Annotated in this window: 105 protein-coding genes, 3 tRNA genes and 2 riboswitches (2 of these 110 cut by a window edge); of the genes, 46 read left to right on the plus strand and 62 right to left on the minus strand. The window is 65.4% G+C overall.

What is annotated here, in order from left to right:
• Positions 1-643, plus strand: partial view of a primosomal protein N' gene (locus WBP06_RS08010; RefSeq protein WP_395333591.1) — the 3' portion only. It extends 1,523 nt beyond the left edge of the window; only the last 643 of its 2,166 coding nucleotides appear in the window; its start codon lies beyond the left edge, outside the window; the stop codon is at positions 641-643.
• On the opposite strand, the gene ada is transcribed toward WBP06_RS08010, so the two are convergent.
• Both ada and WBP06_RS08020 read right to left on the minus strand, forming a co-directional pair.
• The gene (gene ada / locus WBP06_RS08015) at positions 628-1,671 is read right to left on the minus strand and encodes a bifunctional DNA-binding transcriptional regulator/O6-methylguanine-DNA methyltransferase Ada (protein WP_395334086.1); all 1,044 of its coding nucleotides are present in this window, start codon (positions 1,669-1,671) and stop codon (positions 628-630) included. The genes WBP06_RS08010 and ada overlap by 16 nt on opposite strands.
• Positions 1,672-1,676: 5 nt before the next feature.
• Complete coding sequence (locus WBP06_RS08020) at positions 1,677-2,171, minus strand: DUF1203 domain-containing protein (protein ID WP_395333593.1); 495 nt, start codon at positions 2,169-2,171, stop codon at positions 1,677-1,679.
• A 227-nt stretch (positions 2,172-2,398) separates the two neighbouring features.
• On the opposite strand from WBP06_RS08020, the gene WBP06_RS08025 reads away from it, so the two are divergent.
• From WBP06_RS08025 to WBP06_RS08050, 6 genes are all read left to right on the plus strand, one after another.
• Complete coding sequence (locus WBP06_RS08025) at positions 2,399-2,953, plus strand: F0F1 ATP synthase subunit delta (protein WP_395333595.1); 555 nt, start codon at positions 2,399-2,401, stop codon at positions 2,951-2,953.
• A gap of 13 nt (positions 2,954-2,966) precedes the next feature.
• A complete protein-coding gene (atpA, locus tag WBP06_RS08030; protein ID WP_395333597.1) occupies positions 2,967-4,496 on the plus strand; it encodes a F0F1 ATP synthase subunit alpha in 1,530 nt (509 codons plus the stop codon).
• 65 nt (positions 4,497-4,561) lie between these two features.
• The gene (locus WBP06_RS08035; protein WP_395333599.1) at positions 4,562-5,443 is read left to right on the plus strand and encodes a F0F1 ATP synthase subunit gamma; all 882 of its coding nucleotides are present in this window, start codon (positions 4,562-4,564) and stop codon (positions 5,441-5,443) included.
• 24 nt (positions 5,444-5,467) lie between these two features.
• Positions 5,468-6,925 (plus strand): F0F1 ATP synthase subunit beta, encoded by a 1,458-nt coding sequence (gene atpD / locus WBP06_RS08040; protein ID WP_142633317.1) that lies wholly within the window; start codon positions 5,468-5,470, stop codon positions 6,923-6,925.
• Positions 6,926-6,931: 6 nt separating this feature from the next.
• On the plus strand, positions 6,932-7,189 hold the full coding sequence (locus WBP06_RS08045; protein ID WP_395333602.1) for an ATP synthase F1 subunit epsilon: 258 nt from the start codon (positions 6,932-6,934) through the stop codon (positions 7,187-7,189).
• Between the two features lie 123 nt (positions 7,190-7,312).
• Positions 7,313-8,854 (plus strand): hypothetical protein, encoded by a 1,542-nt coding sequence (locus WBP06_RS08050; RefSeq protein ID WP_395333604.1) that lies wholly within the window; start codon positions 7,313-7,315, stop codon positions 8,852-8,854.
• Between the two features lie 11 nt (positions 8,855-8,865).
• Here the strand turns inward: WBP06_RS08050 and WBP06_RS08055 are convergent, their stop codons facing one another.
• Positions 8,866-9,144: an HNH endonuclease gene (locus tag WBP06_RS08055; protein WP_395333606.1), complete on the minus strand. Its 279-nt coding sequence runs from the start codon at positions 9,142-9,144 to the stop codon at positions 8,866-8,868.
• A 123-nt stretch (positions 9,145-9,267) separates the two neighbouring features.
• Here WBP06_RS08055 and WBP06_RS08060 point away from each other — a divergent pair, with 123 nt between their 5' ends.
• On the plus strand, positions 9,268-10,797 hold the full coding sequence (locus WBP06_RS08060; protein WP_395333608.1) for a CpaF family protein: 1,530 nt from the start codon (positions 9,268-9,270) through the stop codon (positions 10,795-10,797).
• Between the two features lie 565 nt (positions 10,798-11,362).
• On the opposite strand, the gene WBP06_RS08065 is transcribed toward WBP06_RS08060, so the two are convergent.
• Positions 11,363-11,983 carry a LysE/ArgO family amino acid transporter gene (locus WBP06_RS08065; RefSeq protein WP_395333610.1) on the minus strand — a complete coding sequence of 207 codons (621 nt, stop codon included), beginning with the start codon at positions 11,981-11,983 and terminating at the stop codon, positions 11,363-11,365.
• Positions 11,984-12,110: 127 nt separating this feature from the next.
• Between WBP06_RS08065 and WBP06_RS08070 the strand changes: the two genes are divergently transcribed.
• Positions 12,111-13,055 carry a LysR family transcriptional regulator ArgP gene (locus WBP06_RS08070; RefSeq protein ID WP_395333612.1) on the plus strand — a complete coding sequence of 315 codons (945 nt, stop codon included), beginning with the start codon at positions 12,111-12,113 and terminating at the stop codon, positions 13,053-13,055.
• A gap of 13 nt (positions 13,056-13,068) precedes the next feature.
• Here WBP06_RS08070 and WBP06_RS08075 read toward each other — a convergent pair whose 3' ends face one another.
• Positions 13,069-13,275 (minus strand): hypothetical protein, encoded by a 207-nt coding sequence (locus WBP06_RS08075; protein ID WP_395333614.1) that lies wholly within the window; start codon positions 13,273-13,275, stop codon positions 13,069-13,071.
• Positions 13,276-13,376: 101 nt separating this feature from the next.
• On the opposite strand from WBP06_RS08075, the gene WBP06_RS08080 reads away from it, so the two are divergent.
• The 3 genes from WBP06_RS08080 (at position 13,377) to WBP06_RS08090 (ending at position 14,779) form a co-directional block, all read left to right on the plus strand.
• Complete coding sequence (locus tag WBP06_RS08080; RefSeq protein ID WP_395333616.1) at positions 13,377-14,306, plus strand: DMT family transporter; 930 nt, start codon at positions 13,377-13,379, stop codon at positions 14,304-14,306.
• Positions 14,307-14,392: 86 nt separating this feature from the next.
• Complete coding sequence (locus tag WBP06_RS08085) at positions 14,393-14,527, plus strand: entericidin A/B family lipoprotein (RefSeq protein WP_395333618.1); 135 nt, start codon at positions 14,393-14,395, stop codon at positions 14,525-14,527.
• Between the two features lie 27 nt (positions 14,528-14,554).
• A complete protein-coding gene (locus WBP06_RS08090; protein ID WP_395333620.1) occupies positions 14,555-14,779 on the plus strand; it encodes a hypothetical protein in 225 nt (74 codons plus the stop codon).
• Positions 14,780-14,824: 45 nt separating this feature from the next.
• Here WBP06_RS08090 and WBP06_RS08095 read toward each other — a convergent pair whose 3' ends face one another.
• From WBP06_RS08095 to WBP06_RS08155, 13 genes are all read right to left on the minus strand, one after another.
• Complete coding sequence (locus WBP06_RS08095) at positions 14,825-15,346, minus strand: DUF1453 domain-containing protein (RefSeq protein WP_395333622.1); 522 nt, start codon at positions 15,344-15,346, stop codon at positions 14,825-14,827.
• A 4-nt stretch (positions 15,347-15,350) separates the two neighbouring features.
• Entirely contained in the window at positions 15,351-16,967 is a 1,617-nt protein-coding gene (gene gcvPB / locus WBP06_RS08100; RefSeq protein ID WP_395333624.1) for an aminomethyl-transferring glycine dehydrogenase subunit GcvPB, read from the minus strand.
• The gene (gcvPA, locus tag WBP06_RS08105; RefSeq protein ID WP_395333626.1) at positions 16,964-18,322 is read right to left on the minus strand and encodes an aminomethyl-transferring glycine dehydrogenase subunit GcvPA; all 1,359 of its coding nucleotides are present in this window, start codon (positions 18,320-18,322) and stop codon (positions 16,964-16,966) included. Before gcvPA ends, gcvPB begins: the two co-directional genes overlap by 4 nt.
• A 171-nt stretch (positions 18,323-18,493) precedes the next feature.
• Positions 18,494-18,865 carry a glycine cleavage system protein GcvH gene (gene gcvH, locus WBP06_RS08110; RefSeq protein WP_395333628.1) on the minus strand — a complete coding sequence of 124 codons (372 nt, stop codon included), beginning with the start codon at positions 18,863-18,865 and terminating at the stop codon, positions 18,494-18,496.
• Between the two features lie 12 nt (positions 18,866-18,877).
• Positions 18,878-19,981, minus strand: coding sequence for a glycine cleavage system aminomethyltransferase GcvT (gcvT, locus tag WBP06_RS08115; protein WP_395334088.1), 1,104 nt, complete (start codon positions 19,979-19,981; stop codon positions 18,878-18,880).
• Positions 19,982-20,069: 88 nt separating this feature from the next.
• Positions 20,070-20,192: riboswitch (glycine riboswitch) on the minus strand.
• A 1-nt stretch (position 20,193) separates the two neighbouring features.
• A riboswitch (glycine riboswitch) is annotated at positions 20,194-20,297 on the minus strand.
• A gap of 95 nt (positions 20,298-20,392) precedes the next feature.
• Positions 20,393-21,073: an NAD(P)H-binding protein gene (locus WBP06_RS08120; protein ID WP_395333630.1), complete on the minus strand. Its 681-nt coding sequence runs from the start codon at positions 21,071-21,073 to the stop codon at positions 20,393-20,395.
• A complete protein-coding gene (locus tag WBP06_RS08125; protein WP_395333632.1) occupies positions 21,066-22,226 on the minus strand; it encodes a deoxyguanosinetriphosphate triphosphohydrolase in 1,161 nt (386 codons plus the stop codon). The genes WBP06_RS08120 and WBP06_RS08125 overlap by 8 nt, the downstream gene beginning before the upstream one ends.
• A gap of 98 nt (positions 22,227-22,324) precedes the next feature.
• Complete coding sequence (locus WBP06_RS08130) at positions 22,325-22,639, minus strand: hypothetical protein (protein ID WP_395333634.1); 315 nt, start codon at positions 22,637-22,639, stop codon at positions 22,325-22,327.
• A 102-nt stretch (positions 22,640-22,741) separates the two neighbouring features.
• Positions 22,742-24,157, minus strand: a complete 1,416-nt coding sequence (locus WBP06_RS08135) for an NAD(P)(+) transhydrogenase (Re/Si-specific) subunit beta (protein WP_395333636.1) — start codon at positions 24,155-24,157, stop codon at positions 22,742-22,744.
• Entirely contained in the window at positions 24,157-24,471 is a 315-nt protein-coding gene (locus WBP06_RS08140) for an NAD(P) transhydrogenase subunit alpha (protein ID WP_395333638.1), read from the minus strand. The genes WBP06_RS08135 and WBP06_RS08140 overlap by 1 nt, the downstream gene beginning before the upstream one ends.
• 4 nt (positions 24,472-24,475) lie before the next feature.
• Positions 24,476-24,940: an endonuclease domain-containing protein gene (locus tag WBP06_RS08145; protein WP_395333640.1), complete on the minus strand. Its 465-nt coding sequence runs from the start codon at positions 24,938-24,940 to the stop codon at positions 24,476-24,478.
• 2 nt (positions 24,941-24,942) lie between these two features.
• Positions 24,943-26,076 carry an NAD(P) transhydrogenase subunit alpha gene (locus tag WBP06_RS08150; protein ID WP_395333642.1) on the minus strand — a complete coding sequence of 378 codons (1,134 nt, stop codon included), beginning with the start codon at positions 26,074-26,076 and terminating at the stop codon, positions 24,943-24,945.
• 7 nt (positions 26,077-26,083) lie between these two features.
• A complete protein-coding gene (locus WBP06_RS08155; protein ID WP_395333644.1) occupies positions 26,084-26,209 on the minus strand; it encodes an aa3-type cytochrome c oxidase subunit IV in 126 nt (41 codons plus the stop codon).
• A gap of 276 nt (positions 26,210-26,485) precedes the next feature.
• Between WBP06_RS08155 and WBP06_RS08160 the strand changes: the two genes are divergently transcribed.
• Positions 26,486-27,910, plus strand: a complete 1,425-nt coding sequence (locus WBP06_RS08160) for a sigma-54-dependent transcriptional regulator (RefSeq protein WP_395333647.1) — start codon at positions 26,486-26,488, stop codon at positions 27,908-27,910.
• Between the two features lie 74 nt (positions 27,911-27,984).
• On the opposite strand, the gene WBP06_RS08165 is transcribed toward WBP06_RS08160, so the two are convergent.
• From WBP06_RS08165 to WBP06_RS08185, 5 genes are all read right to left on the minus strand, one after another.
• The gene (locus tag WBP06_RS08165) at positions 27,985-28,338 is read right to left on the minus strand and encodes a hypothetical protein (protein ID WP_395333649.1); all 354 of its coding nucleotides are present in this window, start codon (positions 28,336-28,338) and stop codon (positions 27,985-27,987) included.
• Positions 28,339-28,546: 208 nt separating this feature from the next.
• Positions 28,547-29,659 carry a dihydropteroate synthase gene (gene folP / locus WBP06_RS08170; protein ID WP_395333651.1) on the minus strand — a complete coding sequence of 371 codons (1,113 nt, stop codon included), beginning with the start codon at positions 29,657-29,659 and terminating at the stop codon, positions 28,547-28,549.
• A gap of 300 nt (positions 29,660-29,959) precedes the next feature.
• Complete coding sequence (locus tag WBP06_RS08175) at positions 29,960-31,093, minus strand: site-specific DNA-methyltransferase (RefSeq protein WP_395333653.1); 1,134 nt, start codon at positions 31,091-31,093, stop codon at positions 29,960-29,962.
• Between the two features lie 284 nt (positions 31,094-31,377).
• Positions 31,378-32,283 (minus strand): oxidoreductase, encoded by a 906-nt coding sequence (locus tag WBP06_RS08180; protein ID WP_395333655.1) that lies wholly within the window; start codon positions 32,281-32,283, stop codon positions 31,378-31,380.
• Complete coding sequence (locus WBP06_RS08185) at positions 32,280-32,885, minus strand: ribonuclease HII (protein ID WP_395334090.1); 606 nt, start codon at positions 32,883-32,885, stop codon at positions 32,280-32,282. Before WBP06_RS08185 ends, WBP06_RS08180 begins: the two co-directional genes overlap by 4 nt.
• Positions 32,886-32,889: 4 nt before the next feature.
• Between WBP06_RS08185 and WBP06_RS08190 the strand changes: the two genes are divergently transcribed.
• From WBP06_RS08190 to WBP06_RS08230, 9 genes are all read left to right on the plus strand, one after another.
• Positions 32,890-34,080, plus strand: coding sequence for a PQQ-dependent sugar dehydrogenase (locus tag WBP06_RS08190; RefSeq protein WP_395333657.1), 1,191 nt, complete (start codon positions 32,890-32,892; stop codon positions 34,078-34,080).
• A gap of 58 nt (positions 34,081-34,138) precedes the next feature.
• Positions 34,139-34,663 (plus strand): GNAT family N-acetyltransferase, encoded by a 525-nt coding sequence (locus tag WBP06_RS08195; RefSeq protein ID WP_395333659.1) that lies wholly within the window; start codon positions 34,139-34,141, stop codon positions 34,661-34,663.
• Positions 34,664-34,758: 95 nt separating this feature from the next.
• Positions 34,759-35,304, plus strand: coding sequence for a DUF1285 domain-containing protein (locus tag WBP06_RS08200; RefSeq protein ID WP_395333661.1), 546 nt, complete (start codon positions 34,759-34,761; stop codon positions 35,302-35,304).
• A complete protein-coding gene (locus tag WBP06_RS08205; RefSeq protein WP_395333663.1) occupies positions 35,301-35,894 on the plus strand; it encodes a CoA pyrophosphatase in 594 nt (197 codons plus the stop codon). Before WBP06_RS08200 ends, WBP06_RS08205 begins: the two co-directional genes overlap by 4 nt.
• A complete protein-coding gene (locus WBP06_RS08210; protein WP_395333665.1) occupies positions 35,887-37,071 on the plus strand; it encodes a CCA tRNA nucleotidyltransferase in 1,185 nt (394 codons plus the stop codon). Before WBP06_RS08205 ends, WBP06_RS08210 begins: the two co-directional genes overlap by 8 nt.
• Positions 37,068-37,721: a TIGR02281 family clan AA aspartic protease gene (locus WBP06_RS08215; RefSeq protein WP_395333667.1), complete on the plus strand. Its 654-nt coding sequence runs from the start codon at positions 37,068-37,070 to the stop codon at positions 37,719-37,721. Before WBP06_RS08210 ends, WBP06_RS08215 begins: the two co-directional genes overlap by 4 nt.
• Before the next feature lie 71 nt (positions 37,722-37,792).
• Positions 37,793-38,986: an acyl-CoA dehydrogenase family protein gene (locus tag WBP06_RS08220; protein ID WP_395333669.1), complete on the plus strand. Its 1,194-nt coding sequence runs from the start codon at positions 37,793-37,795 to the stop codon at positions 38,984-38,986.
• On the plus strand, positions 38,983-39,984 hold the full coding sequence (locus tag WBP06_RS08225) for an acyl-CoA dehydrogenase family protein (protein WP_395333672.1): 1,002 nt from the start codon (positions 38,983-38,985) through the stop codon (positions 39,982-39,984). Before WBP06_RS08220 ends, WBP06_RS08225 begins: the two co-directional genes overlap by 4 nt.
• Positions 39,985-40,060: 76 nt before the next feature.
• Positions 40,061-41,005 (plus strand): cation diffusion facilitator family transporter, encoded by a 945-nt coding sequence (locus tag WBP06_RS08230; protein ID WP_395333674.1) that lies wholly within the window; start codon positions 40,061-40,063, stop codon positions 41,003-41,005.
• Between the two features lies 1 nt (position 41,006).
• Here WBP06_RS08230 and WBP06_RS08235 read toward each other — a convergent pair whose 3' ends face one another.
• From WBP06_RS08235 to WBP06_RS08255, 5 genes are all read right to left on the minus strand, one after another.
• The gene (locus WBP06_RS08235; protein ID WP_395333676.1) at positions 41,007-41,381 is read right to left on the minus strand and encodes a c-type cytochrome; all 375 of its coding nucleotides are present in this window, start codon (positions 41,379-41,381) and stop codon (positions 41,007-41,009) included.
• A gap of 198 nt (positions 41,382-41,579) precedes the next feature.
• Positions 41,580-43,814, minus strand: a complete 2,235-nt coding sequence (katG, locus tag WBP06_RS08240) for a catalase/peroxidase HPI (protein ID WP_395333679.1) — start codon at positions 43,812-43,814, stop codon at positions 41,580-41,582.
• A 259-nt stretch (positions 43,815-44,073) separates the two neighbouring features.
• Positions 44,074-45,096, minus strand: coding sequence for an alpha-ketoacid dehydrogenase subunit beta (locus WBP06_RS08245; RefSeq protein WP_395333681.1), 1,023 nt, complete (start codon positions 45,094-45,096; stop codon positions 44,074-44,076).
• Positions 45,093-46,106 (minus strand): thiamine pyrophosphate-dependent dehydrogenase E1 component subunit alpha, encoded by a 1,014-nt coding sequence (locus WBP06_RS08250; protein WP_395333683.1) that lies wholly within the window; start codon positions 46,104-46,106, stop codon positions 45,093-45,095. The genes WBP06_RS08245 and WBP06_RS08250 overlap by 4 nt, the downstream gene beginning before the upstream one ends.
• A 69-nt stretch (positions 46,107-46,175) precedes the next feature.
• On the minus strand, positions 46,176-47,963 hold the full coding sequence (locus WBP06_RS08255) for a class I adenylate-forming enzyme family protein (protein ID WP_395333685.1): 1,788 nt from the start codon (positions 47,961-47,963) through the stop codon (positions 46,176-46,178).
• A 298-nt stretch (positions 47,964-48,261) separates the two neighbouring features.
• Here WBP06_RS08255 and WBP06_RS08260 point away from each other — a divergent pair, with 298 nt between their 5' ends.
• Positions 48,262-48,564 (plus strand): hypothetical protein, encoded by a 303-nt coding sequence (locus WBP06_RS08260; RefSeq protein ID WP_395333687.1) that lies wholly within the window; start codon positions 48,262-48,264, stop codon positions 48,562-48,564.
• Between the two features lie 104 nt (positions 48,565-48,668).
• Positions 48,669-49,463, plus strand: coding sequence for a hypothetical protein (locus tag WBP06_RS08265; protein ID WP_395333689.1), 795 nt, complete (start codon positions 48,669-48,671; stop codon positions 49,461-49,463).
• A 27-nt stretch (positions 49,464-49,490) separates the two neighbouring features.
• On the opposite strand, the gene WBP06_RS08270 is transcribed toward WBP06_RS08265, so the two are convergent.
• Complete coding sequence (locus tag WBP06_RS08270; protein WP_395333691.1) at positions 49,491-51,179, minus strand: FAD-binding protein; 1,689 nt, start codon at positions 51,177-51,179, stop codon at positions 49,491-49,493.
• Between the two features lie 212 nt (positions 51,180-51,391).
• Between WBP06_RS08270 and WBP06_RS08275 the strand changes: the two genes are divergently transcribed.
• On the plus strand, positions 51,392-52,201 hold the full coding sequence (locus WBP06_RS08275) for an enoyl-CoA hydratase/isomerase family protein (RefSeq protein ID WP_395333693.1): 810 nt from the start codon (positions 51,392-51,394) through the stop codon (positions 52,199-52,201).
• Positions 52,202-52,261: 60 nt separating this feature from the next.
• Here WBP06_RS08275 and WBP06_RS08280 read toward each other — a convergent pair whose 3' ends face one another.
• The 3 genes from WBP06_RS08280 to WBP06_RS08290 all read right to left on the minus strand — a co-directional run bounded on the left by WBP06_RS08280 (position 52,262) and on the right by WBP06_RS08290 (position 54,929).
• Positions 52,262-52,597: a hypothetical protein gene (locus WBP06_RS08280; protein WP_395333695.1), complete on the minus strand. Its 336-nt coding sequence runs from the start codon at positions 52,595-52,597 to the stop codon at positions 52,262-52,264.
• Positions 52,598-52,716: 119 nt separating this feature from the next.
• Entirely contained in the window at positions 52,717-53,763 is a 1,047-nt protein-coding gene (locus WBP06_RS08285) for a helix-turn-helix domain-containing protein (protein ID WP_395333697.1), read from the minus strand.
• Positions 53,764-53,957: 194 nt separating this feature from the next.
• Positions 53,958-54,929: an enoyl-CoA hydratase/isomerase family protein gene (locus WBP06_RS08290; RefSeq protein ID WP_395333699.1), complete on the minus strand. Its 972-nt coding sequence runs from the start codon at positions 54,927-54,929 to the stop codon at positions 53,958-53,960.
• A 150-nt stretch (positions 54,930-55,079) separates the two neighbouring features.
• Between WBP06_RS08290 and WBP06_RS08295 the strand changes: the two genes are divergently transcribed.
• Positions 55,080-56,138, plus strand: coding sequence for an AraC family transcriptional regulator ligand-binding domain-containing protein (locus tag WBP06_RS08295; RefSeq protein WP_395333701.1), 1,059 nt, complete (start codon positions 55,080-55,082; stop codon positions 56,136-56,138).
• Between the two features lie 157 nt (positions 56,139-56,295).
• Here the strand turns inward: WBP06_RS08295 and WBP06_RS08300 are convergent, their stop codons facing one another.
• From WBP06_RS08300 to WBP06_RS08310, 3 genes are all read right to left on the minus strand, one after another.
• Positions 56,296-57,366 carry an alpha/beta hydrolase gene (locus WBP06_RS08300; RefSeq protein WP_395333703.1) on the minus strand — a complete coding sequence of 357 codons (1,071 nt, stop codon included), beginning with the start codon at positions 57,364-57,366 and terminating at the stop codon, positions 56,296-56,298.
• 109 nt (positions 57,367-57,475) lie between these two features.
• On the minus strand, positions 57,476-60,022 hold the full coding sequence (locus WBP06_RS08305; RefSeq protein WP_395333705.1) for a penicillin-binding protein 1A: 2,547 nt from the start codon (positions 60,020-60,022) through the stop codon (positions 57,476-57,478).
• 89 nt (positions 60,023-60,111) lie between these two features.
• Positions 60,112-60,981, minus strand: coding sequence for an N-acetylmuramoyl-L-alanine amidase (locus WBP06_RS08310; RefSeq protein WP_395333707.1), 870 nt, complete (start codon positions 60,979-60,981; stop codon positions 60,112-60,114).
• A 724-nt stretch (positions 60,982-61,705) separates the two neighbouring features.
• Here WBP06_RS08310 and WBP06_RS08315 point away from each other — a divergent pair.
• Positions 61,706-64,483 (plus strand): ribonuclease E/G, encoded by a 2,778-nt coding sequence (locus WBP06_RS08315; protein ID WP_395333709.1) that lies wholly within the window; start codon positions 61,706-61,708, stop codon positions 64,481-64,483.
• Between the two features lie 106 nt (positions 64,484-64,589).
• Here WBP06_RS08315 and WBP06_RS08320 read toward each other — a convergent pair whose 3' ends face one another.
• Entirely contained in the window at positions 64,590-64,874 is a 285-nt protein-coding gene (locus tag WBP06_RS08320; protein WP_395333711.1) for a DUF4242 domain-containing protein, read from the minus strand.
• Between the two features lie 261 nt (positions 64,875-65,135).
• Here WBP06_RS08320 and WBP06_RS08325 point away from each other — a divergent pair, with 261 nt between their 5' ends.
• The gene (locus tag WBP06_RS08325) at positions 65,136-65,918 is read left to right on the plus strand and encodes a succinate dehydrogenase iron-sulfur subunit (RefSeq protein ID WP_395333713.1); all 783 of its coding nucleotides are present in this window, start codon (positions 65,136-65,138) and stop codon (positions 65,916-65,918) included.
• 143 nt (positions 65,919-66,061) lie between these two features.
• Positions 66,062-67,177 (plus strand): cell division protein ZapE, encoded by a 1,116-nt coding sequence (zapE, locus tag WBP06_RS08330; protein ID WP_395333715.1) that lies wholly within the window; start codon positions 66,062-66,064, stop codon positions 67,175-67,177.
• A gap of 515 nt (positions 67,178-67,692) precedes the next feature.
• On the opposite strand, the gene WBP06_RS08335 is transcribed toward zapE, so the two are convergent.
• From WBP06_RS08335 to WBP06_RS08395, 13 genes are all read right to left on the minus strand, one after another.
• On the minus strand, positions 67,693-69,993 hold the full coding sequence (locus WBP06_RS08335; protein WP_395333717.1) for an EAL domain-containing protein: 2,301 nt from the start codon (positions 69,991-69,993) through the stop codon (positions 67,693-67,695).
• A gap of 221 nt (positions 69,994-70,214) precedes the next feature.
• The gene (locus WBP06_RS08340; protein ID WP_395333719.1) at positions 70,215-72,110 is read right to left on the minus strand and encodes an XrtA/PEP-CTERM system amidotransferase; all 1,896 of its coding nucleotides are present in this window, start codon (positions 72,108-72,110) and stop codon (positions 70,215-70,217) included.
• 11 nt (positions 72,111-72,121) lie between these two features.
• Entirely contained in the window at positions 72,122-73,681 is a 1,560-nt protein-coding gene (xrtA, locus tag WBP06_RS08345) for an exosortase A (protein ID WP_395333721.1), read from the minus strand.
• A complete protein-coding gene (locus tag WBP06_RS08350; protein ID WP_395334092.1) occupies positions 73,671-74,894 on the minus strand; it encodes a TIGR03087 family PEP-CTERM/XrtA system glycosyltransferase in 1,224 nt (407 codons plus the stop codon). The genes xrtA and WBP06_RS08350 overlap by 11 nt, the downstream gene beginning before the upstream one ends.
• The gene (locus tag WBP06_RS08355) at positions 74,891-75,964 is read right to left on the minus strand and encodes a FemAB family XrtA/PEP-CTERM system-associated protein (RefSeq protein WP_395333723.1); all 1,074 of its coding nucleotides are present in this window, start codon (positions 75,962-75,964) and stop codon (positions 74,891-74,893) included. Before WBP06_RS08355 ends, WBP06_RS08350 begins: the two co-directional genes overlap by 4 nt.
• The gene (locus WBP06_RS08360; RefSeq protein WP_395333725.1) at positions 75,961-76,857 is read right to left on the minus strand and encodes an XrtA system polysaccharide deacetylase; all 897 of its coding nucleotides are present in this window, start codon (positions 76,855-76,857) and stop codon (positions 75,961-75,963) included. The genes WBP06_RS08355 and WBP06_RS08360 overlap by 4 nt, the downstream gene beginning before the upstream one ends.
• A gap of 32 nt (positions 76,858-76,889) precedes the next feature.
• Entirely contained in the window at positions 76,890-78,113 is a 1,224-nt protein-coding gene (locus tag WBP06_RS08365) for an XrtA/PEP-CTERM system-associated ATPase (protein ID WP_395333727.1), read from the minus strand.
• Between the two features lie 23 nt (positions 78,114-78,136).
• Positions 78,137-79,876, minus strand: coding sequence for a preprotein translocase subunit YajC (locus tag WBP06_RS08370; protein ID WP_395333729.1), 1,740 nt, complete (start codon positions 79,874-79,876; stop codon positions 78,137-78,139).
• Entirely contained in the window at positions 79,873-80,934 is a 1,062-nt protein-coding gene (locus WBP06_RS08375) for a capsular biosynthesis protein (protein WP_395333731.1), read from the minus strand. Before WBP06_RS08375 ends, WBP06_RS08370 begins: the two co-directional genes overlap by 4 nt.
• A 13-nt stretch (positions 80,935-80,947) precedes the next feature.
• Complete coding sequence (locus tag WBP06_RS08380; RefSeq protein ID WP_395333733.1) at positions 80,948-82,468, minus strand: XrtA system polysaccharide chain length determinant; 1,521 nt, start codon at positions 82,466-82,468, stop codon at positions 80,948-80,950.
• 17 nt (positions 82,469-82,485) lie between these two features.
• Positions 82,486-83,130: an XrtA/PEP-CTERM system exopolysaccharide export protein gene (locus WBP06_RS08385; protein WP_395333735.1), complete on the minus strand. Its 645-nt coding sequence runs from the start codon at positions 83,128-83,130 to the stop codon at positions 82,486-82,488.
• A gap of 169 nt (positions 83,131-83,299) precedes the next feature.
• Positions 83,300-84,526 carry a pyridoxal-dependent decarboxylase, exosortase A system-associated gene (locus WBP06_RS08390; RefSeq protein ID WP_395333737.1) on the minus strand — a complete coding sequence of 409 codons (1,227 nt, stop codon included), beginning with the start codon at positions 84,524-84,526 and terminating at the stop codon, positions 83,300-83,302.
• Complete coding sequence (locus WBP06_RS08395; RefSeq protein ID WP_395333739.1) at positions 84,523-86,058, minus strand: acyl-CoA ligase (AMP-forming), exosortase A system-associated; 1,536 nt, start codon at positions 86,056-86,058, stop codon at positions 84,523-84,525. Before WBP06_RS08395 ends, WBP06_RS08390 begins: the two co-directional genes overlap by 4 nt.
• A 35-nt stretch (positions 86,059-86,093) precedes the next feature.
• Here WBP06_RS08395 and WBP06_RS08400 point away from each other — a divergent pair, with 35 nt between their 5' ends.
• From WBP06_RS08400 to WBP06_RS08415, 4 genes are read left to right on the plus strand one after another with little or no spacing between them, the layout of a single operon-like run.
• Positions 86,094-87,098 carry a GNAT family N-acetyltransferase gene (locus WBP06_RS08400; RefSeq protein WP_395333741.1) on the plus strand — a complete coding sequence of 335 codons (1,005 nt, stop codon included), beginning with the start codon at positions 86,094-86,096 and terminating at the stop codon, positions 87,096-87,098.
• A gap of 39 nt (positions 87,099-87,137) precedes the next feature.
• Complete coding sequence (locus WBP06_RS08405; protein ID WP_395333743.1) at positions 87,138-87,401, plus strand: phosphopantetheine-binding protein; 264 nt, start codon at positions 87,138-87,140, stop codon at positions 87,399-87,401.
• Positions 87,402-87,426: 25 nt separating this feature from the next.
• Positions 87,427-88,101, plus strand: coding sequence for a hypothetical protein (locus WBP06_RS08410; protein WP_395333745.1), 675 nt, complete (start codon positions 87,427-87,429; stop codon positions 88,099-88,101).
• Complete coding sequence (locus WBP06_RS08415; protein ID WP_395333747.1) at positions 88,098-88,880, plus strand: hydrolase 1, exosortase A system-associated; 783 nt, start codon at positions 88,098-88,100, stop codon at positions 88,878-88,880. The genes WBP06_RS08410 and WBP06_RS08415 overlap by 4 nt, the downstream gene beginning before the upstream one ends.
• Positions 88,881-89,105: 225 nt before the next feature.
• On the opposite strand, the gene trxB is transcribed toward WBP06_RS08415, so the two are convergent.
• Positions 89,106-90,074, minus strand: coding sequence for a thioredoxin-disulfide reductase (gene trxB / locus WBP06_RS08420; protein ID WP_395333749.1), 969 nt, complete (start codon positions 90,072-90,074; stop codon positions 89,106-89,108).
• A gap of 164 nt (positions 90,075-90,238) precedes the next feature.
• Between trxB and WBP06_RS08425 the strand changes: the two genes are divergently transcribed.
• The 4 genes from WBP06_RS08425 (at position 90,239) to WBP06_RS08440 (ending at position 95,350) form a co-directional block, all read left to right on the plus strand.
• Positions 90,239-91,117, plus strand: a complete 879-nt coding sequence (locus WBP06_RS08425; protein WP_395334094.1) for an alpha/beta fold hydrolase — start codon at positions 90,239-90,241, stop codon at positions 91,115-91,117.
• 140 nt (positions 91,118-91,257) lie between these two features.
• On the plus strand, positions 91,258-92,367 hold the full coding sequence (locus WBP06_RS08430) for an HlyD family secretion protein (RefSeq protein ID WP_395333751.1): 1,110 nt from the start codon (positions 91,258-91,260) through the stop codon (positions 92,365-92,367).
• 11 nt (positions 92,368-92,378) lie between these two features.
• The gene (locus WBP06_RS08435; RefSeq protein WP_395333753.1) at positions 92,379-93,911 is read left to right on the plus strand and encodes a DHA2 family efflux MFS transporter permease subunit; all 1,533 of its coding nucleotides are present in this window, start codon (positions 92,379-92,381) and stop codon (positions 93,909-93,911) included.
• Positions 93,908-95,350 (plus strand): efflux transporter outer membrane subunit, encoded by a 1,443-nt coding sequence (locus WBP06_RS08440; protein ID WP_395333755.1) that lies wholly within the window; start codon positions 93,908-93,910, stop codon positions 95,348-95,350. The genes WBP06_RS08435 and WBP06_RS08440 overlap by 4 nt, the downstream gene beginning before the upstream one ends.
• A 6-nt stretch (positions 95,351-95,356) precedes the next feature.
• On the opposite strand, the gene WBP06_RS08445 is transcribed toward WBP06_RS08440, so the two are convergent.
• Positions 95,357-95,560, minus strand: a complete 204-nt coding sequence (locus WBP06_RS08445) for a hypothetical protein (RefSeq protein ID WP_395333757.1) — start codon at positions 95,558-95,560, stop codon at positions 95,357-95,359.
• A gap of 252 nt (positions 95,561-95,812) precedes the next feature.
• On the opposite strand from WBP06_RS08445, the gene WBP06_RS08450 reads away from it, so the two are divergent.
• From WBP06_RS08450 to WBP06_RS08465, 4 genes are all read left to right on the plus strand, one after another.
• Positions 95,813-96,193, plus strand: coding sequence for a winged helix-turn-helix domain-containing protein (locus tag WBP06_RS08450; RefSeq protein ID WP_395333759.1), 381 nt, complete (start codon positions 95,813-95,815; stop codon positions 96,191-96,193).
• A gap of 80 nt (positions 96,194-96,273) precedes the next feature.
• Entirely contained in the window at positions 96,274-97,044 is a 771-nt protein-coding gene (gene modA / locus WBP06_RS08455; RefSeq protein WP_395333761.1) for a molybdate ABC transporter substrate-binding protein, read from the plus strand.
• Positions 97,045-97,062: 18 nt separating this feature from the next.
• Positions 97,063-97,755, plus strand: a complete 693-nt coding sequence (gene modB / locus WBP06_RS08460) for a molybdate ABC transporter permease subunit (RefSeq protein WP_395334096.1) — start codon at positions 97,063-97,065, stop codon at positions 97,753-97,755.
• Positions 97,745-98,401, plus strand: a complete 657-nt coding sequence (locus tag WBP06_RS08465) for a molybdenum ABC transporter ATP-binding protein (protein WP_395333763.1) — start codon at positions 97,745-97,747, stop codon at positions 98,399-98,401. Before modB ends, WBP06_RS08465 begins: the two co-directional genes overlap by 11 nt.
• Here WBP06_RS08465 and WBP06_RS08470 read toward each other — a convergent pair.
• The gene (locus WBP06_RS08470; RefSeq protein ID WP_395333765.1) at positions 98,394-98,996 is read right to left on the minus strand and encodes an S-adenosyl-L-homocysteine hydrolase; all 603 of its coding nucleotides are present in this window, start codon (positions 98,994-98,996) and stop codon (positions 98,394-98,396) included. The genes WBP06_RS08465 and WBP06_RS08470 overlap by 8 nt on opposite strands.
• Positions 98,997-99,187: 191 nt before the next feature.
• Here WBP06_RS08470 and WBP06_RS08475 point away from each other — a divergent pair, with 191 nt between their 5' ends.
• Together WBP06_RS08475 and WBP06_RS08480 are read left to right on the plus strand one after the other, a co-directional pair.
• Positions 99,188-99,667: a peroxiredoxin gene (locus tag WBP06_RS08475; RefSeq protein ID WP_395333767.1), complete on the plus strand. Its 480-nt coding sequence runs from the start codon at positions 99,188-99,190 to the stop codon at positions 99,665-99,667.
• Positions 99,668-99,853: 186 nt separating this feature from the next.
• A complete protein-coding gene (locus WBP06_RS08480) occupies positions 99,854-100,534 on the plus strand; it encodes an SDR family NAD(P)-dependent oxidoreductase (RefSeq protein WP_395333769.1) in 681 nt (226 codons plus the stop codon).
• Positions 100,535-100,760: 226 nt separating this feature from the next.
• Here the strand turns inward: WBP06_RS08480 and WBP06_RS08485 are convergent, their stop codons facing one another.
• The 3 genes from WBP06_RS08485 to WBP06_RS08495 form a co-directional block, all read right to left on the minus strand.
• Positions 100,761-102,179, minus strand: coding sequence for a hypothetical protein (locus tag WBP06_RS08485; RefSeq protein WP_395333771.1), 1,419 nt, complete (start codon positions 102,177-102,179; stop codon positions 100,761-100,763).
• Between the two features lie 176 nt (positions 102,180-102,355).
• Positions 102,356-102,967: a GTP cyclohydrolase I FolE gene (gene folE, locus WBP06_RS08490; RefSeq protein ID WP_395333773.1), complete on the minus strand. Its 612-nt coding sequence runs from the start codon at positions 102,965-102,967 to the stop codon at positions 102,356-102,358.
• Positions 102,964-104,430, minus strand: coding sequence for a phospholipase D-like domain-containing protein (locus tag WBP06_RS08495; protein ID WP_395334098.1), 1,467 nt, complete (start codon positions 104,428-104,430; stop codon positions 102,964-102,966). Before WBP06_RS08495 ends, folE begins: the two co-directional genes overlap by 4 nt.
• Before the next feature lie 466 nt (positions 104,431-104,896).
• Between WBP06_RS08495 and WBP06_RS08500 the strand changes: the two genes are divergently transcribed.
• Both WBP06_RS08500 and WBP06_RS08505 read left to right on the plus strand, forming a co-directional pair.
• On the plus strand, positions 104,897-105,451 hold the full coding sequence (locus WBP06_RS08500; protein ID WP_395333775.1) for a hypothetical protein: 555 nt from the start codon (positions 104,897-104,899) through the stop codon (positions 105,449-105,451).
• A 241-nt stretch (positions 105,452-105,692) separates the two neighbouring features.
• On the plus strand, positions 105,693-107,030 hold the full coding sequence (locus WBP06_RS08505) for a chloride channel protein (RefSeq protein WP_395334099.1): 1,338 nt from the start codon (positions 105,693-105,695) through the stop codon (positions 107,028-107,030).
• 153 nt (positions 107,031-107,183) lie between these two features.
• Here WBP06_RS08505 and WBP06_RS08510 read toward each other — a convergent pair.
• From WBP06_RS08510 to WBP06_RS08525, 4 genes are all read right to left on the minus strand, one after another.
• A tRNA-Arg gene (locus WBP06_RS08510) sits at positions 107,184-107,260 on the minus strand.
• Between the two features lie 57 nt (positions 107,261-107,317).
• Positions 107,318-107,394: transfer RNA gene (locus WBP06_RS08515), tRNA-Arg, on the minus strand.
• A gap of 47 nt (positions 107,395-107,441) precedes the next feature.
• Positions 107,442-107,518: transfer RNA gene (locus WBP06_RS08520), tRNA-Arg, on the minus strand.
• A 44-nt stretch (positions 107,519-107,562) separates the two neighbouring features.
• On the minus strand, positions 107,563-107,973 hold the full coding sequence (locus WBP06_RS08525) for a (deoxy)nucleoside triphosphate pyrophosphohydrolase (RefSeq protein WP_395333777.1): 411 nt from the start codon (positions 107,971-107,973) through the stop codon (positions 107,563-107,565).
• A gap of 415 nt (positions 107,974-108,388) precedes the next feature.
• Between WBP06_RS08525 and WBP06_RS08530 the strand changes: the two genes are divergently transcribed.
• Positions 108,389-108,562 carry a Flp family type IVb pilin gene (locus WBP06_RS08530; protein WP_395333779.1) on the plus strand — a complete coding sequence of 58 codons (174 nt, stop codon included), beginning with the start codon at positions 108,389-108,391 and terminating at the stop codon, positions 108,560-108,562.
• 109 nt (positions 108,563-108,671) lie between these two features.
• Here WBP06_RS08530 and WBP06_RS08535 read toward each other — a convergent pair whose 3' ends face one another.
• The 3 genes from WBP06_RS08535 to WBP06_RS08545 form a co-directional block, all read right to left on the minus strand.
• Positions 108,672-110,162, minus strand: a complete 1,491-nt coding sequence (locus tag WBP06_RS08535) for a M48 family metalloprotease (RefSeq protein ID WP_395333781.1) — start codon at positions 110,160-110,162, stop codon at positions 108,672-108,674.
• An 88-nt stretch (positions 110,163-110,250) separates the two neighbouring features.
• Complete coding sequence (locus tag WBP06_RS08540) at positions 110,251-111,168, minus strand: tyrosine recombinase (RefSeq protein ID WP_395333783.1); 918 nt, start codon at positions 111,166-111,168, stop codon at positions 110,251-110,253.
• Between the two features lie 16 nt (positions 111,169-111,184).
• A protein-coding gene (locus tag WBP06_RS08545) for a hypothetical protein (protein WP_395333785.1) crosses the window boundary here: on the minus strand, positions 111,185-112,881 show its 3' portion. 190 nt of this gene lie beyond the right edge of the window; 1,697 of the gene's 1,887 nt are visible here — the last part of the coding sequence; its start codon lies off the right edge, out of view; its stop codon occupies positions 111,185-111,187.

Genomic DNA, 112,881 nt, shown 5'->3' on the forward strand with positions numbered 1-112,881 from the left:
CACGATGAACACGGCCGAGGCGATGAACGAATTCGTCGCCAAGGCGGAGGCCAAGGCCATCGACGTGATCGTCGGCACGCAGCTCGTCACCAAGGGCTATCACTTCCCCGAATTGACGCTGGTCGGCGTGGTCGACGCTGATCTTGGGCTTGAGGGCGGAGACTTGCGCGCCGCAGAGCGGACCTATCAGCAGGTCGCACAGGTCGCCGGACGTGCGGGGCGCGGCGAGAAGCCGGGCGAAGTGCTGATCCAGACGCGCCACCCCGAAGCCTCGGTTATCGCGGCGCTGGCAGCCGGTGATCGCGACGCCTTCTACGCTGCAGAAATCGAGGCTCGGCGCGATGCCAACGCTCCGCCGTTCGGGCGTTGGGCGGCGATCATCGTCTCGTCGGAGGATCAGGCCGAAGCCAAGGCAGCCGCCCGCGCCATCGGTGGCACCGCGCCGAACCTGCCGGACATGCTGGTGCTAGGCCCTGCCCCGGCACCGCTATCGCTGCTGCGTGGACGCCACCGCTTCCGCCTGCTGATCAATGCGCGTCGCTCCGCAGAACTTCAGAAGGTTCTGAGGGAATGGCTGGAACCGCTTCAATTTCCACGCGGCGTACGCGTAAATATCGACGTGGATCCCTATAGCTTCGTCTGAGCGTTCTCGCGCCGGAGCAGCTCGCGCTTGATCCCTTCGCCATAGGCATAGCCGCCGATCGATCCGTCCGAGCGGATCACGCGGTGGCAAGGGATCAGCACCGCCACATTGTTCGCGCCATTGGCCGAGCCTGTCGCACGCACCGCGCCAGGCTTGCCGACGGCGGCGGCGATCTGTGCGTAAGTCCGCGTCTCGCCGGCGGGAATGCGCTGCAATTCGCGCCAGACCGCCTGCTGGAAAGCTGTGCCCTGCACATCGAGCGGGATCGCACGTGACTGGCCGGGCTGCTCCACAGCGGCGACCACATCCTTGGCCACGCGGTGGAAACCCTCACCGCCTTCGACCAGTTCGGCCTTGGGGAAGCGCTCTGCCAGTTCTTCACGCCCCTCACCGAACGAAAGCCGGCACACGCCCTTGTCGGTGGCGGCCACCAGCATCGGCCCCAGCGTCGTGGACACCACCGACCAGTGGATCGCCACCCCTGCCCCGCCGTTGCGCCAAGCCGAGGGCACCATGCCCAAACGCTCGTCACTACTTTCGTAGAAGCGAGAAGCGGCGCCGAAGCCGGCCTCATAGATCGCCTCGGTCACGCTGGCCCCGCCGCTGAGGGCTTCTCCGGCCCGGTCGAAGCGGCGCGCACGGCCATATTCAGCCGGAGACAGGCCGACCGCGCGCTTGAACACCCGCTGGAAATGCGTGGGACTGTACCCCACCGCTTCCGCCAGCTCGGCAAGGCCGGGCGCGACATCGCGCAGCTCATCCAGCATCGCCAGCGCGCGGGTCACCGCTTCCTCGTCGCGCGAGACTTCGTTGGGCCGGCACCGCATGCACGCGCGCAGCCCTGCGTGCTCGGCCTCGCAAGCCTCGGTGAAGAAGCGCACGTTCTCCCGCTTGGGATGGCGCGCCGAACAGGACGGGCGGCAATAGATGCCGGTAGAGAGCACGCCGGTCACGAAGCGCCCGTCGAACGACTTGTCGCGCGCGAGCACCGCCTGCCAGGCGCGCTCGTCATCGACGAGAGTGGTCATGAGGTTCACTGTCCGTCTCCCTCTCGTTCTATCCGGGCCGCAAAGCAGCCATAGGCGGCATTGTGCGCGTGAATGCAAGCCACGCGCGGTTCCGCAAAGAGTGTGGCAATGCCCTCTTCCACCTCGCCAGGACCGGCAAGCAGCGCCCGCACCATCATGCCCTCCTGATCGAATCCCCGCAGCGACATCGTGCGCCCTGCGAACACCGGCGGCAGCCGATCGGTCACCGGTTCGGCCTGCGACGCGCCATCGCGCACATATATCGCATACGCGGTGCGATAGGGATGCGGCGCTGAACCATCGGTGAAACCGTGGCTGGTGAAGTTCACCAACAGAACCCGCTCTCCCTCCCGCGCATCCTCCAGGCTGACCCGGCAGGGATAGCCGGGGTGGGCGTCGGCGATCAGCACCCGGGCGCCGGAACGTCTCAGTTCCGCGTCACTCATGCGAAAATAATCGGCAAAGGGGCCTGCCTCCAGGCCAACGATTCGAAAGCTCACTGCCATACTCCTGCCACGCTTCGACCGAAGTTCTGCAGCACCTGCATGATCGGCACTTCCCGCACCTTGCTTTCAAACCGCTTTTTTAGGCATTGTCCCCAGGCGTCCTCCCGCACCTTGCATAGTAACACTATCGTCGCTATGCGCGCCCCGTCTGCGGGCCGGGGGGCACGGCAAAGTCGTGTACCCAAGTGCCTCAGCCCACCCGATGTAAGGATAGGACACGCGTGGAGAATTCCGGCGGCATCAAAGCCAGCTTGCAAGGGCGCTACGCTTCGGCGCTGTTTGACCTTGCCAGCGAGAACGGCGTCGTAACGAACGTCGAGGGCGACCTCGACCGTATCGGCGCTGCGATCAAGGAAAGCGGCGACCTCGCCGACCTGATTCGCAACCCCGAAATCAGCCGCAAGGCGGCCGGCGCGGCCATGGAGGCTGTGGCCGACGTGCTTGGCCTCTCCGCCCTAACGAAGAACTTCGTCGGCGTGCTGGCGGCCAATCGCCGCCTGTCCGCGCTGCCCGAGATCATTCGCGCCTTCGTCGCGATCGCTGCCGCCCAGCGCGGCGAGGCGACTGCCGAAGTCACCACGGCGCACCCGCTCAACGACGCGCAAGTCGAAGAACTGCGCCAGAAGCTGGAACTGCGCGAAGGCCGCAAGATCAGCGTGAAGACCAGCGTTGACGCCGATCTGCTCGGCGGCCTGGTCGTCACCATCGGCTCCAAGCGCATCGACAGCTCGATCCGCACCCGTCTCAATTCGCTCGCCCAGGCCATGAAGGGCTAAGAAAGGCACCACAATGGACATCCGCGCCGCAGAAATCTCGAAGGTCATCAAGGACCAGATCGCCAATTTCGGCACCGAAGCCCAGGTTTCGGAAGTCGGTTCCGTGCTCTCGGTGGGTGACGGCATCGCCCGCATCCACGGCCTCGACAAGGTCCAGGCCGGCGAAATGGTCGAATTCGCCAACGGTGTGCAGGGCATGGCCCTCAACCTCGAAGCCGACAACGTCGGCGTCGTGATCTTCGGCTCGGACGCCGAGATCAAGGAAGGCGACAGCGTCAAGCGCACCAACACCATCGTCGACGTTCCCGTCGGCAAGGGCCTGCTGGGCCGCGTGGTGGACGCTCTTGGCAACCCGATCGACGGCAAGGGCCCGATCGTTGCCGACAAGCGCGCCCGCGTTGAAGCCAAGGCCCCCGGCATCATCCCGCGCAAGTCGGTGCACGAACCCGTGCAGACCGGCCTCAAGGCGATCGACGCTCTGGTGCCCGTGGGCCGTGGCCAGCGCGAACTGATCATCGGTGACCGCCAGACCGGCAAGACCGCCGTCGCGATCGACACCTTCATCAACCAGAAGGAAGCGAACGCCGGCACCGACGAATCCAAGAAGCTCTACTGCATCTACGTCGCCGTCGGCCAAAAGCGCTCGACCGTTGCGCAGATCGTGCGCCAGCTCGAAGAGAACGGCGCGATGGAATACTCCATCGTCATCGCCGCCACTGCTTCGGAACCGGCTCCGCTGCAGTACCTCGCGCCCTACACCGGCGCCGCGATGGGTGAGTTCTTCCGCGACAACGGCATGCACGCCGTGATCGTGTACGACGACCTTTCGAAGCAGGCCGTCGCCTATCGCCAGATGTCGCTGCTGCTCCGCCGTCCGCCGGGCCGCGAAGCCTACCCGGGCGACGTGTTCTATCTTCACAGCCGCCTGCTTGAGCGCGCCGCGAAGATGAACGACGAGAACGGCAACGGCTCGCTGACCGCGCTTCCGATCATCGAAACGCAGGCTGGCGACGTCTCGGCCTATATTCCGACCAACGTGATCTCGATCACCGACGGCCAGATCTTCCTTGAAACCGGCCTGTTCTATCAGGGCATCCGTCCGGCCATCAACGTCGGTCTGTCGGTGTCGCGCGTCGGCGGTTCGGCCCAGACCAAGGCGATGAAGAAGGTTGCCGGCTCGATCAAGCTGGAGCTGGCGCAGTACCGCGAAATGGCGGCCTTCGCCCAGTTCGGTTCGGACCTCGACGCCTCGACCCAGAAGCTCCTCAACCGCGGCGCGCGCCTGACCGAACTGCTGAAGCAAAAGCAGTTCTCGCCGCTGAAGTTCGAAGAGCAGACCGTGTCGATCTTCGCCGGCACCAACGGCTACCTCGATGCCCTGCCGGTGTCGAAGGTCACCGAGTATGAAGCCGAAATGCTCGACTTCATGCACGAGAAGCACGCCGACGTCCTGGAACTGATCCGTTCGACCAAGGACTTCGGCGACGAAGCCAAGGCGAAGACCAAGGCTGCGCTCGACGCGTTCGCCAAGCAGTTCGCCTGAGATTGACCTGATCCTCCGCTTCGGCTGCCCGCAAGGGCACCGGAGCGGAAAACGGAGAGAAACGAGTGGCTTCGCTCAAGGAACTCAAAGGCCGCATCAACTCGGTCAAGTCGACCCAGAAGATCACCAAGGCCAAGCAGATGGTCGCCGCGGCCAAGCTGCGCAAGGCGCAGGCCGCTGCAGAATCCGCGCGTCCCTACGCCGCGCGTCTCGCCGAGGTGATGGGCTCGCTCGCCAGCAAGATCACGGTCAGCGAGAACAGCCCCAAGCTGCTCGCCGGCACCGGCAGCGACAAGGTGCACCTGCTCGTCGTCGCGAACTCGGATAAGGGTCTGTGCGGCGCGTTCAACTCGAACATCGTCAAGGCCGCGCGCATCAAGGCGCGCGAACTGGAAGCACAGGGCAAGACCGTCCTGTTCTACCTGGTCGGCCGCAAGGGTCGCGCGCCGCTGCGCCGCGAATTCCCGAAGCAGATCGCGCACATGTTCGACACCACCGACGTCCGTGACCCCGGCTTCAACGAAGCCGAACGCGTCGCCAACGAACTGGTCGCCATGTACGAGGCCGGCAAGTTCGACGTGGCACACCTGTTCTACTCGAAGTTCCGCTCGGCGTTGCTTCAGGAACCGACCGATCAGCAGATCATCCCCGTTCCCGCCCCCAAGGCCGCTGTCGCGACCGCCGGTGCGGATGCGGTAACCGAATACGAGCCGGAGGAGGAAGAAATCCTCGCCGCGCTGCTGCCGCGCTACCTGCGCACGCAGATCTTCGGTGCGCTGCTCGAGAACGCGGCTTCGGAACAGGGCGCGTCGATGACTGCGATGGACAACGCCACGCGCAATGCCGGCGACCTGATCCAGAAGCTGACGATCCAGTACAACCGCAGCCGTCAGGCCGCGATCACCACCGAACTCATCGAAATCATTGCTGGCGCGGAAGCGCTGTAAGTCACCGCAGGCAAGGAAACCAAAATGGCCACCGCACCCGTGCTAAACCAGACCGCCACTGGCAAGATCAGCCAGATCATCGGCGCCGTCGTCGACGTCACCTTCGAAGGCGAACTGCCGGCGATCCTCACCGCGCTCGAAACCGAGAACAACGGCCAGAAGCTGGTCCTCGAAGTCGCGCAGCACCTTGGTGAGAACACCGTCCGCACCATCGCTATGGACGGCACCGATGGCCTGACCCGTGGTCAGCCCGTCGCCAACACCGGCAAGCAGATCTCGGTCCCCGTCGGCCCGAAGACCCTCGGCCGCATCATGAACGTCGTCGGCGATCCGATCGACGAGCGTGGTCCCGTCGGTTCGGACATGTTCGCCCCGATCCACGCCAAGGCTCCCGAATTCGTCGACCAGTCGACCGAAGCGGCGATCCTGGTCACCGGCATCAAGGTCATCGACCTTCTCGCCCCCTACGCCAAGGGCGGCAAGATTGGCCTGTTCGGCGGCGCCGGCGTGGGCAAGACGGTTCTCATCCAGGAACTGATCAACAACATCGCCAAGGGCCACGGCGGCGTGTCGGTCTTCGCGGGCGTCGGTGAACGCACCCGCGAAGGTAACGACCTTTACCACGAGTTCCTCGACGCCGGTGTTATCGCCAAGGACGCCGAAGGCAACGCCACCTCGGACGGTTCGAAGGTTGCTCTCGTGTTCGGCCAGATGAACGAACCGCCGGGCGCCCGCGCTCGCGTCGCTCTCTCGGGCCTGACCATGGCAGAGTACTTCCGCGACCAGGAAGGCCAGGACGTTCTGTTCTTCGTCGACAACATCTTCCGCTTCACCCAGGCGGGCGCGGAAGTGTCGGCTCTGCTCGGCCGTATTCCTTCGGCCGTGGGCTATCAGCCGACCCTGTCGACCGACATGGGCGCGCTGCAGGAACGCATCACCTCGACCACCAAGGGTTCGATCACCTCGGTCCAGGCGATCTACGTCCCCGCGGACGACCTTACCGACCCGGCACCGGCTGCATCGTTCGCGCACCTGGACGCGACGACCACGCTGAACCGCGCCATCTCGGAACTGGGCATCTACCCGGCCGTCGACCCGCTCGACTCGACCTCGCGCGTTCTTGAGCCCCGCGTCGTCGGCGCCGAGCACTACGAGACCGCCCGCAAGGTTCAGGAAACGCTGCAGAAGTACAAGTCGCTTCAGGACATCATCGCGATCCTGGGCATGGACGAGCTTTCGGAAGAAGATAAGCTCACCGTCGCCCGCGCCCGCAAGATCCAGAAGTTCCTGTCGCAGCCGTTCCACGTCGCGGAAGTCTTCACCGGCATCTCGGGCAAGTTCGTCCAGCTCGAAGACACCGTGAAGTCGTTCAAGGCCGTCGTCGAAGGCGAATACGATCACCTTCCCGAAGCAGCCTTCTACATGGTCGGCGGCATCGAAGAAGTGGTCGCCAAGGCCAAGAAGCTGGCCGAAGAGGCGTAATCGACTATGGCTCTGCACTTCGAACTCGTCACGCCGGCCAAGCTCGTCCGCTCGGAAAACGTCCACATGGTGGTCGTCCCCGGCACCGAAGGCGAGTTCGGCGTGCTGGAGGGCCACGCGCCTTTCATGTCGACTGTCGCTGATGGCGCGCTCAAGGTCTACAAGGCCGAAGGCGCCATGCCGGAAGAGATCCGCATCACCGGCGGTTTCGCCGAAGTGGGCGAAAAGGGCCTGACCGTGCTCGCCGAGCACGTCGAGGGCTGATCTTCGACACAGCCTGACAAGGCTTGAAGGGCGTCGCCGGGAAACCGGCGGCGCCCTTTGCCTTTGGGGCTTTGGTAACCACTTCTTGACTATGATCCCCCGCAAGAACGCGAAGGGATGCATGTGACAACCGATAATCCAACTCTCGGCACGGCGCCCTTCACGCATCCGCAGAGTGCCATTGGCCGCTGGCTGTCGCGCGCCGCCAGTGATCGGCTGGGGCAGTTCCTGATCCTTCTGGCCTTCGCACTGCTGATCCGTTCGCCCACCTTCGGACTGTGGAACTACGACATCGACGACCAGTTCTACGATCTGGTCGGCCGCCGCCTGCTCGCCGGCGATATGCTTTACGTCGACATCTGGGATCGCAAGGGCCCCGGGCTCTACCTGTTTTACGCGGCGCTGGCGGCGATCTCCTCCTCGCCGCTGGGCTATCAACTTGCTGCAACTGCCTGCGCCGCGACGGCCGGCTATGCAACGACCCGCATAGCCTCCCTCCTCACCAAGCCCGGCCCGGCTCTACTCGCCGGGCTCTGCTATTGCGCGCTGCTTAACCAGTTCGGCGGGGAGAACGGGCAGGCCCCGGTCATCTACAACCTACTGGTCGCCGCCGCGGTATGGGCGATTGCGGCACACATGCAGGACCTGCGCGAGGGGCGGGTAGGCACTATTGTATTCGCCGGCATGTTTGTTGTCGGCATCGCCATCACCTTCAAGCAATCCGTCGCGATCGAAGCGGCCTTCCTTGGCCTATTCCTCGCCATTGTGCTTTGGCGATCCCCGTGCGGCAAGCCGCGCGCCCTCGCCTACCTCACTTTGCTGGCGTTGGCCGTTGCGGCACCGATGCTGGCAACTTTCGGCTGGTTTGCCACCAAGGGCCACTTCGCCGCGATGTGGCAAGCATTGGTCTCCTCCAATCTTGACCGCACTTACTACTCGCCTGCCGAACGTATCTGGTATCTGATGGTGCTAGGCGGTCGACTAGCACCGCTGCTGGCGTTCGCCGTGCTGGGCATCCGGACTTTGGCCCTTCGCAAGCAGGATCGCCCCGAGTCCGAAACCATTTTCACCTTCATCCTGCTGTGGGCTGCAGCTTCGATCGTCGCCGTCGTCATCTTTCCCGCGGTGTTCCTGCACTATGCCCTGCCCTTGCTAGCCCCCTTGTGCATTCTTGCCGCACCATTCTTCGCCCGCCCGCAAATTGGCCCGATCGCCGGTATGCTGACGATAGCCACGGCGCTGGTCCTCGGCGGAACACCACAGCAATTGCTCCGGTCCTCCACTCGCGACGAAACCGCCCGTTTCGAAAGCTACGTCCGCACACAAAGCCCCGCGCACCGCATCTTCGTCTGGGGCGTGCCCACCGCGCTTTACAGCCGCCTGCACAGCCGGCCGCCCAGCCCCATCCTCTTCGCCCCGCACTACTACGAACTGTCCGAAAGCATGGCGACCGGCCACGACCCGCAAACGGAACTGCGACGGATCCTCGACTGGAGACCCGAGGCCGTCGTCGTGCAGAACCCGCTGGCCATCCTGGATCGCAACCGGACCACCCTTGCCATGCTGCAGGACTATGTCAGCCATTGCCGCAAGGTACGCCGGTTCGAGCTGAACGATCACCTCGGCCCGCAAGTCCAGTGGGTCTACAGCGATTGCGCGCGCTAGCCTGCCGGAAGTCATCGCCGCCGCACCGTCGGCGCGTGGAATTCCGGCGGCTTTCCCGCAACCCAGGCCACGAAGCGCCGCATTGCCTCCGATTCGAGCAAGGCTTCGGCGCGGGGTTCCATACGGGCCAGTTGCGCATTCGAGAACGTGGCATGGATGGTGCGATGGCAGATCGGATGGAGCGCCACCGTTTCCCGCCCTCCCCGGCTTTTGGGCACCGGATGATGCCACTCTGTCCGCGCGCCAAGCGGCCGCCCGCATAGCCAGCAGATCCGCACATCCTCTCTCATACTCCTCCCAATCGCCCCGACCCATTAGGAAGTTATCAAAGTTTCAACCTTAATCCTCTGCATATTCGCACAGGTTGCCGGCTTGGCCCGCGCAGCCGGAGCGCTGGAAAGGTTTATGGAAGCATGACGGCATTCGGGCGACGTAACGGCATGGGCGGGATGGGCCAGGGCGCGCGTCCTGCGTTCGGCGTGGCCAAGCCGCTGAAGAGCGGCGTCGGTGAGAAACCGCCGGTTCCCGGCAATAGCCCCCTGCCCGGCGGCGACCAGTTCCCGCCCGTTCCCGGCATGGACGCGCCCGCGCCGGCCCCGCAGAACGGGCGCGACGATGCGATGTCCCGCCTGTCGGACCGCGCCAATGCGGTCCATTCCGGCGAATCGGAGCAGAGCAGCTTCGAAGCGTCGATCCACAAGATCAAGGAACAGGTGCTTCCCCGCCTGCTGGAACGCGTGGATCCCGAGGCGGCGGCCACGCTGACGAAGGACGAGCTTTCGGAAGAATTCCGCCCGATCATCATCGAGGTGCTGGCCGAACTGAAGATCACCTTCAACCGCCGCGAACAGTTCGCGCTGGAGAAGGTGCTGATCGACGAACTGCTGGGATTCGGCCCGCTGGAAGAGCTGCTGAACGATCCCGACGTGTCGGACATCATGGTCAACGGCCCGAACCAGACCTACATCGAAAAGAAGGGCAAGCTGCAGCTGGCCCCCACCAAGTTTCGCGACGAACAGCACCTGTTCCAGATCGCCCAGCGCATCGTCAACCAGGTCGGCCGCCGTGTCGACCAGACCACGCCGCTGGCCGACGCCCGTTTGAAGGACGGCAGCCGCGTCAACGTGATCGTTCCGCCGCTGTCGCTGCGCGGCACCGCGATCTCGATCCGTAAGTTCTCCGAGAAGCCGATCACCATCGACATGCTCAAGGACTTCGGTTCGATGAGCGAGAAGATGGCCACCGCCCTGAAGATCGCCGGCGCCTGCCGCATGAACATCGTGATCTCCGGCGGTACCGGTTCGGGCAAGACGACGATGTTGAACGCCCTGTCGAAGATGATCGACCCGGGCGAGCGCGTGCTGACCATCGAAGACGCGGCCGAACTTCGCCTGCAGCAGCCGCACTGGCTGCCGCTGGAAACCCGCCCGCCGAACCTTGAAGGGCAAGGCGCGATCACCATCGGCGATCTCGTCAAGAACGCCCTGCGTATGCGCCCTGACCGCATTATCCTGGGCGAAATCCGCGGCGCCGAGTGCTTCGATCTGCTCGCCGCCATGAACACCGGCCACGACGGTTCCATGTGCACGCTTCACGCCAACAGTCCGCGCGAATGCCTGGGCCGTATGGAGAACATGATCCTGATGGGCGACATCAAGATCCCCAAGGAAGCCATCAGCCGCCAGATCGCCGAGTCGGTGGACATCATCGTGCAGGTTAAGCGCCTGCGCGACGGTTCGCGCCGCACCACCAACATCACCGAAGTGATCGGCATGGAAGGCGACGTGATCGTCACCCAGGAACTGTTCAAGTTCGAGTATCTGGACGAGACGGACGACGGCAAGATCATCGGCGAGTTCCGCCCGTCCGGCCTTCGCCCCTACACTTTGGAAAAGGCCCGCCAGTTCGGGTTCGACCAGGCCTTCCTCGAAGCCTGCCTGTAAAGCCCGGCATCTCACCGCGCGCACCCGGTTGACACCGAACCGGGTGCGAAACGGTGTAACCTTGTGCCGTCGCCCCCCCTGCCCGCGCGAACCGGTCAAGCTGGGCGAGATAGCCGAGAAGCGCGGAATTGTCCGCCTTTCGCTCGGTTGCGACATGGCGGCCGCGATACATCCGCACCTTCAGCAGGCCGAACAGCGCACGCTGCGCCCGCTCTTCCGCTGTGACCTTCCACTTTCCAGATCCGTCACCTTGTGCGGACCTGTCACCTTGTGACGCCGCGCGGTCCCATGCCTTGGCGAAACTGCCCGCCCCTGGGCGACGACGCAGGCGATACGCCGTCTCACGCGTCATTCCCACCCGCCTTGCAGCCGCCACGATCGAACCGGTTTCCGCCAACGCGCCAAGAAACGCGGCCTGACGCATGGGCGTCCAGCCATCGATGCGGCGGCGCATCGGCACGGGCGAGAAAGCGGGAACCCGAACATGGCGGGCTTTGCGGCGGGTCGTGCGGCGCTTCATCCGCAAGGTTAGGCCAGAATCGCCGCCTGTAGGAAAGGCGCGCGTTTACGTCAGTGCCCGCGCCACCAGCGAGGCAGCCAGCGTCAGAATCGTCACCCCCACCACCGCATCCAGCACGCGCCACGCCGCCGGGCGCGCGAACAGCGGGATCAGCAGACGCGCACCATATCCCAGCGCGGCGAACCATGCGAAGCTGGCGCTGGCGGCGCCGGCCACGAAGAACGGCCGCAGCGCCAGCGGCTGTGCGGAGCCGGCCGCGCCCATCAGCAGCAGCGTATCGAGATAGACATGCGGATTGAGGAAGGTGAAACCCGCCGTCGCGGCTAGCGCTCGCCCCAGCGAGATGCCCTGCCCGGCGGCGACTTCGACCATGCCCGGCACCGCCATGCGGCGCAGCGCCTGGATCCCGTACCACGCCAGAAACATGGCGCCGCCCAGCGTGAGCATCGTGGTCAAACCCGGCAATGCGCCCAGCACCGCGCCCATCCCCGCAACGCCCGCCGCGATCAGCGTGGCATCGGCACCGGCGCAGAACAGCACGACCGGCCCGACATGCTCCCGCCGCAACCCCTGCCGCAGCACGAACAGGTTCTGTGCGCCGATGGCGACGATCAGCGCCGCCATCAAGGCGAAGCCGGAAAGGAACGGATAGGCGACGCTGGTCATCGGCGCAGGCCCGTTCGCAGGCCGATCCAGAGCGAGAGAAGCAGGCCGATGACCACGGCCAGCGTCAGGCAGGAGGGGAGCAGAAGAGCGTTCATGGCCACGCCATTTATCGCAAGGCGGATCATGAATGAAACTTGATCGCCTAAGGTTGATGAAGCATTACTTCATCATGCTGGACTATCCTGCCCTGGCGGCCGTTTCCGCCGTCGTTCGCGAAGGCTCTTTCGAACGGGCGGCCGACGCGCTTGGCATCACGCCCTCCGCCGTATCGCAGCGCGTGCGCGGGCTGGAGGAGCGGCTGGGCACCGTGCTGATCGTCCGCGCGCAGCCCTGCGAGCCGACCGACGTGGGCCGTGCGCTCTGCGCCCATTTCGATCAGGTGCGGCTGCTGGAGGCGGATCTGGCGCCGCACCTGAAACCCCAATTCGGCAAAGGCGAAGCGCCGCTGATCCTGAAGATTGCGGTCAATTCCGACAGTCTGGCCACCTGGTTTCCCGAGGCCGCCGCGCAATTCGTGCAGGCCACCGGGACGCTGCTGGACCTGATCGTCGATGACGAGGCGCACACGGCGGACCGGCTACGCTCTGGCGAAGTCTCCGCCGTGATCACTTCCGACCCGGAGCCGATCCAGGGTTGCAGCACGATCGAGCTGGGGTCGCTGCGCTATCGCGCCTGCGCCTCGCCCGAATTCATCGCCCGCTATTTCGCCGATGGCGTCGACCAGCGCAGCCTTGCGAAAGCGCCCTGCCTGCGTTTCGACCGGCGCGACGCGGTGCAGACGCGCTGGGCGGCGGATTTTCACGGCGTGAAGCTGTCGGCGCCGACGCACTGGGTGCCCTCGACCCAGGGCTTCCTCGATTTCACCGAAAAAGGGCTGGCCTGGGGCCTGCATCCGGAACCGCTGGCACTGCCCTGCATTGCCGCCGGAACCCTGCAGGAACTGCCGCCGTGCGAGCCGCTGGTGGTGCGCCTCTACTGGACGGTCACGCGGCTTCAGGCCGGGTCGCTGCGATCGTTGACCGATGCAGTGCGCAAGGTGGCCGGTGCCGCGCTGGTTCCGCGCGGCGCGTGACATCCCGGCCGCTCTACCGCGCGAACCAGTCCTTCGCGGAAATGCCCAGCAGCAGCACCGCGCCCATCAGCGCGATGAAGAACACCCCGGTCCACGGCATGAAGCCCACGCGATCGAGGTCCACCCGCTTCATGCGCCGGCGATCGCCTGCCCATGCCACAGCCGCCAGAAACAGGCAGATGCCGCCGGCCACGGCCATGATGAAGTCGGAATCGATCATGCCACGCCCTTGCCTCCTTGCGGCGGGAAGATAAAGCCCGGCGCGTGAACGCTTCCACGCAACAATCCCCCACGGCACCATCGCGCAGGCCGGACCGGCCCATGCTCGCCATCGGGCTGCGGCTGCTGGCGATGGTCATGCTCTCCACCATGTTCATGCTGATCCGGCTGGCGGGGCGCGAGGGCGTTTCCGCGCCGGAGATGGTGTTCTGGCGGCAGGCGATGGCGGTGCCGCTGATGGGCGGCTGGCTGCTGGCCACGGGCCGGCTGGGCCTGTTGCGAACGAAACGCCTGCGCAGCCACGCAATGCGGGCGACGACGGGCACCGTCGGCCTTGTCTGCAACGTCACCGCCGCCATGCTGCTGCCCCTGCCGGTGGGGACGACGCTGGGCTTCACCGCGCCGCTGTTCGCGGTGCTGATCACGGCGCTGGTCATGCGCGACCATGTTGGGCCGTGGCGCTGGACGGCGGTAACCCTGGGTTTTCTGGGCGTGGTCCTGATCACCCGGCCCGGCCAGCAGGACATTCCGCTGGCGGGCCTTGCCGCCGGACTGGGCGCGGGGGTGATCGTGGCGATCGTCAGCTTCCAAATCCGCGACCTTGGCCGTACCGAGCAACCGATCACCTGCGTGTTCTGGTTCTCGTTCTTCGGCGCGCTGTTCGCCAGCGTGCTGCTGCCGTTCTATGGGCAGGCGCATGAACCACACGTCTGGCTCCTGCTGATGGCCGTGGGGCTGGCGGGAACGCTGGCGCAATTGCTGGTGACGGCGGCGCTGCGGTTCGGCGCGGTCGCCACCGTGGTCGTCATGGACTACAGCGCGCTGATCTGGGCGACGCTTTACGAACGTACGGTGTTCGGCGCGATGCCGCCTGCCTCGATCTGGCTGGGCGCACCGCTGATCATTGCCGCCGGCCTCATCATCACCTGGCGCGAACACTATCTGGCCCGGCGCATCTCGCCCACCTCCGCCCTCGACGAAAGGGCAACGGAAGAGATCGCGGGTGAAGAGGCTGTGCCGCAACCCCGCTGAGCATAGGGAACCGCCCAGCCCATCGGGCGTTGCCTCTTGCGGATACCGGCTTTGCCATGCCGGTGGTCGCTCGAAAGGAACCGGAAATGGTCAAGAAACTCGTACTCGCCCTTGTGGTTGGCGGCATCGTGGTCTCGGCATCGGCCTGCAATACGGTCAAGGGTGCGGGCAAGGACGTTCAGTCGGTGGGTCAGGCTGGCGAAGACGCCATCCACAAGTAAGCTGAAACGGGCGCGCGCAGCGCCGGAATGCGCGCGCTTCCCTCTTTCGTCGTCGCGCTTGATCGCCTAGCGATCGGCGATCCGACGCCAATCGGGGCGCCGGATCAGAAGGATGGCGAAAAGATGATCAGGAAGCTTGTCCTGGTTGCCGTGAGCGCGGGCCCCATGCTCGGCGTGGCGGCCTGCAACACCGTGCGCGGTGTGGGACAGGACCTCGAATCCGCGGCGAACTCTGTCGACCGCGCGATGTGAGGGTCATGGCCTGCCGATCCGTCGGCAGGCCCCCAACCTTCGATCTCAGCTATCGGTGATATGCGCGGCAACCATCGCCCGCGCGCGCTGCCAGAGCACGAAGCGGCTCAACAGCACCATTCCCAGCACCAGGCCGAGCATGGCGTCGGTCACCAGCAAGGCCGTGGCGGCGTGATGGCTGGCATCCATGCCCATGCCGCCGGGCAGGATGAGGCGGCGCACGACGAAAACGCCGGCGATCAGCAGCAGCGCCAGCGGCGACTGACGCACCATCACCCGTGCATCGTCGCCCTCACCTTCTACGTGAAGACGCATCAGGCGCGATCGCTGCACGCCAATGGCGCCGCCGATCATGAAGCCGGCGGCAAGGCTGGCCCAACCCAAGGCGCTGGGCATCATCACGCTCAGCGCCAGGCAGACGATCGCCGACACGATCAGCGGCGATATCCAGAGGAGGGGGAGCCGGAGCGGGCGGGCCTTTTCCAGATTGCGGAAACGCCAGAGCATCACCGCACCGAAAATCACCAGCGGCAACCATGCCGCCGTACCGTTACCGGATCCCCCCATAACCTCAGCTACCCCCGAACTCGCTCAGCGAGGGCGTCGCCGGCTCACCCGGCGTACCCTGCCACACGAGCACTGGTTTGCGCGCCGCGAGCGTTTCGTCAAGACGGCGGCGCGGTGCGAAGTGCGGTGCGCTGTGGAGGCTTTGGTCGCCATCCTTGGCGCGCTGGGCAAGGCTGCGCAGCGAACCGATGAAGCGATCGAGGCCGGCCTTGCTTTCCGTCTCGGTCGGCTCGACCAGCATCGCGCCCTTCACCACCAGCGGGAAGTAGACCGTCATCGGGTGGAAGCCCTCGTCGATCAGGCCCTTGGCGATGTCCAGCGTGGAGAAGCCCTCGGCCAGACCGGCATCGCTGAACAGCGCCTCATGCATGCACGGGCCGCTCTTGGCGAACGGAGCCGGCAGCAGATCCTCGCACGAACGCAGGACGTAGTTGGCGTTGAGCACCGCGTCCTCGGCCACCTGGCGCAGACCGTCCGCGCCGTGGCTGAGGATGTAGGTCAGCGCGCGGGTGAACATGCCCATCTGGCCGTGGAAGGCGACCATGCGACCGAATGCCTGCGCATGGCCCTCACCGGCGTTTTCCTCTTCGACGAGGTGGACGCGGCCGTCTTCACCGCGGCTGACGAAGGGCAACGGCGCAAAAGGCGCCAGTGCTTCGGACAGCACGACCGGGCCGGCACCGGGACCGCCACCGCCATGCGGGGTGGAGAAGGTCTTGTGCAGGTTGATGTGCATGGCATCGACGCCAAGGTCACCGGGGCGAACCTTGCCGACGATGGCGTTGAAGTTCGCGCCGTCGCAATAGACGTAGCCGCCCGCTGCATGGACCGCGTCGCCGATCGCCTTCATCTCCGGCTCGAACAGGCCGCAAGTGTTCGGGTTGGTGATCATCACGCCCGCCACGTTCGGGCCCAGCTTGGCCTTCAGCGCCTCTACATCGACGCGGCCTTCGGGGGTCGCCGGGATCGACTGCACCTTGAAGCCCGCGAAAGCGGCGGTTGCCGGGTTGGTGCCGTGGGCGCTCTCAGGCACCAGCACGACATCGCGCTTTTCGCCACGCGCGTCGAGCGCGGCGCGGATGCAGAGCAAGCCGCACAGTTCGCCATGCGCGCCGGCCTTGGGGCTCATCGCCACCGAGGCCATGCCGGTCAGCGTGATCAGCCAGTCGGCCAGTTGCTCGATCACTTCCAGCGCGCCCTCGACCGTCTTCTGCGGCTGGAGCGGGTGAACGTCGGCAAAGCCCGGCAGGCGGGCCATCTTCTCGTTCAGGCGCGGATTGTGCTTCATCGTGCACGAACCGAGCGGGAACGGCCCGAGGTCGATCGCATAGTTCTGGCGCGACAGGCGGGTGTAGTGGCGCACGGTTTCCGGCTCGGTCAGGCCCGGCAGCGCCGGAGCCGACTTGCGCAGGAACTTCGACAGGCCGGCCGCCGCCGGACGGCTGGGCTTGTCGAGATCGACGCCGCACTTCTCGGACGAGCCGAGTTCGAAGCTGAGCGCTTCTTCCAGCATCAGGCCATAGTCGCCCGAGGCGGTCTTGCCAAAAGACCCCTTAGACTCCGTGCCCTCACCGGTCTCACCCATGCTGGGGCGCCAGCCGCTTGCGTTTACCGCGTTCATGCCAGCACTCCTTCAAGTTCACGGGCAAACACTTCGATATCCTCGTCGGTCACGGTCTCGGTCGCCGTTACCAGCAGGCCCTTGTGCAGATCGCTGTTCTCCGGGAACAGGCGGCCGAGCGAAACGCCGCCCAGCACCTTGCGATCGGCGAGGTCACGGACCACTTCGCGGGCGTCGCGCGTCAGCACGATCGTCGCCTCGTTGAAGTAGGCCTCGTTCAGCACCGTCACGCCCGGCACCTTGGCCAGACGTTCGATCAGGGTCTGCGCCTTGTCGTGGTTCACGGCAGCAAGCTGGGCCAAGCCTTCACCGCCCAGCAGGGTCAGGTGAATGCTGAAAGCCAGCGCGCAGAGGCCGGAGTTGGTGCAGATGTTGCTGGTCGCCTTCTCGCGGCGGATGTGCTGTTCGCGCGTGGAGAGCGTCAGGACGAAGCCGCGCTTGCCTTCGGCGTCCACGGTCTGGCCGCAGAGACGGCCCGGCATCTGGCGCACGAACTTCTCGCGGCAGCCGAACAGGCCCAGGTACGGGCCGCCGAACTGCAGGCCGACGCCGATCGACTGGCCTTCGCCCACGACGATATCGGCACCCAGCGCACCCGGCGCTTCGATCATGCCAAGCGCGACCGGCTCGGTGACGACGACCACCAGCAGCGCGCCCTTGGCGTGCGCGGCATCGGCAATCGCGGCGAGGTCCGGAATGCGGCCCATCACGTCCGGATACTGGACGACGACGCAGGAGGTCTTGTCGTCGATCTGGGCGATCACGGCAGCGTCATCAGCTTCAGCCACCAGTTCGGGCTTCAGCGAGACGATATCGTCCTCGGTGAACTTGGCCATCGTGCGCACCACTTCGGCGTAGTGCGGGTGCAGACCGCTCGACAGCACGGCGCGCGTCTTGCGGGTGACGCGGCTGGCCATCAGGATGGCTTCCCAGCACGCGGTCGAACCGTCGTACATCGATGCGTTGGCGATGTCGGTCCCGAACAGGCGCGCCACCTGCGTCTGGAACTCGAACAGCACCTGCAGCGTGCCCTGCGCGATTTCCGGCTGGTAGGGCGTGTAGGCGGTCAGGAACTCGCCGCGCTGGATCAGGTGATCGACCGAGGCCGGAACGTGATGGCGATAGGCGCCCGCGCCGATGAAGAACGGTGCGGTGCCGGCCGAAAGGTTCTTGGCCGCCAGAGCGGACATGTGCCGCTCCACTGCCATTTCGCTGGCGTGGGCAGGCAGGCCTTCGATCGGGCCGGACAGGCGGGCTTCGGCGGGAACGTCGACGAAGAGATCGTCAACGCTGGCGGCGCCGATGACGCCGAGCATCTCGGCACGGTCGGCCGGAGTCAGGGGAAGGTAGCGCATGGGGTTTCCTGCTTCATTGTCCTCCCGGCACGGAGAGGTGCCAGAGGGAATGGGGACCTGAAAAGGCTGACGGAGGGGATTCGCGGCCTAGCGCGACTGTCACGCCTGGAGGCGAGTCCCCTCCACCGTCCTGCGGACGGTCCCCCTCCCCGTTTCGGGGAGGACTGGACGTCAGAGGCTTTCGACATATTCCTTGTAGGCCGCCTCATCCATCAGCGCTTCCAGTTCGGAAGCGTCCGACAGGGTGATGCGGAACAGCCAGCCGCCGACTTCGGCATCGGTGTTCACCAGTTCAGGCTGGTCGGCCAGAACTTCGTTGGCTTCGGCGATGATGCCCGAAACCGGGGTATAGACGTCCGAAGCAGCCTTCACCGAATCGACCACGGCAACCGAGTCACCCTTGTCGAAGGTCGCGCCTTCGGCGGGCAGATCGACGAAGGTGATGTCGCCCAGCTGGCCCTGTGCGTAATCGGTAATGCCCACGGTGCCGAGGTCACCCTCGATTTCGATCCACTCGTGTTCCTGCGAGAAATAACGGGTCATGGGAGAATTTCCTCAGCGGTGATAGCGGTTGGGGACGAAGGGCATGGCTGCGACTGTGGCGTCGAGCTTTTTGCCCCGCATTTCGATGGAAAGGGCCGTGCCGTCCGCAGCAAGCGCCGCGTCGACATAAGCCATGGCGATGGGATGCTGGAGCGAGGGCGAGAAACCGCCCGACGTCACCACGCCCACTTCCTGTTCGCCATGGAAAACCTTGGCGCCTTCGCGCGCGGCCTGACGGCCTTCGAGCTTCAGCCCGATGCGCTTCTGTGCGGTGCCCTCGGCGAAATCGCGCTGGACGCGCACTGCACCGGGGAAGCCGCCTTCCAGGCGGCGGCGCTTGTTGATGCCGAAAGCGAGGCCGGCTTCGACCGGGCCGCGCTCGGGGTCCATATCGTGGCCATAGAGCGGCAGGCCGGCTTCAAGACGCAGCGAATCGCGCGCACCAAGGCCGATCGGCTTCACTTCGGGCTGGGCCAGCAGCAGGTCGGCCACATCGGCCGCGGCTTCGCCGGGGATCGAGATTTCGAAGCCGTCTTCACCGGTGTAGCCCGAGCGGCTGATCCAGGCATCGACCCCGCCCAGCGTGAAACGGCCGCCCTTCATGAAGGTCAGCGCCGAAAGCGGGTATTCACCCTCGGCCACGCGTTCCAGCGCAGCGAAGGCCTTGGGGCCCTGCAGCGCCAGCAGCGCACGATCGTCGAGGTGGTTCAGCGTGATGTCATCCGGCAGATATTCGCGCAGCGTGCCGATATCGTCCCACTTGGTGGCGCCGTTGACGACCAGATAGAAGCCGCCCGGCCAGCGCGCGACCATCAGGTCGTCCAGAATGCCGCCGTTCTCGTCCAGCAGCAACGAATAGCGCACCGCGCCCAGCTTCAGCGTGGAGAGGTCGATCGGCAGCGCGGCTTCCAGCGCGGGCTCGACATCGGTCTGCGCGTCTTCCTCGCCAGTGACCAGCAGCTGGCCCATGTGGCTGACGTCGAACAGGCCGGCGTTCTCGCGCGTCCAGAGGTGCTCGGCCATGATGCCCTCATATTGGACGGGCATCATGTAACCGGCGAATTCGACCATGCGGCCGCCATGATCGCGGTGCCAGCCATCCAGCGGCAGCAGCATCGGGGCCAGCTCTTCGGGTTCCTGATCGGAATCGGAAATCGGGTATTCGCTCAAGACATGACTCCGCACAGTTCGGCACACCATTCCAGGTGCCCCCTCTGTCACGGAAACCTGAGAGCTTCCCTCGACAAGCCCATGACAGGCAGGCCAAAGTTACACCGTCGGCGGCCTCAATCCCGATGGGAATGAGACACTTTCCAGAGTCTCGCTATCGACTGGGCGCGGTCCTTTTGCCTGAGAGATTCCGGGGCGGTTGCTCCTTCGGCGCCCACCTTTCCGCATGTGCGAATCGGCAGGTCTCTCCCGCGCTGTCAGCGATGGCTTGACCCTTGGTTGAGGCTTGCGTTTGAGTCAACGCCAGTTGCGCTGCGGTGCGGCACTATTTCCACGGGCGGAGGGATCGGTCGCCCTTCAGTCCCCTGCCCGGCGCAGTATCCGCATCATCGCATCGTTCTCGTGAATGAAGCGCCCGCGCGTCTTCTCCGCGCTCAAAGCGAAGATCACTTCGGCAAGGCGGCGGACGGAGATCGAGCGGTACTTCGAAAAGCGGCCGTGCAGCACGATCGCATCCGCCACCGGATTGAGCACTTGCGCCAGGCTTTCCAGCGGGCGGCTCTCCTCACGATGGCCGCGCAGCAGGCCCGGGCGCAGGATGTCCAGCCGGCGGAAGCCCAGCTTGTAGACGGCATCCTCGATATCGCCCTTGGTGTGCAGATAGAGGTTGCGGCTGGCCCGGTCGGCGCCGACCGAGGAGACGAGGATGACATGCTCGATCCCCGCCGCGCGCGCGGCTTTGGCCGTTTCCAGCACAAGATCGTAGTCCACGGCGCGAAACGCCTCGTCACTGCCGGCCGCCTTGCGCGTGGTGCCCAGTGCACAGACCAGCACTTGCGCCTGCGCCGCGGCGATCAGCGTGGGCCAATCGGCCGTCTCGCCCACCAGCACTTCCAGTTGTGCGCCTTCGGGCAGCGGCACCTCGCGCCGGGCCACGCCGATCACGCGCACGTCGCTGCGGCCGATGCTGCCGGCGATCACCGCCTGCCCGACCAGACCGCTTGCCCCGACAAGGCAGAGCCGGCGCGCCTCAGACATTGCGCAGCCCTTCCGGCGTCGATCCGTAGATCTGCGCGTGGCAGGCGATGGCGTAGCGGTCGGTCATGCCGGCGATATAGTCGGCGATGTGGCGGCTGCGCTCCGGCTCATGGCGCGGCAGGCCGTCGATCCAGCTTTCCTCCATCAGCACCGGCTCCTGCGAATAGGCGGCGTAGAGTTCGGCCAGCAGCGCCCGCGCGCGACGCGCGGTTTCCAGCTGCTCGGGGTGGTAATAGAGCTTCTCGTACATGAAGCGCTTGAAGGCACGCTCGCCCTCCTCCACTTCGGGCGAGAAGGTGACGAGCTGGCGGCCGGCGGTGCGCACATCATGCACGCTTTCGATGCCGATCAGGTTGGCCTTGGTCTGCGCCAGCAGGTCGTTGACCATGAAACCGATCTGGCTGCGGATCAGTTCGGCCAGCTGGCGGCTGCGCGCGACGCCGGGGAAGCGCCGCTCCACCTCGCGCCAGCGGTCGGTCACGAAGGGGTGCGCCAGCAGTTCGTCCAGATCAAGGAAGCCGGCGCGCAGGCCATCGTCGATATCGTGGTTGTCGTAGGCGATATCGTCCGACAGCGCAGCCACTTGCGCCTCCAGCGAGGCGTAGGAGCCGAGTTCGAGGTTGTAGGCCGCATCGAGTTCGCCCAGCGCCCAGTTCGGGTTGGAAACCGGCCCGTTGTGCTTGGCCAGCCCCTCCAGCGTCTCCCACGTCAGGTTCAGCCCGTCATGCTCGCAATAGGGGCTTTCGATCCGCATCAGCGTGCGCAGGCAATTGGCGTTGTGGTCGAACCCGCCCGCCTTGTGCAGCGCGGCGTCCAACGCCTCTTCCCCCGCATGGCCGAACGGCGGATGGCCGATATCATGGGCCAGGGCCAGCGCCTCGGTCAGATCCTCATCCAGCCGCAGCAGCCGCGCGATCACGCGGGCGACTTGCGCCACTTCCAGGCTGTGCGTCAGCCGTACGCGATAGTGATCGCCATCGGGCGCGATGAAGACCTGCGTCTTGTAGCGCAGGCGGCGGAAAGCGATGGAGTGGACGATGCGATCGCGATCGCGCTGGTACGCGCTGCGCGGACCGCGCGTGCCGCCGTCCTCGACCGGATATTCACGCCCGCGCGTGCGGGCCGGATCGGATGCATAAGGGGCGAGGGTCAAGCTTGGTCTATCCCGAAGTAGGAATTTCTTGCCGCCCCCTAGAGCATTTTCACTGCCGGAGGAAACACCAGACTCGCAGCAGCATCATTGCGGCAGATTCAATGGGCTAGGCCCGTCTTGCACAATGCGGCGGAGGTGGTGGTGACAAGGATCACTTCCCGATCGTCCACCGACTTCACGGCGCGGATCCAGGCGCCCAGCGTGGGCTTTTCACCCTCCAGCTTTTGCAGCTTCACGATCTGGATCAGGCTGAGCCGCTTCATCATCCGCTTGGTCATGCAGGTGGCAACACGGTTGGACATGCCGTTTTCCACCAAGGCGGAGTGCAGGCGCCAGGCCGCATAGAAATGGGCGCCCACCACCAGCACCACGACCAGACCGACGAGCAACAGGATTCGCTTGAGAATACGCATGTGCCGCGGCTTAGCGATCGTTTGGAAATCCGGCCATAGCCGGATTTGCGGCGCCTCCCCCCTCCTCCAAATGCCCTTCAGGGCGCTTTCAAACAAATGGCTTCAATCCGCCAGCGCCTTGTTGATGTCCTCGACCATCTTCTTGGCATCGGCCAGCAGCATCATCGTCTGGTCCATGTAGAACACGTCGTTGTCGACGCCGGCATAGCCCACGCCGCCCATCGATCGCTTCACGAAGAAGATCGTCTTGGCCTTCTCCACGTCGAACACCGGCATGCCGTAGATCGGCGACGACTTGTCGGTGCGTGCGGCGGGGTTCACCACGTCGTTCGCGCCGATGATGAAGGCCACGTCGCACTGCGCGAACTCGCCGTTGATGTCCTCCAGCTCGAAGACTTCGTCATAGGGAACGTTGGCTTCGGCCAGCAGCACGTTCATGTGGCCGGGCATACGACCTGCCACCGGGTGGATCGCGTACTTCACGTTGACGCCGTGCTTCTTCAGCAGGTCCGCCATCTCGCGCAGCACGTGCTGGGCCTGCGCCACCGCCATGCCGTAGCCGGGGATGATGATGACATTCTCCGCCTCCTGCATCAGGAACGCCGCATCCTCTGCAGATCCGCGCTTCCACGGGCGCTGCTCCTTGGCCTCGCCGCCGGATCCGCCGCCGTTGTCCGCCCCGAAGCCACCGGCGATCACCGAGATGAAGCTGCGGTTCATCGCCTTGCACATGATGTAGCTGAGGATCGCACCGGATGAGCCCACCAGCGCGCCGGTGATGATCATCGCCGTGTTGTGCAGCGTGAAGCCCATCGCCGCCGCCGCCCAGCCCGAATAGGAATTGAGCATGGAGACGACCACCGGCATGTCCGCGCCGCCGATCGGGATGATCAGCAGGAAACCGATGGCGAAGCTCAGCGCCACGATGCCCCAGAACAAGTGCGGCGTGTTCCAGTGGAACAGGCTGACCAGCACGACGATGGCCACCAGCGCACCCAGATTGATCACATGCCGCGCCGGCAGCAGGATCGGCGCGCCGCTCATGTTGCCGTTGAGCTTGGCGAACGCGATGACCGAACCGGAGAAGGTGATGGCACCGATGGCGACGCCCAGCCCCATCTCGATGCGGCTGCCTTTCAGAATGTCCAGCCCGCCCGCGTCCAGAATGCCGAAGGCTGCTGGGTTGTAATAGGCGGCCACGCCCACCAGCACCGCTGCAAGCCCGACCAGCGAGTGAAACGCGGCGACAAGCTGCGGCATCGCGGTCATCTGGATCTTGCGAGCGATCACGAAACCGATGCCGCCACCGATGGCGATGGCCACGACGATTTCCGGCAGGCTGGCGATCTCATGCGTCAGCAGCGTCGTCACCACGGCGATAGCCATGCCGACCATGCCATAGCGATTGCCCCTGCGGCTGGTCGCGGGCGAGGAAAGCCCGCGCAGCGCGAGGATGAAGCAGATACCGGCAATCAGGTAGGCAACCGCCACCCAGGGGTTCACGGCGTGCGCCTCCATCACTTCACCTCCCTGGAGGCGAGGCCAGAGGCAGGTTTATCCTTCTTCTTGTACATCGCCAGCATGCGCGCGGTGACGGCAAAGCCGCCGAAGATGTTGATGCTGGCCAATACGACCGCGCCCAGCCCCAGCCACTTGGCCAGCGGCGAGCCCGAAGCCGCACTCGCCACCAGCGCACCGACGACGATCACCGAGGAGATCGCGTTGGTCACCGCCATCAGCGGCGTGTGCAAGGCCGGGGTTACCGACCAGACGACGTAGTAGCCCACGAAACAGGCCAGTACGAAGATCGAGAGGATCGAAACGAAATCCATGCCCTTACTTGTCCTCCCCGGCACGGGGAGGGGGACCGTCCGCAGGACGGTGGAGGGGATTGGCCGCCCGCGCGACGATCGCTTCGGCAGTGCCGACCGCATCCGCCAGCACGCGCGAAGCCGATACCCTCAAGACCCTGAACCCGTTTTCCTTGATGAATCGATCGCGCTCCACATCGCGCGCGGGATTTTCGCCCATGTCATGGGCGCTGCCGTCAACTTCGACCACTAGCCTTGCATTCAGGCAGCAGAAGTCCACGATATATGGCCCGATCGGATGCTGACGTCGGAACTTGAAACCACCCCGTCGTTGGCGCAGCTCTTGCCACAGCGCAACTTCAGGCTTTGTCATTGCCCGGCGTAAATCGCGGGCCCGGCTCACCGCGGCGCGTGGTGTAAACCGCGAATCCCCTCCACCGCGCTGCGCGGGGTCCCCCTCCCCGTTCCGGGGAGGACAGGGCCTCGCCATACTCACCCCAGCAGCCTCTCGTTTACCACCTTGCCGCCTTGCGTCAGGCGGATGGCATTGCCGATTTCCTCGTCAAGCACAGGCCTGCCCTGCTCCTTGTCCCAGAAGGCCGAGACGAAGTTGAACAGGTTCCGCGCGAACAGCGCCGACGCATCGGCCGGAAGGTGCGCGGGCGTGTTGGAATAGCCGACGATCTTCACGCCGTGCCGCACCACTACCTGATCCGCTTCCGAACCCTCAACATTGCCGCCCTGCGCCACCGCCAGGTCAAAGATCACGCTGCCCGGCTTCATCGTCGCGATCTGCGCGTCGGTGATCAGGCGCGGCGCGGCGCGGCCGGGGATCAGCGCGGTGGTCACCACGATGTCCTGCTTGGCAAGGTGGCCGGACACCAGCTCGGCCTGCGCCTTCTGGTATTCCTCGCTCATTTCGGTGGCGTAGCCGCCCGAACCCTCACCCTCGATCCCCGCAACGCTTTCGACGAAGATCGGCTTCGCCCCCAGCGAGAGGATCTGCTCCTTCGTGGCGGAGCGCACGTCCGTCGCCGAAACTTGCGCACCAAGGCGGCGGGCGGTGGCGATGGCCTGCAATCCGGCGACGCCCACGCCCATGACGAAGCACTTGGCCGCCGTTACCGTGCCGGCCGCCGTCATCATCATAGGAAAGGCGCGGCCATAGAGGTTGGCGGCAACCAGCACCGCCTTGTAGCCGGAAAGGTTCGATTGGGAGGACAGGATATCCATCGACTGCGCGCGGGTGATGCGCGGCATGAATTCCATCGCCAACGCTTCCAGCCCCGCAGCCGCGTAAGCGTCTACACGCGGACGGCTGCCGAAAGGATCCAGCCCGGCGACCACCCATGCCCCCGGCTTCACGGCCGAAAGCAACGCCGCATCCGGCCCTTGCACGCCGAAAACGATATCCGCCCCCGCCGTAACCTGCCCCACCGGGCCGACTTCGGCACCGACAGCAGCATAGTCCGCATCGGAAATGCTGGCAGCCAGCCCCGCGCCGCTTTCCACGGCAACGGTGGCGCCAAGCGCGATGAGTTTCCTGACGGTCTCCGGCGTGGCCGAGACCCGCGTTTCACCCGCCGCCCGTTCTTTCAGGACGGCGAAGCGCGTTGCGCCCGCCACTGGCGGATCAGCGCGCGATGATGCCGACGACGATCGCCACGATCACCACGATGGCACCCGTGCCCCAGGTCGCGGCCTTGATGAAGCTGTTGTAGGTTTCGGTCGCAACCTTGATGTCGGTGCCGGAAGCCATCGATCGTATCCCCTGTGGTTGTTCTTGCGCGATCGCATGATACGATCGCCTTGAATTCTTTCGCTTGGTCTAACCGGGCAAGGCAGGTCGCTCAAGTGGCAAGCTATCGCCCCTGTCACTTGTTTCAGGCGATTTCGGATCGTTCAGGCGATCGAAGCATGTCTGCTGGGGCTATGAAGCGGATCGGTTCCACGGGGCGGACGCTTAATTTCGTCTTTACTGGTTTGCCCTAAGCAGCTTAGGTCAAGAGCAGGAGGCGATGTAGCAGGCGTGACAATGGCGGAACCAGAACAGCGCCTCCTCATGCTGATCGACGACGAACCTGCGCAAAGCCGCCTGATTTCGGCACTGGCAGCGCGCGAAGGGTGGCGAACGTTGATCGCGCGTGATCCGGAGACGGCGATCGCCACGCTCGGCACGCGGCAGGGCATGCAGCTTTCCGCGATCATCCTGGACCAGTGGGTGCCCGGCGAAGATGCCTGCGCGCTGATTGCCGAGTTGAAATCGCGCCGCCCGGCGCTGCCGATCCTGATGCTTACCGCCAATACCTCACCCCTGTTGGCGGTGGAGGCGATGCGCGCGGGGGCGACCGACTATCTGGTCAAGCCCATCGCGCCGGACCGGCTGATGCACGCCCTGCGGTCCGCCACCACGCGGGAGGCTCCGCGTGACGAACTGGCGCCGCTGACCGAAAAGATGCCCTCCAACCCCGACTTCGAATCGATGATCGGGGCCTCTCCCAATTTCCGCAAGGCGCTGGCCGTCGCCGCCAAGGCCGCGCGCGGGCATGGGCACCTGCTGGTGGAAGGCGAAAGCGGAACCGGCAAGGAAGTGTTGATCCGCGCCGTCCACGCCGCCAGCCCACGCGCGCGCAATCCGCTGCGGCTGGTCAATATCGGCGGACTGGCCGCCAACTCCATCGAATCCAACCTGTTCGGGCATGAGAAAGGCGCCTTTCCCGGTGCGTTCGAACGGCAGATCGGCGCGTTGCAGCACTGCGACGGCGCCACCCTGGCGCTGGACGAGATCGACCGCCTGCCGATGAGCGTGCAGGAACGTCTGCTCGAATCGATCCGCAAAAGCGACGTTCGCCCCGTAGGCGCGCGCCATTCGTTCCGCATCGACTTGCGCATCATCGCCGCCAGCAACATGCCGCTGCAGGACCTTGTCGATGCCGGCGAATTCCTGCCCGAACTGCTGGAGGCGCTGGCACCCACCAAGGTGGAACTGCCGCCCTTGCGCGAACGGTCGGGCGATATTCCCGCCCTCACCCGCTTCTTCCTGGCCCGCATCGGCGAGCAGCCGGGACTGCGCGAACTGGGCATCACCGATGGCGCACTGTCGCTGCTGGCGGCTTACGACTGGCCCGGCAACGTGCGGCAATTGCAGGCGGTGCTGTTCCGCGCGGCGGTGTTCTGCGATGGCGACGCGCTGACTTCGGACGATTTTCCGCAGCTTCTCTCCATCCTCGGCTCCGGCCCCGCCACGGTGGCGGGCAATCCGCGGCAGGAGAGTTCCGGCGTGATGCTCTACACGCCCGACGGCCATCTGCGCCCGCTGGAAGAGATCGAGGCGGACGTGATCCGCCTTGCCATCGGCCTCTACCGCGGCCGCATGACCGAAGTGGCGCGGCGGCTGGGGATCGGGCGCTCCACGCTCTATCGCAAGCTGACCGAACTCGGCATCGACAACGCGGCCTGACATAATAGACGACCCCGGAGCCGTGGCTCCGAGGTCGCCGCCCCTTGCGGGGCTGCCCCCAAGGGGAAATGGGGTTACAGGCTTTCCAGATAGACCTGCGGCACGCGGTAGCCGCGCTTGGCCATATACTTCACGTACTTGCCGCGCTCCTGGAACAGTTCGCTGGCGTATTCGCTGTAGGCGTCGCGCAGGTCCTCGATATCGGTGGCGTGGCGCAGATCGCTGGCGAGTTCCTTGCGGGTCTCGTTCACGTTGATGCGGTAATCGTACCACTTGCTGTTCTGCACGCCGCCGATCGGGCTCTGGATGATGCGGGCTTCCTCACCGCGCGCCACTTCCTTCTCGTACATCGTCGGGACCGCAATCGCGGCACCGGCCGGAACAAGGGCCATCGCAACGAGGGCGCTGCGGAAAAACGTCTTCTTCATGGGACTTCTCCCTTCGCTTTCGTGTGGTGGGTTCGAGGGAGAAACGAACCCACCCGCATTTTTCGTCATGCCAAGAGACGAACCGGGTCATGTAGCGGACGATCCGAAATGGTTTTGGATCATGCGTTTACGCGTAAACACAACCCGCACGCCGGTTCATCCGGGCGCAAGGAGCGGTTCATCGGCCAGCCAGTTTTGTCGCTGGCGATCAGCGCGGCAGTTGTGCGAAATCCGTCAGCGCCGCATCCCGCAGGCCGCGCCAGACGTGGACCGCCTGCACCGTTTCGCGCACGTCGTGCACGCGCAGGATGTGCGCGCCGGCGTCCATGGCCTTGATCGCCAGCATCAGCGATCCGCCCAGCCGGTCATGCGCCGCCGCTTCGTTGGAAAGCGCGCCGATCATCCGCTTGCGGCTGGCGCCCACGTAGAGCGGGTGGCCCAGCGCGTGGAACAAGGCCAGGCCGTTCATCAGCGCCAGGTTCTCCGCCACCGTCTTGCCGAAGCCCACGCCGGGATCGAGCAGGATGTTCTCAGGCCGCACACCTGCTGCCAGGCATTCGTCCCGGCGCTGTTCCAGCCAGTCGTAGACGTCCAGCACGACATCGGCGTAATCGCCGTTGGAATGAAGGTCGTCCGCCTTGCCCGGCGCGTGCATCAGCACCACCGGCGCGCCGGAAGCCGCTGCGAGTTCAAGGCTGCGCGGGTCGTAGCGCAGGGCCGAAACGTCGTTGATAATGTGCGCGCCCGCCGCCAGTGTCGCTTCCATCACGGCCGGGCGACGCGTGTCGACGCTGATCGCCGCGCCCATCGCCACAAGCTGCTGGACCATCGGCACCACGCGCTTGATCTCGTCCCCTTCCCACACCGCACCGGCGCCGGGTCGGGTGGATTCGCCGCCCACGTCGATCATCGCCGCCCCCGCTTCCAGCATGGCGGCGGCATGCGAGAAGGCAGTGTCCGGCTTGTCGAGGAACGAGCCGCCGTCGGAGAAGCTGTCCGGCGTCATGTTGAGAATGCCCGCGACTTGCGGCTGTTCAAGGCGGATGGTGCGTTCGCCACATTGAAGCGGCGGGTGAATCTTCTTGAAATTGGCCCACTGCCTCTGCGCGACGTCCGCCAGATCGGCCGGAAGCGCCGCCAGCGCGGCAGGCACGTCCTGCGCGCCCAGCCGCTCGCGAGAGATTACCTTGCCATTCTCGCGCACGATCAGGGCAAATCGACTGGCCCAGACCAGCGATCCAGCAAGGCGGACGGCCTCGCCCTCCTCGCTCTGCGGGCTTTGGGCGAAGGCGATGGGCTGGAGGTAGATCTTGCGAGTCATGAGCGGGCCCTTAGCGATTGCGCGGGCCACGCAGAACAGGTTTCGAGGTCCTGCCCATCACCTCTGGCTAAACTTCAGCTTCAGCTTCAGCGCCTTCCCCTCACCCGTCATCCTGAACTCGTTTCAGGATCCATCGGGCAGCGAAGGCCAAAGGGTTGTGGTCGCAAGCCGATATCTCGGTCTACTGTCTCATCCCTCGGCACAGGCTGAGGGATGGATCCTGAAACAAGTTCAGGATGACGAGGGCGGGATGGGGGCGGGGTGGGGACGCGGTCCCGCCCGCTCCCTCACCGAGCCCGATCAGGGCTCGGTAGCGAGAATGTAGAGCTGGCGGATCGCGTCGATCGGCTTGACCTTGCCTTCGTGCTCCAGGTGCCAGAACGTCCAGCCGTTGCACGACGGCGCTTCCTGCAGTTCCTTGCCCAGCCCGTGGATCGAACCCGTGGCCTTGTCGGCCACCAGCGAACCATCGGCGCGCACCACGGCGCGGAAGCGGTTCTTCTTGTCCGAAAGCACGGTGCCCGGCGCGATCCAGCCGGTTTCGATCAGGGTGCCGAACGCCACCTTGGGCGCGGTGCGCTTCGACTGCATGGTCTTCAGCGCGCTTTCGTCCAGCGGCAGCGCCATTTCGATGCGTTCCAGTGCGGCGTCGCGATAGTCGCCCTCACGCTCGCAGCCGATCCACTCGCGGCCGAGGCGCTTGGCGACGGCGCCGGTGGTGCCGGTGCCGAAGAACGGGTCGAGCACGACGTCGCCCTCATTGGTGGTGGCCAGCATCACGCGATAGAGCAGCGATTCAGGCTTCTGCGTCGGATGAACCTTGCGGCCGCCCTTCTTCAGACGTTCCGCACCGTTGCAGATCGGCAGAACCCAGTCCGAACGCATCTGCAGTTCGTCGTTCAGCGTCTTCATCGCGCGATAGTTGAAGGTGTACTTCGACTTTTCACCCATCGACGCCCAGATCAGCGTCTCATGCGCGTTGGTGAAGCGGGTGCCCTTGAAGTTCGGCATCGGATTGGCCTTGCGCCACACGATGTCGTTCAGGATCCAGAACCCCATGTCCTGCATGATCGCGCCAAGGCGGAAGATGTTGTGGTACGAACCGATCACCCACAGCGAACCCTCGGGCTTGAGCACGCGGCGCGCTTCGGTCAGCCAGTCACGCGTGAACTGGTCGTAGGCGGCGAAGCTGGAGAACTTGTCCCAATCGTTGGTCACGGCATCCACGTGGCTGCCGTCCGGACGCGAAAGGTCGCCGCCAAGCTGAAGGTTGTACGGCGGATCCGCGAAGACCATGTCGACGCTGGCGTCGGGAATAGTGCGCATCGCTTCGATGCAGTCGCCCGGGATGATCTGGCCGAGGGGCAGCAGTTCCTTCGGCGTCGGCGCGGGTGCGCGAGCGCGGATCTTCTGCTTGACGAGTAGCTGGCCCATGTTTGCTCCGGGGAATTTGAACTGTGGATTGACTCCCCAATGAGTCTTTCACGATTCACCGTCAAGCCGCGACTCGCCGGATTCCCTTGTGATTCACGTGTTCAGCAGTATGGAACAAAACGAATCCAACACAAGATATCGAGTCAGGAGGGATTCGCGGGACTCAACATCTTGGGGTTGGCGACTCGCCAGAGTCAGCCAAATTTTTTTATCAACACGAGTCCTGTGCGAAATGCACAGTTGTGTGTTTGAATGACCCCGAACGCTGACCGGGCTGCCATGATTCAAATCGGCCCGTAGTCCACGCCGGTCATCTGGACACTCACGTCCCACAGCCTGCGCGCGGCATCGGGATCGATCGCGGTCGGCTTGCGCTTTGCCACGCCTGACGGTCCGGAAACCTCGCCCATCTTCTGCGGGCCATAGTACTGGCCGGGCTCCACTGCGTCGGTCGCCGCCTGCAGCGTGGGCCACGCGCCCTGCGCCGCGCTGTTGAGCATCCAGCCGACCAGCGGGAACATGGCCCGAAAGGCCAGCCAGTGCCGGCCCAGCTCGGTGGAGGCAACGCCCGGATGGCAGGCCACCGCCGTTACCGGCGAGCCCGCCGCACGCAGGCGCCGATCCAGTTCGAACATGTGCAGCAGGTTCATCAGCTTGCTGTCGCCATAGCGCTGGGAGCGGTTGTAGCTGCGATGCGCGTCCAGATCGTTCCAGTCGATATTGCCGCGCCGGTGGGCAAGGCTGGCCGTGATTACCACGCGCCCACCCTGCACTTGCGCCAGCTTGCCCAGCAGCAGCCCGGTCAGCGCGAACGTGCCCAGATGGTTCACGCCGAACTGCAGTTCGTGCCCCTGCACCGTGCGCTGAAGCGGCGGCATCATGACGCCCGCGTTGTTCACCAGCACATCCAGCCGGGGCTCATCGCGCGCGACGATGGCGGCGCATTCGCGCACGCTGGCAAGGTCCGCCTGATCGAGCGGCACGAACGAAAGGTTCGCGCCCGACACTTCCAGGCGGATGTTCTCCATCGCCTGCCGCGCCTTCTCCTCGCTGCGACAGGCCAGCAGCACGCGCGCGCCACCTGCGGCCAGCACTTTCGTCGTTTCATAACCCAGCCCGGTGTTGGCGCCGGTGACGAGGAAGCACTTGCCGGCCTGCCCGGTCACGTCCGCAGCAGTAAATCCCTTCAAAGTGCCATCTCCAACTGGGCGACCGGCGCGAAACTGCGGCGGTGGTGAACGGTGGGGCCATGCAGGCGCAGTGCCTCAAGATGCTGGGCAGTGCCGTAGCCGGCATTGCGTTCCCAGCCATAATTCGGGTGGACCAGCGCCAGATCGCGCATCAGCCGGTCGCGATGTTCCTTGGCAATGATCGAGGCGGCGGAAATGCACGGCTCCACCGCGTCGCCACCGACGATGGCGCGGGCGTTCCAACGCCATTCCGCCGTGCGGCCGTGCGGCGTCATGTTGCCGTCGATCAGGACTTCGTGCGGATCTTCGCCCAGCTGATCGCACAGCGCGGCAACGGCGCGGGTCATCGCCAGCATGGTCGCACCGAAAATGTTGATCCGGTCGATCTCTTCCACGTCCACCACGCCCACCGCCCAGCGGCAGCGGCGCTTTATCGTCGTTTCCAGTTCGGCCCGGCGCTTGCCGGAAAGCTTTTTGGAATCATCGAGTCCCGACGGCCGGGGCTTGCACAGCACGACCGCGCCCGCCACAACCGGACCCGCCAGAGGGCCACGCCCCGCCTCGTCCACTCCGATAACGAGGCGGCCAACAGGGGATGAAATCGACGTGACCAAAAAGCTAGCCTCCAGACTTTTCCTTGTGGCGGTATCGCCCGTCGCTATCGCACTCGCAAGCTGCGGATCGGCAGCCTCCGGGGATAAGGCTGCGGCCACCGGCGGAACGCCATTCAAGGTCTCGCAAGTCGCCTCGTTCGACGAGCCTTGGGCGATGGATATCGACAAGGCCACCGGGGCGATGATCGTCACCGAGAAAAAAGGCAAGATCCGCCTGCGCCTGGCCAATGGCACGATGGGCGAAGTGAGCGGCGCGCCGACTGTCGCCTATGGCGGTCAAGGCGGGCTTGGCGACGTGATCTTCGCACCCCCTCAAGTCCAATCGGGCCAGACCGGCAAGACGCTCGACGGCCGCGTGGTTTACCTGAGCTGGGCCGAGGCAGGCGATGGCGACACGCGCGGCGCGGCGGTGGGCAAGGGCACCCTGTCCTGCCCGCAACCCGCAAGCTGCTCGCTCCAGGGGCTCAACGTAATCTGGCGGCAGGTGCCCAAGGTGACCGGAGAAGGCCACTATTCGCATCGTCTGGTGTTCTCGCCCGATGGCAAGTACCTGTTCGTCAGTTCGGGTGAGCGGCAGAAGTTCACGCCCGCGCAGGATCTGGGCACCAACCTTGGCAAGATCGTGCGCCTGCTGCCGGACGGCACGCCAGCGCCGGGCAATCCTTATGCGGACAAGCCGGCGCCCACGAACCAGATCTGGTCTTACGGCCACCGCAATGTCCTTGGCCTGGTGTTCGACGACAAGGGGCGGCTCTGGGATCTGGAGCATGGCCCTGCCGGCGGGGACGAGATCAATCTGGTGAAGCCGGGCCAGAACTACGGCTGGCCGCTGGTTTCGGATGGCGACAATTATGACGGCACGCCGATCCCGCGCCACAAGACGCGGCCGGACCTTGCCGCCCCGGCGATCAGCTGGAACCCGGTGATCGCTCCGGGCGACTTCATCTTCTACACCGGCCAGCAGTTCCCGCAGTGGAACGGCCAGTTCCTGATCGCCTCGTTCAGCGTGCCCGGCCTCGTCCGCGTGCGGATCGACGGCGAGAAGGCGGTGGAGGAAGCGCGTTACCCGCTCGACAATCGCATTCGTGAGATCCAGCAGGGCCTCGACGGGTCGATCTGGCTGCTGGAGGATGGCCCCGCGCCCGATTCCGGCCACTTGCTGCATCTGACGCCGAACGGCTAATCCGACATTAGCCGAATTGAATCGACAAAGGCGCGCGCCAATCCTATCGGCGCGCGCCATGTCCGAAACCGTCCCCGACACCGCCACTCTGATCCCGCTCGACAATGTCGATCCCGCGCTCGTCGAAGCGCTGCTCGACCGTGCGTTCGAGCCGGAACGACACAAGCGCACCGCCTACAAGGTGCGTGAGGGGACCGATTGGCTGCCCGGCCTGTCCTTCGCCGCGCTCGACAGTGACGAGATGCTGGTCGGTTCGATCCAGTGCTGGCCGGTGGCGCTCACCGATCCGGACGGCCGCGCGCATCCGCTGATCATGGTCGGCCCGGTGGCCGTGCTGCCCGAATTGCAGGGCCAGGGTTTTGGAAAGGCGCTGGTCTCGGCCAGCCTTGCCGGGATCGACGCCCGCGCGCCGCTGCCGCAAGTGCTGATCGGCGATCCGGACTATTACGCCCGCTGGAGCTTCACCAGCGAGGCCACTTCCGGCTGGAGCCTGCCCGGCCCGTTTGCGCAGCATCGCCTGCTGGTGCGCAGCGAGAATCCCGCCGTCCTCCCGCGCGAGGGCATGCTGGGGCCTTGGCTGTGATAAGAACGCGCCGATAATTTCCCTGCTCGCGTTAAATCGCGGGAAGATCCCGGCTGGACCTTGGCGCGCGAGCCCCTATCTGGCATCGCGAAGCCATGCCTTATGATGTGCCGCCCGATCTGAACGCCCTGACGCTGGCCGAAGCGGCCGAGCTGGTGGCCGCGCGCAAGCTGCCGCCGGTCTCCGAATGGTCGCCGGCCCAGACGGGCGACAGCGAAATGCGCATCCTGGCGGACGGGCGCTGGTTCCATCAGGGCGGCGAAATCCGCCGTCCCGCCATGGTCCGCGCCTTCGCCTCGCTGCTGCTGCGCGACGATGCGGGGCAGCACTGGCTGGTCACGCCTGCCGAGAAGCTCTCGATCGAAGTGGAGGACGCCGCCTTCATCGCCACCGATGTGCGCGCGGAAGGCGATGCGCTGGTCTTCCGCCTCAACACCGACGATATCGTCATCGCCGGCCCGGATCACCCGATCCGCAGTGAAGGCGATCCCGAAACCCCTGCCTTCTATCTTGCCGTGCGCAACGGCACCGAAGCCCGCCTCAACCGCAGCACTTACGGCCAGCTTGCCGAGATCGCGCTTTCGGGTGGCGGCCTGACAGTGACGAGCCAGGGCGCGACATTCGATCTGGTGCCCGCATGAGCCTGCTGTTCGACCGCCTGCGCCCCCGCTTCGACGCCGCGCATCGCAACGCCCCGCCCGAACTCTGGCTGGACCCGCGCATCGACGAGATTCCGGAATTCAAGCCCGCCGCCGTGCTGGTGACGCTGACCGAGCGTGACAAGCCCGGCACGCTGCTGCTCCACCGCCCCTCCACCATGCGCGCGCACCCCGGCCAGATCGCTTTCCCCGGCGGGCGGCTGGACGATGGCGAAACCGCCATCGAGGCGGCGCTGCGCGAGGCGGACGAGGAACTGGGCATCCACCCGCGCGATGTGCAGGTTCTGGGCACCAGCGACGTCTATCGCACCGGCAGCGGGTACGAGATCACCCCGGTTCTGGCGGTGATCCCCGCCGACCTGCCGATCCACCCCAACCCGGCCGAAGTGGCGCAATGGTTCGAGGCGCCGGTGGGCTATCTGCTCGATCCCGCCAACCAGCAGCAATGCACGGTCGAATGGGAAGACCGCCATCACCGTTTCGTGGAGATCAACTGGCACGACCACCGCATCTGGGGCGTGACCGGGGCGATCCTGCACAACTTATCCCGCAGGCTGAACTGGAATGACTGACACGCTGCCCGACCGCATCGATCCTGTCTGGATGCGGCGAGAGGACATGGTGGCGCTGGTGGAAACGCTGGGCGCGCAGAATGCGCGCTTCGTCGGCGGTTCCGTGCGTGACACGTTGCTGGGCCTGCCGGTGAAGGACATCGACATGGCCACCACGCTGGAACCGGACGAAGTGATGATCCGCCTGAAGCGTGCGGACATTCACCGCGTGCCCACCGGGATCGAGCACGGCACCGTCACCGCCGTGCTGCCAGGCGGCCCGGTGGAGATCACCACCCTGCGCCACGACGTTTCCACCGACGGCCGCCGCGCCACCGTGGAATTCGCCGAAGACTGGCAGGAGGATGCCGCCCGCCGTGATTTCACGATCAATGCGCTCTACGCCGATCCACTGACCGGCCGGATCTTCGATTATTTCGGCGGCCTGGCCGATCTGGCCGCCCGCCGCGTGCGCTTCATCGGCGATGCCCGCCAGCGCATCCGCGAGGACCACTTGCGCATCCTGCGCTACTTCCGCTTTCAGGCCCGGTTCGGATCGCAACCGGCGGATGAGGAAGCGGAAGGCGCCTGCGCCGAACTCGCCGCCACGCTGAAGGGCCTTTCGCGCGAACGCGTGGGCATGGAGATGATGAACCTGCTCGGCCTGCCCGATCCGGCGCCAACCGTGGCACGCATGGCCGAGCTGGGCGTGCTGGCGGTGATCCTGCCCGAAGCCGATCCCGCCGCGCTTGCCGCGCTGGTCGCCGCCGAACAGGCGCAAGGCATCGGCCCCGATCCGCTGCGCCGCCTGGCCGCGCTGCTACCGGCGCAAGTGCAACTGGCCGAACAGATCGCCTCTCGCTTCCGTCTTTCCGGCGCGCAGAAGAAGCGCCTGTCCGCCGCTGCCGCGCGGGAGGTGGAGCCGGGTAATGCGCGCGCCCTCGCCTACCGTCTCGGCCGCGAAGGTGCGTTGGATCGCCTGCTGATTGCCGGCGCCGATGCCGCGCCGCTCGAAGGCTGGCAGATACCTGAATTCCCGCTCAAAGGCGGCCAGATCGTCGCGCGCGGCGTCAGCGCCGGACCGCAAGTGGCGCGCATCCTGAGCCGGGTGCAAGACCGCTGGATCGCCGAAGGCTTCCCCGCCGCATCCCGTGTCGAGGCCCTGCTCGACGCGGAACTGGCGGAGCAGAACTCGTGAACCTGGGCGAGCTTTCCCAATTCCTCTACGAAAAGCCGCTGATGGGTTTGACCATTGCGGCGATCCTCGTCTCGATGCTCGCCGGCATGTTGACCATGCGCTATCCGCGCCTCAGCCACGGGCTGCGCAACACCGCCTACCTCGGCCTCACCGCCGCACTGCTGCTCACTGTCGCCAGCCTGGCCAGCAATGCCCACCGCTCCGACGCGGCGCTCTGGCTCGATCAGGTGCGCCCGGCCTCCATCCAGGGGACGCAGACGGTGCTCCCGCTACGCACGGACAATCATTTCTGGGTGGAAGCCCAGCTGAATGGGGAGCCGGTGAACTTCCTGATCGATACCGGCGCCACTTACACCGGCATCTCCCAGTCCGTCGCCCGCCGCGCCGGGATCGTTCCCGATCAGGGCGATGAAGGGGTGATGCTGGATACCGCGAACGGCACGATCGTCGCCCGCATGGCCACCGCCAGTTCGCTGCGCTTCGGATCGATCGAGGCGACTTCGCTGCCGATCGCCATCGGCCCCGACAACGAGGTGGAAACCAACGTCATCGGCATGAACCTGCTGTCCCAACTCGGCAGCTGGCGCGTGCAGAACAACCAGCTGATCCTTGAACCAAAGCCCGCAGCGAAAGCGGACAAGGCGGACTGACAACCCGCGATATCGCCGCGGCGACCCGCCGCTGTCTGGACGCCCCCACGGCCGGGCGGCAAGGACAGGGGATGACCGATAATGCCGATCTAGAAGCGCTGCGCAGCGAAGTCCGCAGCTTCCTTGCCGCCGAAGCGCCCACCGGCTGGCGCGATGCCAGCCGCACGCAGGACGATTTCGTCCGCACCCAGCGCGACTGGTTCGGAAAGCTCGTCCGCGCCGGCTATGCAATCCCGCACTGGCCCGCCGAATACCCCGGCGGCGGCCGCAGCCTGGCCGAGCAGAAAGTGATCTACGAGGAACTGGCCCGCGCCGATTGCCCGCGCCTCCTGCTCTCGTTCGTGTCCACCTACCACGCCTTCGCCACGCTGCACGAATGCGGCAATGCCGAGCAGAAGGCGCGCTATCTGCCCGGCATCTTGCAAGGCGAGACCTGGTGCCAGGGCTTCTCCGAACCCGGCGCCGGATCGGACCTTGCCGCGATCAAGACGCGGGCCGAACTCCAGTCCCGCCCAGATGGCGACGTCTACGTCATCAATGGCCAGAAGGTCTGGTCGACGATGGCCCAGTTCGCGGACAAGTGCCTGCTGCTGGCGCGCACTTCGTCGGACGGCCCGAAGCAGGCAGGCATCACCTACCTGCTGATGGACATGAAGGCGCCGGGCGTCACCGTCCGCCCGATCCACCAGATCCAGGGGGATGAAGAATTCGCCGAGATCTTCCTCGACAACGTGGAGATCCCCGTCTCCGGGCGTGTGGGGGAGGAAGGCAAAGGCTGGGCCGTGGCCCAGGCGACGCTCGCCTCCGAACGCGGGCTGACGCTGATGGAACTGTCCTATCGGATGCGCGGCGCGCTGGGCCGCGTGACGAAGCTGATCCGGGAGCATGGGCATGAAGAGGACCGCGGCGTGCTACGCGATTTCGGCGCGCTGGTCACGCAAGTGGACGCGGTCTGCGCGATTGCCGACCAGTTCCTCGACAACCGCATCAACGGGATCGAGCGCATGGGCGACGCCTCCATCGTCAAGAACGCCTACAGCCGCGCGCTGCGCGCCTACTCCGCGCTGGGCCTGCGGCTGGGCGGCATGGACGAACAATACGTGGCGCCAATCACTTTCGGCGATCTCAATACCGGCAACTGGATGGCCGATTTCATGAATTCCTATGCCTGGACCATCGCCGGCGGCAGCGAGGAAGTGCAGCGCAACATCATCGCCGAACGCATGCTGGACATGCCGCGCGAGCCGAAGGGGTGGGTGCTGTGATCGAACTGAACGAACTCACCGACGCCGCGCAGAAGGCATTTCCGGCGGAAAAGCTCTCCCCCTCGCGCGATGAAAGCTGGCAACTTGCCGCCGAAATGGGCTGGCTGATGGTGCGCCTGCCCGAAGAGGACGGTGGCCTTGGCTTCACGCGCGAGGCATCGACCGCGCTGCACCTCGAAATGGGGCGCGTGCTTTCGGCGATGCCGCTGATCCCCGCGCAGCTTGGCCTTCAGGCGATTGCCGCCAGCGAAGACTTTGCCGGGCGTGCGGACTGGCTGGAACGGCTGGCCGGCGGTGAATATGCCCCGCTGCCGATGCTCCCGTCCAAGCTGACGCCATCGTCCGACGGCACCGTTTCCGGCACGATCGCCGGCGTGTTCGAGGGCGACATGGCCGTTGCCGTGGTCGCGCAGCTTCCCGGCGGCTATGCGCTGGTGCCGCTCGACGCGCCGGGCGTCTCGCTGGTCGACCGCGCGATCTGGGATCCCAGCCGTCGCCTGTTCGATGTGGTGCTGGATGGCTTTGCCCCTGCCCTGATGCTTACCGACGCAGACGGCGCCAAGGCCTTGCACGACCGGCTCTCGGGCGAGGCGCAACTCGCCCTCGCGGCGGACTGCATCGGCGCGGCCGGTGCAGCGCTGGACATGACCATCGAATACATGAAGGTCCGCCGCCAGTTCGACCGGCCGATCGCGCTGTTCCAGGCGCTGAAGCACCGCGCCGCCGACATGAAGACGCGCATCGTCGTTGCCGAGGCCCTGCTTTGGAAGCGTGTGCGCGACGAAGGCGCCAGCGTCACCGAACTCGCCGCAGCCAAAGTGCTGGCCGCCGAAGCTTTCCGCTTCGTGACCGAGGAGATGGTCCAGCTTCACGGCGGTATCGGCCTGACGGACGAGCATCCGTGCCACCTGTTCCTCAAGCGCGCGCTGCTGAACTTGCAACTCTGCGGCAATGCGGACCTGTGGAACGAGCGCGTGGGCCGTCAGGCGCTGGGCTAAATCGACAGGGCTTGCGCAACCGCGTGCGGGCGGTGACAGTTGGGACTCTTCGAGAGCCCCGAGGAACCGCCCCACGATGAGCGAGACAGGCAGCTTCGCTGCGCACTTCAAGGCCAATATCGTGCTCTACGGCGCGTTGGCGGCCAATCTCGGCATTGCCATCGCCAAGTTCGTGGCCGCCGGGATCAGCGGCTCGTCCTCGATGCTGACGGAGGGCGTTCACTCACTGGTGGACAGCGGCAACCAGGTCTTGCTGCTCTACGGCCAGAAGCGTGCCAGCCGAAAGCCGGACCCAACGCACCCGTTCGGCTATGGCCGCGAACTCTATTTCTGGGCCTTTGTCGTCGCCATCCTGATCTTCGCGATTGGCGCGGGCGTGTCGATCTACGAAGGCTTCGTCCATATCTCGGCCCCGCACGCGATCGACGACCCGACGCTCAATTACATCGTTCTGGGCATCGCTTTCCTGATGGAAGGCGCGTCATGGGCCATCGCCGTGCGCGAATTCGATCGCGGGCGCGGAGAGCAGACGTGGTGGCAGGCGATCCGCCGCAGCAAGGATCCGCCGGGCTTCATCGTGCTGTTCGAGGATAGCGCCGCGCTGATCGGCCTTGTCATCGCCGCCGTGGGCGTATGGGCCTCCATCCACTTCGCAGACCCGCGCATCGACGGCGTCGCTTCCGTCCTGATCGGCTGCGTGCTGGCGGGCGTGGCAGTGCTGCTGGCGCGCGAATCCAAGGAACTGCTGATCGGCGAGGCGGCCGATCCGGTGCTGATCGCCCGCATCCGCGAAGTGCTGGACGGCCACCCCCGCATCGACGCGGTGAACCACATCCGCACCATCCATACGAGCCCGCAGGCCATCTTCGTCGCCATCAGCGCCGACTTCGCGGACGACCTGAGGATGGGCGATGCCGAAACCCTGATCGAGGAACTGGAGTGCCGGATGAAAGCCCTCTCCCCCTGGATCACGTCCATCTACATCCGCCCGGAAAAGCGGGCCGATGCGATGGTCTGGTGAGTTACTTCAGCGTCATCAGGTAATCGACCACTTCCTTGCGCCGCGCCGGATCGGGGATGCCGGCGAACGGCATCTTCGTGCCCGGAACTTTCTTCTGCGGCGATGTCAGCCAGGCGTCGAGTGTGGGGCGATCCCAGCTGAGGCCGGAGGCTTTGAGCGCGGGGCTATAGGCATAGCCGGGCTGGCTGGCCGCCTTGCGTCCGGCAATGCCGTGGAGGTTCGGACCGTAGGAGGTCTTGCCCGCCTCGGTCGCGTGGCAGGCGGCGCAAGTGGCGAACATGGCCGGGCGCGGGACCGCGTTTTGCGCGGAGCCGGTGGAGGCCAGCGGCACGGTCATAACCGCCACGGAAACGGCGGCGAGGAAATAGGTCTTCACGGGAAAGCATTCCAGTAGATGGGGTTGGCGCCTCTAACGCCCGATGCCAATCCAAACCACCCCGTCATCCCCGCGAAGGCGGGGATCCCGCTTGTTCTTGAAACGTAGCGCGAAGGAAGCGGGGCCCCCGCCTTCGCGGGGGCGACGAAGATGTTAGGGTTGCGGCGGCGCAGGATCACCAACGCCGCCATCCGGAGATCAGAACCTGTCGAGGTTCATCACTTTGCCCCAGGCCGCCACGAAGTCGGCGACGAACATCTGCGTCGCATCATCCGAGGCATAGGCCTCCGAAACCGCGCGCAGTTCGGAGTTCGATCCGAACACGAGGTCCACCGGGCTCGCCGTCCACTTGAGCTTGCCGCTGGCACGGTCATAGCCTTCGTAGAGGCCGGGCCCCTTGTCCGACTTCTGCCACCTGGTGCCCATGTCGAGCAGGTTGACGAAGAAGTCGTTCGAGAGCGTGCCAGGTTGCGCCGTGAATACGCCGCTCTGCGAATGCGCGGCATTGGCGTCCAGCGAGCGCATGCCACCAACCAGCACCGCCATCTGCGGCACGGTCAGTTCCAGCTGGTTGGCCTTGTCCACCAGCATCTCTGCCGGCGAATGGTCACTGTCCGCGCCGTAGTAGTTGCGGAAACCGTCGGCGCGCGGGCGCAGATAGTCGTAGGACTTGGGATCGGTCTCCGCCTGCGTCGCATCGACGCGGCCCGGCGTGAACGGCACGGTGACGGTATAGCCCGCCTTCGCCGCTGCCTGCTCCACCGCGGCGTTGCCGCCCAGCACGATCACGTCCGCCAGCGAGACCTGCTTGCCCCCCGTGGCCGAAGCGTTGAACGCCTTGCGCACGCCTTCCAGCTTCGCCAGCACTTTGGCCAGTTCCACAGGATCGTTGACCGCCCAGCCCTTGGCCGGATCGAGCCGCAGACGCGCGCCGTTGGCACCGCCGCGCATGTCGGTGCCACGGAACGTCGCGGCCGAGGCCCATGCCGCCTTCACCAGTTCGCGCGGAGCGATTCCGGTGGCGAGGATCTTCGCCTTCAGCACGCTCGCGTCGGCCTGATCGATCGTGGCATAGGTCGCCTTGGGCAGCGGGTCCTGCCAGACGAAGCTGACCTTGGGGACGTCCGCGCCGAGGTAGCGCGCGGATGGTCCCATATCGCGGTGCGTCAGCTTGAACCACGCCCGCGCGAAAGCCTGCGCGAAGAGTTCAGGGTTCTCGCGCCACCTGGTGGTGATCGCCCGGAAACCGGGATCTTCCTTCAGGGCGATGTCGGTGGTGAACATGATCGGCGCGTGGCGCACATCGGGGCGATGCGCGTCGGGCACCAACTGGCCAGCGTTCGGATCGCTGGGAATCCACTGCGTGGCGCCGGCGGGGCTTTTGGTCTTCACCCAATCGAAACCGTAAAGGTTGTCGAGGTACTGGGTGGTGAACTTCACCGGATCGGCCGACCATGCGCCTTCAAGGCCGCTGGTGATCGTGTCCTCGGCATTGCCCTTGCCGCACTTGTTGGCCCAGCCGAGGCCTTGCTGCTCCACCGGCGCGGCCGAGGGATCGCCGCCAAGGCAATCGTCCGGCTTGTGCGCACCGTGGGCCTTGCCGAACGTGTGGCCGCCCGCGATCAGCGCGGCGGTTTCCTCGTCGTCCATGGCCATGCGACCGAAGGCGAGGCGGATATCGGCAGCGGCGGCCAGCGGATCGGGATTGCCGTTCGGACCTTCCGGATTGACGTAGATGAGGCCCATCTGTGTCGCCGCCAGCGGGCCCTTCAGGCCGGTCTTGGCGTCCCGGCGCTCATCGCCCAGCCACTTCTTTTCGGGGCCCCAGAACACCGTGTCCGGCTCCCAGCTATCGGCGCGGCCGCCGGCGAAGCCCAGCGTCTTGAAGCCCATGTCCTCCAGCGCGACGTTGCCCGTCAGCACCATAAGGTCGCCCCAGGAAATCTTGCGGCCGTACTTCTGCTTGATCGGCCAGACGAGGCGGCGGGCCTTGTCGAGGCTGACGTTGTCCGGCCAGGCGTTGAGCGGATCGAAGCGCTGTTCACCGCCCGCGCCGCCACCGCGGCCATCGACCACGCGGTAGGTGCCGGCGCTGTGCCATGCCATGCGGATGAAGAACGGGCCGTAGTGGCCATAGTCGGCCGGCCACCAGGGCTGCGAGGTGGTGAGCGTCTTGCGAATGTCCGCCTTCACCGCTTCGATATCGAGCGTTGCAAATTCCTTGGCGTAGTTGAAATCGGCGCCATAGGGATTGGATGCGGGATCGTTCTGACGCAGCGGCGAAAGGTCGAGGCGATCCGGCCACCAGTCCTGGTTGGTGTTGGGCGCTGCAGTTGCCGGTGCCCCCGCACCTTCGGCCTGAGCGGGTGTTGCGGCGAGCGGCAGCAGCACGGCGGCCATCAGCGCGCAAAGCGAAGTCGATGTTCTGGACATTGGGTCCTCCTCCTGTTGATCGAACCTTGTTGGAGGTCCGGGATAGCGGCGGAGAAATTTTCCAAAAAACTGATCGATTTAATGATTGTGATCGCCTGCCACGATTACGCAATGTTTTGTCACAAATACACATCGCGGCAGCAAAGGATTTCTCCCGCACTCCCGCCAAAGCCCGAAAATCCGCGCCGCAGCGCAGCACGAAAAAGGCCTCCGTACTGCTACGGAGGCCCTTCCCTTACAGTCAATTTCGTGCGCCGCTTCAGCCCATGGCGACGAGGCGCTGGGCCTCGGCAATGATCTCGGGCGGCTGAACGAGGAAGGCGTCTTCCAGCTTCTTCGCGAACGGCACCGAGCAGTACGGCGCGCCAAGGCGGCCGACCGGAGCCTTCAGCTTGCCGAACAGCGTTTCCTGCACGGTCGCGGCGATCTCCGCGCCGGGTCCGAAGTTGCGTCCGGCTTCGTGGACCACCAAAAGGCGGCCGGTCTTCTCGACCGAAGCCAGCACGGTTTCCTTGTCCCAGGGCGAGATCGTGCGCAGATCCACCACTTCGACCGAGACGCCCGCCTTGGTCAGTTCCTCATAGGCCTGCATGACGGTGAACATCATCTGCCCATAGGAGACGATGGTGATGTCCGAACCCGGCGCGACGACGTTGGCCTTGCCCAGCGGGATCGGGCCCTGATTGACGGGCACGTCCATCGGCACGAACAGCGTCTTGCCGCTCTCGACGATGATGACCGGATCCGGGTCCTGAATGGCCGAGAGGTAAAGGCCCTTGAAGTCCGCCGGGGTCCAGGGGATCACCACCTTGATGCCAGCGGTGTGGCAGAACCATGCCTCGTAGAAGTCGGCGTGCTGGCCGGCGGTCTGGTTGCCCGCGCCGGTCAGGGTGCGGATCACCATCGGCACCTGGCTCTGGCCGCCCGACATGAAGCGCAGCTTGGCGGCGTGGTTCACGATCATGTCCATGGCGACGGTCGTGAAGTTCATCAGCATGATTTCGGCAACGGGCTTGTAGCCGCCCATGGCCGCGCCGATGGCCGCACCGATGATCGCCTGTTCCGAGATCGGCGTGGAGCGCACGCGCATCGTGCCGAACTTGGTGGAAAGGCCGCGCGTGACGCCGACGACGCCGCCGCCTTCGTTGTCCGCAATGTCCTCACCCAGCACGAGGACCTTGGGATCGGCCTCCATCGCCTCGAACAGCGCGGCATTGATGGCCTGAAGGCCGTTCATCTTCACGGTCTCTACGACCGGAGCGTCAAGGGTATCGGTGCTCATGCCGGAATCTCCTCGGCAAAGACGTCGCGGCGCAGTTCGTCGTCGGACGGATATTCGCAGGCCATCGCGAATTCGATGGCGTCGTTCACTTCGGCCTCGATCTTCGCGGTCAGCGCGTCGAGTTCCTCGGCCGTGGCGATCCCATCGTCGATCAGCTTCTGGCGGTACTTGGGCAGCGGATCGTCCGCCATCGCCGCCGCCTTCTCTTCCTTGGTCATGTAGGCGTCGTTGTCGCCGAAGACGTGGCCCATGAAGCGGAAGGTCTTGCATTCCAGCAGCGTCGGCCCCTCGCCCGCACGCGCACGCTCGATGGCGGCGTGGGCGTGGGCGTAGACGTCGACCGGGTCGTTGCCGTCCACGGTGTAGCCCGGCATGCCGTAGCCGATCGCGCGCTTCGAGATCTGGTCGACCGCAGTGCCGTTCTCATAACGGGTATGCTCGGCAAAGCCATTGTTCTGGCAGACGAAGATCACCGGAAGCTTCCAGACCGAAGCCAGGTTCAGCGCTTCGTGGAACGCGCCGATGTTGCTGGCGCCGTCACCGAAGTAGGCCACGGTTACCTGCTTGGTGCCGTCCAGCAGTGCCGCCCAGCCGAAGCCGTTGGCGATCGGCATGGAGGAGCCGACGATGCCCGTCGTCACCATCACGCCGGTTTCCGGGTGGGTGAGGTGCATCGGGCCGCCCTTGCCCTTGCAGGTGCCGTCGACACGGCCGCAGATTTCGGCCCAGAGCGGGCGCAGCGGCATGTCCTTGGCGACCATGTCGTGGATGCCGCGATAGATCGTGCAGATCTTGTCGTCGTTGTTCAGCAGCACCGAGATGGCCGAAGGAATGCATTCCTGCCCGCGCGCCGAGTAATACGGCGCGGTAATGCGGCCGCGACGTATCTGGGTGCGGGTGGCATCGTCGTTCCGCTCGATCCGGATCATCCGGCGATAGATGTCGAGCTGGGTCTTGGCGTCCGGGGTTGCCCGGTTCTCCAGTGCCCGATTCTCCAAAGTTTCGCTCATAAGTCCTCTCTCGATCAGCCCGGTTCTTGTGGGCTGGCTGAACCCCAGTTCAGTACGCCACCGGTAACCTCACGCAAGGGTGGGCCGAACCGCCTCGGCGTTATCCGCTTCCAGCCGCGCCTGGGCGAGCTTGCGAACTTCGCTTGACTTCACCTTTTCGCTGCCGGTGATCGCGTAATCCTCGTCGCGGAAGAACAGCACGCGGCGCGGCACCTTGAAGCTGGCGATCTGCGCCTTGCACGCTGCGATCACCGCAGCCTCGTCCACCACCGCGCCATCCAGCGGGACGATGCAGGCGACCACCATCTCGCCCAGCAAGTCATCCGGCACACCCACGGTCTGGGTGCGCTTCACCCCCGGAATCCGGGCGATCACCTCGTCCACCTCGATCGGGGCGACATTGGCGCCGCCGGTCTTGATCATCTCGGTCATGCGCCCTTCCCAGAAGAAGCGACCCGCCTCATCGACGCGTCCGGCGTCGCCCGTGCAGAAGAAACCCTCCGCATCGAAGCATTCTTCGGGCGCCTTGCCGAGATAGCCGGACATCAGCGTGGGCCCCTTGATGCACATCTCTCCCACCGTCCCCACAGGCACGACGCGGCCCGATATCGGCTCGACGATCTTTAGGATATTCCCCGGCAAAGGCGCCCCGAAAGAGCCTTCCACCCGCCCCTCGGCATCGTCGGCAACGAACGAGGTGCAGATCGTCATCGTCTCCGTGCAGCCGAACGACATCGGCACTTCCCACTGGGTGGAGACGCTGGGATGCTGCCAGATCAGTTCGCCGCGTGGCACGTACTTCACGCTGGAAAGGTCCGCCCCCACCCACTTCGGCGAGGCCTGAAGCCGGGCCCACTGATGCGGGCGGCCGTTCAGGAACGTCACCCGCTCCTGCTCGGCCAGATCCAGCGCCTCGTCCGCGTCGAACACGCGCTGCAGCACCACCGTGCCGCCGGTGGAAAGCGCTGTGCCCACCACCATCGAGACGTTGCCGGACCAGAAGAAGCCGTTGCCCGTCCAACTGCGCACCGGCTCATGCATCGCAAACAGGCGCGGCCAGCGCCACCACTGCACGGCGAAGGCCCGCTGCGAATGAACCACGCCCTTGGGCAGGCTGGTCGTGCCGGAAGAGAAGAAGATGCCGCCGATGTCGGCCGGATGCACGGCATCGGCCCTGGCCAGCACCAGTTCCTCTGCCACCCCGGCGCCATGGGCCAGGAACTCGTCCCAGGTCTCCACCGCGCCGCCCGCGCCCACGGCAAAGGGCTCCGCCTCCCCCGGTGCCCCGCCCAGCGCGACAAGCCGGCGCAAGTACGGGAACCGTGCCGAGGCCAGCCCAGACCGAGCGGTGAGAATGTCCGGCTCCAGTTCGAGCAGCATCGCGCCGAAGTCCTTCTTCAACACCCGCGCCTCGTACAGCAGCAGCGTCGCTTCCGAAGCGCGCAGCAGGTGATCCAGTTCCTGCGGCGTGGAGAAGGTGCTCAGCGCCACCGGCACGCCGCCCGCCAGCGCGGCGCCGAACAGGCTGGAAAGGAATTCCGGCCGGTTGGTCATCAGGATGCCGACCCGCTCCCCCTTGCCGATGCCATGGGCCACCAGTGCGCGGGCCACCTCCATCGAGCGGGCGAGCAGTTCCTCGTAAGTCCATGCAGTACGATGGTCCCCCTTGCGCAGGACGACCGCCTCGCGCGGGCCATAACGCGCCACAACCTCGCGCAGATAGCCGGCGATCGTATGCGCGCCCTGCCCCGGTTCATCCGCCAGCGAAGGCGCCTGCACCAGCGACTGGCCGGGATCGGGCAACACGCAGCCTGCCCCTATGGCGGCCCCGCTGGCGGATCTGCCGGCATGATGCATGGTTCTCAATCCTTCCAGTCGCGATCATCGTGTCGCGATGGGGCCTAGCAGCGCCGCGAAGGCCTGCGAAAGGCGCGAAAATGTGCTAGGTAGGCGCAGTCACTTCGCTGCGCCGATGGAGACAAACATATTGCGTGGAACCGAACGCCGCTGCGTAACTTATTGCACATGGCAGTCCCGACATCCGTTCACCCGAACAGAAGCACGGTCGGCCAGAATCGCATTGTTCACGTTTACCCGCTCGGCTTGGAATTTTGGCGGGGCTGTTAAACAATATAGACAATAAGGAGTGAATGCGATGTCGCCATATCTGACGAAACTCGCCCCCGTAGCGATCGTGCTCGTGGGTTCGGTCGGCCTTGGTGGATGCGCCACCAAAGGTTACGTGAACGACCAGATCGCCACGGTGAACCAGCGCATCGACGGACTCGATTCCCGCCTTCAGCAGACGGATGGCACCGCCAAGCAGGCCCTGGCAGAGGCACAGGCCGCTTCCGGAACTGCCCAGCAGAACGCCCAGCGGATCGACCAGCTGAACAGCCGGGTCGATGGCGTCGAGCAGCAGTTGCAGAACAGCCAGCGCAAGAAGGCCCGCAACTGAGCGCAATTCCAGCCTTAATCTGGCTATAACTGCGACCTAATGTGTCGGCGTCGTTCACGACGCCGACCATTTCCATGTCTACATTCTTCGAGTACATTCGCACGATGATCAGTGTTCCCCTGGCGTTTGCCGCGCTTGCGCTGGCCGGCGCCGCCCCGGCGAACGCGCCTGCTTCGGCAAAGGCCGTTGCAGAGGCGCAAGTCCCGGCAAAAGTGAAGGCGCCCGCCAAGGCGAAGACCACGGCGAAGGCCAAGACCCCGGCCAAGGCTTCTCCGAAGGCTACCGAAACCGAACAGGCCGGTGCGCCGGACAAGGAAGGCGCAGCCGAATATGCGCCGGCATTGTCGGACTCCGCCGCCCTCGTCGCGCGCTGGATCGCCGGTTCGCAGGACAACGGAGCGCTGCCCTACATCATCGTCGACAAGCCATTCGCGCGGGCCTACCTGTTCGATGCCACGGGCAAGCCGCTGGCCGACGCGCCGGTCCTGATCGGCAAGGCGCTGGGCGACGAAGCCACTCCGGGTGTAGGCGCAAAGTCGCTTTCAGAAATCGGCCCGGCCGAGAAGACCACGCCGGCGGGCCGCTTCCTCGCCAAGTTCGGCCTGGCGGCCGGCAACCAGAAGGTGCTCTGGGTGGATTACACCACCTCCGTGGCGCTCCACACGATCCCCGTTGGCAACAAGGAAAACCGCAAGGCGCGGATGCTGTCGAAAACGATCGAGGACAACCGCATCACTTTCGGCTGCATCAACGTGCCCATGGCCTTCTACAACAAGGGCGTCGTGCCCCTGTTCCAGAAGAAGGGCGGCTACGTCTACGTGCTGCCCGATAGCACGCCGCTGGAAGACGTGTTCCCCCGCGTGCGCGTGCAGACCGTGCTGGAAGCCGCGCAGAACTGATCCCTGTGCAGCCGCCTGAGGCGGCGGTCAAAGCTGGTTGCCCAGCCCCGCCGCATGCTTGGCCGCCACCCAGCCAAAGGTCATTGACGGGCCGACGCTTGCCCCCGCTCCGGGGTAGACGCGGCCCATCGGCGATGCGGTGGTGACCCCGCAGGCATAGAGCCCCTCGATCGGTGTGCCGTCCGCCTTCAGCACGCGGGAATCGCAGTCGCAGACCACGCCGCCGTAGGTGCCGACATCGCCCGGCACGATGGGAATGGCGTAGAACGGGCCTTTCTCGATCGTGCCCATGCAGGCGTTGGGGCCGTCCTTGAAGTAGGGATCGCCCAGCCAGTTGTCATAGGCGCGCTCGCCGCGGTGGAAGTCTTCATCCTTGCCGCCGCGCACGAAGCCGTTCCAGCGCTCCACCGTGCCGGCCAGCGCATCGGAAGGCACCCCGATCTGCCGGGCCAGCGCTTCAAGACTATCCGCCTTGCGCATCCAGCCGGAGGAGAGCCAGCCGGCCATGTTCTTCTTCGCCGTGCCTTTGCCGGCCACGGCGTATTCGTCCATGTACTGCTGGTCCATGATCGCCCAGCTCGGGATCGCGGGAACCGTGCGATTGCGCACCAGCATGTTCTCGCAGAATTCCTCGTAAGAGCCACCCTCGTTCAGATAGCGCACGCCGGTCTGGTCGACCTGGATCGCGTGGGGCTTGCCGGTGGTGCTCTGGGTGCCGGGTTTGACGTAGTCGGTATCCCAGCCGGGCGCCTCGCTCATCTGGAAGCCGACCATCTGGTCCATCTGCGCCAGAACCGCGCCCTTGCGTTCCAGTTCGACATGCATGTCGCCGGCATCGCTCTCGATCCCGTTCGACCATACCGCGCGGGTGCCGGGCATGTACTTGTCGCGCATGGCCTGGTTCTGCGAGAAGCCGCCCGCGTTCATCAGCACGCCCAGCCGCGCGCCCACGCGCCAGGGCTTGCCGTCCTTCACGGTGGCGACGCCCACGGCCTTGCCGTCTTCGATGATCACTTCGTTCACCGGCGATTCCAGCCGGATATCGGCGGCATCCTTGGCCATCACTGCCTTCAGCATCCGCCCCTGCAAGGCCGCGCCCGCAGTGACCCAGTGCTTGCCGGTCAGCTTGCCGGCAATGATCTTCAGCCCCACGCGCACGAGCAGCATCTTGATCGCCCAGGAATGCTTGGCAAAAGGCAGTTTCATGCCGTCGTCCAACTTCACCGGAAACTCGGCGAAACCTTGCCGCAGCCGACCGGCCCATTCCTTGCCCAGTTCGTTCTTGTCGAACGGCACGGCGGTGACGGTACGGCTGGTCTTCACGCCGCCGGGAAGCTCGTCATAATAATCCGGCCAGAAGGTCGATCCGCGCTCCATGGCAACGCCTTGAGAGACGATGAAGTCCAGCATCTTGGGCGCTTCGCGGGCATAGGCGCGGCGGCGTTCGGGGCTGGTACCGGGGCTGTCCGCATCGTCCGGAACCACGGAGTCCAGATATTGGCAGGCCTGTTCGAAGCTGTCTTCGCCCGGGTTCATGAAGCGATTGTTGGGAATCCACATCACCCCGCCCGACTTCGCGGTGGTGCCGCCGACCCAAGGCGCCTTTTCCAGAATGACGACCGACTTGCCCGCCTGCTTCATCAGCAGTGCCGATGCCATGGAGCCTGCCCCGCTGCCCACGACCACCCAGTCGAACGTCTCGTCGAATTCGGCCATCTCGCCCTCTCACACGTGCCCCGCCGCTTGCATCGCGCGGGCTTTCGCCGAGGTAGATCGGACTTGCCCGCACGATGCAAGCGAAGCAGGCCGCCCAAGCCTTGCCGACGCAAAGGTTTCGCCGGGGCGAAGGGTTGACCCTCCGAACGATTGCGGGGTGGCCGATGCTTTCGGCGGGCTTATGAGCAGGGAAACGAGGGAGACATGCCGAGATGAGCGATAACGTGCCGCCGCTGCCGGAATTCGGAACCATCCTGCTCGCACGCGAGGGACGGCTGCTGCGCCTGACGCTCAACCGGCCGGACGCGATGAACGCGGTCAACCTCCAGCTTCATGACGAACTGTCAGAGGCGCTGTGGTTCGCGCAGGGCGATCCGGGTTCGGATGTGATCGTCATCACCGGCGCCGGCCGCGCCTTCTCCGCCGGGGGCGACCTCGACCATATCGAGAATTCGGCCCGCAACCCGCACCTGTTCGATCACGAAGCGCGCATCGCCAAGCGCATCGTGCTGACGCTGCTGGATATCGACAAGCCGGTGGTCTGCCGCCTGAACGGCCACGCCGTGGGCCTGGGAGCAACGCTGGCCCTGCTCTGTGACGTGATATTCGCAGCCGAAGGCGCCAAGATCGGCGATCCGCACGTGGGCATCGGCCTTGTGGCAGGGGACGGCGGCGCGGTGATCTGGGCCCAGCGCATCGGCCTTACACGCGCCAAGGAATTCCTGCTGACGGGCGACCTGCTCACCGCCAGCAAGGCGGCCGAGATCGGCCTCGTCAACCATTGCGTCCCGGCGGATGAATTGGACGCCAAGGTCGATGCTTTCTGCGCCCGGCTGCTGGGCGGCGCGATGATGGCGATCCGCGCGACCAAAGTGCTGACGAACCTGGAACTGAAGCGCCTCGCCACTGCCGTGATGGACGCCGGGATCGCTTACGAAAGCGTTTCCGTCCGCAGCGCGGACCATCTGGAGGCAGTTCTGGCGCTCAAGGAAAAGCGCGCACCGAAGTTTATCGGCAGATAAGACAAACCCCTCGCGCCTGCATCGGCTCGAGGGGTCTATCTGCTAGATGGTTCGGTAGGATCAGGCTGGCAGCACCGGTTCGCCCAGTTCAGTGAACAGCGCGGTATAGCAACTCGCCATGTCGGATGCGTCGCTCTGCGTCAGTTCGCCTGCGGCAGTCGCCTTGCCGATCGCGCCCAGCAACGCCATCGGATCGTCGCACTCGATGTCGTAGATCGCGAGATAGGGATTGGCGTCGTTGCCGATCAGCTTGGCGACCAATTCATAGCGCTGCGCGCCGTTCATGCCGAACTTGTTGACCAGTTCGGGCAAGTGCTTGGTGTTGTACCATTCGTGATAGTCGTTCTCACGGCCGGGCAGCGGCGTGGTGAGCGCGACGAGCTTGTAACGGGGCATCGGCATCCTCCTGTTCGTATATGTCGGCGGCGAACATCACCCTGCGCCGCGCGGGGTTGCAAGCGCGGCGCAGGGCCTGCACCGGAGCGGGCGCAGGCATCGCCGGGGCGGCGCACCGGTTACTGAAGCAGGCTGGAGCCGCCAGGGAAATCGCCGAAACCGGTGGTCATGGCTGCGGACTGCGCCACATCTCCGCCGCTGTCGCCGCGGTATTCGCGCGGATTGGCGCCGAACACCCGCTTGAACATGCGGCTGAAATGCGCCGGGCTCTTGAAGCCGACCCCGTAGGCGATCTCGCTGATCGAGATATCGCGCGGATCGGAATTGGTCAGCCAGTCACGCGCCTTGCCCAGCCGCTGTTCCCACACCAGTTCGGAGAACGATGTCTCCCGCAGGCGCAGCAGGAACGAGAGGTAGCGCGGGCTGATGCCGCAGCCCTTGGCCACCATCGCGGTGGACAGCTGCGGATCGGACAGATGCACCTCGATAAAGCGCAGCACATCCTCCAGCCGGCGTTCGGCGATCGACTGGCGGGCCGGGCGCGGCTCTTCCAGCGCGCGCACGGCGTGGCCGATCAGGCCCAGCGCCGTTTCCACCAGCAGCCGCGCCGAATTCTCGCAAAGCCGGCCATCGTCCGCGAAAACGTCACCCAGCATATGCTCGGCAATGGCGAGTTCGGGAACCGCCCTGCCCCGCGATGCCGGCACCACCAGCGCGCTGCTGCAATCCTGCGCCACATGCGCGCGCAGCAGATGCGTGGGCACGGTGACATGCAGCACTTCGCTCAATCCGGTGCCGTCCGTGCGGCATTCGATCAGGAACGGTTCCATGGAGCGGGTGATGACGAAATCGCCCTCTGCCGCCACCTTCGCGCCGCACTGGTTGGAAAACGCGAACTCGCCGCGTCGCACGAACCACAGGATCGACAGATCGGTGGCATCCTCGCGGATGTGCTGGCGCGATCGGCGAAAGAACAGGTTGCTGGCGGAGCGCTGGCGAATGATCGAAACCGCCCCCACCGCGCGCCGTTCGGAGCGCACGTCTACCGTTGGCGCATCCTCTACCCAGAAGTCTCCGCGATAGTATTCCTGAGCGCGTTCCCCCCGGAACACTTTCTGGCCTTCGTGTACATTGCGCCTGTCCAGCGCGAACAAGGTTTCAGCCATGACCCTCTCCCCGGGTGCTGAGGGCCGTGCGAATGTCTACACTATCCGCCTCTGGCCCATATCTGGCGAGGCTGCGGCCGGCTTGCTGCCGGTCTCACATCCTCGCCGCCATGGTATCATCAGAACGCGCAGCAACTCTACATCTCATGCAGCGCGATCTGCATTGAATGCAGATTTCTTCCGATCCCGCAGATTCAGCCTTTCCGGCCCTTCATCGAGAGGCGCCATTCGGGCGGGTAATTCTCGTCATGGCCCTTCACCACTTTGCCGATTCCCTGTTTGAAGGTGCTGCCCTTGCCCAGGTTGACGTTGTTCTCGCCATCGTCCTTCATCAACGGCAGCATGCCTTCCAGCCAGCCGGTGAGCAGGCTGCCCATGTATTCGCCGCGATACTGCTTGTACGCCTCGATAAAGGTCTTTTGCGCCACCACCACGTTGGTCGGCCGGGTGATCGAACAGGCATGGGCGTACTTGGCGGTTTCCGCCTCCAGCTTGTCGCGCGGGACGACCGAGTTCACGAAGTTGCAGTTGTACATCTCGTCCGCCGTAAACGGACGGCCGGTGAACAGCATTTCGGAGAAGCGGCGCAGGCCGACCATTTCCAGCCACTGCCACATGCGCGGTCCCCAACCGGCGTAGCGGAACGAGGGGTGGCCGAACAGCGCATCGTCGGCCGAGACAATGATGTCCGCATCGGCGCACTGGTAGAAGTGCCAGCCGTAGCAGTATCCCTTGGCCTCGATGATCGAGATCTTCTTGAATTCCTGCAGCGGCCGGTTCCCCGAACGCGCCTTGGCGTAATAGTCGGTCAGGCCGTGGAGATAGCGGAAAGAGCCCGGCGGCGGGTACTTCACTTCCGGATCGTCGATCTCCAGATCGACCAGGAAGCCGTCGCCCGGCTGCGGGTTCAGGTAGAGATCGCCATGTTCGTCCAGATCGCCGCCGCTGCCCAGGTGATCGCCCATGCCGCGGATCACCAGCACTTTTACATCGTCATCGATGTTCGCCTTGAACACCAGTTCGCCGAAGCGCGCGCGCATGCCGATCGTGGCGGTGTTGTGCTTGTCCAGCCGGTTGAAGGTGATCGTGGCGATCTTGGTTGCGGGGTCCTTCTCGTAGAGGACATGCTGTTCGGCCACCTTCTTGTGGTCGGCTATGGTCTTCATGGTTCTCTCCGCCTTCGATTTTGGGCCCACTCATGACTTTCGGGGCTTTCCCGAGTGCTGCCACAGGCAAGGCAAGGGGGATTGGCATTAGGCGCGACCTTCTCGATATTGGATGCGCGACATGAGAGGCGGATACCGCCCGCAAGAGGGATGAGCATGGTTCACGGCAGCAGCTTCTTCAGCCTCGACGGTCCGCTGGACGTGGCGCCCAGCGGCGGGCAAGTGCGCGCGGCCAACTTTGCCGGCTTGGCCAATCTGGCCCGCAGCCACGGCCGCGACGCGCGCGGCATCGTGGAGCGGCACGGCATGGAATCGCGCGTGCTGATCGATCCTGAAAGCCTGGTCGCCCCGCAGCAGGTGGCGGACACCTTCGAATATTGCAGCGCGCTGTTCGACGATCCGCTGTTCGGCCTGCATTTCGGCTCGATGCAGGATCCGGAGGTGTTCGGTTGCGTCACTGCGCTCTGCCGCTCTGCCCCTACCGTGCGCGCGGGCATCCGCTGCCTGATCGAGTTCCTGCCGGTGGTCCACGCCCCCGACTGCGAGGTGGTGCTGATCGAGGGCCGCGAGACGGCCGAGCTGACCTGGCTGGTCAACACCGACATCGGCGTGAACGATCAGGCCAACTATCAAGCGGCGATGCTCAATCTGAAGCTGCTGCAATCAATCGGCGGCCCGGCCTTTAGACCGAGCTGGGTAAGCCTCTCCGCCGATCCACGATCCAGCGACCTGCCGGAAATCGAAAAGCTGCTGGGCTGCAAGGTGCGTGGCCAATCGCAGCGCAATTCGGTGGCCTTCCCGGTCGGCGCGCTGGAACAACCGGTGCCGAGTGCGAACCGGCTGCTGTATAAGCTGCTCGGCTCGTACCTTCAGCAAGTGAAGTCCACGCACAGCCCGTCGATCGTGGACAAGGTTGAAAGCTATATTCGCGGCTCGCTCGCCTACGGCCGTTGTTCGATCGAGCGTTGCGCGGAGAAGACCGGGATTTCGGTGCGCACGCTGCAATCGCGGCTGGCCGAGCAAGGCGTGCGGTTCTCCGAACTGGTCGAGAAACAGCGCGAGTCCCTGGCGCGCGCGCATCTGGCGGACCGGCGGCTGTCTCTGGACGAGATCGCGGACCGGCTGGGTTATGGCGAGCAGACCAGCTTCGGTCGCGCCTTCAAGCGCTGGACGGGGATGACCCCGCAGCAGTTTCGGGCGGGGTGTTGAGGTCCGGGGCTTAGCGCGTTTGCGGCTAAGCCCCGACCGCACCCCTCAATCCTCGTCATCCCCGCGAAGGCGGGGATCCCGCTTTTCTTGAAACGTGGCGCGAAGGAAGCGGCCCCCCGCCTTCGCGGGGGCGACGGAGTATTAGGCCTCCATCAATTCACTTCGCCTGCACTTCCCCCAGCATCGTCTTCGCCAGCGCGAGGAAGTTCTCGGTATCCTGCTGCGCCGAGGGGATATCCTTGCGGAACGTGGCGAAGCCGTGGACCAGCCCGTGCCCCTCGTAATAGACCGTGGGCACACCCGCTTCGACCAGTTTGGCCGCATAGGCCCTGCCCTGATCGCGCAATGGGTCGAGCCCGGCGGTTACCAGAACCGTCGGCGGCAATCCCTTCAGGTCGCCCAGTAGCGGCGAAGTCCGAAGGCTCTTGGGATCGGCGGCATAGTGCTGCCGGTACAATGCCGAGTCCTTCGCATCGAGCCCGTAGCCGCTGCCGAACAGCTGCTGCGAACGATACTGATCGACGAAATCGGTGGCCGGATAGATCGGCAACTGCATGATGACCGGAACCGCCGCCGGCTTGTCGCGCAGCGCCGCGGCGGTAACCAGCGTCAGGTTGCCGCCCGCGCTGTCCCCGCTCAGTACCAGTCCGGTCACGTCGCGGCCCAGCGCCTTGCCGTTGGCAGCGATCCAGCGCGCGGCCGCCTCGCCATCTTCGGGCGCGGCCGGCCAGGGATGTTCCGGCGCCAAGCGGTACTCGACAGAGACCACCGGAATATCGAGGCGACGGGCGATTTCGGCCGCCAGCGCGGCGTGGGTATCGATGCTGCCCAGAATGTAGCCGCCGCCATGGTAGAACACCATGACCGGCCCCGGCCCGCGCTGCGCCCGCGCGTCATAGAGGCGCAGCTTCATCGGCCCGCCCGCCCCCGGCATTTCAAGGTCTTTCGCCACCGCGATCTCACCCACCGGCAGATCCCGCGAAGGCATCGAGCCCGGCGGCATCTTGCGGATCTGCGCCAGCACTTCGGCGGTCATCACCGGCAGCGGGTGCGCGGCGGAAGCCTTGAGATAGGCCGCCACGTCAGGCCGTACATAGACCGCATCGTCGGAAGCGGCGGTGATCGACGCATCCGCCAGCGCGGGAACGGATGGCGCCAGCACGCTGGCCGCCAATGCCATCGGCAATGCAATACCGCGCCCGGTTCCGGTGCGATCGTCCTTCTTCATCGACGGATCCTCTCTCCCTGTTATGGGCAGGATCCTAACCATGCTTGGTTATTCTGGCGAGATGGATACGAAGCGGCCCGGGCGATCATTCGCCCGAGCCGATTGATCCTCAGTAAACGCCGCCTTGTTCCTCGATGAAGTTGGTCATGTCGCCCGAGTTTTCGGCATTGGCCGCCTGCCGCGCGTCGCGGGCGTGGCGGATTTCGGCAACCAGCGCATCGCGGCGGCGGGTGAACTCGTCCTCCGGCGTGTACTGGCGCGGCTCGGTATCGGGCTTGAAGGCTTCCCAGATGACGGCCGCCTTGGGATCGTCACTCGGCTCCACGCCCATCACGCGCTTGCCGGTCACGCGATCGATGCGAACCATGCGGATGCCGGCAGGCGCAATGAACGGCTGCATCGCCCAACGCGGGCGCGTGGCCTCCACCACCTGCTTGAAGATCGGCGCGGCAATGCGGCCACCCTGCGCGTAACCGCCCAGCGAACGCGGGTTGTCGTAACCGAGGTAGACGCCGCCGACATAGTCCTGCGTGCCGCCCACGAACCACACGTCGGTCGGGCCGTTGGTGGTGCCAGTCTTGCCGAACAGCGGCATGTTGAGTTCGCGCAGACGCACGGCCGTACCGCGCGTGACCACGCCCTCCAGCATGTGCACTACCTGGTACGCGGTGGGCGCATCCAGCACCTGCTTGCCGCGACGGTCGATGCGCGGCATCGGCTTTCCGTCCCATTCGGCCATGTTGCAGGTGTCGCAGCGACGGTTGTCGGACTTCCAGATCACCTTGCCATTGCGATCCTGGATATAGTCGATGGGCGAGGACTGGAACTGCACGCCATTGTTGGCCAGCGCCGAATAGGCGTTGACCATGCGCGCCACCGTCGTCTCGCCCGCGCCCAGCGCGAAGGAGAGGTAGGCCTTGTAATCGCCGATGCCGACGTTGTGGAAGGTCTTGATCACGCGCGGCATGCCGGTGTCGTTGGCGATGCGCACGGTCATCAGGTTGCGCGACTGTTCAAGGCCCCAGCGCATCGTGTGGCTGCCGGCACCGCCCTCCCCGCCGAAGTTGCGGAAGCATTTGTCGCCCAGCGCCGCGCCCTGATAGACGCAGAAGGTGCCGTCCAGCACTTGCGTCGCGGGGGTCATGCCGTACTGGAGCGCGGTCGCGTAGACGAACGGCTTGATCGTCGAACCCGGCTGGCGTTCGGCCTGCACGGCGCGGTTGAACGAATCCAACCCCGCGTCGAAGCCGCCCTGCATGGCGACGATGCGCCCGCTGCCCGGCTGCTCCATCATCATGCCGCCCGAAACCTCGGGGATCGTGCGCAGCGCATAAGTATCGCCCGAAACCGGCGCTGCCGCGACCACGTCGCCCGCCTTGGCGGCGTCAGCGATGTTCGTCAGCGTGCCAGTGCTACCGTCGGAGAAACCGATCCGCCCGGTACTGCCAGAACGGTCAAGGATCACGCCGATGCGCCAGTCCTTGTAGTCGATCGTCTTGTTGGAAACGATCAGCTCGGTCTGCCAGTTGTCGAGATTGTTGATATGCGCGATCGGGCGCGTCCACTCGCGGTTGCCCTGATAGTTCAGCAGGCCGGCACGCAGGGAATCGCGCACCGCCTTCTGCATCTCGGTATCGAGCGAAGTGCGCACCCAAAGGCCGCCGGCATAGACGCTGTTCGGGCCATCCTCGGCCTTTTCGCCATATTGGTCGATCAGGCGGCGACGCACTTCCTCGATGAAATAGGCATTGGCGGTGTCATAGGTCTCGACGCGGCGGGCGATCAGGCCCAGCGGCTGCGCCTTGGCGGCATCGGCCTCGGCACGCGTGGCCCAGCCGTTGTCGACCATCTGGTCAAGCACCCAGTTGCGACGGGTGATCGCCATTTCCTCGTACTGCTTGCGGCCATAACGCTCCGGCGCCTTGGGCAGGATCGCCAGGAACGCCGCCTCATGCAGGTCAAGCTGATCCACGTCCTTGCCGAAATAGGCGCGCGCGGCGGCCTGCACGCCGAAGCTCTGGCGGCCCAGCGGAATTTCGTTGAGGTAAAGCTCCAGGATCTGCTGCTTGTTCAGCACGCCTTCGATGCGGCGGGCAAGGATCATTTCCTTGAGCTTGCGCGTCACCGAATATTCGTCGCCGATCAGGATGTTCTTGGCCACCTGCTGGGTGATCGTGGAACCGCCGCGCGCGCGGCCGCCCGTGCCCAGCTTCGCCGCATAGTCCACCACCGCGCCGGCCAGACCGCCGAAATCGACGCCGCCGTGGGTCCAGAACGTCTTGTCCTCTGCCGAGAGGAAAGCGTCGATCAGCTTGGGCGGGAAATCGACGAAGCGCAGCTGCACGCGGCGCTCGCGGGCATAGCTGTAGACAATGTTGCCATCGACGCCGCGCACCATGGTCGGCAGCGGCGGCTGGTATTCCAGCAGCTTGTTCGCGTCTGGCAGGTCGTGCGCGACGACGATGTAGAGGCTGCCCGCGCCGATCAGGCCCACCGCGCCCAGATAGCCGAAGCGGCGCAGCCACTTGCGTTCGCGCCATGCCTTGCGCATCCCGTCGAACCGTCCGGCTAGAGAAGCACGGGCGCCGCGACGCAGGCGGAAGTGGGCATCCTCGGGAGCCTGCTCGGCACCGTTTTCGCTGGTATCGTCAGTCATTGCGACCGCCCTCTAGCATGGGGATTTTGTGCTAGGCCAGTCTGGAGACGATCCGCCGCGCGCTTTTCGCGTTCGACGACACCCATCGGTCACGCCCCGGCCCGGCGTGCGAACCATGCGCGCACCGCCCGCGCGGCGGCTTCGGCCAGTTGCGCCTGCCCCTCTCGCGAGGTGAGGAAACGCGCATCGTCCGGATTGTTGATATAGCCCGTCTCGAACAGGACGGAGGGAATGTCCGGCGCCTTCAGCACGGCCAGCGCCGCCGTTTCGATCTGTTCGCGATGCAGGCCGATGCCGCCATCCTTCATTTCCCGCAGGATCAACCCGGCAAACTGGCTCGACCCCGCCTGCGCGCCGCGCTGCGACAGGTCCAGCAGGATCGCGCCAACGTCCTCGCTGGTCTTCGCCAGCGCCACGCCGTTGACCTTGCCCGCCTGGTTTTCGCGCGCCGCGAAGCGTTCGGCCGCCTCGCTCGATCCCCTTTCGGACAGCACGTAGACGCTGGCACCGCGAGCGCCATCGCTATCCGCGCTGTCGGCATGGATCGACAGGAACAGGTCCGCGTTGAGCCGCCGGGCAATGTCCGGCCGATCCGCCAGGGCGATGAAACGATCGGTGTCGCGCGTCAGCGCCACGCGGACGCCGCCGCTTGCCAGCAGCTTCTGCCGGATCGCCAGCGCCACCTGCAGCGCCACGTTCTTCTCGCGAATGTCGCCAAGCCCCGCGCCCGGATCGAAGCCGCCATGACCGGGATCGATCACCACCAGCGGCCGGCTGGCATCGGCCGGCCCATCCACGCGGGGAAGCCCCACCGGCGCATCGGCGGCCGGCAGATCGAACCGCACCACATAGTCCAGATCGCGTGCCGAAACCGCCAGGTGCGGCCAGAGCACGGGCAAGGCCACCAGCAACGCCAGCGGCGCCGAAAACAGCAGACCCTTTTGCAGGTTGGGCGACATGGCCCGGTGACTAGGCCGTAAACGCGCGCCTCCGCAATCCCGCCCTCGCGCGGTTTCCCCCGCTTATCGGGGAAAAATCGCTTCCGACGCAACGGAATGGCGATCGCCCGCCAGCTAGACGCAACAACCTTGCGAGGGACTCGGAAACGGCAAAGACAAGATTGTTGATCCGGAGTCGAACGAAAGCGCGGCAATGACCTTGTAGTGCAAGGCCATGAATGCTAGGCCCTTTCGTTCCGGGCACGCGACACTTCGAGCCCTCGCAATTCGGCCATGCATGCCTTCATGCCGCCGGGCGAGACCGAAATGATACCAGCACCCGGTCGCCAAACCGGATAAATTCCGTCCGGTACGAACAGGTTGACGCGAGAGATGAGAAGCCAATTGCCGCCCTGCCAGCCGATGCCCGAAGGGGCATGGGTGGTGTGGTCGCAATTTTCCGCGTGTCCAGTATCGCCACGCGAACTGTCTCTCGCAGACACGATCACGCCCACCGGCATGTCATCGGACATGCCTGCCGGGGCGATAGACAAAAGAGTCGCACTGCGGGCGCCGCACAAAGGCCCCCACTTCACCTTTACCCCCGTCCGCGCCGAAGCGAGCAGTCGCTCAGCAGGCCCAGCCGCATCCGGCCGACCTTGCGCCGAGGCAGCGGACATTCACGAACAGGATCGCGCCGTCACCGCCCCAGAGGCCGGGACCGAGCGCGCATGGAGAATACACAATGGCAACGCGCATGCTCATCGATGCGCGCCACCCGGAAGAAACGCGGGTGGCGGTACTCAAGGGAAATCGCATTGAAGAGTTCGATTTCGAATCGGCCGACAAGAAGCAGATAAAGGGCAACATCTACCTGGCGAAGGTCACCCGCGTGGAACCTTCGCTGCAGGCGGCGTTCGTCGATTTCGGTGGCAACCGCCACGGCTTCCTGGCCTTCAGCGAAATCCATCCCGACTACTACCAGATCCCCAAGGAGGACCGCGAGGCCCTGCTGGCGGAAGAAGCCGCGCACGCCGAGGAAGAAGCCGCCCTGCGCGCTTCGGAAGGCGATGACGAGGATGAGGACGGCAGCGAAGGTTTCGACGAAGGCGGCCTGACCGAAGTCGACACGTCCGAAAAGGACCAGGTCGCCACGATCGAGGACGGCAACGTCGAGAACGGCTTCGAAACCGCTGACGAAGAAGCCGCAGAGGAAGACAATTCCGGCCGTGGCCGTCGCGGCCGTGGTCGCCGCCAGGGTGGCCGCAGCGGCGGTCGCTCGAAGGAAGCGGACGAACTGCGCGCCAAGCGCATGGCTCTGCGCCGTCGCTACAAGATCCAGGACGTGATCCACCGCCGCCAGGTGCTGCTGGTTCAGGTCGTGAAGGAAGAGCGCGGCAACAAGGGCGCCGCCCTCACCACCTACCTCAGCCTGGCCGGCCGCTACTGCGTGCTCATGCCGAATTCCAGCCACGGCGGCGGCATCAGCCGCAAGATCAGCTCGGCCTCGGACCGCAAGCGCCTGAAGTCGATCATCGCCGAACTGGAACTGCCGCGTTCGATGGGCTGCATCGTCCGTACCGCCGGCCTCCAGCGCACCAAGACCGAAATCAAGCGTGACTTCGACTATCTCGCCCGCCTGTGGGACGAACTGCGCGAACAGACGCTGCGCTCGGCCGCGCCGGCGCTGATCCATTCGGACAGCGACCTGATCAAGCGCGCCATCCGCGACATCTATAATCGCGACATCGAGGAAGTGATCGTCGAGGGCGAGGAAGGCTACCGCGCGGCGAAGGACTTCATGAAGCTCCTGATGCCCAGCCACGGCCGCAAGGTTAAGCCCTACGCCGATCCGGTTCCGCTGTTCCAGCGCTTCGGCGCCGAAGACCAGCTGACTGCGATGTACGATCCGGTCGTGCAGCTGCGTTCGGGTGGCTATATCGTCATCAACCCGACCGAGGCGCTCGTCTCGATCGACATCAACTCGGGCCGCGCCACCAAGGAGCACGGGATCGAGCAGACGGCAGTCGCCACCAACCTCGAAGCCGCGCAGGAAATCGCCCGCCAGCTTCGCCTGCGCGACATGGCCGGCCTCGTCGTCATCGACTTCATCGACATGGAGTACGGCTCCAACGTCCGCAAGGTCGAGAAGGCGATGAAGGAAGCGCTGAAGAACGACCGCGCACGCATCCAGGTCGGCCGCATTTCCAGCTTCGGCCTGATGGAAATGAGCCGCCAGCGCCTGCGCACCGGCGTTCTGGAAGCGACCACGCGCTCGTGCCCGCACTGCGACGGCACCGGCCTGGTCCGCACCGCCAGCTCCGCCGGCCTTTCGGCGCTTCGCCTGATCGAGGACGAAGCCGCCAAGGGCAAGGGCGTGGTGGTGTCGCTCTTCGCATCGACCGAAGCGGCGATCTACCTGCTGAACGCCAAGCGCACCGATCTGGCTGACATCGAGGAACGCTACGGCGTCGCCGTCGAAGTGATCCCCGAGGGCGAGAACGAAGGCGCGAAGATGCGCGTCCTCTCCTCCGGCCCGCGCAACGACTTCGTGCCGCGCTTCGAACCCATCGCCGAGGAAGTCGAGGATGACTTCATCGACGAGGAGGACGAGTTCGAGGAAGAAGAGCGCGAGGAAGCCCGCGCTCGCGACGACGACGATGGTGCCCGCCGCAAGCGCCGCAAGCGCCGTCGTGGCCGCAACCGTGATCGCCGCGACGAGAACGTTTCCGAAGAGGCCGAAGCCGAAGCGGACGACGAAGCTGAGGAAGGTGCCGAAACCGACGCCGAAGGCGATGAGGACAGCGCATTCACCGAAGGCTCTGCCGAGGATGACGGTGCCGAAGCGCCGCGCAAGCGCCGCCGTCGCGGTGGCCGCCGTCGCCGCAACCGCCGCAATGGCGAAAGCGGTGAGCATGGTGCAGAAAACGGCGATGTGACCGAAGATGGTGACGATGCCGCGGAAGCTTCGGCTGAAGAAGCTGTCGTCGTCGAGGCTGTCGAAGTCGTGGCCGAGCCGGTTGCTGCCGAGGCTGAAGCAGCGCCTGCACCCAAGAAGCGCACGCGCCGCAAGAAGACCGACACCGCCGAGGTTGCCGCCGAGCCGGTTGCTGCCGAAGCAATTGTCGAAGTCGTGGCTGAGGAAGCCCCTGCTCCGGTAGCGGAAAAGCCCAAGCGCACCCGTCGCAAGAAGGCCGATCCCGCCGAAGCAGTTGTCGAAGCCGTGGTTGAGGAAACCCCTGCTCCGGTAGAGGAAAAGCCCAAGCGCACCCGTCGCAAGAAGGCCGAACCCGCCGAAGCGGCTGCGGCAGTCGTGGTTGAGGAAGCCCCTGCCCCTGCCCCGGCAGCGGAGAAGCCCAAGCGCACGCGCCGCAAGAAGGCCGATCCCGTCGAGGCAACCGCCGAGCCGGTAGCCGAAGTGGTTGCCGAACCAGTGCCTGCGGAAGCAGCCGCGCCGGCTGAGGAAGCTGCTGCGGACGTCGCGCCGCGTCGTGGCTGGTGGCAGCGCACCTTCGGCGAGTGATCGCCGCCCGATGATCCGGCGCCGTCAAGGCTCCTGACACAAGAACAAGGCCCCGCATGGCGACATGCGGGGCCTTTTCATTTGGCGGTCATACCGCAGCGTCCTGTCAGCCGAGGATGCAACGCTCCGTCGTGGGATCGATCATGGCGGTCACCTCGGTAATGCGGGTGGCGGGAAAGCCGGACTTGTCGGCATGTTCGCGAATGCGATCCTCGCTTTCGGCCAGGTAGATGCAAAAAGTCTTGTCGTTGGCGACGTACGAATGCTCCCACTGCACGCCGGGAATTTTCGCCAGGGCATCGTTGGACACTTTCGCCGCGCCGCCCAGTTCCGACTCGCTCATGGTGCCAACACCCGGCAGATCCCGTTCGATCACGTAACGCTTCATCATCGCCTGCATCCTTCCAATCGCTGATTGCAATCCTGCCTTTTCCCCCGCGAGCGAACAGAATAACGCGAAACCGGGCCGGTTCCGCCTGCAAATTTGGAGGAGACACCCCTTCCCACGGCCGCAAACCGCTTGCGTTTCGCGTCAAGACACTTGCAATCCGCCACGGCGTGTACACTTGCGCTTGCTACGCGCCGCACAATCGCTAGAGGGAGGGGCAACAGTCGCGGTTCATGCCGCAGTGCAAGATCACGGGGATTTTTCATGGCGACCTTCACCCTCCCGGCCAACAGCAAGATCAAGAAGCAGGGCAACGTCCACAAGGCCGTTGGGGCGACGCACGCCAAGAAGTTCACCGTCTATCGCTACGACCCGGATTCGGGCGAAAATCCGCGTTACGACACGTTCGAGATCGATCTCGACAAGTGCGGCCCGATGGTTCTCGACGCGCTGATCAAGATGAAGAGCGAGCAGGATCCGTCGCTCACCTTCCGCCGTTCGTGCCGCGAAGGCATCTGCGGTTCCTGCGCGATGAACATCAACGGCAAGAACGGCCTCGCCTGCACCACAGCGATCGAAGACCTGAAGGGTGACATCCGCATCACCCCGCTGCCGCACATGGAAGTGATCAAGGACCTCGTCCCCGATTTCACGCACTTCTACGCGCAGTACGCCTCGATCCGTCCCTGGCTGCAGACGGTTTCGACCACGCCTTCGGGCAAGGAACGCCTGCAGAGCCCCGAACAGCGCGAAAAGCTGGACGGCCTCTACGAGTGCATCCTGTGCGCCTGCTGCTCCACCTCGTGCCCCAGCTACTGGTGGAATTCGGACAAGTTCCTGGGCCCGGCGATCCTGCTTCAGGCCTATCGCTGGCTGGCCGACAGCCGCGACGAGATGACCGGCGAGCGTCTGGACGAGCTGGAAGATCCCTTCCGCCTCTATCGCTGCCACACCATCATGAACTGCGCGAACGTCTGCCCGAAGGGCCTCTCGCCCGCACGTGCGATCGCCGAAATCAAGAAGATGCAGGCAGAGCGCCAGGTCTGATCGGGCCTGCTGGCTGACGGATCGATTGCAGTGAGCCGGATTGACGCAGCCCGGTGTCGACCCAATATCGGGGTCTGCGCCGGCTGCGCCGCCTGTTTCCTCTCCACTGCATCCACTCGAATGCTTACGCCTGTCACACTATCATGACTGCCATGCTCGAACGCTACGAGACGCTGGTTGCCACCGGCGAGCTTCGCTCCGACCCGGAGCAGGCCGCTGCCGCACAGCGCCTCGATCGCCTCCAGCGCGAACTTTACAAGGCCAATGCGGCCTCGGGACTGCTCGGCAAACTGCTGGGCAAGAAGGCACATCCGCCGCGCGGCCTTTACATGTGGGGTGGTGTCGGCCGCGGCAAGTCGATGCTGATGGACCTGTTCCACAACACGCTCGACATCCCCGATAAGCGCCGCATTCACTTTCATGCCTTCATGCTGGAAGTCCACGCGCGCCTGCGGGATGAGCGCAAGAAGGAAAGCGGCGATCCGATCCCGCCGGTGGCCGCCGCCATCGCCAAGGACGTGCGCTGCCTCGCCTTCGACGAGATGGTGGTCAACAATTCCGCCGACGCCATGATCATGAGCCGGCTGTTCACGCACCTGATCACCAATGAGGGCGTGACGATCGTCACCACCTCCAACCGCGCGCCCAAGGACCTCTACAAGAACGGCCTCAACCGCGAGCATTTCCTGCCCTTCATCGATCTGATCGAGAAGGAGTTGGACGTGCTGACGCTGAACGGTCCGACCGATTATCGCCTGCACCGCCTGGGCGGCATGGCGACCTGGCACTATCCGCTGGGCGAGGACGCGACGGACCAGACGCGCGAGGCATTCTACCGCCTGACCGACTATCCGCCCGAGGACAGCGAGCACGTTCCCTCGGCCGAACTCGACGTAGGCGGCGGACGCATGCTGCATGTGCCCAAGAGCCTCAAAGGCGTGGGCGTATTCAGCTTCAAGCGCCTCTGCGGCGAAGCACGCGGCGCGGCGGACTATCTTGCCGTGGCCCGCGCCTATCACACGGTGATCATCGTCGGCATTCCCAAGATGGGCCCGGATCGCCGCAATGAGGCAGCCCGCTTCGTGACGCTGATCGACGCCCTTTACGAGCATAAGGTGAAGCTGATCGCCGCCGCCGATGCGCCGCCCGAAGAGCTTTACGAAGCCGGCGACGGCCGCTTCGAATTCGAGCGCACGGTCAGCCGCCTGAACGAGATGCAGAGCGCCGAATATCTGGCACTGGGTCACGGCGAAGACTGACGCCGCCCCGGCAAATCCTGTGCCGGCGTGCGTTAACGAAGTCTGCCTCTCCGGGCTTTCATCCTCCCCCGCGACCTCCGTTAACATTTTGTAAGAAGCGTTAATCCTTGCCTCATCGGCGAGGGAGTTAACGATTTGCCCGCCTTCGAGCAGCCTTCGTGCCGTGTTCGATTCGGGCGGCCCGCATGGCCCTGCGGCGTTGCCATGCCCCTCTCAGGCAAAATTAAAGCGCCCGATCCTTAACGGAAGGGCGCTGCGGCGGAATATCCTGAAGAAACAATCGCGCCTTTTAGTTTGGCTATTTTCGGCGGATTTCCGTGATTTTTCTTAATTCATTTGCGGCGTTTCCCGGGACTTTCCCGGGAAACGCCGCATGAAACTGATTACTTGCTGCCGAGGCCGCCCCAGTACCAGTCGTAAGGACCCTTGGTCATTGTAAATACCCCATGTGAACCACCGCTGTTTCGCGGCTGGCTCAATGGATAACAATGGGTTAAAGGGTCATCAAGACTTTTTTAACCAGTACGGCGTGCCTCCCGCCCTTTGATTTCGGTTAACAAATCCCGGAATGGAACAGGCCGGGAGACATAGTAGCCCTGGATGACGTCGCAGTTCATGGCGCGCAGGATCTCCAGAGCAGCCAGGGTTTCCACGCCTTCTGCCACCACCGTACGGTCCTGCGAGTGCGCCATCTCAATGATGGACTGCACCAGCAACAGGTCTTCCTTGTTCGCTTCCATCGCCTGGACGAAGACCTTGTCGATCTTGACCTCCGTGGCCGGAAGGTAACGCAGGTAATCGATGGTGGCGTTGCCCGTGCCGAAATCGTCGATCGACAGGCGCAAGCCGGACTGCACCAACTTCTGCAGCATCTGGAACGTGCGTGAGCTGCGATCCAGACGGTCCGTCTCGGTGATCTCCAGGATCAGCATCTCCGGCTCAAGCCCGTGCAGGGCCAGGATGTCCAGAATCATGGTCGGCAGACCGGGGTTGCGCAGCAGCTGCGCGGAGATGTTGACTGACATGGTCAGGCCCAAGCCCTGCCGCCGCAGTTCCACGGCGGCGCGCACGGCATGGTCGATCACGAAACGGGTGATGCGCTCGATCCGATGGAATTCCTCCGCGATGCGGATGAACTTGTCCGGACTGATCGGTCCGCGTTCCGGATGGGTCCAGCGCACCAGCGCCTCGGCGCCGGTCACGCGGTTCGTCGCGACGTCCAGCTTGGGCTGGTAGGCGACCCATACTTCACCGTTGTCGATCGCACGATCCAGCTGGGTCAGCAGCGAGATTTCCCAGCGCGCCTCATGCTTGTGGCTGTCGTACTTGTAGACGAGTTCGTCGTTCCGAACCGCCTCCTCGGCCGACTGCATGGCGCTGGCCACGCGGCTGGAAACCGGACGGTCGAACTCGGAATCGATGCCGCAGTTGAACGAAAGGTCGATGTCGAGCCCGCCGACCTGAATGCCGTTCTGGACGATGCGGTGCAGCCCTTCCAGGTTCTCGAACAGGTCGAAGGTGCTGCGGATGGTCGAAAGCCACAGGAACATGCCTCCTTCGTGATAGACCACGACTTGGCTGTCGCTGATGCGAATCCGACGCACGATCTCGTTCGCGATCTGGGCTTCCAACTCGCCCGCGAAGCTGCCGATGATGGCGGCATAGTTGCGGATCTTGAGTGCCACCAGGATGCGGCTCGATCCCGCCTCATACTTGCGCAGCACCTGAACGCTGGGCAGCCCGGACCCGGCGTTGGTCTCCCCGGCGACTTCGATCCCATCCAGATGACGCATACGGAACACCGCGATCGCCGCCATGACGATGGCTGGCACGATGTCCACGCCGATATGACGCCCATCGAGCACCAACGGCACGATGCCGAGCACGACAAAAAGTCCGATGAACCGGTAAACATCAAGCGCGCGGCCGCGCTTCACGCCGGAAATGATCAGGGCAAGCACCACGAGGAACGCCGGTAGCCAGCCAAGCTGTACAGGCACGCCGCCGCGCAGCGTCTCTACGCCGATGGCATGGAAGTAGGCGCCCGGAGCATAGCCCTGCGTCGGCATCGGATGGATATCATGATACATGTCCGCGGCCGGGGCGATGATCACATCCTTTCCGCGAACCACCCGAGGATCGAGACGGCCTTTCAGAACATCGACGTAGCTGACGGTGGGTATAGTAGTACGGTCGATCGAATAATCGGGCCGATAGACTTCATCCAACGGCCCCGTAACACCGGCCATTCGGGCCGACATGCTGGGAATATGGCCAATCGGACTGTCCGAAGCAAACGGCAGGCTGAGGCTGAGATTGAACGGGTGATTCAGCGCCAGCAGCGAAACGACGCTGACCTGAGCGCGATAGGCGGCAGGAGGAATTGTGCCGGCGTAATTGCCGCGCCTGCTTTCATTGCTGGGAAGCGCCCCCAGGAAGATCCGGTCGTGATACTGCTTGAGAATGCCGATGAACGCCTGGTTCTCGCGATTGTCGCCCACATAGCTGAGCGTGCGATCGAAATAGACTTGGCGCGCTCCAGAGGACATCAGGCTGTTCAGCACGCGCGCATCGTCACCCCGCGAGATTTCGGCGTAGTTCAATTCCTGAAGAGTGCGCTCGTCCTGGAAGACCATGACGATCCGCCCGTCCGAGGCATGCGAACGCAGCAAGGTGCGGCCGTTGACGATCGCGTCCTCCAGCGGGAGGCATAGCTGGCTGAGACCCAAAAGCGCGCCGGTGACCGTGGCCCAGAAAATGATCCGGAAGCGAGGGCTTTTCCAGATTCGCACCAGGCGAGCGGGGATGGCAACCATCACGCAGCCCCCCGGCAAAAGCCCGGGCGGGCCCGGCGTTGCACGGCGACGCCCGGCGCGGGGAAGCCGCGCTCAAGCGTCCGATATTGGCGACCTGGTATCTTCATGCACGTCCTGCCATGAGGCCTGGAGCACCGATCTAGGACAAAGCTACTAACAAGAAGTTAGGTTAATCGACGTTCACGATGATTTCCGGCCAAATTCGCCTTTGCCGGTTAACTTCACGCGATTCCCAGCCCTGCGAGCGACCTGTCGAGCATAAGTAATTGCCACAAAAGCCGCGCGTGATCGGCGCGGCCGGCAATATGCGCCTCTGCCAAGGCCGTGATGCGGCGCGAATCGAACCAGCCGGTGCGCGCCAGCGTGGCACTTGTGGCGATTTCACGCGCCGTTCCGGCCAGGGGTCCGCGCAGCCATTGCGCGATCGGGGTCACGAAGCCCTGTTTCGGACGGTAGAGAATGTCATCAGGCAGCATCCGGCGCATCGTGCGCTTCATCAGCCACTTGCCCTGCCCGCCCCGCACGCGCATCGATTCGGGCAGGCTGGCGGCAAACTCGATCAGCCGGTGGTCCAGCAGCGGCTCGCGCGCTTCCAGGCTTACCGCCATGCTGGTGCGATCGACCTTGGTCAGGATATCGCCCGGCAACCAGTGCTTCAGATCGGCATATTGCGCGCGATCCAGCCCGGATCGGGCGGGCGCATTGCGCATCGTCCGGATCACCGCATCTTCCGCGCGATAATCGCCGCGCAGCCGCCGGAACGCGTCCGAATAGAGCGTATCGCGCAGTTCCGGGGCGGTGAAACCGATCGCCCGGGCATATCCCGTCGCACTGTCCGCAGCCAGCGAGAGCAGCGTCGCCTTGGCGCGCAGCGGCCGGGGGGCCCAGTCGGCCTTGGGCCAGATTCGCCCCATGCCGCCGAAAACCGGGCCGCGAAGAACCTGCGGCAGAATAGCACGCACCCGATCCTCGCCATGCTGGAACACGTGGCGACGATATCCCGCCAGCGCCTCATCCGCGCCGTCGCCCGATAGCGCGACGGTCACCGATTCCCGCGCCAGCTGGCATACGCGCCAGGTCGGCAGCGCAGAGGCATCGGCAAACGGCTCGTCGAACATGCCTGCCAGCGTGTCGATCGCGCCGAAATCGTCGGGCGAGACCCGGCGCGACACGTGATCGGTCGAGAACCGGCGTGCGATCACATCGGCGTAGCCCGTCTCGTCCAATGCCTCCACATCGAAGCCGATCGAGCAGGTCCTTACCGGACGGGAAGACGCCTCCGCCATCAGCGCGACGACGCTGGAACTGTCCACGCCGCCGGACAGGAACGCGCCCAGCGGAACGTCGGCCACCATGCGCGAGGTTACCGCCTCGCGCATCAGGTGCAGCAGTTCGGCCTCAAGGTCCGCCACGCGGCCCTTGCGCCGTTCGGCGAAGGACACGTCCCAGTATTGCACCGGCCGGGGCATCGGCGCACCGTGGCGCAGCAGCAGCGTGTGCCCGGCCGGCAGCTTGCTGACACCCTTCAGGATCGCGCGGTCATCGGGCACGTAGCCCCAGGCGAGGTAGTCCTCCACCGCCAGCGGATCGATCTCCCGCCGCAGCAACGGATGGGCCAGCAGTGCCTTCAGTTCCGAACCGAAAGCCAGGCTACCGTCGCTGAGCGGCGCAAGGTAAAGCGGTTTCACCCCCAGCCGATCGCGCGCCAGGAACAGCGTGCGTGCCTCCAGATCGTAAATCGCGAAGGCAAACATGCCGTGGAGGCGCGCAACGCAGGCCGGCCCCCAGCGCTGCCAGGCCGCAAGAATAACCTCGCTGTCGCCCTCCGTCTGGAACACCGCGCCATGGGCCGCCAGTTCGCGGCGCAGTTCCTGGAAATTGTAGATTTCGCCGTTGAACACCAGCATCGCCCGCCCATCGGGCGAGGCCATCGGTTGCGGCGAGCCGGCAAGGTCGATGATCGAAAGCCGGCGGTGCCCCAACGCCACGCCTGGCGCCGTCCATACGCCGTGCCCATCGGGGCCACGGTGCGCGATGGCATCGCACATGGCTTCCACCCGCACGGGATCGACGGGCTTGGGCGTCTCAAGGTGGTAGATACCGGCTATCCCGCACATAAATGAAGGGCCTAGCGGAGCTGGCCGACGCGGTCCATCCACGCGCCGGTATTGCCCGTCGCGGCAAGGAACCGGGCGATCGCGGTTTGGGCGGGGCGGCCGGGACGATCTTCGGCGGACAGGATCAGCATCATCGTCGGCCTTGCGCGCAGCAACAGGTGGTCGCGGATCACGGCAAGCTTCAGCTGCGCATTGCTGCCGGACAGCATGGTGCCCGTGCGGAACCACGTTACCGCAAGGCGTTCAACCCGCCCGTGCCCCAGCAGCCGCTCGCTGCGCGCGTCCGGGAAAGCAGGACCGGCGCCTTGCCATGCCCACGGGCTGTCCGGCGTTAGGGCACCTTGCCCGAAGCCGCCCGCCTCGCTGCCTTCGCCCTGGCTGGCGTAGAACGCGATGAAGACATCCACTTCGCGGCCGGCACCATCCGCATAGCGGCCCAGCAGCCGATGCTCCGCCCCTTGCGCGCGCGGCTGCCACCAGATTTGCGGTTCGTAGTCCACCCGGTGCCAACCGGACACTTCGGGCAGATCGATCCGCTGCGGCATCGGCGCGGCCAATGCATCGGCTCCGCGCGCCCACAGCAGCAGCGCCGCCACCAGCGCCGCCATGGCGACCAGTGCCACGAAGGCGGGAATTTTCCCCCGCCCCTCGATACGGGTCAGCAGCGGGCTGGCCTGGATGCACGCGGCATCGATCATCGGCGCATCCACCGGCCGGTCGAAGAAGCGCCAACTGGCGGCGATCACCGCGCCCAGAACCAGTGCGAAGAAGATCCAGCCATAGACGATGTGGTCGAAACCGGACGCCTTTTCGGCGCCGACGAACTGGGCGGCATAGATCGTCGCCCATGCCCGCACGCCGTTGGCCAGCACCGGCACCACCACGCAGGCCAACATGAACAGCGCCCGCCTGCGCCATCCCACGAAGCAGACATTGGCCGCCAGCGTGCCGAAAGCGATCATGGCGATCAGGAACTTCACGCCCGAACAGGCCTCCGCCACTTCGAACAGGCCCGCCGGGGTATCGATGAACACCCCGTCAATCCGCGCGTCGATGCCGGAAAGATGGGTAAGCGCCACGGTGATCGCCGCCGTCAGGGTCTGCAGAACTTCGACAAGTTCCTCCCCGAAGGGCACCAGGAATCCCATGTAGCAGAGCGGGAACAGCAGCCCCGCAGTCACGCGGGGGCCAAGCAGCAGTGGAACCGTCGCGGCCAGCAGGCCGACCGCGCCCGCCTGCCGCGCGAGGTCGAGGCCCGACAGCGCACCCAGCAGCCACAGGAAACCTGCGCCGGCGAAGGGGATCAGTCCCGGTGCCCAGACACATGGCGTCAGCCGCGCAAGTTCGTCCCGCCTTTGCCATACCAGCCAGCCGAGGATGGGCGGGATCAGCACGACGTGATTGTACGTGGAAATATCCCACCATTGGCGGGCCATTGCCGCCCAGTCGGGCAAGAACACCGCAAAGAGCGCCAACCATGCGACAGTCACGCGCACCAGCGCCGGGCGCCAGCTTTCCGGCATCATGGTCATGTGCAGGGTCGGCGCCAGTCGGCCAGCGTCAGGCGGCATCGCTGAGCCCGGCAGGCTTGCACCCCATCAGCCCCGGCAGCGATGCAAGCGCGGCCTGCCAGCCGGCGTTCGCCTCGATCCAGGACCGCGCGTTGCGCCCCATCGTGGCCGCCCGCGCCGGATCGCCGGCCAGCGTGCAGACGGCAGCCGCAAGCGCGGCATCACTGTCCGCCACGGAAAATGCCCCCTGCCCGGCTGGAATGCCGGTAGCAGCACCCGGCGAAAGCACCACCGGCAGGCCCATGCTCATCGCCTCCAGCACCTTGTTCTGCACTCCGCGCGCAATTTCCAGCGGCACCAGCGCCATGTCCGCCGCCGCCAGGAAGGGCCGCACGTCATCCACCCGGCCCCAGACCCGGATACCATCGTGGCCGTCCCGGGCGACGAGCGAAGACGGCGGATTGCGGCCGACGACATGAAGGCTGGCATCCGGGAACGATGCCCGCACCACGGGCATGATCCGCGTGATGGCCCGCTCCACCGCGGCGATATTGGGGGCATAGTCCATCTGCCCGGTGAAGATCAGGCGCGGCCCTGGCAGCGCGGCCATGCGCGGTTCGGGCGCGACTTTGGCGGGATCGTAGAGATCGCTGTCGATGCCGTTGCCCAGTGCGCGAACGGTGCAGGACGGATCGGCCAGTCGGGCGCGGAACAGCGCCGCCTCCGCCTCGCTCACCAGCAGCGTCGCCGCCGCGCGCCGGGCGATCCGGGCTTCCTCGGCGGCGAGCAGGCGCCCTTCGCGCCGTTCCATCCAGGCGCGAAAGCCGCGTCCGTTGGCGCCGTAAGCCTCGAACTTGGCCGAATCGACATCGACCAGATCGGCGACCACCCGGCCCGCGAAATCGGCTGGAACATATTGGCCGGCTTGCCCGGAAAACAGGTAGATCGCGCCAATCGGCCGCGTGCGCAGCGTTTCAGCGACCCAGCGCGCCATCCGTGCATCGTGAAAGGCGGTAACGCTCAGCGGCGCGCCGCGTGCCAGCGACTCCAGCCCCGCGCGTGCCAGCGACTTGCCGCGATCGAGCAGCAGGTGGCTGGTCGCCAGTTGCGCCAGATCGCCCTCGCTCGCTCGGTCGGCCGGATCGTCGGCAAAGCAGCCGACGTGGACCGGCGCCAGTCGCGCCAGCGCCTTCAGGATGTGGTGCGACCGGATCTTGTCCCCGCGATCCGGCGGAAACGGGATGCGGTGGGCCAGGAACAGGATTTCCATCAGCCGATCCCGCGCGCGATCAGCGGCCCCAGCCGGTTGGCGATCGCCAGCGGCAGGCGTTGCCACACCTTGATCTGCAGCGAGAGGCCGGCGCTGGTGGGATCGGCATCGCGCCTGCCCGCACCGGGCGCGGTCCATGCGGCATAGCTCAGCGGTTCAGGCTCGAAGCCCCAGTTGCGCTTGAAGTGATAGGCGCCGCTGTTGGTCTTGGACCGGCCGAAGTCGAAATGCGTGGCACCGCGCGCGCGGGCATGGCGCATCAGTTCGAAATACATCCGGTCATTGGCGCGCAAGGCGCGCGCGGCGTGGGTGCCGCCGCCCCAGTAGGGCATCACCGCGCCGCGATGATAGAGCGAGATCACGCTGGCGACGGGCACGCCCTGATGCCGCACCGTCAGAATGTCCGCATCGGCGCCGAATGCGTCGACAACCGCGTCCAGCAACGCGCGGGGGAAGACCGGAGTGCCGAGGTTGCGATAGCTTTCGGCAAAGACCGCGTAATGCGCCGCGCGGTCGCGCTCTGCCGTGCCGACCTCGATTTCGAGATCGAAGCCAAGGCTCTTGCGCACTTCGGCGCGTTGCTTGCGTGGAATCGCCAGCAGTTCCGCCTCGTCATCCACGGCAAGCGGGCGGGCGAAGTTGCAATGGCTCTCGGTCTTGCGTGCCCAGCCCGGCCGCACATCGGGCAGAACGCCGCCGCGCAGTTCGATGGCGGGGCAGGACAGGCGCAACGCCAGTTCCTCGAGCGCCGGGAAGATCGCGTCCGGATCCGCTTGATCGGTGGTTAGCAGCCCACCGCCGACCGCGAAGCCGCTGGAGGCCAGCAGCCGCCCGAATACCGGAGAGTGGATGGCATTGAGTGGCAGGAAAGCCGCGATCTCCCCCTGCTTTTCCTGCACCAGCGCCATTGCGCGATTATCGGTTGCCTTGGCGGCAGCGACGAACCAGCACGGGCGATGGAACGGCGTGGCGTCCGGATGGCGCGCCAGAAACCCATCGAGCCGCGCCAGATCGTCCGGGTCGGCAAGGTCAAGCAGGCGGAGACTGGCGGGCAACGAAAACGGAGCGTTCATGCCGCTAATGCTTCAGACAGCATCGGGGCGACCGCCGCTTCGCGCGCGGCCAGTTCGTCCATGCGGCCCCAGCGGAATTCGCCCACCAGCCGCCGTAGCTTGTCCGCCATCACGCCCAGATTGGTGTAGTGCCGCAGGCGGGAGCGCAGCGGGGCGTTGTCTACGCGCGGCTGGCCGGGGTCTATCTCCCACGGGTGGAAATAGAACGCCGCCGGGCGTCCCTGCCCATTCACCTGCCGGATCGCCCAGCGGGAGAAGGCATAAGGCAGCACGCGGAAGAACCCGCCGCCGCCAGCCGCCAGCCGGCACCCGCGCAGCAGCGCGGTGGTGACCGGAATCTCGACGAAATCGGCACCCGCGATGGGCTGGAACGCGAAGCGCGGGGCTTCCCGCCAGCCGTAGTGGTCATGCACCACCGGCGCCACGCTGGACGAATAGCGATAACCCTGTTCGGCCAGCACGTCGAAAGCCCAGGGCGTGCGCGCATCGATGGAGAAGCTGGGCGCGCGATAGCCGGTTACCGCAGCACCGGCGGCATCCTCGATCGCCTTGCGCGCACGCGACAGGTCTTCGCCGAAGCGGCGCGCATCCATGCGGAACACCCGTTCATGATCCCAGCCATGACTGGCAATCTCATGCCCCGCATCGACGATTCGGCGGATCATCGCCGGATGCCGTTCGGCGATCCAGCCCAGCGTGAAGAAGGTGCCAACCACGCCCGCCTCGGCAAACAGCGCCAGGATCTCGTCGCAGTTGCGCTCCACCCGGCATGGCAGCGAGGGCCATTGGGCGCGGTCGATCACGGTTTCGAACGCGCCGACCTGAAACCAGTCCTCGACATCGACCGAAAGCCCGTTGATCACCTGCCCGTCCGTCGGGCGCACATCGCGCATGTCTCGCTCCGTTAACGGGACGCCGGGTTGGATCAGGCCGCCGCGCGGTGGCCTTCGCCGCCCTCGAACCATTCGATCAGCATGGTCAGCATGTGGCGCAAGGTCGCTTCCTGCTCCGCCAGGCGCGCTTCCAGACCGGCGACTTGCGCCTGGGCCTGCGCAAGCTGATCCGTCAAGGCAGCCAATGCCGCGCCATCGTCCTGCCGGGCCGGCGCGTTTCGCGCTTCGTCGGCAACAGCGGCCAGTTCCAGAACCGCACGCTGCAGTTCGTCGATCTGCATGTCGCGATGCGTCAGCGCTGCCTCGATCATCGCGGCGGTCGCTGCGGTATCGATGGCGATCGCGGGCGCAGCCGCCGCGAAGGCCGGAGCTGAAGTCTGCGCTGAAGTCTGCGCGGCCCCCTGCACCGATGCGTCGGACTGCGGGCTGACCAATGCCCGGGCGCCATCGTCATCCAGTTCGCCCAGCACTTCGCGCAGCATCTCCGCGTCGATCCGCGTCTTCTGCTCCACCGCGCCCAGCAGCAGCAGGCGATTGAGCACCTGGTTGATGCGGCGCGGAATACCGCCGGTGGCCGCATGGATTTCGGCATGGACGTCGTCGTCGAAAACGGGCTGCCCCTGCCAACCGGCGCAGGCCAGGCGATGTTCGACGTAAGGCTTCACTTCGCGCACGGTCATCGCCGTCAGGTGATGGGTCGCGATCACGCGCTGGCGCAGCTGCTCCAGCTCCGGGCTTTCCAGCAGCGTCGCGCGGAATTCCGGCTGGCCCAGCAGCAGCGTCTGCAACAGCGGATGCGCGCCCAGCTGGAAGTTGGACAGCATCCGCAGTTCCTCGATGGCGCTCACCGAAAGGTTCTGTGCCTCATCGACGATCAGCAGGCAGCGCCGGCCGGCGCGCGCCTCCGAATGCAGGAAGCTTTCGATCGCGCCAAGCGCGGAGGCCTTGTCATGCCCCGCCACCGGCAGGCCGAATTCCTGCGCGACGACGTGGACGATCTCTTCGCCATTCAGCGCGCTGGTCACCACCAGCCCCACGGTCAACTGCGCGGGATCGATCGTTGCCATCAGGTGCGCCACCAGCGTGGACTTGCCCGCGCCAACCTCGCCCGTGATGACCACGAAGCCCTCTCCCTGCGCCAGGCCATAGCCCAGGTAGGACAGCGCCTTGCGGTGCGTCGCGCTCTCGAAAAAGAACGCCGGATCGGGGGTGAGTTGAAAGGGCCTCGCCCGGAGCCCGTAGAAATCTTCGAACATTTCTCTGTTCTCCCACGAAACTCTTAAAAACTGTACCTCAACCCTGCCAGGGCAGATGCGGTCCAATAATCTTCACCGAATGAACCGTCACGGCTCGCCCCGTCCAGGCTCACCGCCACCGTCCCCCGCAACCTGCGCGCCAGCATCCGGTAATAGGACGCGCTGACACCGTAGCCGGACACATCGCCCGTCAGGGAATCGTTGCTGGACAGCCAATTGGCATAGGCGCTGGTGGACCAGCCCGCCTCTCGGCCCAAGCGGCCGGACAGATAGGCGGCAACCCACCAGTTCTCGTCGATCACGCCATCGGCAGCGGCCAGGACCGAATCCTGACGGGCGATGAAGCGGCGATTGTCGTAGCCGAAGCCGATGCCGGCATCGATGCGGCCGATCTTGTGCGACCAGTTGGCCGCGAACCCGCGCGCGCGAAATACTGCGGAGCGCACCGATCCCAGCGTGCCGGAAAGGCAGTTTCCGCCGTCCAGAGAGGACACGCAACCGCGCAAATCGCCGGTCACCGGATCGCGCACGGCCTCGAAATCGTCGGGCAGCTGGTCGATCGCGCGATTCAGCTGGCCGCCAAAGCCGGACAGGTTGTTGTAGACCACCAGGTTCACGCTGTTGCGGTCGTTCGGGGCCCAGGCCAAGGTGCCGCCATAGGCCGTGCCGCCGTAGCGCCGGCCGAAATGCGCGGTGAGCGAGGTGCGCGGGCTGGGCCGCCACATCACCGCCACGTCCCAGATCAACCCGCTGACGTCATAGGCCAATTCGCGCGGCTGGCTCTTGTCGGTCTTGTAGCGGCCATTGCGGCCGATCACCGGATTGCCGTCCGCATCGCGAAGCACATCGCGGCTGGAGACCTGCACGTTCTCATAGCCCAGCGCGCCCACCACCTGCACGGTGCGGCTGACGGGCACCGTCACCAGCCCCCGCACCTGCGCATCGCGCACGCGCTGGTCCAGATTCGACACGTCTTCCTGATAGAAGCTGCCCGCAACGCCAAGCCCAACAGGAGCGATGACGTAAGGCGCGACGCCGGCCTCGGCATCGGCCACTTGCGTAACGCTGTGATCGAAGATGTCGGTCGCCGAAGCCCCCGGCGTGGCGACATAGGCGTTGGGCTGGTCGACCTTGGTATAGCCCGCCCGGTAATCGGCCGAGAGGTCGATATCGCCGGCCCGCGTCTTGAACGAAGGGCCACCATAGACCGAATAGATATTGGTGCGTGATTTCGCCGGAACCAGACCGCCGGACAGCGCCGCACCGTCATTGTCGACGCTGGTCTGGGTGGCAAGAGCGCCCGCCTCCAGCGTCAGGCCCGGGGCGATGGTGGTATAGCCGCGCGCGACGCCACTGATCACGTCGCCGTTGGTCGCCTTGCCCCAGCCGATCTGCTTCTGATAGCGGACCGATGCCGCCAGCGCGTTGTTGCGCCCCGCTATCGAGGCATCGACACCCGCCGCCAGTTGCGTCCAGGTCAGCACGTCATCGCCCGGCGAAAGCTCCGCCGTGACGATCTGGTCCACCTCGATATAGGGCGTGACTTCCAGCCGGCGCGTGGCCTTGGTGCCGCCACGGCCCTTGCGGCCAGCGGATTTGCCGGGCGTACCGGCATCGCCGCCCGCGCCACCGGCGCCACCGTCCGAAGCAGAGGAACCGCCCGTAGGCTCATAGCCCGTGGATTGGGCCAGAGCAGTCGCGGGTATCAGGGCAATGGAAACAAGCGCACCGGCAAGGCACGCCACGGAACGTCCGAACTTCATCCACTGTACCCGTAATAGGCGCCGAAGCGGCGGCCGCTCGGGCTGAACTGGGCAGCGTTGAGCAGGAGTTGAACATTGGGGCAGCCGTCCAACAGCGAGACGGCATCCTCCAGTGCGCCCTGCCCGGTACGGTCGGCGCGCACGATCACCACCACCTGGCCGACATGCTTGGCCAGTTCGGCGGCGGGCGATGCGGCCAGCGCGGGCGGGGAATCGAAGATCACGATCCGGCGCGGCGCGCCCTCGGTCAGCCGCGCCAGCACTTGCGCCGCGCGCGACGTGCCAAGGTATTCGCTGTCGTTCACCGTGGTGTCGCCGGCGGGCAGCACCCAGAGGCCGGGCACATCGGTGCCCAGCACGCAATCGGCCACGTCGATGCTTTCGTCCATCAGCGCGTCCATCAGCCCGTGTCCGCCCGGCAGCCCAAGCGTGGAAAGGATCGACGGCTTGGCGAAATCGGCATCGACCAGCAGGACCTCGCTCTCCTTCTCGGCGGCGATGGCCAGCGCAAGGTTGAGCGCGCAGTAGGTCTTGCCCTCGCCCGGATGTGGCGAACTGATCAGCACGCGCTGCGCGGCGGCACCGGCATTCTGGCGGCGAAGCTCGGCCGCCTGCACCAGCAGGTGGCGCTTGACGATGCGGAATTCTTCCAGAAGCGCGGTCACGGCGCCTTCCGGCACGATCAGGCCCTGATCGCGCAGCCGCTCCCGGTCGATCGGATGCCTTGGGCCGATGAAGGATACCGGAGCGATCGCGTCTTGAACGGGAGCCTCGGTGACGGGAGCCTCTACGGCCGATTCCGCAACCGCTTCTGCCGCCGAAACCTCCGATTTCGTCGGCGTAACGGGCTTTACCGGGGCAACCGGCTTTACCGGCGGCAGCGGGCGGACCGGCGGTACCGGGGGTATCGAAACCGCCGTGCGCATCATGCGGGTAAAGTCGAAGCGGCCGGCCGCGCGCTCGATCAGCGATTCGCGCGGCTTGGCGCCGGCATCCGGACCCTGGTTTTCGGGAACGGCCTGATCTTCGGGAACCGGAAGCTTGCTGTGTTCGGTCATCGTCGCCGTATCCTCAAGCCACCGTGCCGCGCTGGATGAATTCCATCGCCAGCAGCACCACGAACAACGCCCCCAGGGCGGCACCGGCCCCGCAGAACTGCTTCAACCGGCGCGCACGCACGGCCCGCGCCCCATCGGTAAGGTGCTGCGAAATCGCGCCCAGCACCGGCAGGCCCGTCGCCTGTTCCAGCTTGCCGGCCGTCGCGAAGACGGAGCGGATGCGGCCCAACGCAAAGGCTGCGGCGCAACCGCCACCGATGCCGACCAGCAGGACGCCGAACAGCAGCAGCGGGCGATTGGGCGCCACCGGCTTGCGCGGGCTCGTCGGCGGGTCGACCACCTGGAACTTCACCGCCTCGCGTCCGGTCTTCACTTCGCCGCGCAGGCGCAGTTCCTCACGGTCCTGCAGAAGCTTGTCGTACTGGTCCTTGAGCACGTCGTAGTCACGGTTGATCCGCTGCGCCTGCGTGGCCAGTTCGGGGTCCTGAATGGCCGATGCGGTCAGCGAACCGATGTCGGACTGCAGCCCCGCCTTGCGCGCGACCAGCGCCTGCACCGCCGCCTGGCGTTCGGCGCGGATCGACTGGAGCGAGCTGTAGGCCGGGTTCGGTGTGCCGCCGCCGCTGGCCGCTTCCTGCGCCGCCGGGCCTTTCAGCGCGGCAACCTGGTTGCGGGCGGCGATCACGTCGGGGTGATTGTCGGTAAGGCCGCGTGCCTTCATCGCGGCAAGGTCCGCCTGCGCGCGTGCCAGCGCCGCACCGGCGCCGCTGCCGGCCGTGCCGGGGATCGTGCGCGGGGTGCTGGCAAGCTGGCCGTCCATGGAGGCAAGCGCGCTCTGCGCCGCCACCAGATCGGCCTCCACATCGCGAAGCTGCGTGCGCGACGAATCCAGCCGCTGCACGACCGCAGCACCGCCCTGCGCCAGTTCCGGATGCTGGGCCTCGAACGCGGTGCGGCGCTGTTCGGCGCTTTCCAGTTCGGTCTCACGCTGGCGAAGCTGCTGGTTCACGAACGCCAGCGTCTCCACCATGTCGCCCTTGTCGCCGGCGAGATTCTCCTCGCGGAAGATGTCGATCATCTTCTGCGCGATCTCATGCGCCAACGCGGCGTTCTCCGCGTCGGAGAATGAGCCGTAATCCGCCGTGGCGCTGATCTGGAAAAGGTTGTCCTCCTGGCTGACCACCTTCACCTTGTTGCCCAGCCGCAGCACCGCCGCTTCCATCTGCGCGGGCGAATTGACGGTGGCGCCAAGGCGGGTGCCGCGCACCACCTTCTCCAGATTGACCGCGCTGGTCAGCGTCTGGCGGATGCGTTCGATATCGCGCTTCTTGTCGGCCACGCCGATGCCGACCTGTTCGGCCAGGGCATCGTCCAGCTGGATGAAGATGCGTGCCTGCGATTCGTAGGCGTTGGGAATCAGGGCCACCAGCAACCAGCCGACCAGGCTGATCGCCCAGGCCACGGCCAGCGCGATCCAGCGTCGATGCCAGATGCTGTGGATTGCGCTGAGCAGTTCTTCGTAGAGGCCGTTCATGTCGCCCTAGGCCCCTTTTAGAACATGCTTTCGGGAATGATGATCACGTCACCGGGGCTGAGCATGACGTTCGCCTTGCTCTGGCCCTTCTTCAGCAGATCGCTGAGGCGCAATGCATATTCCTTCTGCGTGCCGCTGGCCTTGTCGAACCGGATCAGCTTGGCACGATTGCCCGCCGCATATTCGGACAGCCCGCCCACCGCGATCATCGCGTCAAGCACGGTCATGTTCGCGCGATAGGGGATCGACGCCGGCTTCTCGGTGGCGCCAACGATGCGGATCTGCTGGCTGAAGGTGCCGGAAAAGCCGTCCACGATCACGGAAACCAGCGGATCCTCGATATATTGCGAAAGCTGAAGGCGAATGTCCTCTGCCAGCATCGCCGGGGTCTTGCCCACCGCCGGCATGTCCGCGATCAGCGGGGTGGTGATGCGCCCATCGGGCCGCACCTGCACCTTCGCGCCCAGTTCCGGGTTGCGCCAGACAAAGATCGTCAACTGATCGAGGGGCCCGATCACGTATTCCTCGCCCGGCCCTTCCTGCATCGCCACGAACTGCGCCGGCGGCAATTCCGGGCGCGAGGCCGCGTCTGCGCAACCCGTCAACACCACGCCGGCCAGCGCGGAGCCGCCCAGAAGGCGGAAAATTCGGGACTGCAGCATAGGTTCTTCCCTCCAGCACCAGCACGCCCGGGGGCAACACCCGTGACGCGCGTGGCAGAATCCAGCCTCCGCTATCGGTTAAAAGGGTGAACATTGCGTTAGCCAATTCACCCCAATTCGGGAGTAGTCCCGAGTTGGGACAGACTTCGCGCTAATGTTGAAACCGCCGTTACACCAGCATTTCGCGCGCGGGTCCTTGCCCCAGGAACGTCGCCGGGCTGGCGCTGGCGCCGTAGGCCCCCGCGCAGAACACCGCGATCAGATCGCCCACGCCGGCCCTTGGAAAACCGCCCTTGTCCGCCAGCTTGTCCAGCGGCGTGCAGAGGCAACCGACGATCGAGGCTTCCTCCTCCACCGGCGCATCGAACCGCGTGGCAATGGCCGACGGATAGTTGCGGCGCACTACGGTCCCGAAATTGCCCGAAGCGGCAAGCTGGTGATGAAGCCCGCCATCGGTGATCAGGAAAACCTCGCCATGGCTGATCTTCCGGTCGATCACGCGGGCGATGTAGACCCCTGCCTCTCCCACCAGATAGCGGCCGAGTTCGATGCAGAAGTCGGTTTCGCGCAGGATTTCCGGCAGCGATTCGAACCGCTCCGCCAGCCGCGCGCCCACTTCGGAAAGGGCCAGCGGCACGTCGCCGGGGAAGTAGGGAATGCCCAGGCCGCCACCCAGATTGCAGTGCGGCAGTGCCACGCCACTCGCCTCCGCCAACCGCGCGGCCAAGTCGATGGTCTGCCCCTGCGTTTCGGCAATCGCCGCCGCATCCAGCGCCTGCGAGCCGGCAAAAATGTGAAAGCCGCGCCATTCCGCGCCACTTGCGATCACGTCGCGCACCATCGCCGGCACCCGCTCGGCATCCACGCCGAAGGGCTTGGCTCCGCCGCCCATCTTCATGCCCGATCCCTTGAGGTCGAAATCCGGGTTCACGCGAATGGCCAGACGCGGCGTCCGGCCCAGCTTTTCACCGATAGCCAAGGCCCGCCGGGCCTCAGCCTCCGATTCAAGGTTGAGGGTGCAGCCGGCCGCGATCGCCGCTTCCAGTTCGCGATCGCGCTTGCCGGGGCCGGCGAAGCTGACTTTCGCCGGGTCGATCCCGGCCCCGCGCACGATCTCCAGTTCTCCGCCGGAAGCGATGTCGAAACCGTCGACCAAGCCGTTCATCAGCGCCAGCAGCGGGCCGAACGGATTGGCTTTCACGGCATAGTGCAGCGCCAGTCTTTCCGGCATCGCCGCGCGCAATTGAGCGACGCGGGCGCGGATGAGATCTGCACTGTAAACGAACAGCGGCGTGTCGCCGGCCTGCTCCACCCAATGCGTGACCGGCTTGCCCCCCACGGCGAGCACGCCGTCAATGCCTGCGTAACCGGCCGGAATCGGCCCCAACGGCTTCACGAGGCCATCTCCGCCAATTCAACAGCCAGACCGGTGCGATCGACCTTGCCATTGGGACCGATCGGCATGGCATCGCGCCAATGAATGACTTGGGGAATCATGAAATTAGGCAATTCTTCCTTGAGCTTACGCGGCAATTCTTCTTCCGATCCTGAAGTTCCAGGCGCAGCGCGGACGACAAGGTGAACCGCCTGCCCCAACCGTGGATCGGCCACACCGAGCGCAACGGCTTCTGCAACCAGACCCGTGCCCAACGCGGCCTCCTCCACTTCCTGCGGGCTGATGCGATTGCCGGCCGACTTGATCATGGCGTCACGACGGCCCACGAAATAGAGCAATCCATCCGCCTCGCGCTTCACGCGGTCGCCGGACCAGACCGCCATGCCGCCGTAGCGCGACGCTGTCGGCGCGGGCTTGTAGCGCTCCGCCGTACGCTCCGGATCCTGCCAGTATCCTTGCGCCACAAGCGGTCCGGAATGGACAAGCTCACCCTCTTCCCCATCCTGAGAAATTTCACCCATATCATTGATAACAAGCACTTCTGCATGAGGGATGGCCATGCCCATCGAAGTGGGGTGGCTGTCGATCAATGCAGGATCGAGGTAAGTGGAGCGGAAAGCCTCGGTCAGTCCATACATCGCGAAAAGCCGCGCGTGCGGGAACAGCACGCGCAGGCGCCGCACAAGATCCACCGTCAGCGCGCCGCCGCTGTTGGTCAGGCGGCGCAGCTTGGCCGCAGTCTCCTCTGGCCAGTCGAGTTCGGTGATCTGCACCCAGAGCGGTGGCACGGCAGCCAAAGTGGTGATGCCGTGGCGCTCCACCGCCTTCACCACATCGCGCGGCATCAGATAGTCCAGCGGCACCACGCATCCGCCCGCATACCATGTCGAAAGCAACTGGTTCTGCCCATAGTCGAACGACAGCGGCAGCACTGCCAGCGTGCGGTCGTCCGGCGCCAGGCCCAGGTATTCGTGAACGCTCTGCGCGCCCAGCCACATGTTGGCGTGGCTGAGCATCACGCCCTTGGGTCGGCCGGTGGAACCGCTGGTGTAGAGGATGGCGGCCAGATCGTCGGGATCGGCCTGCGACGGAGCCAGATCGCCGCCAAGCGCTTCTGCGCCAGCAAGCGCCACGCCTTCCTCGACCAGACGGCAGACTGCTGGAACATCGCCCTCACCCAGCGTCGTCAGGCGCGCGGGCGTACCGATCAGCATCAACGCCCCGCTGTCGGCCAGGATATGCGCGACTTGCGCGTGCTTCAGCAGCGGATTGATCGGAACGTGCACCAAACCGGCCCGCGCGGCGGCCAGCGGCATCAGACAGGCAAGCTCCCCCTTGGCCGCCCATGTGGCGACGCGCGCGCCTTTGGCGGGAATTTCGCGCGCCAGCCATGCTGCAAGGCGAGAGACACGTGATCTTAAGGCCTTGTAGTCCAGCGTCTCTCCACGCAACACCAGCGCCGGGGCATCGTCTGCCCCACGCAACGCCAGATGGTCGAGCGGCAGGATCGGGTTTTCGGGACTGCCGCTCATGGTGAGGAAAGGCTCCGCAAGAGGTTCGTAGCTACGTGGTAAACGTCGATTATCACCGCGATCTTAAGCAAGTGCAATCGGACGGCCAGCTAGCGCTCTGGCTTTCCGAGAGCAACCAGCGCGCGCCTTTCGACCGGCTGGAATGGTTTTCGATGCTGGCCGACCACTGCGGCATCGCCCCGCTGATGGCCGTGGCGCGCGACGGAAATGAATTCGCGGTACTGCCGCTGACCGGGAAATCAGGCGAACTTTCTGCGCTATCCAATTGGTATTCCTTCCGATTTCGTCAAATTTCCGCGAAGTCCGACACCTTGCTCGCCGCGCTGGCCAGCGATCTTCGCAAGCGCGCGCATCGCGTGACGCTGCATGGCGTGCCCGATGAGGATGGCAGTGCCGCACGGCTGGAGCAGGCCTTCGGCAAGGCTGGCTGGATGGTTTCGCGCACGCGGTGCGATACCAACCACGTGCTGCTGATCGCGGGGCGCAGCTATGACGAATACATTGCCTCTCGCCCCGGCCCCTTGCGCACGACGCTGAAGCGCAAGTCCGGCAAAGTGACGACGACGGTGCTCGATCGCTTCGATGCCGAGGCCTGGGCAGCCTACGAGGATATCTACGCCGAAAGCTGGAAGACGGCCGAAGGCAACCCGGATTTCCTGCGCGCCTTCGCCATGGCCGAGGGGCAGGCCGGGCGGCTGCGTCTGGGCGTCGCGCATGTCGACGGAGAGGCGGTTGCCGCGCAGATGTGGACCGTGGAGGGCGGCACCGCCTGGATCCACAAGCTGGCCCATCGCGAAAGCGCCAAGCCGTTTTCACCCGGATCGGTGCTGAGCGCGGCGCTGTTCCGTCATGTGATCGACATCGACCGGGTCGGCCAGATCGATTTCGGCACGGGGGACGATCCCTACAAACGCGACTGGATGGAAATTGTGCGACCGCGATACAGGTTGGAGATGTATCGGCCGCTCGATCCCAGAAACTGGCTGCATATCGCCAAACTCGGCGCGCGCCGCCTTGCCGCAGCCGCGAAGCGCGGCTAGAGGCGCGGGAGATCAAGACAATGCCCGAAGAGAGGGGCCATGCAAGACGATACCGACCTGCTGCTGCGCCGCATTCTGACGGACGTGCTGGGCCTCAAGCAGGGACAAGCCGAGACGTTTCAGGCCGATACCGGCCTTTTCGGACATCTGCCCGAACTCGATTCGATGGCGGTGGCCGGCCTGTTGACCGAGTTGGAAGACCGGCTGGACATCATCATCGAGGACGACGAGATCGACGGCGAGATGCTGGAGACCTTCGGCGGCCTGCTCGAATTCGCCAAGGCCAAGCGCGCCACGGCCTGAATTCCGCCTTGAGGGGGATCGCAGGATGACCCCCCTCGCCTGGCCCTGCCCTCTGCCGCACGACGGCGCGAGCGATGAATACGCGCTCGCCTTCGATCGTGGCCGCGCGCTACGCGTTCTGGTGGTGCCTGCCCTGTTCGACGAGGCGAACCGCTTGCGGCGCTTTTGCGCCGAAGTGATGCGACGGCTCGACCGGGGCGGCATCGATGCATTCCTGCCCGACTTTCCCGGCACCAACGAAAGCCTGCGCGACCTGCGCGATCAGGATGCCGAGACTTGGCACGCGGCGATGAACGCCGCCGCCGCTCATTTCGGCGCCACGCATGTGCTTGCCCTGCGTGGCGGATGCCTGTTCACCCCGGCCGGGCTGCCGTCATGGCACTATGCCCCGGTGAAGGGCGCCAATATCCTCCGCTCCATGTTGCGAGCCCGCATTCTGGCAAGCCGCGAGGCCGGGCGAGAGGAAAGCCGCGAAGTGCTGACGGAAATGGCGCATCGCGATGGCATCACGCTTGCCGGCTATCCGCTGGGCCCCGCCCTGTTCCGCGACCTGGAAACGCTCGCCCTCGATCCGGCCGTTCCCGTAATCGCTCAAGAACAAGTGGGCGGCAGCGGCCTCTGGCTGCGCGCCGAGCCGGACGAGGATGCGGCGCAGGCCGATGCGCTTGCCGCGCTGCTGATCGAGGCCATGCGCGCATGAGGCGGCGACATATCACATTCGCCTGCGAGGGCGCCGAACTTGCCGCGACCATCGACGAGGCTGCGGGCGACACGGCCCTCCTGATCGTTTCAGGCGGCAACGAAACGCGCGCCGGGGCGTGGAACGGTCAGGCCCTGCTCGCGGCTCGCGTGGCGGCAGCAGGCTATCCCGTCCTGCGGTTCGACCGGCGTGGCGTGGGTGACAGCGAGGGCGAGAATCGCGGGTTTCGTGCCAGCGGTGCGGATATCGCGGCGGCTATTGCTGCGTTTCGAGCCGAGTGCCCGCGGGTCTTACGCATAGTCGGCTTCGGCAACTGCGACGCGGCCTCTGCGCTGATGCTGAGCGGAGGAGCGGAGCTCGACGGGCTGATCCTCTCGAATCCGTGGACTTTCGACGCGGATGCCGCTGACGAAGCGCCTTCGGAAGTCGTGCGCGATCACTATCGGCGGCGGCTTGCCGATCCGGCGGCACTGAAGCGCCTGCTTACCGGGAAGGTCTCCATCGGCCCCTTGTTACGCAGTCTGGTGGCAGCTGCTCGCCCTGCTCCCGCCGTGCCAAAGGGGCTTGCGGCAGAGATTGCAGCTGGGGTTGCGCAGTTTTCAGGCTCGGTACGGTTCCTGATTGCCGGTCGCGACCGGACAGGCCTTGCCTTCGTGGCCAACTGGGACAAGCGCGATGCCCGGCTGCGAACATGCGCGGATGCCACGCATAGCTATGTCGAGCCGGTGGCGCAGGACTGGTTGGTGGAGCAGGTGCTGGAGAATTTACGCGTCGTTTAGATAAGGCAGCCGGGCTCAGATCGGAAGTAGGAAAGCCTCCGCGTAACCAGCCACATCACTCTTCGTCGCCCCCGCGAAGGCGGGGGCCCCGCTGCCTTTTCTCCACACCGCGAAGAACAAGCGGAATCCCCGCCTTCGCGGGGATGACGGGGGTTTGGTCTTCGGGTTTTGGGATGAAGCGCGAAGAGGGAGAGCGTCGTCCGACGCTCTCCCGCCTCAAAACGCTTACGCCTCGACTTTCGCCGCCTCGGCAAAGTCGCGGTGGGCGAGGTAGCGCTCGGCGTCGAGCGCTGCCATGCAGCCGGTGCCGGCGGCGGTGATCGCCTGGCGGTAGGTGTGGTCCATCACGTCGCCACACGCGAAGACGCCCGGAATCTCGGTCTTCGGCGTGCCGGGTTCGACCAGCAGATAGCCGGTCTCGTCCATCGGCAGCTTGCCCTTGAACAGTTCGGTCGCCGGCGCGTGGCCGATGGCGACGAAGGCGCCGTCGGTCAGGATTTCGCTCTGCTCGCCGGTATGGGTGTCGATCAGGGCCAGCGCGCGCAGTTCGCCGTTCTCACCTTCCATGAAGCGCTCGACGCGCTTGTTCCACACGACCTTGATCTTCGGGTTGGCGAAGAGGCGGTCCTGAAGGATCTTCTCGGCGCGCAGCGTGTCGCGGCGGTGGATCAGGATCACTTCGTCGGAGTGGTTGGTGAGGTAGAGCGCTTCCTCCACCGCGGTGTTGCCGCCGCCGATCACCACGACCTTCTTGCCGCGATAGAAGAAACCGTCGCAGGTGGCGCAAGCCGAAACGCCCTTGCCCGAAAGCTCCTGCTCACCCGGAACGCCCAGCCACTGCGCTTGCGCGCCGGTAGCGATGACCAGGGTGTCGCCTTCGTAGATGTCACCCGAATCGCCCACGGCCTTGAAGGTCGGACCTTCCAGATCGACCGAGGTGATCACGTCGTACATCATCCGCGTGCCGACATGGACGGCCTGCGCCTCCATTTCCTGCATCAGCCAGGGGCCCTGGATCACTTCGCGGAAACCGGGATAATTCTCGACATCGGTGGTGATGGTCAGCTGGCCGCCCGGCTGAAGGCCCTGCACCACGATCGGCTGCATTCCCGCGCGCGCGCCGTAGATCGCGGCGGAAAGTCCGCCGGGGCCGGAACCGATAATGAGCATGCGGGTCTTGTGCGTGGTCGCCATTTACGAAGCCTCCGGCGTAAATCTCGTGAAAATCGTCGGGGCGCGAGATAGGGCCAAGACCCCCGCTTTGCCAAGCGTTGCGGCCCTCATGGAAATACTTGATCCCCGCAAATCATCGCTTCGCCGTGGTTGACGGCCCCCTCCTGTCGGCCCACGCTCTGCCGATGGACACGCAACTCGGCCCGACTTCCAATCACTTCGTCTCGCAGCGGCTGCGGCTCAACTATGTCGACTGGGGCAATGTCGACGCGCCGCCGCTGATCCTCCAGCACGGTGGACGCGACCATTGCCGAAGCTGGGACTGGGTGGCCGAGGAACTGCGGCGCGACTGGCACGTGATCTGTCCGGACCTACGCGGACATGGCGATTCCGAATGGTCGCCTGAGGGGCACTACGGCATGGACGCGATGGTCTACGACTTCGCGCAGCTGGTGCACACGCTGGGGTACGAGAAGGTGACGATTATCGCCCATTCGCTGGGCGGCGGCATCGCCACGCGCTTCACCGGCCTGTTTCCGGACAAAGTGGACAAGTTCGTCAATATCGAGGGGCTCGGCCCGCCGCCGCATATCCGCCGCCAGATGGAAGAACGCGGCGTGGGTGAACGGATGCGCCAGTGGATCGACGACAAGCGCAAGGCCGCCGGCCGCACGCCGCGCAAGTACGCCACCCGGCGCGACGCCTATGAACGCATGAAGGAGGAGAATTCCTTCCTCACCGACGATCAGGCCCGTCACCTGACCATCCACGGCACCAACCGGAACGAGGACGGCACCTGGAGCTGGAAGTTCGACAACTACGTCAACATCTGGTCCGTCTCTGACATGCCGTCGAGCGACCTTGTGGATCTTTGGCAGGCGATCACTTGCCCGATGCTGATGCTGTGGGGGAAGAACAGCTTCTCTCAGAGCCCCTCTATCGATGGGCGGATCGACTATTTCCCGACCGCGCAACTGGTGGAGTACGACGATGCCGGCCATTGGCTGCATCACGATCAGTTCGACCGTTTCATGGCGGACGTGAAGGGATTCCTCGCGGTCTGAAACGTCCGAATGTGCGATGATCGCAATCGCGATTACCCAATCGCACAGTTTGGCGATGCTTGTATTGCTGATAATAACTATGCTTAGTATCTGCGCCACCTGAGTCTCAAGCTTGGGCCGCACGAAGGGCATAGAATCGCATGAACGCCGAAACCTCGATCAAGGCCGAAGACGCTGTCACTTCGGTTCCCCGTGCGCCGCGCCGCTCCTTGCGCGCGGTGCTGATGATCGCCGGTCCGCTGATCGTGCTGGCGGGCGCCGGGTGGTTCTATCTCTCCGGCGGCCGCTATGAAGAGACCGACAATGCCGCACTGCAAACCGGCATGGTCGCGGTCAGCCCCAATGTCGCGGGTACCGTGGTCGCCATCGCGGTTCGCGAGAATGAGCATGTTCGCAAGGGACAGGTGCTGTTCCGCATCCGCCCGGCCAACTTTGCCGCCGCCGTCGATTCGGCCGAGGCGGAACTTGCCAAGGCCAAGACTGATGCCGCCTCGCAACGCGCCGATTATCGCGAGGCGCTGACGCAAGTCTCGACCGCCAGGGCACGTCACGATTTCGCCGTGGGTGAAGCGGCGCGGCAGAAATCACTGACCGGCGAAGGCATCGCTTCCCGCGCGCAATACGAACAGGCCGCGACCGAGGCGCGCGCCTCGCTTCAGGCCATTGCCGCGGCCGAGGCGCGCGTGGAAAGCCTGCGTGCCGGCCTGGCCGGGCATATCGACGGCGATACCTCCGCCCTGCCCGAAGTGCGCAAGGCCGCGGCCAAGCTGGCGCAGGCGCGCATCGATCTGGGCGATACCGAAGTGCGCGCATCGCAGGACGGCGTCGTCACCCGCGTGAACCAGCTTCAGGTCGGCAACTACGTAACGCCCGGCCGCGCGGTGTTCATGCTGACCGGACTGAACTTCTGGGTGCAGGCGAATTTCAAGGAAGACCAGCTTCACTACATGCGCGCGGGCCAACCGGCGACGGTGAAGCTGGACGCTTTTCCGGACCGCACGTTCAAGGCCCATGTGCAGAGCTTCAGCCCCGGCACCGGGTCCAGCTTCTCGGTCCTGCCGGCGGAGAACGCCACCGGCAACTGGGTGAAAGTGGTGCAACGCCTGCCGGTGCAGGTGGTGCTGGATGAGCCGGCGGGCGACCTGCCGCTGGGCGCCGGGCTTTCCGCCACCGTGACTGTCGATACCGGACACGAACGCCACCTCTTCGCCGCCGATACGACGGCCAAAACCGCACCGCATAAGCGCTGAGGAGCGCGGGCATGGCGCCGTCCTCCCCCTACCCGTCGCCGCTGGAGCGGTTGCTGATCACCATTCCCTGCATGCTGGCATCGACGATGGTGGCGGTGGACATCACCATCGCCAATGTCGCGCTGCCGCACATGCAGGCCAGCCTCTCCGCATCGCAGGAGCAGGTGCTGTGGGTGCTGACCAGCTACCTCGTCGCCAGTGCCATAGCCACGCCGCTCAGCGGCTGGCTGGCTGGCCGCGTGGGCCGCAAGAACGTGATGCTGTTTTCCGTGGCCGGGTTCACCCTGGCCTCGGCACTCTGCGGGCTGGCGACGGACTTGCAGACGATCATCCTAGCCCGCTTCCTGCAGGGCGCCTGCGGGGCCGGTCTGGTGCCGCTGAGCCAGGCGATCCTGCTCGATATCAATCCGCCCGAGGAACACGGTAAGGCGATGGCGATCTTCGCGCTCGGCTCGATGGCCGGGCCGATCATTGGGCCGACCTTGGGCGGCTGGCTGACCGATGCGCTGACCTGGCGCTGGGTGTTCTTCATCAACCTGCCGTTCGGCGCGCTCTCATTTCTGGGTATGCTGGCGTTCCTGCGCCGCCGCCCAAGCCGCTTGCAGACGCGGTTCGACCTGCTGGGCTTCATCCTGGTATCGATCGCGCTGACCACATTGCAGCTGATCCTCGACCGGGGCGAGCATCTGGACTGGTTCGATTCCGGCGAGATCCGCATCTATGCGCTGGTCTGCGCAGTGGCGACCTACCTGATGGGCGTCCACATGGCGACCGCGCGCGATACCTTCATCCGGCCCAGTCTGTTCAAGGATCGCAACTTCGCGATCGGATCGATCTTCTCGATGATGATCGGCGTGGTCGCCTTCGCGACGATCCCGATGATCGTGGTGATGACGCAGTCGCTGCTCGGCTACTCGGCCTTGCAGGCGGGCTTCATCAGCCTGCCCCGCGCGATCGGCACGCTGACATCCATGCTGATCGTCTCGCGCGTGCTGAAGTACGTGGACACACGCGCGGTGATCGTCACCGGCCTGGTGCTGATGGGCACGGGCATGCTGATGTATTCGCACGTGGACCTCTATGTGGACCAGCGCACACTCGTCTTTGCCGGGCTGGTGCAGGGGCTGGGCAGCGGGATGATCTTCGTGCCGCTGTCGGTCATCGTGTTCTCCACGCTGGATCCAGCCTTACGCAACGAGGGGGCGGCGATCTTCGCGCTTACCCGCAATGTCGGCAATGCGGTGGGCATCTCCGCTATCCAGTACGAGTACCTGCACTTCATCGCCCAGTCGCGAAACGACCTTGTCCAGCACGTGCGGCCCGACAATCCGGTGTTCGCCTGGGCCCGTCCCGATTTCGACTTCGGATCGCCGCAATCGATGGCCGCGATCTACGGCGAAGCCTCCCGCCAGGCGACGATGGTGGGCGATGTCACGCTGTTCCACGTTGTCTTCCTGCTGACGCTCTGCCTGATCCCGCTCGTGATGCTGATGCGCGTGCGCAAGACCCAGGTGGACACCCATACGCTGCCCATCGGGGAATGACCTTGCGCAAGACCGCCATTCTGATCCCACTGCTTCTTTGCGCCGCCTGCACGGTGGGACCAAACTATGCGCCGCCTGCCCCGCCTTCAGCGGAGGCGGGCTATGGTGCCGGCACCGACGGCGCGACATTGGGCAGCGTGGCGCAGGCGGATTGGTGGAAGGCGTTCGGCAATGCCGAACTCGATGCGCTGGTGGCGAAGGCTCTCTCCGGTAACCACTCGCTGGCCGCATCGCGCGCGACGCTGGAAAAGGCGCGCCAGCAGGTCGCTGCCGTGGCCGGTCGCCAGTTGCCGCAACTGGATGCCAATGCCCGCGCGGAGTACGAACGCGTCAATCTGGCCGCCTTCGGCCTCTCCAGCGATTCCCAGTTCGGCGCGATCCCCAATCCGAAGTTCGATCTCTACACGCTGGGTGGCGGGGTCAGCTATGACCTTGACCTGTTCGGGGGCAACCGCCGCGCGCTGGAACGCGCCGCCGCGCAAGCCGAGGCAGAAGAACGCGCGACCGAGGCGGCGCACCTGCTGATTACCGGCCGCGTAGTGGACCAGGTGCTCGCCATCGCCGCATTCAATGACCGGCTGGCCACCGAACGCGCGCTGATTGCGGAGGATGAGCGCAACGTCTCGCTGACGCAGAAGCGCGACCGGGCGGGCGAAGGCACGCAAGTCGAAGTGCTGAGCGCTCAGGGCCAGCTTGCCAACGACCGCGCGGACCTGCCGGGGCTGGAACAGCAACTGGCGGAAGGCCGCGCGATGCTGGCCGTGCTGCTGGGAATTTCGCCGCAGGAACTGGGGGAGACGGCCTTCGGCCTCGATGCCTTCGTGCTACCGGGCAATGTGCCGGTTGCCCTGCCCTCCACGCTCATCCACGCCCGGCCGGACATTCGCGAGGCCGAAGCCCGACTCCATGCCGCCGTCGCGGGAGTGGGCGTCGCCACCGCCAACCTCTTCCCGGACGTGACGCTGGGCGCGACGACCAGCCAGTCTACGTCCGAGATCGACAAGATGTTCAGCAGCAAGTTCAATGCTTTCGACATCTTCGCCGGAATTTCCGCGCCGATCTTCCACGGCGGCACCCTGAAAGCCGAAAAGCGCGGGGCCGAAGCCGAAGCACGCGCCGCCGCCGAACAGTACCAGCAGGTCGTCACGGAAGCATTCGGGCAGGTTTCCGGCCTGCTCTCCGCGCTTGGCAACAATGCCCGCGAACTCACGGCGCGGCAGTCGGCAGCGCAAGTGGCCGACCATTCGTTGCACCTGTCTCGCCGCAGCTTCGAAGCCGGCAACAGCGGTGTGCTGCAAGTGCTGGATTCCAGCCGCACTTCGCAACACGCGCGGCTGGCGCTGGTCGATGCCCGTGCGCGGCAGTTCCAGAACGTCGCGCGGCTCTATGCAGCAACGGCGGGCGGATGGGTTCCGGCGGAAACCGTGGCCGCCCGCTGAGCAAGTTCAGGTGAGCAGGTAGTACCCCAGCACCACCCAGCACGCCACGCACATCGCGACGGCGATAATCAGCGAACGAGCGTCGTGCTCCTCGCGATTTCCGTCCTGCATCCGGCTTCCCAGTGCCATCGCCGGCGCCGGAATCACCATTCCACCGCCCGAGTCGGTACGGCGTTCGAATCGAATAATCTTCTCGTCAGCGACCTTCATCCACGCATCCTCTCTCGTGCGCGGGCGCGACCGGAGGGCTTTGCCCCCTGTTCCTGTTCCGATCACCCCCGCCGGTCCCCGATCGCCCGGTCTTTTTGACCGTGACGATCCGAAGCCATCGGCTTCATGGGCCATGCTATCAGAAGGCCGCGTTCCTGCAATCTCTCTCCCGCCGCCGCCTGAGCCCGCAGCAATTGCCCCCAAACCCGCGATGGCATAGGTCCAATGCACCTTGCCACGGATTGCCGCCTCATGACCGATCTTGCCCCGCTCTCCCTCAAGCCGCGCCTGCTCTGTGGTGACGAAATCGCCATGGGCCCCGGCAAGGCGGATCTGCTGGAGGCGATCCGCGCACATGGTTCGATCTCGGCCGCGGCGCGGGCGATGGACATGAGCTATCGCCGCGCATGGCTGCTCGTGGACGCGATGAATCGCTGCTGGGCCAAGCCGCTGGTGGCCACCTCCCCCGGCCGCGCCGGCGGAGCGGGGGCCGTGCTGACGGAGGCGGGAGAAGCGGTCCTGACGCATTACCGCGCTTTTCAGCAGCATATCCGGCAGGCGGCCGACACCGCGGATTTCGCCGCCCTCTCCGCGCTGCTCCGCCAGGAACCCGCCGAACCGCGCGGGCACTGAACCGCACATGAAGGCACCCTAGGCAAGACCTGAAGGACCATATACAGCCGGATACAGTTGTTTTCGAGAGGTATTCGAAGATGCTCCGGCTGCGTGCGCTGTTTCTGCCTGTCCTTCTCCTGCTCGCCTCGCTCTGGACGCCTGCCTTCGCGCAGTCCGAAGGTCCGCTGGTGCTTGCCGCCGCCAGCCTGCAGGAGGCGATGAACGCCGCTGCCGACGGTTGGGCCGCCAAGGGCCATCCGCGTCCGAAGATCTCCTTCGCGGCCTCCTCCGCGCTGGCCCGCCAGATCGAGGCGGGCGCGCCGGCCGATGTCTTCGTTTCCGCCGATGAGCCGTGGATGGACGAAGTCCAGGCCAAGGGCCTTGTCCGCAAGGGCACGCGCGTTTCGTTCCTCACCAACGACCTCGTCATCGTCGCGCCCAAGACCAAGCCACAGCGCATCGCGATCAAGCCCGGCTTTCCCCTTGCCCGCGCGCTGGGCAACGGACGCCTTGCGGTGGGCGATCCGGCCGCGGTCCCGGCGGGGATCTATGCCAAGCAGGCGCTGACCAAGCTGGGCGTGTGGGATTCGGTGAAGGACAACCTTGCACCGGCAGAAAACGTGCGCGCCGCGCTGGCACTGGTTGGCCGTGGCGCCGCCCCGCTGGGCATCGTCTACGCCACCGATGCGCGCGCCGAACCGGCAGTGACCGTGGCCGGCGTGTTCCCCGCCAGTTCGCACCCGCCGATCAGCTATCCGGTCGCCGTCCTCACCGCATCGCGCAACCGGGATGCGGAAGGCTTTCGCCGCTACCTGATCTCGGCCGAGGGCAAGGCTGTGTTCCGCAAGTTCGGCTTCGGCACGAAGTAACCGGACCAGCGCGTGAACCTGACGCCCGAGGAATGGGAAGTCCTGCTGCTGTCGCTGAAAGTCAGCGGCGTGGCGATGGCCTGCGCGCTGCCGCTGGCTTTCGCGCTGGCCTGGGTGCTGGCACGCTGGCGCTTTCCCGGCGCAATCGTGCTCGACGCGCTGATCCACCTGCCGTTGGTGCTGCCGCCGGTGGTGACCGGCTGGCTGCTGCTGATCGCGCTGGCGCCCAATTCCACTTTGGGCCGCTTTTTCGAAAATGTGCTGGGCCTCACCTTCATGTTCCGGTGGACCGGGGCGGCGCTTGCCGCAACGATCATGGCGCTGCCGCTGATGGTGCGCGCCATGCGCCTGTCGATCGAGGCGGTGGATCGCCGTTACGAACAGGCCGCGCGCACGCTGGGCGCCGGGCGTTGGCGCACCTTCGCCACGATCACCCTGCCCCTCACCCTGCCAGGCATTCTGGCTGCTCTGGTGCTGGGCTTCGCGCGTTCGGTGGGCGAATTCGGCGCGACGATCACGTTCGCCTCCAACATTCCGGGCGAGACGCGCACGTTGCCGCTGGCCATCTACAGCGCCTTGCAGGTTCCCGGCGCCGAGTGGCAGGTGGCGCGGCTGGCCGGCCTGTCGATCCTGCTGTCGTTGGGCGCGCTGGTGATCTCCGAATGGCTGGCCCGCCGTAATCGGGCCGGGGCGATGCGTTATGTCATTTGACGTTTCCGTCAGCCTGAAGCGCGGGCGGCGCACGTTCGACTATGCCTTCAGCGTCGAGGAAGGCGGGCTGACCGCGCTGTTCGGTCCTTCCGGCGCGGGCAAGACCACGCTGCTGGACATGATCGCCGGTCTGGTGAAACCCACGCAGGGGCATATCACCGTCTCGAACGACGTCCTCTTCAACTCGGAACGCCGCGTAAACCTGCCGCCCGAACGCCGCCGTTGCGGTTACGTGTTCCAGGACCTGCGCCTGTTCCCGCACAAGACCGTGCGCAACAACCTGCTTTACGGCTGGCGCATCGCCGCGCCCGATCACCGCTGGCTGGAACTCGACACCGCGCTGGACGTGCTGGGCATCGGCCACTTGCTGAACCGAATGCCGGCCACCCTGTCCGGCGGCGAGGCGCAGCGGGTGACGATCGGCCGGGCGCTGCTGGCCGGCCCGCGCTTCCTGCTGATGGACGAACCGCTTGCCTCGGTCGACGCGGAGCGGCGCGAGGAAATCCTGCGCGTGATCGAACGCGTGCGCGACGAGTTGCGCCTGCCGATCCTCTACGTCAGCCATGACCGGACCGAGGTGGATCGGTTGGCCGATCGGGTGATCGAAGTGCCCGCGCCGGCCGCCGCTTCGGCCGGAATTACTTGAGCGCCAGCGCCAGAACCGTGCGCGGCCGCCGATCCGCCAGCACTTCCGCAGCGGCATCCGCCAGCGCCGCGCGCCCATGGCTGCGCGCCAGCCCACGCGTGATCTGCTTCAACTCGTGGCAATTGAGCCAGGGATGGCCGGCGCCGTACTGGTTCGCCATCACCACGCTGATCTTGTCCAGCGCACGGGTCGCCCCCTGCTCCCCATAGCGCCCGACGAATCCAGCCTGAAGCGCGCGGGCCGCCTCGTTCAGATCGCCCAGATGCTCCTGCGTGAAATCGCCATAGTCCGCCTGGAAATCGTCGGCGGTCCGGCGGCAGCGCAGGCTGGTCACCATCAGCATGATGTCGAGCCGGCGCAATTGCTCGGCGCCGTCGTCCGCCCTGACGGTTCCGACCGGAACCTGCGCGGCCTTGTTCTTTTCGATGCCTGACTTGGCCGCATGCGCCGGATCGGAAAGCCCGACCGCCAGCGCCGCCACCAGCCCCATGATCGATGCCGCCAGCAGGCGATGTTCGCCGCTGCGCGAGGGCCGATTGCCTTGCATCACCCGATTGTGTCGTCCCCCTACGGCGACGCGCTTCATGCTCATCATCGCTTGCCTCCTCCGACGATCGGCACTTGCCGAACCCCGCAGACAGGCTCTCACGCAGTGGTTCACCGGATTTTAATGGCTCAGGTAAAGGCGATTTTAACCACGTTCGACGCGCACGGCGTTTGCGCCGCAACGCCACCGCCCTATATCTGCGCGCATCCGCGATTCATTTGCAGACAAAGGATAAATCCATGACCATCGCCGTTGGTGACAAGCTGCCTGACGTGAAGCTGATCAAGGCCGGCGAAGGCGGCCCCGAACCGGTTCAGACCGCCGACTTCTTCGCTGGCAAGAAAGTCGCGCTGTTTTCGGTTCCCGGCGCCTTCACGCCCACTTGCTCTGCCAAGCACCTTCCCGGCTTCGTGGACAAGGCCGCCGACCTGAAGGCCAAGGGCATCGACGCGATCGCCTGCACCGCCGTCAACGACGCTTTCGTGATGGGCGCATGGGGCAAGGCCTCGGGCTCTGAAGACGTGACCATGCTGGCCGACGGCAATGGCGATTTCGTCAAGGCGATCGACCTGGTGATGGACGGCACCGGCTTTGGCATGGGCCATCGCGGCCAGCGCTTCTCGATGGTCGTCAACGACGGCGTGGTCGAACAGCTGAACGTCGAAGCGCCGGGCGCTTTCGAAGTCAGTTCGGCCGACTACATGCTGGGCCAGCTCTGATCGGGACCAGCTCTGATCGGGGCCAGCGCTGATATCAGGCTGACTTTTTGAAAGGCGGCGCTCCGAAACGGGAGCGCCGCCTTTTTTCCTGAGCATCGGTAGGGCGTTGGCTCACGCCCGATATTCCGCCTCTGCTTGCCCCTCCCCGGCCGCCGCGATAGCGTCCACGCAAAGAGAGGAGTTTCCATGGCCCGTTCGGTTATCGTCACTGGAGGATTCGGCGTGCTCGGCAGCGCCGTTGCCGCCGCTTTCGCAGCCCAAGGCGACAAGGTCGCCCGCATAGACTTCGCCCCGTCGGCGAAGGAACCGCTGGTGGGTGCGCTCGACATCGGCGGTGTCGACCTGACGAACGAAGCCGCTACCCGCACCGCCATCGACAAGGTAGCCGCCGCGCATGGCGGCATCGACGTGCTGGTGAACATCGCCGGCGGCTTCATCTGGGAAACGCTGGAGGGCGGATCGCTGGCGTCCTGGGCGAAGATGCAAGCCATGAACCTGACGACCGCTGCCACCATCACCCAGCTCTCGCTGCCCGCGCTCAAGGCCTCTGCCGCCGGGCGCGTCATCAGCATCGGTGCGGGCGGCGCGGTGAAGGCCGGCATGGGCATGGGCGCCTATGCCGCCTCCAAGTCCGGCGTCCATCGCCTGACCGAGGCGCTGGCAGAGGAACTGGCGGGCACCGGCGTCACCGTGAACGCCATCCTGCCCAGCATCATCGACACCCCCACCAATCGCGCCGACATGCCCGATGCCGATTTCTCGACCTGGGTGCAGCCAAAGGCGATTGCGGACGTGATCCTGTTCCTCGCCTCCGACGCCGCGCGCGCGGTCACGGGCGCGTTGGTGCCGGTGACAAAGGGCGGTTGAAGCGGCGTTTGCCTACCCTTGCTAATCGCCCCGTCTTGGATCAGGATCACCGCCGCCTCTGACCAATATAACCTCGTCATCCCCGCGAACGCGGGGATCCCGCTTTTCTTGCGTGCGTGCCGAAAAGGAAGCGGGGGCCCCGCCTGCGCGGGGGCGACGAGGTTTGGGGGCTCGAGATTTGGTCGAAATCTGGTGCGGGCGGATTTCTCCAAACCAGCCCTGCAGGCTAGCGCCGCACGTAGACGACCACGCCGTCCGCACCGCGAAAGATCCGTTTCCAGCGCGGCGAACGCGCCAGTTCGCCGGCGATCGGCGCATTGTGGTCTTCCTGGATGACGAAGGCGACCGGGTGCCATTTGGCGATCACGTCCACCAGCGGGACGTAGCCGTTCTCGATCCCGCCGTTGTACTGCCACTCCTCATGGCTGTAGCGGTAATAGCGCCCGTCATAGGCCACGCGCCAGTTCGGCCAGCCGGCATCGATCACCGGCCCGCCGAACGGAAAATCGGCATAGACCGTGCCGTGCAGGTTCTCCTGCTTGAGGCGGGCAATCGATTCCAGCGGCAGGCTGGACGCAAAGCGCGTGGATGCCAGGAACGGCGTGGCCAGCGCCACCACCGCAACGGCGGCAATGGGCAACCAGCGTGGAGTGGCGCTTGGCTGCTGCGGCGAACTCGCCCCCCGCGCGATCACGGGGATCATCGAAAGCGCCCAGAACAGCACGAAGCGATAGGCGAACAGCGTCATCGCCAGCAGCGCCAGCGCCACCAGCACATCGACCGGGTCGCAGCGACGCCCGCGCAGCACGATGCGCGCCGTCAGCAGCAGCACTGCCAGTACCGGCACCGCGTTGTTCCAGTTCGCCGGGATCCACAGCGGGCGCCACTCGCTGGCGCCGATGGCAAGGCTCATCTCGGTATTGGTGGCGGAAATGGCCAGGATGGAGAAACCGTCCGGCGTCGCGAAGATCGCCGCCACCGCCACCAGCGTCAGCAAGGCGGCGGCAATCGGCACGGGACGCTTGCGGTCTCGCAGCCAGCCCAGCCCACCAACGGCGGCATGGATGCCCAGCGCCAGCGCACCGATGCTCACGGATGGATGGAAATTCTGCCAGAGCACCAGCAACGGCGCGCCCAGCGCGATGGTCAGCAGCGGACGCAGGCGCAATTGCATCAGCGCCAGCAGCAGGCCGAAGCACAGCGCCGCGAAGCTCTGTGGGCGGATGCTGGCGGTTGGCAAGGCGGCGAAGAATGCCAGCGCCAGCGCAAGGGCCACGGCCGGCGCGGTGGCTCCACGATGGCGGCAGGCGGCGGCCACGGCCCAGAACCCGCCCAGCCAGACCAGCGAATCGAACACCCGCAGCAGACCCCAGCCGCCCAGCGATCGCACCCAGGCCATGCTCGCCTGCGCCAGCCAGCCCACTGCGGGCAGCGGCTCCCCCAGATGGAGCGCGGCAAACGGCTCGCGGGAAATCGGGCCGCCGTGGGCCAGGATGATCTCGCCCAGCTTCAGCTGCCAGAAGATGTCCACGTCCCAGACGCTGCGCAGCAACAGCACGCAGAGCATCGCCGCCGGAACCAGCGCAGCCCCGTAACGCAGCAGAGGGGCGCCCTGCCCTTCGACGCTATTCTTGAAACCGCTCAAACTACCCCCGGCGCGGCGCGAAAGGAGCCGCCACGCCTCCATCGCCGCACGGCGGAAGCCGTTCAAGCTCCCGGTGCGCGGAAACGGGGATAAGCGCCGGTTTGCAAATTCGCGAAACGCGAATTGGGCCGGTGCCGCGGCAGAATGCCCGAACGGGCATTCTGCAAACAAACGCCTCAGTAGCCCATCAGGCTCAGCACTTCCTTGCGGCTGCGCTCGTCCTCAAGGAACGTGCCCATCATCCGGCTGGTGATCATGCTGACGCCCGGCGTGCGCACGCCTCGCGCGGACATGCAGGCATGGCTGGCCTCGATCACCACGGCAACGCCGTGCGGCTTCAGGTGCGTCCAGATGCATTCGGCCACTTCGGCGGTCAGGCGTTCCTGGATCTGCAGACGCTGCGCATAGCCTTGCAGCACGCGGGCCAGCTTGGAGATGCCCACCACATGATCGCGCGGCAGATAGGCGATCGCCGCCTTGCCGATGATCGGCGCCATATGGTGTTCGCAGTGCGACTGGAACGGAATGTCCTTCAGCAGCACGACCTCGTCATAGCCGCCCACTTCCTCGAACACGCGGCTGAGGTGGATAGCCGGATCCTCGCCATAGCCCTGGCAATATTCCTTCCACGCCCGCGCCACGCGCTTGGGGGTGTCCAGCAGCCCTTCACGCTCCGGATCGTCGCCCGACCAGCGGATCAGCGTGCGGATCGCTTCCTGCACGTCTTCCGGCACCGCAGGCTTCTTTTCGAAAGGGCTGTCCTCGTCGGGACCGACCAGGCTGCTCATCCCTTGATACTCCTTCGCAATCTTTCCTGTAGGCGCAGCCGCATCAGCTGCCCCTTGCGGCGGAACAGACCCCGCCGCTCGATCGGCTCGAACATCTCCCCGGGTCGTTCCGGATCGAGCAGAGCGCTTTCCCCCAGCGCTCTTTCAGCATCGGAGAGATGTTTCAAGGGCAAGCGTTCGAGATGTTTGCCCACCGGCACAAGACCTTCGATCATGGCGGCCATCGAATCGTGACGATCCAGCGCCTCCACGATCACGTCCTCGGCCTTGCCGCAGTGCTCGGCCAGCAATCGAATGCGCAAGGCGCGGATCGCGGGAACCACGTGCGCATTCGCCGGGCGCGCCGCGTCGATGAACACGTCGCACTCCGAATCGAGGCCCATCGACCGGTTGTTCATGTTGGCCGAACCCACGCGCAGGATTTCGTCATCGACGATCAGCAGCTTGGCATGGACGTAGATCGGCGTGCCATCCGCCGCGCGCGGGTGGAAGATGTGAAAACGGTCCGCGTGATCGGCATTCTGCAACGTCTTCACCAGTTCCACGCGCGCGGTGTCCATCGCCACCTGTTCCAGCCAGCCGCTGGCGCTGAGCGGATTGATGATCACGAATTCGGGGGGATCGGGTTCCAGCAACCGCTCGGCGATCACCTCAGCAATCGCGCGCGAGGCGAAATACTGCGTCTCGGCATAGACGAAGCGCTTCGCGCGGCGAATCTGCTCGACGAAAAGCTGCTCGATCTCCGCCACTTGCGAGCAGCCATCATATTCCGCGCGCGTGCGCGCGATGCCGATCTCCACATTCTCGAATTCGGCAACCAGCCCTTCCGGCCAGGGTACGAAGTCCTGCGGCGCACAGGGCACGACCTCGGCCCCGCCCGCCGCCTTCCACCGTGCCCGCCCCAGATCGGCCAGCGAGGCGGCAACATCCCCTTCCATCACCATCGTCAGGTCATGCCACGGCCCATAGAGCCGCCCGCTGGGCCTGCGGCGGCGCGGGTCCTGCGGGCGATGCTCCGGCGTGTCCCAACGGTCGGACGTCATGTCGATGCCACCGCAGGCCGCGAACACATCGTCGATCACCACGATCTTTTGGTGATGGCTGCATCCGATCGGGTGGGCACCGTCAAAGCGGAAATGAATGCGATCGCGAAAGGCCCAGCGGATCAGGTCGATCACCATGGTGCCGCGAAACAGCGACTTCAGCAGCGAGACGTTCCACTTGAGCAGCAGGATTTCCAGCCGCGGCTGCGAATGCACCAACCAGATGATGAAAGAGCCAAGCCGCGCGGGGAACCGCTGCTTCCGCCCGCTCTGCCACCAGCGCCGGCCGGAGGTGAGCAGGATGCGCGAATCGAAATCCCAGCCGATCAGGAAAATCCGCTGGCGGGCCGAATCCATCACTTCGCGAATCACGGAAAAGTAGGCGGCGGCATCGATCACCACATGCGCCCGGCGCGCCATGGCATAGCGCCAGACCGACGGAGAGACCGCAGGCTCTTCCGCTTCGTTCAAAATCTCACTTTCCAATGCGTTCCCCCGATCGACCGACCATCTCCCGTGCGTGCCTAGCGAACAAGAGCGCAACATGTTCCCCACGGCAAGTGCCGGGCATTTCGGACCAGACTACGCAGTTCACCGCATGCAACCAACGAAACGCCGGGTTTGGGCCGCTTCATCGCAAATCGGGGGCGATCCGGCGGTTGATCCGGCACCGTTCACCCGCCATTCCGTTACGAACATGCAAGCAAGCATGTCTTTCACCCCGCTCCTTCCCACGTGCAACGGCACGCGGAGCGGGTTCCGGCCTCGGCCGGTTCAATCGTCCGGGTCGTCATCTTTCCGGACCTGTTTTTGAGGGCCCTCTTGCGTTGGAGGGCTGCGTGTCGGTCGCCGTTGGGTCGGCTTCCGCATCGACAAGGAGTACGCCATGAAGAAATCGCTGATCGCCGCCGCACTTGCTGCGGCAACGCTCGTTCCCGCCGCCGCCATGGCCCAGTCCGCTCCGGCACCGGCTGCAGCGGCAGCCACCCCGACTGCGGGCGCGAAGGTATTCGATCCCGAAGGCAACGAAGTGGGCTCGATCGAGGCGGTTCAGGGCGATGTCGTGACCGTCAATACCGGCACCGCGCGCGCGGGCCTGCCGAAGTCTGCCTTCGCCGCCCGTGACAAGGGCCTGACCATCGGCATGACCAAGGCACAGCTGGAAGCGGCCGTTCAGGGCGCGCAGGCCAAGACCGGCGAAGCGCTTGCCGCCGCGCTGGTGGTGGATGCCCCCCTCAAGAGCAGCGACGGCGTCGTACTCGGCACCGTCAGCAAGGTCGAAGGCGATAACGTGACGGTCGCACTGCAGAGCGGTTCGCCCGTTTCGCTGAAGAAGAACACCATCGGCCTTGGTGCCGATGGTGCGCTGGCGATCGGCGTGACCGCCGCGCAGTTCAACGCATCCGTTCAGGGTGCGGCCGGCGGCGCCAGCGGCAAGTAAGAATCGGCCCCGGATTCGCCGGGGAGCTGATGGGATGAAGGCCCGGGATCGATACGACGATCCCGGGCCTTTTGCATTTTTCCGGCCAAAGTCCTTGCGATGCCCCCCGTGCTTGCCCCACTAGGTCCGCGAAGCGCCGCCTTCGCGGCGCGCCCTCCACTTGCGTTCAAGGTGCCTGCCGTCCGGTATCCGCCTTGAGCCGCTCACCTTGGCCACCCCCCGCCGGGCCTGCCGCGACGACATGATCGGAACCGAGTTGACACCACTGGAACACCTTCGCGCTTTCCAGAAGTCGGCGCCCGGCCTCGACGGTTCGCTCGCCATGGCGCGCCGACGCGCCGCAACGGTGCTGGGTGCGGTGGCGCTGGGCATGATCGCCATCGTCTTTGCCTGGATGGGCGATCTGGCGCAGAAGATCTTCACGCAGTTCCAGGCCCAGCATCGCTATGCGCCGCTGGTGCTGACGCCGCTGGTCTTCGCCGCGACCGTCGCGGTTACCCGGCGCTGGGCGCCTGCTGCCAGGGGATCGGGGATTCCGCAGGTCATGGCCGCCGGGCACGACCTTGGGCTGGCCAATTCCCGCCTGCTTTCACTGCCCACTGCCATCACCAAGCTGCTGCTGACCACGGTGATGCTGCTGGCGGGCGGATCGGTCGGCCGCGAAGGCCCCACCGTGCAGGTTGCCGCCGCCGTGATGGTCACCTGCCACCGCATCCTGCGCGTGCCGATTTCTGCCGGCGTGCTGATCGCCGGCGGCGCCGCGGGCGTGGCAGCGGCCTTCAACACGCCGCTGGCCGGTGTGGCCTTCGCGATCGAGGAACTGGCCGCCGCCTTCGAACAGAAGGTCGCCGTGCTGGTGATGGGCGCGGTGGTGATCTCCGGCCTCGTCAGCCTCGCCGTGGCGGGCGACTACGTGTATTTCGGGGCGATGCGGCAGACGCTGGGCGTCGCTTCGGTATTGCTGATCACCCCGGTCGCAGGCGTTGCAGGCGGGGTGCTGGGCGGGCTGTTTTCACGCACCCTGCTCTCCTTCGCACGCAGTTCGCACCCGGTGTTCCAGGCCGCGCGAGCACGCCCGGTCATGCTGGCGCTGGTTTGCGGGATGATCGTGGCGGTAACCGGCGTGCTCACCGGATCGACCTGGGGTACCGGCTATGACACCACGCGCCACATGATCGAGGCGACCAGCATGCCCTCCGCGTGGTTCGGTCCCGCCAAATTCCTGGCCACGGCAGCCACGGCAGTCTCCGGCGCGCCGGGCGGCATCTTCGCGCCCTCGCTTTCGGTAGGCGCGGGGCTGGGGCAATTGCTGTCCTACGGATTTCCGGACGATCCCGCCCCCGCCATCGTGCTGCTGGGCATGGTCGCCTATTTCGTCGGCGTCGTACGCGCGCCGCTGACGGCAGTGATCATCCTGATGGAAACGACCGCCAGCCGCGGCATGATCGTGCCACTGTTCCTTACCGCGATCATCGCCGATGCCGCCAGCACGCTGGTCTGCAAGGAAAAGCTCTACCACGGCCTTTCGCGCGGCTTCGCCCGTCCTCGGGATTCCGATGAGGCGAAGGCCGCCAGCTAGGGCGTTTTCCGGGTCATCGGGTGGAATCACCCGATGACCCGGAAAACGCGCCAAACCAAAAATCTTAGAGCGTCTCCAGACGGATCGTCTCACACGCGGCGCGCAGGCAATAAAAAACCCCCGAATGACCGGGGGTTGCTGCGATGAGGCAAATGGCGCGCCCGGAACGATTCGAACGTCCGACCCTCAGATTCGTAGTCTGATGCTCTATCCAGCTGAGCTACGGGCGCGCAGATGCCCTATGTATCCATACGGCGAAAGGTCTGGAAACCTCTCCATGGAGAAAGTGGCGCGCCCGGAACGATTCGAACGTCCGACCCTCAGATTCGTAGTCTGATGCTCTATCCAGCTGAGCTACGGGCGCGTGCCAATTTCTATCCAACCAAGGCCACGATTTCCCCGAAAGGAATGTGGCGCGCCCGGAACGATTCGAACGTCCGACCCTCAGATTCGTAGTCTGATGCTCTATCCAGCTGAGCTACGGGCGCGTTGGAGTGGCGCCAATAGAAAGGGATCCGCCCCCCGTCAACGCCTATATCGCACTTGGGCGAAGGAATTTGCACAAGGCCGCTGCCAGAGGATAGTCGAGCGGCGGCATCTCCAGCGTTTCGATGGCTTCGGGCACATACCAGCCCAGCGCTTCCGCCTCGTGCGGGTGGGGATCACCCTGCCATTCGCGGCAGGCGTAAAGAAGTATGACAAGCGAACGACTGCCATCCCCGGTCCGCCCACTGGCAAAACCCACTGGGCGCAACGACGCGGAATCCATCGCCAAGCCCAGCTCCTCGCCCAGTTCGCGGACGGCCGCGTCTTCGGGGCATTCGCCAGGATCGACCTTGCCCCCCGGGAATTCCCAGAGCCCGCCGTGCATCTTGGCGAAAGGCCGCTGCTGCATCAGCACGCGCCCGTCACCCTGCACAAGCGCCACGGCGACGACGACCATCGGTGTAAAAGAATTTTCCAGCTTCAATGTCCTTATTAGGAACTCGTTAACGCCAGGATGGCATCCCGTGCAGTGTTCTGGAGAACTGTAGGGTGGCTCATGACTGTTCGATCGATCGGCGTCCGAATTCTTAAGGATGAGGCCGCCGCAACTACCGTCGAATACGGTCTGATCCTTGGACTGATCGTACTTATGGTGATCGGAGCACTCAGCGGCGCGGCGAATGAAACCGTGAGCATGTGGAATAGTATTTCATCGAAATCTTCTACTGCAATCTCCGCAAGCTGAAACAAATTCTAACTTAAGCATTTTTCAACACTTCCAATCTAGAAGCGAAATTGTCCGGAGCGCTGAAGCGAGACGCCAGGCGGGATGGACCGGGTACAGAAGACTGCTTTACATCAGGAGACATACCATGAAGTTTCTCGCCAAGCTGCGTCGCAACGAAGAAGGCGCCACCGCAATCGAATACGGCCTGATCGCCGCGCTCATCGCTGTTGCCGCGATCGCCGCCATGCAGGGCATGGGCTCGCAGCTCACCTCGACCTTCTCGAAGACCTCGTCGACCCTGGGTTCGACGAACTCGTAAGAAGCTTTCGAGCTAAACGGTTCGGGGCGGCAGGGAAACCTGCCGCCCTTTTCCGTTTCCCGTGCGCTGGAATGCGTTCGAAAAGGCCCTCGGGAAACCGGGGGCCTTTTCAGTATGTGACGATCTTCACCTTCTGCCCCGGCACCAGCCGGTCCGCCGCCTGCAGGCCGTTGAGCACCAGAAAGCGGTCCAGCTGCGCATCGGAATAGGCCATGCGCGCGGCCAGGGACTGCGAAGTGTCGCCCGCCTTGACAATCACCACCCGCAGCAGGCGCGGTCGCACTTGCCCCGCCTCCGCCGCGGAGATGCGGCGCATCGACTTGAACATCGGGTTGAAGACGCCAACGCCGCCTGCCCGCGTCATCGTCAGGAAGTGATAGGCGTTGCCGCCGCCGAAGTCGTAGGCGAAGACTGCCACGTCCACCTGATTGCCCGAAGTCTGCACCCGCGCCACCCCGTAGGCGGCCGGAATCCCGTTCACGGTCGCGCGTTCCACGCTGTCCGGCCGAATGCGCGCCTGCCCCTTGTCGGTCAGCCCGGCGAAGACCCCGTCGATATAGGCATCCAGCCCGGTGCCCAGTGGGCCGCTGCCGAATTGCGCCTTGCCCGATTGCCCACTGATCGACACCGCCTGTGTGCCATTGACCATGTAGAAGCCGGTCGGCACCTGAAACGTCAACTTCAGGTCCGGATGGATGAAACGGGTGCCCTCGATCATCCCCTGATGCGGATCGTCACCGTAGACCAGCCCATCGATTCGCGAGAGGAACACATCGCGGTTCGTGCTTCCCGTCGACGCGTTGCCGGCAAGGGTCTGCGCATCGCGCACGCGCGAAGCCGGATCAGGGTGAGTCGAAGCCCATTCCGGCACGCGGGCCGTGGTGCCGTTCAGCCGGGCTTCCAGCGCATTCTGGCGCGCCAGACTGTCCAGCACCGTGGCCATCGCTCGCGGATCGTATCCCGCGCGCTTCAGGTAGGTGATGCCAAGGCGATCGGCCTCCTGCTCCTGCGAGCGGGAATATTGCAGCGTCAGCATCTGCGTGCCCTGCGTGGCGACCTGCTGGCCCAACTGGCCCAGCGCACTGTCTCCCAGCAGCACGCCGGACAGGATCGACCCCAGCACCCCCAGGATCTGATTGCGATTCGCGGCCTGCTGCCGCTTGGCGGAGTGGCGCGCGGCAACGTGCCCCACCTCGTGCCCCAGCACGCCGGCCAGTTCCGCCTCGTTGTTCATCAGCGCGGTCAACTGCCGGGTGACGTAGATATAGCCACCCGGAATCGCGAAAGCGTTGTTCACCGACGAGTTGAGCAAGGTGACCGTAAAATCGCCCGTCGCGTTGGAGAGGCCGGACTGGACGGCAATCTTCTTGCCCACCTGTTCCACATAAGCGGCCTGAGGCCCACCCACCGCTCCGCCGAATTCGGCCAGTAGATCGGGATGGGCCTTGGCGCCCTGCGCCTTGTCCGCCTGGCTGATCGCGGCGACCGTCGGATAGGCGGCTGCCGCCGTGGCCATCTCGACGCTGCCCGGCGCCAGGGCCAGCACGATCGCGCCCGACAGCGCCGCGCCCCGGCACCGTCCTACCTTTCCTGCAGTCATGGCATCTCCCTTCGCACCTTGGTTGCCTTGGACAACTGGCCGCACAAGCGCCTGTTCCGCAAGAGCGTTCCCGAGAGCGGAGGGTGTTCTAGCCCTGCCGCGCCAGTGGATGCCGCGCATTCACCAGCGCCACCAGCCGCGCGCTTTCGACATGGGTGTAGATCTGGGTAGTGGCGATGTCGGCATGGCCCAGCAGGGTCTGCAGCACGCGAAGATCCGCCCCGCCTTCCAGCAAGTGCGTGGCGAAGGCATGGCGCAGCACGTGCGGAGAGACGCGTTCCGGATCCAGGTCCGCGCGCACCGCCAGATCGCGCAGCAGCTGGAACAGCCGAACCCGGGTGAGATGCCCGCTTTCCCCGCGCGACGGGAAAAGATGGCGCGATCCACCGGGGCGCACTGCCAGCCAGCGCGAGAGGACCGCGCGGGCACGCCCGCTGACCGGCACCATCCGTTGCTGCCCACCCTTGCCGGTAACATGAAGGAATGGCGCATCGCGCGGCACGGCAGCGACCGGCAGCGACACCAGCTCACTGGCGCGCAGGCCGGATCCATAGAGCAGTTCCAGCAGTGCCAGCAGGCGCACCGATTCGGGCCGCTCTGCCGCCGCCTCTTCCTCCGCCTGCGTCAGGAAGCGTTCCACCTCTTCCCGCGACAACAGCCGCGGCAAGGCCCGCCGCGTGCGCGGGCGTGGCAGCGAGGGTGAGGGATCGTCCGCCCGCAGCCCCTCGTCGACAAGGAAACCGTAGAACTGGCGCAGCGCCGAACAGCGGCGAGCGAGCGTTGCCGGCGCGACCATGCTCCACGCCTTGCCCAATCCGGCCAGCGCGTCGCCATCCGCCGTCACCAGATCGCCGATCTCATCCATCGCCGCATCAAGATCACGGCGATAGGCGGCCAGTGTATTGGCCGCGGCGCCGCGCTCCGCCGCCAGCATCGTCAGGAAGCGTTCCGCCGCGCTACTCGCCCCCGACGATCGCGATGACGACCTTGATCCATCCAAGGTCATCGCGAAACCATCGTCATCAAGCCCGCGCCACGGCCTCTGCCGCGATCATCCGCGCCTCCGCATCCAGCCCCACGGTGCGCAGGGCGGAAACGATGTGGAACAGATAGCGCGGCGTCATCAGGTGCCAGTCACCACCCTGCATGCCCAGCCCGGCCAGCAGCGCCACGCCTGCCTGATCGCCATTGGCGGCAGCGCGGTCGAGCGCTTCGGTAAAGCGCGTGGACCGGTCCAGTCCAAGGCCCAACTGTCCGGAGAAGCTGCCCGCATCGCTCTGGTCGATACGGCCCAGCGCGGCCAGACCGGCGACAAGAAACGCACTGCGGCGCTTGTCGGTGCTGTCGTCGGCATCGAGATACGTGCTGACAGGCGCCGAACCCACGGCCTTGATCCGCCCCGGAGCAGCCAGCACCAGCAGCGCCCAGCCCTGGCTGCCGGATGCCACCACGGACGACCAGGCCAGCGCATTGGCATCGAAACCGGCGGCCAGCATCGACGTCAGCAGCAGCGGAGCCTGCTCCTCCATGTCCTTGCTGGGAGTGATGCGGGCGGCGGCGGCGGCGGTCAGCACTTGCCGGGCGTACGTGGCGTCGGCGCCATTGGCGCCGTTCCACAGGCTCTGCATCGCCGAAAAGCGGGCCGAAGGATCGTCCTGCACATAAGCATTGCGCAGCGTTTCCGCGCGCTGCTGCCAATCCCCGGTCACTTCCGGATCCGCATAGAGCTGGCTGTAGAGATCGACCATCGCCGCGTTCGAAAGAACGCCCGTTGCGCCGGCATGATCGGCGGCGGCGGCTCGGCGCGCCAGCCCCACCATCGGCGCCAGCGCGGTCATATCGTCATAGAGCGGGCCGGCGTCTTCCATGGCGCTGTCCGGCGGCGTCAGGCCCACGGCATTGGCCAGACCGAAGCGCCACGGCGTCATCGTCGTCACGCCGTCCCACTCGATCGTCACCGCCTTGCGCGCGCGGCCGGCAGCGCCGGCGTATTTCTGCGCCAGAAGCAGGTCGATGCGATCCATCGATCCGCGCACGCGCATCTTGTCCAGCTTGGCCATCGCCGACGCACCGCTGCCGCGGAACGCTTCGCAGATCGCCTTCGCGGCATTCCACTGCGCATCGTCGCGCAGCGAGCCGACCGACGAGAACACCGGGCAAAGGCCGGTGAAATCGGCGGCCCGCTGGTACGTCTCGAACGCCTGATCGCCCAGTTCGGGCGTGTAGTTGGCAATGTCGATATCCTGTAGCACAGCGCGCGCCGCATCGCTTTCGCCCATGCGCAGCAGCAGCCCCACGCGCAGCGCCAGAAAACGCTGCGGGCTCATGCCGGCGGGCGGCGAAAGGCGAGAGATCAGCGCGCGGCGCAGCAGCACGTGGCCCCAGCGGGACACGAGTTGCCCGCGATTGGCCGCCAGCGCCGCCTCCACCACCGTCCAGTTCAATGTCGACAGCGACGATGCGGCGAAACCGCCCTCGCTATCGTCGATCAGGCCGACGCGATCCATCGAACGGCGCGCCTGCGGCGGCATGTCGAGATCGATCTTGTTGCCCAGCAGATCCTCGAAATCCTCGGGCGACATGCGCTCCAGTTCTTCGAGCGTCGGCACGCGGGTGAGTCCGCCCGGGCCGACGATCGCGGAAATCGGCGCGCCGGCATCGATCGCTGCAGGCGCCGCGCTGGGCAGTTGCTGGATAACCGGCGTGGAAATGGCACGCG

This window comes from Novosphingobium mississippiense (genome assembly GCF_044029535.1).
Lineage (GTDB): Bacteria > Pseudomonadota > Alphaproteobacteria > Sphingomonadales > Sphingomonadaceae > Novosphingobium.

Excerpts from the sequence above, each read along its gene's own strand:
- WBP06_RS08140 (WP_395333638.1), bottom strand. The coding sequence starts at position 24,471 with ATGGATTTCGTTTCGATCCTCTCGATCTTCGTACTGGCCTGTTTCGTG.
- WBP06_RS08255 (WP_395333685.1), bottom strand. The coding sequence starts at position 47,963 with ATGCATCATGCCGGCAGATCCGCCAGCGGGGCCGCCATAGGGGCAGGC.
- WBP06_RS08480 (WP_395333769.1), top strand. The coding sequence starts at position 99,854 with ATGGCCCGTTCGGTTATCGTCACTGGAGGATTCGGCGTGCTCGGCAGC.
- WBP06_RS08370 (WP_395333729.1), bottom strand. The coding sequence starts at position 79,876 with ATGAAGTTCGGACGTTCCGTGGCGTGCCTTGCCGGTGCGCTTGTTTCC.
- ada (WP_395334086.1), bottom strand. The coding sequence starts at position 1,671 with ATGACCACTCTCGTCGATGACGAGCGCGCCTGGCAGGCGGTGCTCGCG.
- WBP06_RS08220 (WP_395333669.1), top strand. The coding sequence starts at position 37,793 with ATGACCGATAATGCCGATCTAGAAGCGCTGCGCAGCGAAGTCCGCAGC.
- WBP06_RS08130 (WP_395333634.1), bottom strand. The coding sequence starts at position 22,639 with ATGCGTATTCTCAAGCGAATCCTGTTGCTCGTCGGTCTGGTCGTGGTG.
- WBP06_RS08495 (WP_395334098.1), bottom strand. The coding sequence starts at position 104,430 with ATGGCGCGCCGGGCGCATGTGGTGATCGATGCCGCCGCCTACTTTTCC.
- WBP06_RS08310 (WP_395333707.1), bottom strand. The coding sequence starts at position 60,981 with ATGTCGCCCAACCTGCAAAAGGGTCTGCTGTTTTCGGCGCCGCTGGCG.
- WBP06_RS08535 (WP_395333781.1), bottom strand. The coding sequence starts at position 110,162 with ATGACTGCAGGAAAGGTAGGACGGTGCCGGGGCGCGGCGCTGTCGGGC.
- WBP06_RS08275 (WP_395333693.1), top strand. The coding sequence starts at position 51,392 with ATGAGCGATAACGTGCCGCCGCTGCCGGAATTCGGAACCATCCTGCTC.
- WBP06_RS08325 (WP_395333713.1), top strand. The coding sequence starts at position 65,136 with ATGGCGACCTTCACCCTCCCGGCCAACAGCAAGATCAAGAAGCAGGGC.
- WBP06_RS08405 (WP_395333743.1), top strand. The coding sequence starts at position 87,138 with ATGCAAGACGATACCGACCTGCTGCTGCGCCGCATTCTGACGGACGTG.
- WBP06_RS08445 (WP_395333757.1), bottom strand. The coding sequence starts at position 95,560 with ATGAAGGTCGCTGACGAGAAGATTATTCGATTCGAACGCCGTACCGAC.
- WBP06_RS08205 (WP_395333663.1), top strand. The coding sequence starts at position 35,301 with ATGAGCCTGCTGTTCGACCGCCTGCGCCCCCGCTTCGACGCCGCGCAT.
- WBP06_RS08085 (WP_395333618.1), top strand. The coding sequence starts at position 14,393 with ATGGTCAAGAAACTCGTACTCGCCCTTGTGGTTGGCGGCATCGTGGTC.
- gcvPB (WP_395333624.1), bottom strand. The coding sequence starts at position 16,967 with ATGAACGCGGTAAACGCAAGCGGCTGGCGCCCCAGCATGGGTGAGACC.
- WBP06_RS08475 (WP_395333767.1), top strand. The coding sequence starts at position 99,188 with ATGACCATCGCCGTTGGTGACAAGCTGCCTGACGTGAAGCTGATCAAG.
- WBP06_RS08250 (WP_395333683.1), bottom strand. The coding sequence starts at position 46,106 with ATGAGCGAAACTTTGGAGAATCGGGCACTGGAGAACCGGGCAACCCCG.
- WBP06_RS08470 (WP_395333765.1), bottom strand. The coding sequence starts at position 98,996 with ATGATGAGCATGAAGCGCGTCGCCGTAGGGGGACGACACAATCGGGTG.
- WBP06_RS08410 (WP_395333745.1), top strand. The coding sequence starts at position 87,427 with ATGACCCCCCTCGCCTGGCCCTGCCCTCTGCCGCACGACGGCGCGAGC.
- WBP06_RS08090 (WP_395333620.1), top strand. The coding sequence starts at position 14,555 with ATGCGCGCGCTTCCCTCTTTCGTCGTCGCGCTTGATCGCCTAGCGATC.
- WBP06_RS08095 (WP_395333622.1), bottom strand. The coding sequence starts at position 15,346 with ATGGGGGGATCCGGTAACGGTACGGCGGCATGGTTGCCGCTGGTGATT.
- WBP06_RS08230 (WP_395333674.1), top strand. The coding sequence starts at position 40,061 with ATGAGCGAGACAGGCAGCTTCGCTGCGCACTTCAAGGCCAATATCGTG.
- atpA (WP_395333597.1), top strand. The coding sequence starts at position 2,967 with ATGGACATCCGCGCCGCAGAAATCTCGAAGGTCATCAAGGACCAGATC.
- WBP06_RS08285 (WP_395333697.1), bottom strand. The coding sequence starts at position 53,763 with ATGGCTGAAACCTTGTTCGCGCTGGACAGGCGCAATGTACACGAAGGC.
- trxB (WP_395333749.1), bottom strand. The coding sequence starts at position 90,074 with ATGGCGACCACGCACAAGACCCGCATGCTCATTATCGGTTCCGGCCCC.
- WBP06_RS08045 (WP_395333602.1), top strand. The coding sequence starts at position 6,932 with ATGGCTCTGCACTTCGAACTCGTCACGCCGGCCAAGCTCGTCCGCTCG.
- WBP06_RS08155 (WP_395333644.1), bottom strand. The coding sequence starts at position 26,209 with ATGGCTTCCGGCACCGACATCAAGGTTGCGACCGAAACCTACAACAGC.
- WBP06_RS08540 (WP_395333783.1), bottom strand. The coding sequence starts at position 111,168 with ATGACCTTGGATGGATCAAGGTCGTCATCGCGATCGTCGGGGGCGAGT.
- WBP06_RS08320 (WP_395333711.1), bottom strand. The coding sequence starts at position 64,874 with ATGATGAAGCGTTACGTGATCGAACGGGATCTGCCGGGTGTTGGCACC.
- WBP06_RS08120 (WP_395333630.1), bottom strand. The coding sequence starts at position 21,073 with ATGTCTGAGGCGCGCCGGCTCTGCCTTGTCGGGGCAAGCGGTCTGGTC.
- WBP06_RS08055 (WP_395333606.1), bottom strand. The coding sequence starts at position 9,144 with ATGAGAGAGGATGTGCGGATCTGCTGGCTATGCGGGCGGCCGCTTGGC.
- folP (WP_395333651.1), bottom strand. The coding sequence starts at position 29,659 with ATGACTCGCAAGATCTACCTCCAGCCCATCGCCTTCGCCCAAAGCCCG.
- WBP06_RS08430 (WP_395333751.1), top strand. The coding sequence starts at position 91,258 with ATGAACGCCGAAACCTCGATCAAGGCCGAAGACGCTGTCACTTCGGTT.
- zapE (WP_395333715.1), top strand. The coding sequence starts at position 66,062 with ATGACTGCCATGCTCGAACGCTACGAGACGCTGGTTGCCACCGGCGAG.
- WBP06_RS08270 (WP_395333691.1), bottom strand. The coding sequence starts at position 51,179 with ATGGCCGAATTCGACGAGACGTTCGACTGGGTGGTCGTGGGCAGCGGG.
- WBP06_RS08360 (WP_395333725.1), bottom strand. The coding sequence starts at position 76,857 with ATGCGCGATGTGCGCCCGACGGACGGGCAGGTGATCAACGGGCTTTCG.
- WBP06_RS08525 (WP_395333777.1), bottom strand. The coding sequence starts at position 107,973 with ATGGTCGTCGTCGCCGTGGCGCTTGTGCAGGGTGACGGGCGCGTGCTG.
- WBP06_RS08380 (WP_395333733.1), bottom strand. The coding sequence starts at position 82,468 with ATGAACGGCCTCTACGAAGAACTGCTCAGCGCAATCCACAGCATCTGG.
- WBP06_RS08290 (WP_395333699.1), bottom strand. The coding sequence starts at position 54,929 with ATGAAGACCATAGCCGACCACAAGAAGGTGGCCGAACAGCATGTCCTC.
- WBP06_RS08265 (WP_395333689.1), top strand. The coding sequence starts at position 48,669 with ATGATCAGTGTTCCCCTGGCGTTTGCCGCGCTTGCGCTGGCCGGCGCC.
- WBP06_RS08260 (WP_395333687.1), top strand. The coding sequence starts at position 48,262 with ATGTCGCCATATCTGACGAAACTCGCCCCCGTAGCGATCGTGCTCGTG.
- WBP06_RS08160 (WP_395333647.1), top strand. The coding sequence starts at position 26,486 with ATGGCGGAACCAGAACAGCGCCTCCTCATGCTGATCGACGACGAACCT.
- WBP06_RS08195 (WP_395333659.1), top strand. The coding sequence starts at position 34,139 with ATGTCCGAAACCGTCCCCGACACCGCCACTCTGATCCCGCTCGACAAT.
- WBP06_RS08305 (WP_395333705.1), bottom strand. The coding sequence starts at position 60,022 with ATGACTGACGATACCAGCGAAAACGGTGCCGAGCAGGCTCCCGAGGAT.
- WBP06_RS08135 (WP_395333636.1), bottom strand. The coding sequence starts at position 24,157 with ATGGAGGCGCACGCCGTGAACCCCTGGGTGGCGGTTGCCTACCTGATT.
- WBP06_RS08300 (WP_395333703.1), bottom strand. The coding sequence starts at position 57,366 with ATGAAGAAGGACGATCGCACCGGAACCGGGCGCGGTATTGCATTGCCG.
- WBP06_RS08210 (WP_395333665.1), top strand. The coding sequence starts at position 35,887 with ATGACTGACACGCTGCCCGACCGCATCGATCCTGTCTGGATGCGGCGA.
- xrtA (WP_395333721.1), bottom strand. The coding sequence starts at position 73,681 with ATGCCGCCTGACGCTGGCCGACTGGCGCCGACCCTGCACATGACCATG.
- WBP06_RS08200 (WP_395333661.1), top strand. The coding sequence starts at position 34,759 with ATGCCTTATGATGTGCCGCCCGATCTGAACGCCCTGACGCTGGCCGAA.
- gcvH (WP_395333628.1), bottom strand. The coding sequence starts at position 18,865 with ATGACCCGTTATTTCTCGCAGGAACACGAGTGGATCGAAATCGAGGGT.
- WBP06_RS08075 (WP_395333614.1), bottom strand. The coding sequence starts at position 13,275 with ATGATCGATTCCGACTTCATCATGGCCGTGGCCGGCGGCATCTGCCTG.
- folE (WP_395333773.1), bottom strand. The coding sequence starts at position 102,967 with ATGAGCAGCCTGGTCGGTCCCGACGAGGACAGCCCTTTCGAAAAGAAG.
- WBP06_RS08280 (WP_395333695.1), bottom strand. The coding sequence starts at position 52,597 with ATGCCCCGTTACAAGCTCGTCGCGCTCACCACGCCGCTGCCCGGCCGT.
- WBP06_RS08435 (WP_395333753.1), top strand. The coding sequence starts at position 92,379 with ATGGCGCCGTCCTCCCCCTACCCGTCGCCGCTGGAGCGGTTGCTGATC.
- WBP06_RS08530 (WP_395333779.1), top strand. The coding sequence starts at position 108,389 with ATGAAGTTTCTCGCCAAGCTGCGTCGCAACGAAGAAGGCGCCACCGCA.
- WBP06_RS08315 (WP_395333709.1), top strand. The coding sequence starts at position 61,706 with ATGGCAACGCGCATGCTCATCGATGCGCGCCACCCGGAAGAAACGCGG.
- WBP06_RS08450 (WP_395333759.1), top strand. The coding sequence starts at position 95,813 with ATGACCGATCTTGCCCCGCTCTCCCTCAAGCCGCGCCTGCTCTGTGGT.
- WBP06_RS08145 (WP_395333640.1), bottom strand. The coding sequence starts at position 24,940 with ATGGCGAGGCCCTGTCCTCCCCGGAACGGGGAGGGGGACCCCGCGCAG.
- WBP06_RS08080 (WP_395333616.1), top strand. The coding sequence starts at position 13,377 with ATGCTCGCCATCGGGCTGCGGCTGCTGGCGATGGTCATGCTCTCCACC.
- WBP06_RS08425 (WP_395334094.1), top strand. The coding sequence starts at position 90,239 with ATGGACACGCAACTCGGCCCGACTTCCAATCACTTCGTCTCGCAGCGG.
- gcvPA (WP_395333626.1), bottom strand. The coding sequence starts at position 18,322 with ATGCGCTACCTTCCCCTGACTCCGGCCGACCGTGCCGAGATGCTCGGC.
- atpD (WP_142633317.1), top strand. The coding sequence starts at position 5,468 with ATGGCCACCGCACCCGTGCTAAACCAGACCGCCACTGGCAAGATCAGC.
- WBP06_RS08165 (WP_395333649.1), bottom strand. The coding sequence starts at position 28,338 with ATGAAGAAGACGTTTTTCCGCAGCGCCCTCGTTGCGATGGCCCTTGTT.
- katG (WP_395333679.1), bottom strand. The coding sequence starts at position 43,814 with ATGTCCAGAACATCGACTTCGCTTTGCGCGCTGATGGCCGCCGTGCTG.
- WBP06_RS08415 (WP_395333747.1), top strand. The coding sequence starts at position 88,098 with ATGAGGCGGCGACATATCACATTCGCCTGCGAGGGCGCCGAACTTGCC.
- gcvT (WP_395334088.1), bottom strand. The coding sequence starts at position 19,981 with ATGCTGCTGCCGCTGGATGGCTGGCACCGCGATCATGGCGGCCGCATG.
- WBP06_RS08070 (WP_395333612.1), top strand. The coding sequence starts at position 12,111 with ATGAAACTTGATCGCCTAAGGTTGATGAAGCATTACTTCATCATGCTG.
- WBP06_RS08175 (WP_395333653.1), bottom strand. The coding sequence starts at position 31,093 with ATGGGCCAGCTACTCGTCAAGCAGAAGATCCGCGCTCGCGCACCCGCG.
- WBP06_RS08385 (WP_395333735.1), bottom strand. The coding sequence starts at position 83,130 with ATGCTGCAGTCCCGAATTTTCCGCCTTCTGGGCGGCTCCGCGCTGGCC.
- WBP06_RS08060 (WP_395333608.1), top strand. The coding sequence starts at position 9,268 with ATGACGGCATTCGGGCGACGTAACGGCATGGGCGGGATGGGCCAGGGC.
- WBP06_RS08440 (WP_395333755.1), top strand. The coding sequence starts at position 93,908 with ATGACCTTGCGCAAGACCGCCATTCTGATCCCACTGCTTCTTTGCGCC.
- WBP06_RS08335 (WP_395333717.1), bottom strand. The coding sequence starts at position 69,993 with ATGGTTGCCATCCCCGCTCGCCTGGTGCGAATCTGGAAAAGCCCTCGC.
- WBP06_RS08295 (WP_395333701.1), top strand. The coding sequence starts at position 55,080 with ATGAGCATGGTTCACGGCAGCAGCTTCTTCAGCCTCGACGGTCCGCTG.
- WBP06_RS08465 (WP_395333763.1), top strand. The coding sequence starts at position 97,745 with ATGTCATTTGACGTTTCCGTCAGCCTGAAGCGCGGGCGGCGCACGTTC.
- WBP06_RS08245 (WP_395333681.1), bottom strand. The coding sequence starts at position 45,096 with ATGAGCACCGATACCCTTGACGCTCCGGTCGTAGAGACCGTGAAGATG.
- WBP06_RS08500 (WP_395333775.1), top strand. The coding sequence starts at position 104,897 with ATGAAGAAATCGCTGATCGCCGCCGCACTTGCTGCGGCAACGCTCGTT.
- WBP06_RS08505 (WP_395334099.1), top strand. The coding sequence starts at position 105,693 with ATGATCGGAACCGAGTTGACACCACTGGAACACCTTCGCGCTTTCCAG.
- modA (WP_395333761.1), top strand. The coding sequence starts at position 96,274 with ATGCTCCGGCTGCGTGCGCTGTTTCTGCCTGTCCTTCTCCTGCTCGCC.
- WBP06_RS08340 (WP_395333719.1), bottom strand. The coding sequence starts at position 72,110 with ATGTGCGGGATAGCCGGTATCTACCACCTTGAGACGCCCAAGCCCGTC.
- WBP06_RS08395 (WP_395333739.1), bottom strand. The coding sequence starts at position 86,058 with ATGAGCGGCAGTCCCGAAAACCCGATCCTGCCGCTCGACCATCTGGCG.
- WBP06_RS08365 (WP_395333727.1), bottom strand. The coding sequence starts at position 78,113 with ATGTTCGAAGATTTCTACGGGCTCCGGGCGAGGCCCTTTCAACTCACC.
- WBP06_RS08375 (WP_395333731.1), bottom strand. The coding sequence starts at position 80,934 with ATGACCGAACACAGCAAGCTTCCGGTTCCCGAAGATCAGGCCGTTCCC.
- WBP06_RS08355 (WP_395333723.1), bottom strand. The coding sequence starts at position 75,964 with ATGAACGCTCCGTTTTCGTTGCCCGCCAGTCTCCGCCTGCTTGACCTT.
- WBP06_RS08065 (WP_395333610.1), bottom strand. The coding sequence starts at position 11,983 with ATGACCAGCGTCGCCTATCCGTTCCTTTCCGGCTTCGCCTTGATGGCG.